Annotated in this window: 110 protein-coding genes and 3 pseudogenes (1 of these 113 running past the window's edge); 56 read left to right on the top strand and 57 right to left on the bottom strand. The window is 34.3% G+C overall.

Annotated elements, in window-relative coordinates; all coding sequences use genetic code 11:
- On the bottom strand, nt 1–260 hold the 5' portion of the coding sequence (locus tag B6C99_RS04170) for a DNA-3-methyladenine glycosylase I (protein WP_086358677.1). 304 nt of this gene lie to the left of the window's left edge; the window shows 260 of its 564 coding nt (coding positions 1–260); the start codon lies at nt 258–260; the stop codon falls past the left edge of the window.
- A 246-nt stretch (nt 261–506) separates the two neighbouring features.
- Here B6C99_RS04170 and B6C99_RS04165 point away from each other — a divergent pair, with 246 nt between their 5' ends.
- Nucleotides 507–1856, top strand: coding sequence for an MFS transporter (locus B6C99_RS04165; RefSeq protein WP_086358676.1), 1350 nt, complete (start codon nt 507–509; stop codon nt 1854–1856).
- Nucleotides 1857–1924: 68 nt separating this feature from the next.
- Here the strand turns inward: B6C99_RS04165 and gorA are convergent, their stop codons facing one another.
- The 12 genes and pseudogenes from gorA to ribE all read right to left on the bottom strand — a co-directional run bounded on the left by gorA (nt 1925) and on the right by ribE (nt 12392).
- Nucleotides 1925–3277, bottom strand: a complete 1353-nt coding sequence (gene gorA, locus B6C99_RS04160; protein ID WP_086358675.1) for a glutathione-disulfide reductase — start codon at nt 3275–3277, stop codon at nt 1925–1927.
- A gap of 161 nt (nt 3278–3438) precedes the next feature.
- Nucleotides 3439–3918 (bottom strand): hypothetical protein, encoded by a 480-nt coding sequence (locus B6C99_RS04155; RefSeq protein WP_086358674.1) that lies wholly within the window; start codon nt 3916–3918, stop codon nt 3439–3441.
- Between the two features lie 173 nt (nt 3919–4091).
- A complete protein-coding gene (hldE, locus tag B6C99_RS04150; RefSeq protein WP_086358673.1) occupies nt 4092–5519 on the bottom strand; it encodes a bifunctional D-glycero-beta-D-manno-heptose-7-phosphate kinase/D-glycero-beta-D-manno-heptose 1-phosphate adenylyltransferase HldE in 1428 nt (475 codons plus the stop codon).
- A 53-nt stretch (nt 5520–5572) separates the two neighbouring features.
- Nucleotides 5573–6328 (bottom strand): twin-arginine translocase subunit TatC, encoded by a 756-nt coding sequence (gene tatC, locus B6C99_RS04145; RefSeq protein ID WP_086358672.1) that lies wholly within the window; start codon nt 6326–6328, stop codon nt 5573–5575.
- A gap of 14 nt (nt 6329–6342) precedes the next feature.
- A pseudogene (gene tatB / locus B6C99_RS04140) lies at nt 6343–6666 on the bottom strand (Sec-independent protein translocase protein TatB); the annotation flags it as partial.
- A 3-nt stretch (nt 6667–6669) separates the two neighbouring features.
- Nucleotides 6670–6882, bottom strand: a complete 213-nt coding sequence (tatA, locus tag B6C99_RS13520; RefSeq protein WP_086353849.1) for a twin-arginine translocase TatA/TatE family subunit — start codon at nt 6880–6882, stop codon at nt 6670–6672.
- Between the two features lie 74 nt (nt 6883–6956).
- On the bottom strand, nt 6957–8498 hold the full coding sequence (ubiB, locus tag B6C99_RS04130) for a ubiquinone biosynthesis regulatory protein kinase UbiB (RefSeq protein WP_086358670.1): 1542 nt from the start codon (nt 8496–8498) through the stop codon (nt 6957–6959).
- Nucleotides 8499–8512: 14 nt separating this feature from the next.
- Nucleotides 8513–9289 (bottom strand): bifunctional demethylmenaquinone methyltransferase/2-methoxy-6-polyprenyl-1,4-benzoquinol methylase UbiE, encoded by a 777-nt coding sequence (gene ubiE / locus B6C99_RS04125; RefSeq protein ID WP_086358669.1) that lies wholly within the window; start codon nt 9287–9289, stop codon nt 8513–8515.
- A gap of 62 nt (nt 9290–9351) precedes the next feature.
- A complete protein-coding gene (gene nadR / locus B6C99_RS04120; RefSeq protein ID WP_158092436.1) occupies nt 9352–10287 on the bottom strand; it encodes a multifunctional transcriptional regulator/nicotinamide-nucleotide adenylyltransferase/ribosylnicotinamide kinase NadR in 936 nt (311 codons plus the stop codon).
- Between the two features lie 145 nt (nt 10288–10432).
- Complete coding sequence (locus tag B6C99_RS04115) at nt 10433–11476, bottom strand: TrmH family RNA methyltransferase (RefSeq protein WP_086358667.1); 1044 nt, start codon at nt 11474–11476, stop codon at nt 10433–10435.
- A gap of 21 nt (nt 11477–11497) precedes the next feature.
- The gene (gene nusB / locus B6C99_RS04110; protein WP_065613984.1) at nt 11498–11917 is read right to left on the bottom strand and encodes a transcription antitermination factor NusB; all 420 of its coding nucleotides are present in this window, start codon (nt 11915–11917) and stop codon (nt 11498–11500) included.
- 4 nt (nt 11918–11921) lie between these two features.
- Nucleotides 11922–12392, bottom strand: a complete 471-nt coding sequence (gene ribE, locus B6C99_RS04105) for a 6,7-dimethyl-8-ribityllumazine synthase (protein ID WP_065613982.1) — start codon at nt 12390–12392, stop codon at nt 11922–11924.
- A gap of 360 nt (nt 12393–12752) precedes the next feature.
- Between ribE and lpcA the strand changes: the two genes are divergently transcribed.
- Together lpcA and B6C99_RS04095 are read left to right on the top strand one after the other, a co-directional pair.
- Nucleotides 12753–13328 (top strand): D-sedoheptulose 7-phosphate isomerase, encoded by a 576-nt coding sequence (gene lpcA, locus B6C99_RS04100; RefSeq protein WP_086358666.1) that lies wholly within the window; start codon nt 12753–12755, stop codon nt 13326–13328.
- A 1-nt stretch (nt 13329) separates the two neighbouring features.
- Complete coding sequence (locus tag B6C99_RS04095) at nt 13330–14109, top strand: class II glutamine amidotransferase (protein ID WP_086358665.1); 780 nt, start codon at nt 13330–13332, stop codon at nt 14107–14109.
- On the opposite strand, the gene mdtH is transcribed toward B6C99_RS04095, so the two are convergent.
- The 6 genes from mdtH to pncB form a co-directional block, all read right to left on the bottom strand.
- A complete protein-coding gene (mdtH, locus tag B6C99_RS04090) occupies nt 14087–15298 on the bottom strand; it encodes a multidrug efflux MFS transporter MdtH (RefSeq protein WP_086358664.1) in 1212 nt (403 codons plus the stop codon). The two genes, B6C99_RS04095 and mdtH, sit on opposite strands and share 23 nt — an antisense overlap.
- Entirely contained in the window at nt 15299–15757 is a 459-nt protein-coding gene (locus B6C99_RS04085) for a methylglyoxal synthase (RefSeq protein ID WP_086358663.1), read from the bottom strand.
- A 140-nt stretch (nt 15758–15897) separates the two neighbouring features.
- On the bottom strand, nt 15898–17043 hold the full coding sequence (locus B6C99_RS04080; protein ID WP_086358662.1) for a porin: 1146 nt from the start codon (nt 17041–17043) through the stop codon (nt 15898–15900).
- A gap of 304 nt (nt 17044–17347) precedes the next feature.
- Nucleotides 17348–18520, bottom strand: coding sequence for a porin (locus tag B6C99_RS04075; protein ID WP_086358661.1), 1173 nt, complete (start codon nt 18518–18520; stop codon nt 17348–17350).
- A 293-nt stretch (nt 18521–18813) separates the two neighbouring features.
- Complete coding sequence (gene asnS / locus B6C99_RS04070; RefSeq protein WP_086358660.1) at nt 18814–20217, bottom strand: asparagine--tRNA ligase; 1404 nt, start codon at nt 20215–20217, stop codon at nt 18814–18816.
- Nucleotides 20218–20384: 167 nt separating this feature from the next.
- Nucleotides 20385–21578 carry a nicotinate phosphoribosyltransferase gene (gene pncB, locus B6C99_RS04065; protein ID WP_086358659.1) on the bottom strand — a complete coding sequence of 398 codons (1194 nt, stop codon included), beginning with the start codon at nt 21576–21578 and terminating at the stop codon, nt 20385–20387.
- A 273-nt stretch (nt 21579–21851) separates the two neighbouring features.
- Between pncB and pepN the strand changes: the two genes are divergently transcribed.
- Together pepN and B6C99_RS04055 are read left to right on the top strand one after the other, a co-directional pair.
- A complete protein-coding gene (gene pepN / locus B6C99_RS04060; RefSeq protein ID WP_086358658.1) occupies nt 21852–24485 on the top strand; it encodes an aminopeptidase N in 2634 nt (877 codons plus the stop codon).
- Nucleotides 24486–24636: 151 nt separating this feature from the next.
- Nucleotides 24637–24969 carry a rhodanese-like domain-containing protein gene (locus B6C99_RS04055; RefSeq protein ID WP_086358657.1) on the top strand — a complete coding sequence of 111 codons (333 nt, stop codon included), beginning with the start codon at nt 24637–24639 and terminating at the stop codon, nt 24967–24969.
- Between the two features lie 28 nt (nt 24970–24997).
- Here the strand turns inward: B6C99_RS04055 and B6C99_RS04050 are convergent, their stop codons facing one another.
- Nucleotides 24998–25846, bottom strand: a complete 849-nt coding sequence (locus B6C99_RS04050; RefSeq protein ID WP_086358656.1) for a MetQ/NlpA family ABC transporter substrate-binding protein — start codon at nt 25844–25846, stop codon at nt 24998–25000.
- Between the two features lie 183 nt (nt 25847–26029).
- Here B6C99_RS04050 and B6C99_RS04045 point away from each other — a divergent pair, with 183 nt between their 5' ends.
- From B6C99_RS04045 to citG, 16 genes are all read left to right on the top strand, one after another.
- On the top strand, nt 26030–27166 hold the full coding sequence (locus B6C99_RS04045; RefSeq protein WP_086358655.1) for an amidohydrolase: 1137 nt from the start codon (nt 26030–26032) through the stop codon (nt 27164–27166).
- Between the two features lie 13 nt (nt 27167–27179).
- On the top strand, nt 27180–28223 hold the full coding sequence (locus B6C99_RS04040) for a methionine ABC transporter ATP-binding protein (RefSeq protein ID WP_086358654.1): 1044 nt from the start codon (nt 27180–27182) through the stop codon (nt 28221–28223).
- 98 nt (nt 28224–28321) lie between these two features.
- Nucleotides 28322–28921, top strand: a complete 600-nt coding sequence (locus B6C99_RS04035) for a methionine ABC transporter permease (protein WP_363317459.1) — start codon at nt 28322–28324, stop codon at nt 28919–28921.
- Between the two features lie 257 nt (nt 28922–29178).
- Nucleotides 29179–29994: a phospholipid ABC transporter ATP-binding protein MlaF gene (gene mlaF / locus B6C99_RS04030; RefSeq protein WP_086358652.1), complete on the top strand. Its 816-nt coding sequence runs from the start codon at nt 29179–29181 to the stop codon at nt 29992–29994.
- The gene (mlaE, locus tag B6C99_RS04025) at nt 29994–30773 is read left to right on the top strand and encodes a lipid asymmetry maintenance ABC transporter permease subunit MlaE (protein WP_034901265.1); all 780 of its coding nucleotides are present in this window, start codon (nt 29994–29996) and stop codon (nt 30771–30773) included. Before mlaF ends, mlaE begins: the two co-directional genes overlap by 1 nt.
- Before the next feature lie 11 nt (nt 30774–30784).
- On the top strand, nt 30785–31369 hold the full coding sequence (mlaD, locus tag B6C99_RS04020) for an outer membrane lipid asymmetry maintenance protein MlaD (protein ID WP_086358651.1): 585 nt from the start codon (nt 30785–30787) through the stop codon (nt 31367–31369).
- A gap of 2 nt (nt 31370–31371) precedes the next feature.
- The gene (mlaC, locus tag B6C99_RS04015; protein ID WP_086358650.1) at nt 31372–32016 is read left to right on the top strand and encodes a phospholipid-binding protein MlaC; all 645 of its coding nucleotides are present in this window, start codon (nt 31372–31374) and stop codon (nt 32014–32016) included.
- A gap of 6 nt (nt 32017–32022) precedes the next feature.
- Nucleotides 32023–32295: an STAS domain-containing protein gene (locus B6C99_RS04010; protein WP_034901259.1), complete on the top strand. Its 273-nt coding sequence runs from the start codon at nt 32023–32025 to the stop codon at nt 32293–32295.
- 83 nt (nt 32296–32378) lie between these two features.
- Nucleotides 32379–32636, top strand: coding sequence for a BolA family protein (locus tag B6C99_RS04005; protein WP_065651460.1), 258 nt, complete (start codon nt 32379–32381; stop codon nt 32634–32636).
- Between the two features lie 95 nt (nt 32637–32731).
- Nucleotides 32732–34759 (top strand): oligopeptidase A, encoded by a 2028-nt coding sequence (gene prlC, locus B6C99_RS04000; RefSeq protein WP_086358649.1) that lies wholly within the window; start codon nt 32732–32734, stop codon nt 34757–34759.
- On the top strand, nt 34746–35483 hold the full coding sequence (locus tag B6C99_RS03995; protein ID WP_086358648.1) for a class I SAM-dependent methyltransferase: 738 nt from the start codon (nt 34746–34748) through the stop codon (nt 35481–35483). The genes prlC and B6C99_RS03995 overlap by 14 nt, the downstream gene beginning before the upstream one ends.
- 15 nt (nt 35484–35498) lie before the next feature.
- Entirely contained in the window at nt 35499–36188 is a 690-nt protein-coding gene (gene rsuA / locus B6C99_RS03990; RefSeq protein ID WP_086358647.1) for a 16S rRNA pseudouridine(516) synthase RsuA, read from the top strand.
- Nucleotides 36189–36254: 66 nt separating this feature from the next.
- Nucleotides 36255–37517 carry a Bcr/CflA family multidrug efflux MFS transporter gene (locus tag B6C99_RS03985; protein ID WP_216819370.1) on the top strand — a complete coding sequence of 421 codons (1263 nt, stop codon included), beginning with the start codon at nt 36255–36257 and terminating at the stop codon, nt 37515–37517.
- Nucleotides 37498–38019, top strand: a complete 522-nt coding sequence (locus tag B6C99_RS03980) for a gamma carbonic anhydrase family protein (RefSeq protein ID WP_086358646.1) — start codon at nt 37498–37500, stop codon at nt 38017–38019. The genes B6C99_RS03985 and B6C99_RS03980 overlap by 20 nt, the downstream gene beginning before the upstream one ends.
- A gap of 104 nt (nt 38020–38123) precedes the next feature.
- A complete protein-coding gene (locus B6C99_RS13640; RefSeq protein WP_086358645.1) occupies nt 38124–41075 on the top strand; it encodes a DNA translocase FtsK 4TM domain-containing protein in 2952 nt (983 codons plus the stop codon).
- Nucleotides 41076–41101: 26 nt separating this feature from the next.
- Nucleotides 41102–41995: a triphosphoribosyl-dephospho-CoA synthase CitG gene (gene citG / locus B6C99_RS03970; RefSeq protein ID WP_086358644.1), complete on the top strand. Its 894-nt coding sequence runs from the start codon at nt 41102–41104 to the stop codon at nt 41993–41995.
- Nucleotides 41996–42022: 27 nt separating this feature from the next.
- Here the strand turns inward: citG and B6C99_RS03965 are convergent, their stop codons facing one another.
- Nucleotides 42023–43186: an MFS transporter gene (locus B6C99_RS03965; protein WP_086358643.1), complete on the bottom strand. Its 1164-nt coding sequence runs from the start codon at nt 43184–43186 to the stop codon at nt 42023–42025.
- A gap of 253 nt (nt 43187–43439) precedes the next feature.
- On the opposite strand from B6C99_RS03965, the gene B6C99_RS03960 reads away from it, so the two are divergent.
- Together B6C99_RS03960 and B6C99_RS03955 are read left to right on the top strand one after the other, a co-directional pair.
- Nucleotides 43440–45299, top strand: a complete 1860-nt coding sequence (locus tag B6C99_RS03960) for a beta-glucoside-specific PTS transporter subunit IIABC (protein ID WP_086358642.1) — start codon at nt 43440–43442, stop codon at nt 45297–45299.
- A 10-nt stretch (nt 45300–45309) separates the two neighbouring features.
- On the top strand, nt 45310–46710 hold the full coding sequence (locus tag B6C99_RS03955) for a glycoside hydrolase family 1 protein (RefSeq protein WP_086358686.1): 1401 nt from the start codon (nt 45310–45312) through the stop codon (nt 46708–46710).
- 59 nt (nt 46711–46769) lie between these two features.
- On the opposite strand, the gene B6C99_RS03950 is transcribed toward B6C99_RS03955, so the two are convergent.
- Both B6C99_RS03950 and B6C99_RS03945 read right to left on the bottom strand, forming a co-directional pair.
- Nucleotides 46770–47909 (bottom strand): AAA family ATPase, encoded by a 1140-nt coding sequence (locus B6C99_RS03950; protein WP_086358641.1) that lies wholly within the window; start codon nt 47907–47909, stop codon nt 46770–46772.
- A complete protein-coding gene (locus B6C99_RS03945) occupies nt 47906–48769 on the bottom strand; it encodes an RNA ligase family protein (RefSeq protein ID WP_173795328.1) in 864 nt (287 codons plus the stop codon). The genes B6C99_RS03950 and B6C99_RS03945 overlap by 4 nt, the downstream gene beginning before the upstream one ends.
- A 302-nt stretch (nt 48770–49071) precedes the next feature.
- Between B6C99_RS03945 and B6C99_RS13505 the strand changes: the two are divergent.
- Nucleotides 49072–49539, top strand: a pseudogene (locus B6C99_RS13505) (GyrI-like domain-containing protein).
- Nucleotides 49540–49545: 6 nt separating this feature from the next.
- Here the strand turns inward: B6C99_RS13505 and B6C99_RS03930 are convergent.
- The 7 genes from B6C99_RS03930 to B6C99_RS03900 form a co-directional block, all read right to left on the bottom strand.
- Complete coding sequence (locus tag B6C99_RS03930; protein WP_086358639.1) at nt 49546–50367, bottom strand: transporter substrate-binding domain-containing protein; 822 nt, start codon at nt 50365–50367, stop codon at nt 49546–49548.
- 63 nt (nt 50368–50430) lie between these two features.
- Nucleotides 50431–50856, bottom strand: a complete 426-nt coding sequence (locus B6C99_RS03925) for a GNAT family N-acetyltransferase (protein ID WP_065613954.1) — start codon at nt 50854–50856, stop codon at nt 50431–50433.
- 18 nt (nt 50857–50874) lie between these two features.
- The gene (locus tag B6C99_RS03920; protein WP_086358638.1) at nt 50875–51633 is read right to left on the bottom strand and encodes an amino acid ABC transporter ATP-binding protein; all 759 of its coding nucleotides are present in this window, start codon (nt 51631–51633) and stop codon (nt 50875–50877) included.
- Nucleotides 51630–52370, bottom strand: a complete 741-nt coding sequence (locus B6C99_RS03915) for an amino acid ABC transporter permease (protein ID WP_086358637.1) — start codon at nt 52368–52370, stop codon at nt 51630–51632. Before B6C99_RS03915 ends, B6C99_RS03920 begins: the two co-directional genes overlap by 4 nt.
- A 26-nt stretch (nt 52371–52396) precedes the next feature.
- Entirely contained in the window at nt 52397–53353 is a 957-nt protein-coding gene (locus tag B6C99_RS03910) for a glutathione S-transferase family protein (RefSeq protein ID WP_086358636.1), read from the bottom strand.
- 160 nt (nt 53354–53513) lie between these two features.
- Nucleotides 53514–54215: a response regulator gene (locus B6C99_RS03905; protein ID WP_173795327.1), complete on the bottom strand. Its 702-nt coding sequence runs from the start codon at nt 54213–54215 to the stop codon at nt 53514–53516.
- Nucleotides 54216–54235: 20 nt separating this feature from the next.
- Nucleotides 54236–55825, bottom strand: a complete 1590-nt coding sequence (locus B6C99_RS03900; RefSeq protein WP_086358635.1) for a sensor histidine kinase — start codon at nt 55823–55825, stop codon at nt 54236–54238.
- A 281-nt stretch (nt 55826–56106) separates the two neighbouring features.
- Here B6C99_RS03900 and B6C99_RS03895 point away from each other — a divergent pair.
- The 7 genes and pseudogenes from B6C99_RS03895 to citX all read left to right on the top strand — a co-directional run.
- Nucleotides 56107–57396, top strand: a pseudogene (locus tag B6C99_RS03895) (2-hydroxycarboxylate transporter family protein); the annotation flags it as partial.
- A gap of 84 nt (nt 57397–57480) precedes the next feature.
- Complete coding sequence (locus B6C99_RS03890; protein WP_086358633.1) at nt 57481–58326, top strand: fumarylacetoacetate hydrolase family protein; 846 nt, start codon at nt 57481–57483, stop codon at nt 58324–58326.
- A 4-nt stretch (nt 58327–58330) separates the two neighbouring features.
- The gene (gene citC, locus B6C99_RS03885; protein WP_086358632.1) at nt 58331–59365 is read left to right on the top strand and encodes a [citrate (pro-3S)-lyase] ligase; all 1035 of its coding nucleotides are present in this window, start codon (nt 58331–58333) and stop codon (nt 59363–59365) included.
- Nucleotides 59366–59386: 21 nt separating this feature from the next.
- On the top strand, nt 59387–59677 hold the full coding sequence (citD, locus tag B6C99_RS03880) for a citrate lyase acyl carrier protein (RefSeq protein WP_034902004.1): 291 nt from the start codon (nt 59387–59389) through the stop codon (nt 59675–59677).
- Complete coding sequence (gene citE / locus B6C99_RS03875; RefSeq protein WP_065577565.1) at nt 59674–60561, top strand: citrate (pro-3S)-lyase subunit beta; 888 nt, start codon at nt 59674–59676, stop codon at nt 60559–60561. Before citD ends, citE begins: the two co-directional genes overlap by 4 nt.
- A gap of 12 nt (nt 60562–60573) precedes the next feature.
- Entirely contained in the window at nt 60574–62103 is a 1530-nt protein-coding gene (citF, locus tag B6C99_RS03870; RefSeq protein WP_086358631.1) for a citrate lyase subunit alpha, read from the top strand.
- Between the two features lie 61 nt (nt 62104–62164).
- On the top strand, nt 62165–62713 hold the full coding sequence (gene citX / locus B6C99_RS03865; protein WP_158092435.1) for a citrate lyase holo-[acyl-carrier protein] synthase: 549 nt from the start codon (nt 62165–62167) through the stop codon (nt 62711–62713).
- 82 nt (nt 62714–62795) lie between these two features.
- Here the strand turns inward: citX and metB are convergent, their stop codons facing one another.
- Nucleotides 62796–63962: a cystathionine gamma-synthase gene (metB, locus tag B6C99_RS03860; RefSeq protein ID WP_086358629.1), complete on the bottom strand. Its 1167-nt coding sequence runs from the start codon at nt 63960–63962 to the stop codon at nt 62796–62798.
- Between the two features lie 180 nt (nt 63963–64142).
- Here metB and metJ point away from each other — a divergent pair, with 180 nt between their 5' ends.
- Nucleotides 64143–64460: a met regulon transcriptional regulator MetJ gene (gene metJ, locus B6C99_RS03855; protein WP_034904598.1), complete on the top strand. Its 318-nt coding sequence runs from the start codon at nt 64143–64145 to the stop codon at nt 64458–64460.
- 63 nt (nt 64461–64523) lie between these two features.
- Here metJ and rpmE read toward each other — a convergent pair whose 3' ends face one another.
- The 8 genes from rpmE to B6C99_RS03815 all read right to left on the bottom strand — a co-directional run bounded on the left by rpmE (nt 64524) and on the right by B6C99_RS03815 (nt 72885).
- Complete coding sequence (gene rpmE / locus B6C99_RS03850; RefSeq protein WP_034904595.1) at nt 64524–64739, bottom strand: 50S ribosomal protein L31; 216 nt, start codon at nt 64737–64739, stop codon at nt 64524–64526.
- 141 nt (nt 64740–64880) lie between these two features.
- The gene (gene degS, locus B6C99_RS03845; RefSeq protein ID WP_086358628.1) at nt 64881–65933 is read right to left on the bottom strand and encodes an outer membrane-stress sensor serine endopeptidase DegS; all 1053 of its coding nucleotides are present in this window, start codon (nt 65931–65933) and stop codon (nt 64881–64883) included.
- 112 nt (nt 65934–66045) lie between these two features.
- The gene (locus B6C99_RS03840; protein WP_216819373.1) at nt 66046–67419 is read right to left on the bottom strand and encodes a Do family serine endopeptidase; all 1374 of its coding nucleotides are present in this window, start codon (nt 67417–67419) and stop codon (nt 66046–66048) included.
- Nucleotides 67420–67504: 85 nt separating this feature from the next.
- Nucleotides 67505–67912, bottom strand: coding sequence for a YhcB family protein (locus tag B6C99_RS03835; protein ID WP_086358626.1), 408 nt, complete (start codon nt 67910–67912; stop codon nt 67505–67507).
- 50 nt (nt 67913–67962) lie between these two features.
- The gene (locus B6C99_RS03830; RefSeq protein ID WP_086358625.1) at nt 67963–68424 is read right to left on the bottom strand and encodes a DUF721 domain-containing protein; all 462 of its coding nucleotides are present in this window, start codon (nt 68422–68424) and stop codon (nt 67963–67965) included.
- A gap of 256 nt (nt 68425–68680) precedes the next feature.
- Complete coding sequence (locus tag B6C99_RS03825) at nt 68681–69952, bottom strand: MFS transporter (RefSeq protein WP_086358624.1); 1272 nt, start codon at nt 69950–69952, stop codon at nt 68681–68683.
- Between the two features lie 41 nt (nt 69953–69993).
- Nucleotides 69994–71400, bottom strand: a complete 1407-nt coding sequence (uxaC, locus tag B6C99_RS03820; RefSeq protein WP_086358623.1) for a glucuronate isomerase — start codon at nt 71398–71400, stop codon at nt 69994–69996.
- A gap of 15 nt (nt 71401–71415) precedes the next feature.
- On the bottom strand, nt 71416–72885 hold the full coding sequence (locus B6C99_RS03815) for a mannitol dehydrogenase family protein (RefSeq protein WP_086358622.1): 1470 nt from the start codon (nt 72883–72885) through the stop codon (nt 71416–71418).
- A 277-nt stretch (nt 72886–73162) separates the two neighbouring features.
- Between B6C99_RS03815 and B6C99_RS03810 the strand changes: the two genes are divergently transcribed.
- The 3 genes from B6C99_RS03810 (at nt 73163) to B6C99_RS03800 (ending at nt 76111) form a co-directional block, all read left to right on the top strand.
- The gene (locus B6C99_RS03810; protein ID WP_086358621.1) at nt 73163–73924 is read left to right on the top strand and encodes an FCD domain-containing protein; all 762 of its coding nucleotides are present in this window, start codon (nt 73163–73165) and stop codon (nt 73922–73924) included.
- A gap of 74 nt (nt 73925–73998) precedes the next feature.
- Nucleotides 73999–75180 (top strand): mannonate dehydratase, encoded by a 1182-nt coding sequence (gene uxuA / locus B6C99_RS03805; protein WP_086358620.1) that lies wholly within the window; start codon nt 73999–74001, stop codon nt 75178–75180.
- Nucleotides 75181–75658: 478 nt separating this feature from the next.
- Complete coding sequence (locus B6C99_RS03800) at nt 75659–76111, top strand: DUF3597 domain-containing protein (RefSeq protein WP_086358619.1); 453 nt, start codon at nt 75659–75661, stop codon at nt 76109–76111.
- 90 nt (nt 76112–76201) lie between these two features.
- On the opposite strand, the gene pth is transcribed toward B6C99_RS03800, so the two are convergent.
- Together pth and B6C99_RS03790 are read right to left on the bottom strand one after the other, a co-directional pair.
- A complete protein-coding gene (gene pth, locus B6C99_RS03795) occupies nt 76202–76786 on the bottom strand; it encodes an aminoacyl-tRNA hydrolase (protein WP_086358618.1) in 585 nt (194 codons plus the stop codon).
- Between the two features lie 68 nt (nt 76787–76854).
- A complete protein-coding gene (locus B6C99_RS03790) occupies nt 76855–77802 on the bottom strand; it encodes a ribose-phosphate pyrophosphokinase (protein WP_086358617.1) in 948 nt (315 codons plus the stop codon).
- 260 nt (nt 77803–78062) lie between these two features.
- On the opposite strand from B6C99_RS03790, the gene trmB reads away from it, so the two are divergent.
- From trmB to relA, 8 genes are all read left to right on the top strand, one after another.
- Nucleotides 78063–78767 (top strand): tRNA (guanosine(46)-N7)-methyltransferase TrmB, encoded by a 705-nt coding sequence (gene trmB / locus B6C99_RS03785; protein ID WP_086358616.1) that lies wholly within the window; start codon nt 78063–78065, stop codon nt 78765–78767.
- A gap of 15 nt (nt 78768–78782) precedes the next feature.
- Nucleotides 78783–79508 (top strand): oxygen-insensitive NADPH nitroreductase, encoded by a 726-nt coding sequence (gene nfsA, locus B6C99_RS03780; protein ID WP_086358615.1) that lies wholly within the window; start codon nt 78783–78785, stop codon nt 79506–79508.
- Nucleotides 79505–80668: a histidine-type phosphatase gene (locus tag B6C99_RS03775; protein WP_086358614.1), complete on the top strand. Its 1164-nt coding sequence runs from the start codon at nt 79505–79507 to the stop codon at nt 80666–80668. The genes nfsA and B6C99_RS03775 overlap by 4 nt, the downstream gene beginning before the upstream one ends.
- 590 nt (nt 80669–81258) lie before the next feature.
- Nucleotides 81259–82275: a UDP-glucose 4-epimerase GalE gene (gene galE, locus B6C99_RS03770; RefSeq protein ID WP_086358613.1), complete on the top strand. Its 1017-nt coding sequence runs from the start codon at nt 81259–81261 to the stop codon at nt 82273–82275.
- 45 nt (nt 82276–82320) lie between these two features.
- Entirely contained in the window at nt 82321–83370 is a 1050-nt protein-coding gene (galT, locus tag B6C99_RS03765) for a galactose-1-phosphate uridylyltransferase (RefSeq protein WP_086358612.1), read from the top strand.
- A 203-nt stretch (nt 83371–83573) separates the two neighbouring features.
- Complete coding sequence (coaD, locus tag B6C99_RS03760; RefSeq protein WP_086358611.1) at nt 83574–84062, top strand: pantetheine-phosphate adenylyltransferase; 489 nt, start codon at nt 83574–83576, stop codon at nt 84060–84062.
- A gap of 15 nt (nt 84063–84077) precedes the next feature.
- Complete coding sequence (rlmD, locus tag B6C99_RS03755) at nt 84078–85409, top strand: 23S rRNA (uracil(1939)-C(5))-methyltransferase RlmD (protein WP_086358610.1); 1332 nt, start codon at nt 84078–84080, stop codon at nt 85407–85409.
- A gap of 5 nt (nt 85410–85414) precedes the next feature.
- A complete protein-coding gene (relA, locus tag B6C99_RS03750; RefSeq protein ID WP_086358609.1) occupies nt 85415–87673 on the top strand; it encodes a GTP diphosphokinase in 2259 nt (752 codons plus the stop codon).
- Nucleotides 87674–87718: 45 nt separating this feature from the next.
- Here the strand turns inward: relA and folA are convergent, their stop codons facing one another.
- Nucleotides 87719–88219, bottom strand: a complete 501-nt coding sequence (gene folA / locus B6C99_RS03745) for a type 3 dihydrofolate reductase (RefSeq protein ID WP_086358608.1) — start codon at nt 88217–88219, stop codon at nt 87719–87721.
- Nucleotides 88220–88229: 10 nt separating this feature from the next.
- Nucleotides 88230–89294 (bottom strand): MJ1255/VC2487 family glycosyltransferase, encoded by a 1065-nt coding sequence (locus B6C99_RS03740; RefSeq protein ID WP_158092434.1) that lies wholly within the window; start codon nt 89292–89294, stop codon nt 88230–88232.
- A gap of 281 nt (nt 89295–89575) precedes the next feature.
- On the opposite strand from B6C99_RS03740, the gene B6C99_RS03735 reads away from it, so the two are divergent.
- Together B6C99_RS03735 and B6C99_RS03730 are read left to right on the top strand one after the other, a co-directional pair.
- A complete protein-coding gene (locus tag B6C99_RS03735) occupies nt 89576–89917 on the top strand; it encodes a hypothetical protein (RefSeq protein WP_158092433.1) in 342 nt (113 codons plus the stop codon).
- 130 nt (nt 89918–90047) lie between these two features.
- Nucleotides 90048–91589, top strand: coding sequence for a multicopper oxidase family protein (locus B6C99_RS03730; protein WP_086358605.1), 1542 nt, complete (start codon nt 90048–90050; stop codon nt 91587–91589).
- A gap of 82 nt (nt 91590–91671) precedes the next feature.
- On the opposite strand, the gene B6C99_RS03725 is transcribed toward B6C99_RS03730, so the two are convergent.
- Nucleotides 91672–92427 carry a DeoR/GlpR family DNA-binding transcription regulator gene (locus B6C99_RS03725; RefSeq protein ID WP_086358604.1) on the bottom strand — a complete coding sequence of 252 codons (756 nt, stop codon included), beginning with the start codon at nt 92425–92427 and terminating at the stop codon, nt 91672–91674.
- Between the two features lie 275 nt (nt 92428–92702).
- On the opposite strand from B6C99_RS03725, the gene B6C99_RS03720 reads away from it, so the two are divergent.
- The 9 genes from B6C99_RS03720 to B6C99_RS03680 all read left to right on the top strand — a co-directional run bounded on the left by B6C99_RS03720 (nt 92703) and on the right by B6C99_RS03680 (nt 100271).
- Entirely contained in the window at nt 92703–93227 is a 525-nt protein-coding gene (locus tag B6C99_RS03720) for an RpiB/LacA/LacB family sugar-phosphate isomerase (protein WP_086358603.1), read from the top strand.
- 15 nt (nt 93228–93242) lie between these two features.
- Nucleotides 93243–94613 (top strand): PTS galactitol transporter subunit IIC, encoded by a 1371-nt coding sequence (locus B6C99_RS03715; protein WP_086358602.1) that lies wholly within the window; start codon nt 93243–93245, stop codon nt 94611–94613.
- Nucleotides 94610–94894: a PTS sugar transporter subunit IIB gene (locus B6C99_RS03710; RefSeq protein WP_086358601.1), complete on the top strand. Its 285-nt coding sequence runs from the start codon at nt 94610–94612 to the stop codon at nt 94892–94894. The genes B6C99_RS03715 and B6C99_RS03710 overlap by 4 nt, the downstream gene beginning before the upstream one ends.
- A gap of 14 nt (nt 94895–94908) precedes the next feature.
- The gene (locus B6C99_RS03705) at nt 94909–95358 is read left to right on the top strand and encodes a PTS sugar transporter subunit IIA (RefSeq protein ID WP_086358600.1); all 450 of its coding nucleotides are present in this window, start codon (nt 94909–94911) and stop codon (nt 95356–95358) included.
- A 54-nt stretch (nt 95359–95412) separates the two neighbouring features.
- Nucleotides 95413–95952 (top strand): 6-phospho-3-hexuloisomerase, encoded by a 540-nt coding sequence (gene hxlB, locus B6C99_RS03700; protein ID WP_086358599.1) that lies wholly within the window; start codon nt 95413–95415, stop codon nt 95950–95952.
- 183 nt (nt 95953–96135) lie between these two features.
- A complete protein-coding gene (locus B6C99_RS03695; RefSeq protein WP_086358598.1) occupies nt 96136–96480 on the top strand; it encodes a hypothetical protein in 345 nt (114 codons plus the stop codon).
- A gap of 87 nt (nt 96481–96567) precedes the next feature.
- Entirely contained in the window at nt 96568–99297 is a 2730-nt protein-coding gene (secA, locus tag B6C99_RS03690; protein ID WP_086358597.1) for a preprotein translocase subunit SecA, read from the top strand.
- Between the two features lie 118 nt (nt 99298–99415).
- Entirely contained in the window at nt 99416–99820 is a 405-nt protein-coding gene (gene mutT / locus B6C99_RS03685; RefSeq protein WP_065613906.1) for an 8-oxo-dGTP diphosphatase MutT, read from the top strand.
- 235 nt (nt 99821–100055) lie between these two features.
- Nucleotides 100056–100271, top strand: coding sequence for a DUF4177 domain-containing protein (locus tag B6C99_RS03680; protein ID WP_086358596.1), 216 nt, complete (start codon nt 100056–100058; stop codon nt 100269–100271).
- A gap of 87 nt (nt 100272–100358) precedes the next feature.
- Here B6C99_RS03680 and B6C99_RS03675 read toward each other — a convergent pair whose 3' ends face one another.
- Genes B6C99_RS03675 through B6C99_RS03655 form a run of 5 tightly spaced genes read right to left on the bottom strand, consistent with a single transcriptional unit; the run spans nt 100359 to nt 102285 of the window.
- Nucleotides 100359–100748 (bottom strand): multidrug efflux SMR transporter, encoded by a 390-nt coding sequence (locus tag B6C99_RS03675; RefSeq protein WP_086358595.1) that lies wholly within the window; start codon nt 100746–100748, stop codon nt 100359–100361.
- Entirely contained in the window at nt 100748–101101 is a 354-nt protein-coding gene (locus B6C99_RS03670) for an EamA family transporter (RefSeq protein WP_086358594.1), read from the bottom strand. The genes B6C99_RS03675 and B6C99_RS03670 overlap by 1 nt, the downstream gene beginning before the upstream one ends.
- Nucleotides 101089–101523, bottom strand: a complete 435-nt coding sequence (gene zur / locus B6C99_RS03665) for a zinc uptake transcriptional repressor Zur (RefSeq protein ID WP_086358593.1) — start codon at nt 101521–101523, stop codon at nt 101089–101091. The genes B6C99_RS03670 and zur overlap by 13 nt, the downstream gene beginning before the upstream one ends.
- 23 nt (nt 101524–101546) lie before the next feature.
- Complete coding sequence (locus B6C99_RS03660) at nt 101547–101822, bottom strand: RnfH family protein (protein ID WP_086358592.1); 276 nt, start codon at nt 101820–101822, stop codon at nt 101547–101549.
- A 1-nt stretch (nt 101823) separates the two neighbouring features.
- Nucleotides 101824–102285 carry a type II toxin-antitoxin system RatA family toxin gene (locus B6C99_RS03655; RefSeq protein WP_086358591.1) on the bottom strand — a complete coding sequence of 154 codons (462 nt, stop codon included), beginning with the start codon at nt 102283–102285 and terminating at the stop codon, nt 101824–101826.
- 33 nt (nt 102286–102318) lie between these two features.
- Here B6C99_RS03655 and smpB point away from each other — a divergent pair, with 33 nt between their 5' ends.
- Nucleotides 102319–102801, top strand: a complete 483-nt coding sequence (gene smpB, locus B6C99_RS03650; RefSeq protein ID WP_065577589.1) for an SsrA-binding protein SmpB — start codon at nt 102319–102321, stop codon at nt 102799–102801.
- Nucleotides 102802–102830: 29 nt separating this feature from the next.
- Here the strand turns inward: smpB and B6C99_RS03645 are convergent, their stop codons facing one another.
- The 8 genes from B6C99_RS03645 to uxaC (B6C99_RS03610) all read right to left on the bottom strand — a co-directional run bounded on the left by B6C99_RS03645 (nt 102831) and on the right by uxaC (B6C99_RS03610) (nt 114064).
- Nucleotides 102831–103829, bottom strand: a complete 999-nt coding sequence (locus tag B6C99_RS03645; protein WP_086358590.1) for a substrate-binding domain-containing protein — start codon at nt 103827–103829, stop codon at nt 102831–102833.
- A gap of 18 nt (nt 103830–103847) precedes the next feature.
- Nucleotides 103848–104966, bottom strand: a complete 1119-nt coding sequence (locus B6C99_RS03640) for a glycoside hydrolase family 172 protein (RefSeq protein ID WP_086358589.1) — start codon at nt 104964–104966, stop codon at nt 103848–103850.
- Nucleotides 104967–105022: 56 nt separating this feature from the next.
- Nucleotides 105023–106276, bottom strand: a complete 1254-nt coding sequence (locus B6C99_RS03635; RefSeq protein WP_216819369.1) for an oligosaccharide MFS transporter — start codon at nt 106274–106276, stop codon at nt 105023–105025.
- Nucleotides 106277–106593: 317 nt separating this feature from the next.
- Nucleotides 106594–107916 (bottom strand): glycoside hydrolase family 28 protein, encoded by a 1323-nt coding sequence (locus B6C99_RS03630; protein WP_086358587.1) that lies wholly within the window; start codon nt 107914–107916, stop codon nt 106594–106596.
- A gap of 107 nt (nt 107917–108023) precedes the next feature.
- Entirely contained in the window at nt 108024–109538 is a 1515-nt protein-coding gene (locus B6C99_RS03625; RefSeq protein WP_086358586.1) for an MFS transporter, read from the bottom strand.
- Nucleotides 109539–109627: 89 nt separating this feature from the next.
- Nucleotides 109628–111127, bottom strand: a complete 1500-nt coding sequence (locus B6C99_RS03620) for a UxaA family hydrolase (protein ID WP_086358683.1) — start codon at nt 111125–111127, stop codon at nt 109628–109630.
- Between the two features lie 13 nt (nt 111128–111140).
- On the bottom strand, nt 111141–112604 hold the full coding sequence (locus B6C99_RS03615; protein ID WP_086358585.1) for a tagaturonate reductase: 1464 nt from the start codon (nt 112602–112604) through the stop codon (nt 111141–111143).
- A gap of 47 nt (nt 112605–112651) precedes the next feature.
- Nucleotides 112652–114064 carry a glucuronate isomerase gene (gene uxaC, locus B6C99_RS03610; RefSeq protein ID WP_086358584.1) on the bottom strand — a complete coding sequence of 471 codons (1413 nt, stop codon included), beginning with the start codon at nt 114062–114064 and terminating at the stop codon, nt 112652–112654.
- Between the two features lie 263 nt (nt 114065–114327).
- On the opposite strand from uxaC (B6C99_RS03610), the gene exuR reads away from it, so the two are divergent.
- Entirely contained in the window at nt 114328–115098 is a 771-nt protein-coding gene (gene exuR, locus B6C99_RS03605; RefSeq protein ID WP_086358583.1) for a transcriptional regulator ExuR, read from the top strand.
- The last annotated feature ends 245 nt before the right edge of the window (nt 115099–115343 follow it).

Below are 115343 nucleotides of genomic sequence, written 5' to 3'. Positions count from 1 at the left end.
TTTTCAAGTAATGATTCTATATCAGTCGCCGTTAATTGGATAATTTTTTGTGGTTCAAAATTGAAAAAGCATCGACGATATTCATCTCGTTTTTTTAGAACAGTAATCCACGATAACCCTGCTTGTTGACCTTCAAGACAGATTTTTTCAAATAGTTTTAAACTATCATATTGTGGATGCCCCCATTCATTATCGTGGTAATCAATATATAACGGGTCATTGCTAACCCAACTACAACGTTTTGGTTGGTTATTTTTCATAGTTATTCTAACTTAATATTTTGAGATTATTATACTTGATAAATAAATTGAGTGTTTATTTAAATCATCCATAAATTTAGATTATAAATCTAACCTGCAGATAATTACTGTTGATTAAATTTTTTTATGATTAAAAAAAAATCTATTTTTTATGGCAGAATGACCATTCACTATTAAGATTTAGTCAATATATAATTATTTTCTTAATTGACTATATTAGTTTAACTATAACAATAAGGTTTTTTCATGAGTCAGTCCGAGATTAATGCTGAATGGCAACCACTGGCACGTCCATTGAACAGCAAAGATTTAAAAACATTGATATTATCCTCTTTAGGAGGAACATTAGAATTTTATGATTTTGTTATCTATGCACTCTATATTGATACCATTGTCAAACCGTTATTTTTACCCCATACATTATCGCCGTTAACGTTAGATTTATTTGCGTGGGGAATTTTTGCAGCCGGCTACTTGGTTCGCCCTGTTGGTGGCATTATTATGGCGCACTTTGGTGATAAAGTTGGTCGTAAAAGAATGTTTACCTTAAGTGTGGCGATGATGGCTTTACCTACTTTTATCATTGGTATTTTGCCTACTTATGAAACAATTGGTATTGTAGCACCATTATTATTGTTATTGATGCGGATGCTACAAGGTGCGGCTATCGGTGGTGAAATGCCTGGCGCATGGGTATTTATCGCAGAACATACCCCAAAACAACGTTATGGTTTAGGTGTCGGTACTTTAACCTCAGGCATTACTGGTGGTATCTTACTTGGCTTTTTCGTCACAATTATTATTGATCTCTATTTTACTAACCAAAATATTTTGGATTATGCATGGCGTATTCCTTTTATTATTGGCGGTATTTTTGGGGTTATTTCAGTATATTTACGCAAATTTTTATCTGAAACGCCAATTTTTAAAGAGTTAGCTGCACGTAAAGCTTTAGAAAAAAGTATACCTGTGGTTACCGTATTAAAAAAACATAAAACGGCATGTTTGATTGTCGCATTATTAACTTGGTCTTTATCCACCGCTATTATGGTCGGTATTTTAATTACTCCTGGACGCATTGTTGGTGGTATGTACCATTTTGCAAATCTTGATTGGCGTATCGGTGGTTGTATTGCTGCTTTAACCTTATCTATTGGTTGTGTTATTGCTGGTTGGTTAGATGATAAATTAGGTACAGCTAAAACAGTAATCCTGACTTGGGGCGGATTAGCTGTAGTAAGTATCTATTTTTACAGTTCATTAGCGCCAGATATGTCATTAACAAAACTTTATTCGATTTGGGCACTATTTGGCCTATTTATTGGATCGATCGCCATGACTCCAATTATCGGCACTAGAACGTTTCCACCGGCAATTCGTTATTCTGGATTATCATTCTCTTATAATTTAGCCTACGCACTATTTAGTGCAATTACCCCAACGTTAACTATTTATTTGTTAAGTCCAGATCACTTATTAGGTGAATTTAGTTATCTTGGCGCAGGTATTTATATTTCAGCTGTTGCTTTACTGGCTGTTGTAGTTGGCTTTACTTCATTAGCCCAAAATGGCTGGCAAAATAATTCGGATCATTAAAGACTATTAATAAAAAAAAACAGGGCCATAGCCCTGTTTTCGTTAAAAAGTAAGATGAATGATAAATATTAGCGCATTGTGACAAATTCTTCCGCTGCTGTTGGATGAATTGCAACGGTATTATCAAAGTCTTTTTTGGTTGCTCCCATTTTCAATGCTACAGCAAAGCCTTGTAAGATTTCGTCCATACCATAACCAATACCATGAATACCAACTATTTTTCCTTGTTCACCAACACAGACTAATTTCATTCGGCAAGGTTGTCGATGCGAAGTGACTGCGGTATACATGGCAGTAAAAGTAGATTTATAAACTTTGACGTTTTCTGGACCATATTGCAATATAGCTTGCGGTTCACTTAAACCAACTGTACCAATCGGTGGGTGAGTAAACACTACCGTTGGAATATTAGAATAATCTAAATGTTCATTTGGTTTATTGTTAAATAGTCGTTCCGATAAACGGCGACCGGCAGCCACCGCAACAGGGGTTAATGCTGCAGCGCCTGTATCATCCCCTACCGAATAAATACCAGAGACATTAGTATTTTGAAACTCATCCACAATAATAAATCCATTGTTATCAACTTTAATGCCGGCAGCAGATAAATTCATTTCTTTTGTTGCTGGTTCACGACCTATTGCCCATATTAAGCAATCAACCGTATAACTCTCACCATTTTCTAATGTTAACGTTAATGATTCATCATCATTTTTAATAACAGAAGAAGGAATTGCAAATGTGTGCAAATGCTGACCTTCATTAGTTATCACTTCCATTAATGTTTCCACAATAAGTGGATCGAAAGCACGTAAAGGTGTACCTTGGCGAACAAATTGATGTGTTTCTGCGCCAAGTGAATGTAACACGCTGGCAATTTCACAAGCTATATAACCAGCTCCAACTACAGCTACTCGTTTAGGGAGTGCTTTTAACTCAAAAAATCCATCAGAAGTGATACCATATTGCGCTCCTGGTATATTTGGAATTGTTGGCTTTCCACCTACAGCAATGAGTATGTGATCGGCACTATAGTGTTCGCCATTAACTTCAATCGTTTTTGCATCAACAAATTTGCCATAGCCATGGATCACATCGACATTATTATTATTTAATACACGATCATAAGATTGATGGACACGATCAATATAAGCTGTTCGGCTTGCAATGAGTTTATCCCAATCAAAATGATTAATAGTGGTATCAAAACCATAATCAGGGCCATAATGGTTAATTGCTTCAGCAATTTGTGCACCATACCACATGATTTTTTTCGGCACACAACCAACATTTACGCAAGTTCCACCAAGTAACTTAGCTTCAATAATTGCACATTTTTTACCATATGATGCAGCACGATTAATAGAGGCGATACCACCACTACCACCACCGATAGCAATATAGTCATAGTGTTTAGTCATAAAAAATCCTTTAAATAAATTAGCAAATAATGGTTAATAGCTTTGCACAAAGCGGACAATAAAAAAAGTATTAAATATGAAATTTAATGATAGTTATTAACTATTGATTGGCCTTATTCATTAATATAATCGTATTAATGATTTTTTTAATAGTTTCTGACTTACTCTAAACATCTATTTAAAGCCTGAGAATTAACCGGTTTAGAATTCAATTTTTCGCTAATCTCAAGATAACATTTATTATTTTCAAATTTGTAAAGAATACTATATATTTTCCCCAATTCTGGAGTGAACTGCTGATATTTTGTTGTACAGACGAATTTATCATCTCTTGATTTGCCAATAACAGTAACGATTTGATTACTAGGAGTTTTCACTTCTACCGAAGGAACATATTTAGGATAAATATTAAATGGTACAATTTTATGGCGAAAAACATAGCCAAGACTCTGATAATTAGAACATGTGTTACTTTTACCATCATAAATATTTAACGAAAAATAGGTTGGATAATCAGTTTCTGTAGTGAAAACAAGTTGAGGATCATTGATATTTGCTTCATAACGATATTTGTGTTGTGGTACTCGGTGACAAGCGACAATCATAAAGCCCATTAACAATAAAGTCACTTTTGTTTTCATTATCCTATTCCTTATTAATTATTTAAAATTTTCTTTTTCAAAACTCAAATAACTATTTATTTGAGTGAATTAAATATTAAATATCAAATATCAAATAATGAAAAATTTGAACACCAATTATTGTATATTTGAGTAATTGGCTACCCAATTAAATAGCCAATTACCGAAATACATTATTCTTGTTGTTTAATCCTATCAATGATATTCGTGGTTGAACAACCATCTTCAAAATTCAGTACTTTAACCTCACCACCAGCTTCAATAACCTCTTTGCCACCAGCGATATCTTCTGGTTTATAATCGCCACCTTTAACTAGTACATCTGGTAATATGCTAGCAATTAATCGTTGCGGTGTTTCTTCCTCAAAAGGAACAACCCAATCAACAGAATCAAGCGCACCTAAAACAATCATTCTTTGCATTAATGGATTGATTGGGCGTGATGGTCCTTTAAGCTGTTTTACCGAAGCATCGCTATTTACCGCCACAATCAAACGATCGCCAAGTTTACGAGCATTGGCAAGATAAGAGACATGCCCGGCATGTAAAATATCAAAACAACCATTAGTCATGACAATTTTTTCACCACGAAGACGCGCTTTGCGAATTTCTTCTTTTAGTGTGTCTTCTGTCATCACTCCAAAACCATCATCAGCACGAGCACGGATAGCGTTACTTAATTCAACTTGAGATACCGTAGATGTCCCTAACTTACCAACCACAACACCTGCCGCTGCATTAGCTAAAAAACAGCTTTCTTCAAGAGATTGTCCTGCGGCTAATGAAGCCGCTAAAGTCGCTATTACTGTATCACCAGCACCAGTAACATCAAATACCTCTTTGGCTTGCGTAGGTAGATGATAAACAGGTTTATCTAACTGTATTAACGTCATCCCTTTTTCACTACGAGTGACAAGCAGTGCTTTGAAATCGTATTGTTTAATCAGTTGATAGCCCTTTTCGATAATTTCTTGCTCTGTTTTACAAACACCAACAACTGCTTCAAATTCAGACATATTTGGCGTTAATAATGTTACCCCTCGGTAACGCTCAAAATCAGTACCTTTCGGATCAACCAATATTGGGACATTTGCTTTTTGAGCTTGTTTAACCATTGCTTGTACAGCGGTTAAAGCACCTTTGGCATAGTCAGATAGTACTAATACTTTAGAGGTTGAAAGTGCACTTTCAATACGTTCTAAAATAGGTGTATGATCAACATTATTAAAACCTTCTTCAAAATCAATTCTAATGAGTTGTTGATTTCTAGATAAAACTCTTAATTTGGTAATTGTTGGATGAGTTGAGACTGATACAAAATCACAATGGACATTACGTTTAGTCAGTTGTTCATCAAGCACTTTGGCTGGTTCATCAATACCGGTAAAACCAATTAATCTTGCGCTCCCCCCTAAAGAGGTTATATTCATAGCGACATTGGCTGCACCACCAGCGCGTTCTTCTAGAGCATCAACTTTAACAATTGGTACTGGTGCTTCTGGTGATATACGGTTAGTACCACCATACCAATAGCGATCTAACATAATATCGCCAACTACCAGAACTTTTGCTTGATTAAACTCAGGAAGTGAAGTTTTCATTATGATTATATATCCTTTACTTGTTATTCAGTAAATCACTTATCAATTTATTATTAATTCCCAACAGATTCATCTTCTGGTTGGATTTTTTTTCTGGGTTGATAGAAACGGGCAAAAAATGTCCCAATTTCAAATAATAAACAGATAGGTACAGCTAATAAAATTTGAGAAAATACATCCGGTGGGGTTACAAACATCGCTACAGCAAACACACCGACAATAATATAAGGTCTTTTTTTACGTAAATTTTTAGGAGTAGTAACGCCAGTCCAACAAAGCAAAATAATCGCCACAGGCACTTCGAATGCAAAACCAAATACAATAAATAGTGTCATGACAAAATCAAGATATTTTGTAATATCAGTATTTATCGCGACATCAACAGGTGCTGTATGGATAAAGAAATAAAATGCCAAAGGAAATACAGCAAAATATGCAAACGCAATACCGATATAAAAAAGTACCGTACTAGAAATAATTAATGGCATAATCAGCCGTTTTTCATGTTGATATAGAGCCGGAGCAATAAATCCCCAAACTTGATATAAAAGATAAGGAATAGAAATAAATATTGCAACAACGGCCGTCAGTTTAATTGGTGTAAAAAAAGGTGCCGCAATATCGGTGGCAATCATACTGCTACCTTTAGGTAATTGACTGATAAGCGGATTAGCAACAATATGATAGATATCATTTGAGAAATAAAGCAAACATGCTAATACTAGTAATATACAAATGATACAGCGTAAAAGTCTTGTTCTAAGTTCGACCAGATGTCCAATAAGTGGTTGGGTTGCGTCGTCTGTCATAATTTATCTTTATCTGAATGAATTGTTGTATCAATTTGACTGACTGAATTAATCTCATTTTGCAGTGATTCGGTTACCCGTTTTAATTCATCAATTGATGCTTGCAATTCTGGGGTAAGAGAATTCAAACCACTTTGTTCGGCTTTTTTTAAGCTATCTTGTAATTCCTGCAGTTTGAGTTCTTTATTCAATTCTAACTGGACAGTGGCTGACATGCGACGGAGTACTTTAATCCATCCGGCAACAGTTTTAATCGCAATAGGTAAACGTTCCGGTCCTAATACAACCAGTCCAATAATTAATACTAATAGTAGCTGACCAAAGCTAATATCGAACACGGGTTACTCTTTATCGGCGTGGTTATTAGCTGATGAGTCAAGATGTTCAACTTTTTGTGAATCATCAGTCTCTTTTTTGTCATCATCGTCATTCATGGCTTTTTTAAAACCTTTAATTGAAGCCCCAAGATCAGAGCCCAATGAACGCAATTTTTTTGTTCCGAATAATAGTACGATAACAGCAACAAATATCAGTAGTTTGGGCAAACTAGGCATATGATAACTATCTCCAATAGCGTTAGGTAGTCAAATTATACACTTAAATGGTGATATTCCCAAAAATAACTATTTCAATGTACTAGCAGCGTTACAATAGATAAAACACAAACTAGACTAAGAATGGCCAACGACCAACGATAGCGTTTTTGGCTTCGTTGTAATTCTTGATTAATCTGTTTTAATTGGTTATGCATCTGTTTAGTCATACGAGCCTGATCACCTAATCTTACTGGCAGATCAACTAGGATGTTTTTCCACTCTGGTAACGAGGTCCATACTTGCTGGAATAACGTTTTAACACTGTACTTATCTTCATACCATTTTTCCAGAAATGGCTTAGCTGTTTGCCATAAGTCGAGTTCTGGGTATAGCTGACGTCCTAATCCTTCTATATAAAATAAGGTTTTTTCAAGTAATGTTAATTGCGGCTGAATATCCATTTCAAATTGACGAGCAACTTGAAATAAAGCTAATAAAATTTGAGAAAATGAAATTTCACCTAATGGTTTGGCAAATGCAGGTTCACACACACTACGCATAGCCATTTCTAATGCCATTGCATCCGTTGTTTCTGGCACCCAACCAGAAGCAATATAAATTTGTGCAATTCGTCGATAATCTTGATTGAAAAAGGCGAGAAAATTTTCAGCTAAATAACGCTGATCATCTTCAGTTAGTACACCAACAATTGCACAGTCTATGCCAATATAACGGGGATTTTGCGGTTCAGAAATATCAACAAAGATATTACCTGGATGCATATCAGCATGGAAAAAATTATCCCGAAACACCTGTGTAAAGAAAGCTTGAACACCACGTTCGGCGAGCAATTTCATATTGACATTATTTCGTTTAAGTTCATCAATATTAGCTATTGGTGTACCATATATTCGTTCTTCTACTAAAATATTTGTTCGACAAAGATCTTGATAAACATAAGGAATATATAAAATATCACTATTAATGAAATTATCTCGTAAACGGACAGTATTATAAGCTTCTTTTTGTAGATCCAGTTCTTTCAAAAGTGTATTTTCATAATTACTAACAATTTCAACCGCACGTAACTTTTCACCAAATTTAATCCGTTTAGTAAATTGATTAGCAGCCCAATACATCAAGCGAATATCGGATTTAATTATAGGTAAAATATTCGGGCGTAAGACTTTAATCACAACTTGGGCGTGGCTGCTTTTTAAAGTTGCAGTATGCACTTGAGCAATGGAAGCTGAAGCTAATGGTTTTTCCTCAAAATCAGTAAAATAATCATCTATAGAACAACCAAGAGCTGATTCAATAATTTGTCTGGCAATTTGTCCATCAAAAGAAGCTACTTGATCTTGCAGTTTGGCTAATGCATCAGCGAGATGTTTTGGTAATACATCTCGCCTTGTTGAAACCATTTGTCCAAACTTTATCCAAACCGGACCTAACTCTTGTAAGGCTAGACGCAATCTTTCACCAACATCTTGTTGTTTTGCTTTAGATCTAACCCAAAATAGACTAATCAACAACAATTTAAACCATGTTGAGGTTCGATGTTTTGGTAATAGTTCATCTAATCGATAAGCTCGAAATACCGTTAATATTTTATAAATTCGAAGAAATGTCATTCTTTTTTATCACATTAAAATTTAAAACCAGTATGTAAAGCTACAATGCCACCTGTCATATTGTGATATTTCACATCGACAAATCCAGCATCCTCCATCATTTTTTTCAACGTTTTTTGATCTGGGTGCATTCTGATGGATTCAGCTAAATACCGGTAACTATCAGCATCATTAGCGACAATTTTGCCCATCAACGGTAACATAGTGAATGAGTATAGGTCATAAGCTTTATTTAAAAGCTGGTATTGTGGTTTAGAAAACTCAAGTATTAATAAACGTCCACCTGGTTTTAATACTCTCCACATAGATTGCAATGCTTTTTGCTTATCGGTGACATTACGTAAACCAAATGAGATAGTAATACAATCGAAATAGTTATCAGCAAATGGCAGTTCTTCTGCATTAGCTTGTACATATTCAATATTATTAAATAGACCTTTGTCTCGAAGCTTATCTCTACCAACTTTTAGCATAGATTCATTGATATCAGCTAATACAACTAAACCATCATCACCGACAATTTGCGAGAATTTAGCCGTCAAATCGCCAGTACCGCCGGCAAGATCCAAAACTTTTTGACCCTTACGAACACTACTATATTCAATAGTGATTTTTTTCCAGATACGATGAATACCAAATGACATAAGGTCATTCATAACATCATATTTATCAGCAACAGAATGAAAAACTTCTGCTACCCGTTTTACTTTATCTTGCTTTAAAACTTGAGTATAACCAAAATCAATTTTATCTTGATTTTCATCATTTTGCTGTGAAGATGATTGAGACATAAAAATTTACCTATCATAAATAGTTAGCTTATTTTAGCATAAGCTAACCTAAATGTGATGGACTAAATTAATAACGATTCAACCATTTGAGAAACAATTTCGAAATGTTGTAATGATGTGGAGTTTGCTGGTAAGTCATTTTCGTGAATGACCAAATCAAACTGATAACTATTTTTTAAACCATTTAATACTTCATTAGATTTAGCAAAAATTTGATTATAGTAATTAGCCAATGTATCAAAATCAATCGATGTAAAGATTAATTTATTGGCATCTTCAACAGCTTTGGACATCCGTTCTACTTGCAACATAGCTATCCTAAGATAATCATTTTCACTTAAATAACGTTTATTTTCTGTTGTTGATATTTCTCGTTTAATGTAGTTAATATAACCATTTGAAACATATTGTGTGTTATAAATATTAGCTAATTGTACCGGCAATTCATTAAATTTATCATGTCCTATAATCGCTACTTTTTTAACAAAAAAAGGTTTCGCTACCTTAGCAATATAAGACCAGTTTTGATAAGGTTTTTCTCGAATTTGTGTCGCACTAATATTAACAAAATCACGATCAGCATCAACAATAACCACAGGGCAACCAAAATAGCGTTCATGCTGTTTTACATCTTGTGATTCGCTAGTAAATACCACAGTAGGTTCGATTTTATGTTCCAATAAAATACGTTTTATACTATCACTCCAATCTTGCCAACCATTGGGATAATAGTTAATACCAGCTTCATCAGAGATATGGATGTGAATATTATGTCTATCTTTAAAGGTTTCTTTTAACCAGGAGAAGCGATCACTTACTTGAGGCTGTCTAGGCAGGCGACTTTTTTCAAACAGTTGTTTATCACGTATTGATTCACAACCCAACATGACATGCAGTTCATCAACTTGGGTCAATGCTTTTTCAATAAGATAAATATGACCACTATGTAACGGATAGAACTTACCAAAAATTAAACCAACTCGATGTTTAGATGACATAATCATTACCAATCAATTTCAAAACTGGATACTAATGTACAGAAAAAACAACCATTTTCTAACCAATTGATGCTATTTAATATAATAAAATTACAAAAGTGTTAACTTCATCAATTAAATTCATCAATTGTTAGAATCATACCAATTAAGATTGATATTTTATAGCAGATAACACAATCCCTGTTGCTACAGAAATATTTAAAGCCGACATATTATCATTGCCTTGCAAATGGACAATGTTATCAGCACAGTTAATTAATTTGTTATTAATTTGTTGAAATATAACTAAGGCAATTTTCTTGGTAAATTTGAGTTGTGATAACTCTGTTGATGAAATCGATTTTAATTGACATGGTAATAACGCAATAACTTGATAACCATGTTGTTTTAACAGATCAATAGATGCTATAAAATCATCACTTTTAATAGATTCAATTGCTTCAATGCCACCTTCAGCAACACGCATTGCGGCACCACTATCGAGTAAGTTTGTTTGCCGTAAAATTACGCCATTAACACCAAAAAAAGCTGCACTACGCATTAACCCACCTAAGTTATGCGGATTATTCACATCATCAACAGCAATAATGCAATCCTGAACCTGATCATCATATTCATCTAAATAATCAAGCAAAGTGAGTGGAATACGTTTTTTAACAATTAAACAAACACCACCATGATGAGGAGTTTGTGTGATTTTAGTAATTTGCTCTGTTGAGACAACATCATAACCAAGACGTTGTTTGACTAACCAATTAATTAATTCTTTAAATTGATAAGTCATTTCTTGGGTAATAAATAATTTAACAATAGCCAAACGTCGATGCTTAAATACCGCTTTACAACTGTTTTCGCTGTAAACTAATGTCTCTTCCTTTTTTTGACGATAGCCATCATAACCGAATGTAGGTACTTGTTCATTATCTCGAACTTTTTTTTGCCATGGGGAATCATGCTCATCTGCTAAATCAAACTGTGCTTTAGCTGGTTTTACCGTTTTATTAAATTTTTTTGGTTTAAAGGTTTCGATCCGGTCATGTTTTGCTTTTGAATTAGACTGAAAACCATCATTATTACGTTTATTTTTATAATCACCACCACGTTCTTTGGCTGAACGGTTTTTCACTCTTGCTTCGCTATTTTTAGCATAAAAAATAGTGGGCTTACTTTTTTCACTAGTATCGTTCATATTATTCCCAATTAAAGGCAGTTATCGTGTACGAATGGTTGGTGCAACTTTATCTAATACACCATTAACAAATTTATGGCTATCTTCTGCGCCAAAGGTTTTAGTAAGATCGATAGCTTCATTGATAACAACTTTATAAGGGACATCATGTCGCTTCATTAATTCATATAGAGCAATTCTTAATACGGCTAATTCAACTTGACCTAGTTCATCAACAGTTCTTTCTGTTAAATAAGGAGTCATTTTCTCATCTAATTCTGCAGTATTTTTAGCAACACCATGCAGTAATTCTCTAAAATATTTGGTGTCGACACCTTTCATATCTTGTTCAGCCATGAAGCTGCTCTCAACATCAGCAAGATCATTTCTAGAAATTTGCCAAGAGTAAATAGCTTGAACTGCACACTCTCTTGCTCGACGACGAGGATTAACTAACGCCACTAAATTACTCCTTAATTGTTTTAATCACATTTAACATTTCAAGTGCGGTTAGTGCCGCTTCAGCACCTTTATTGCCCGCTTTTGTTCCAGCTCGCTCAATGGCCTGTTCAATACTTTCAGTAGTTAAAATACCAAAACCAACTGGTATCGAAAAGTCTAAACTCGCATTTAATAGTCCTGAACTTGATTCACCAGCGACAAAATCAAAATGAGCGGTACTACCACGGATAACCGTGCCCAATGCAACAATTGCATCATATTTTTTTGACTGTGCAGCAACTTTAGCTGCTAAAGGAATTTCATAAGCGCCCGGTACCCAAATAACGGTAATATTGTTATCGTCTACTTCACCGATACGAGTGAGTGCATCTACGGCACCATTAACTAAACTTTCATTAATAAATTGGTTAAAACGCGCCACGATAATCGCTACTTTGGCTTCAGGTGCAGCAACTTTACCTTTAATTGTTTGCATATTCATTCCTTACCGATTGATTCTAGATGCAATTTTATAATCTCTTTCAGAGATTAAATTATCAGGCAATTATACCACAAATTAAAGGCTTATCCTATTAGCAAAAGAGGATTTAATCTTTTTAATACTAGCTTTAATTAAAATAGTTATTGACTATTTATTGTATGAAAATAGTTAATTTATCAAAGGTTATTTTTTTCATTTATTAATAATTATTTTTTTAGATAACTATTCTATTATGTGCTTATAATCAATTGAAATATTTTACATATTATAAAAAATTTATTGTTATTACTTGCAAGCTGTTATTAACGAATTACAATGGTTATGGAAAAGCTTTTTATTAAAGAGGTATTATTAATGTACATTAACACCATTCGTGATGAATTAAATCAGGCAATTGACGTATTGGGCAATTTCGTTGCAAACGATGAAAATTTAAAAAAAATCCAACAAGCAGCCGTTTTAATTGCAGACTCATTTAAACAAGATGGAAAAGTACTTTCATGTGGTAATGGTGGATCGCATTGTGATGCGATGCATTTTGCTGAAGAATTAACCGGACGTTTCCGTGATAATCGTCCTTCATATCCAGCAATTGCCATATCTGATGTTAGTCACATCTCGTGCGTGGGCAATGATTATGGTTTTGATTACATATTTTCTCGTTACGTTGAAGGCGTTGGACAAAAAGGTGATGTTTTATTAGGCATTTCAACTTCAGGGAATTCAGCTAATGTACTTAAAGCAATTGAAGCAGCTAAACAAAAAGGTATGAAAATTATCACACTGACAGGTAAAGATGGTGGGAAAATGAATGGATTAGCTGATGTTGATATTCGTGTACCACATTTTGGCTATGCAGATCGTGTACAAGAAATCCATATCAAAGTAATTCATATTTTAATTCTACTTATTGAAAAAGAGATGGCTTAATATGTGCGAATTATTGGGTATGAGTGCCAATGTACCGACCGATATTTGTTTTAGTTTTACCAGCTTAATCAAACGTGGGGGCGATAAAGGTCCTCATAAAGATGGCTGGGGCATAACCTTCTATGAAGGTAAAGGATGTCGAACGTTTAAAGATCCGCAACCATGTAGTTTTTCACCCATTGCTAAATTGGTTCAACAATACCCAATAAAATCAACTGCTGTTATTGCTCATATTCGCCAAGCTAATCGCGGTGGTGTTGCACTTGAAAACACTCATCCTTTTACTCGAGAACTATGGGGTAAAAATTGGACTTTTGCACACAATGGACAATTAACTGATTATGAAAAATTAGATACAGGAATATTTCAACCAGTTGGATTAACTGATAGTGAATATGCGTTTTGCTATTTAATAAATGAATTACATAAAAAATACCCACAGCAACCAACTAATAATATTGAACTTTTTGAATATATTAGAGAGTGTGCTATTAAATTAACCCAATTAGGTATTTTTAATATGCTACTGTCTGATGGTGAATATGTCTTTGCTTACTGTTCAACCAATCTACACTGGATCACCCGAAAAGCACCATTTGGAAAGGCCAAGTTAATTGACGAAGATGTTGAGATAGATTTTCAAAAACATACGACACCAAATGATGTTGTAACAATAATTTCAACCATGCCGTTAACTTCGAACGAAATATGGACTAAATTAGCTAGTGGTGAAGCAATTTTATTTAAAAATGGCGAAATTAGCCAATCTTTCTCATCTTGACTTTAGTCATAGGTGGCTCGTTTTTGAATAAATATTCTAAATATCCTAAAGTTAATAGACCGACTAAAGTTAAGATTACCCATGGTAAATGCGGTAAACCGATTTGGATGGCCACATCATAAAGCCAGCCAGCACCGGTATAACCAATAAAACCACCCAACGCCAATCCCAACCGACTAAATCCCATATAGCTACCTTTAGCTTTAGGGTTTGTTAAAACAGTTGCTAATGTTTCTCTAGCTGGTTCAGCAATAATAGCCCCAAAATAAAACAACGCTATAAGAGAAAGTAAAATCGATAATTGTGATGTAAAGCCAATAATAATAAAAGCAAAAGACATCAACAATAATCCAAATTTAAGGCGTTGATCTAATCTAAAATATTTTTCACTTATTCGAGCAAGAGGATAAAGCAAACATAACGATATTGTTGCTTGGATAGCATACATCCATTTTACATAGCTTGGACTACCTGACACATTGGTAATGGTTAAAGGTAACATCAACATGATTTGCACCCACAGCACATAATAACCTGTTAAAGTAAGTACATAATGAGTAAATTTTCTATCTTTAAGAACCATTTTCATGCCGTTAATAATCGGAGCTTTACCAATTGCGATATGATAGGCCGGTAAGTACATCAGATTAAAAATACCACATAAGAAGAAGATAAAAGCACCACACCAACACACTAATTGAAAATCGTAATCGATTAGAATGCCGCCGATAAGAGCGCCAATAACTGCGCCTGCATTATCTTGTATCATTAGTAGAGAAATAAACTTGCCTCGTTCATGAGGACGAGTAAATTTGATAGTTAATCCCATTCTAGGGGGATCAAATAGCAAACCGCCCAATGCCGAAAGTAAACAAGATATTAATAATAACCAATGTTCTGTTGCTAGTGCCATTGAGATAAATCCAATTGAGCGCAAAAACATACCAGTTATTATCATTGGTTTAGCACCAAAGCGATCTGCGATTGCCCCACCAATCAAACCAAATCCTTGCTGAACAAATTGACGAAAACCTAAAGCAAAACCAACAAATAACGCACTCCACCCAACTTGACTAACAAAGTGGGTAGAGACCAATGGAAATACTACATAAAATCCCAACACAATAAACAAATTATCTAACAATAATATGTATCGACCTGTTTTGCGAACTTGTGAAGTAATTGGCATCTATTTTACTCTTTCGTTTAAATAACCTTGATAATCAGGAATTTCAATTTCCACTTCTTGAGTAAATATTGAGGATTGTATTAAAGCGTTAGCGGTAGCTTGATTAGTGGCTACTGGAATATTCCAAACTGTTGATAAGCGTAATAGAGCTTTTACATCTGGATCATGTGGTACAGCATTAAGTGGATCCCAGAAAAAGATCAGAATATCAATTTTACCTTCAGCAATTAAAGCTCCGATTTGTTGATCCCCACCCATTGGACCACTGAGCATAGGCGTTATAGTTAATCCCGTTTCTTTCTTAATTAATGTTCCGGTTGTTCCTGTACCACACAGGTTGTGATGCGAAAGTTCTTGTCGATTTTTTTTGCACCAATTTAATAATGCTTCTTTTAAGTGATCATGTGCCACTAAAGCAATATTTTTTTTTGCAGGTAATTTTCGAGTAATGTACTGCATCAATATAGTCCTAATTGATTATTATTTCATTATTTTTATCAGACTATTTATTAAAGCGCAAGCGGTATTTATTGAAAAATAGATAACAAAAAAGGCACCTAAGTGCCTTTTATTTAATCTAAATCTAAAGATAAAGATAATTAGAATTGATAAATTAATCCTAATGCTACAGTATCTTTAGCTGTTGCTTTAATTTGTGATTTAGTGAATGTACCATCTTCGTATAAAGCTCGACGTGCACCAATATCATCTTTATCTAACAAGTTAATTTTATAATCAACAATTGCTGATAAATTTTTATTAAAGTCATAGGTTAAACCAACATCGACATATTTAGCTAAATCATTACCTTTAAGACCCGCATCACCACTTCTTGAGAAGTTTGATGCATCTTGTACTTTATGTTGAATATAAGCAACAGAAGGAGTTAAACGACCCACTTCAAAGTCAATACCGTATTGAGCAACTAATTCAAAACCTTTAGTTTTCAAATCAGAGGTATTATCTGTAGTTGATGCTTTTTCCCAACCGTATTTTTGTTTACCTTGAATATAAAGCGCAGCCAAATATAGATTATCATTATCATATTTAACACCAGCTGACCATGCTTTAGCATCTTTATGACCACCTGTTTGTGCATAGCCGGCACCAATTGATAAACCTGTATCAAGCACGTCCCAATCAATTACTGAACCCCAAGCTTCAGCACTATCATGGCCAGTACGGTCGTGATTATTTAGATATTGAGTTGAGCTATTATCACCATTATCAGCATATTGAACAGCAAAACGTAAACCGTTAACTAAACCAAAGAAGTCTGAGTTACGATAAGTAGCCACTGCTTTGGTTCTTGCTGTTAATGCATAGATGTCATTATTTGATGCATCGCCGCCAAACTCAGGTAGAACATCAGTATATGAAGTTAAGGTTTTTAATACACCGTCGTTACGACCATAATCAAACGAACCAAAATCACCAAAATTTAGACCTGCATAAGCATAACGAGTTTCGTTATCAGCATCAGCTCCTGTTTTAGCTTCATATTCCCAGCGACCATAACCACTCAAACCATCAGTGATTTGTGTTTGTCCTGACATCCCTAAACGAGCAGTGGTTTTGTCACCTTCACCAGTTTGATTATTACGATCAGTAATATAGTTTAAGGCATAAACTCGACCATAAAAGTCAACTTTATTACCATCTTTGTTCCATACTTCAATTGAAGCGCTTGCTGTACCTGCAACTAATAGAGCAGGAATAGCGATTGCTAATAGATTACGTTTCATTTAGTTACCCTCTTAGGTATTTTATTATTAAAGATACAAAATATTTTGTTCTTGATTTAATAAATAGCTGCTGTTAATTAACAACTAAATTATTACTGGGATATCTATTATTAAATACTAGATTTTTATTGCAAACATTATGGATTAATAATGTTTGTAAGATATTATTCTGCGAATTAGGGCTATTTTATGACTTAAAGTAATATTTTTTTAAGCATAAAATGTTTTTTTAATAATATGACGTTCAAGAGATGAAAAAAAAGGCACCTAAGTGCCTTTTATTGATATTCAGGATGTCAAGAGATTAGAATTGGTAAATTAAACCAACACCTAACACATCTTTAGTACCTGGTTTATTGGTGTGTTTATTACGTTGTACTTTTGTATTTTGTGCAGCACCAACATCTTTTCTATCAAGTAGATTGAATTTATATTCAACAATTGCACTGAAGTTTTTATTTAAATCATAAGTTGCACCTAAAGATACATACTTAACTAAAGGTGAACTATCTGCAGAATAGTGCGCTTTATTGATATTTGAGTAAAATGAATCAGCTCTTTGTTTATGTTGAACATATGCAAGAGAAGGAGTTAAACGCCCAACAGGCAAATCGAAACCATATTGAGCAACTAATTCAACACCTTTAATTTTCTCATCAGCAGAACCAACGATACCAGTTATTATAGTACCAGCTTTTTCTATATGTCCCCATTGATCTCGGCTTTTTAGTTTACTTTGGAAGTAGTTAGCAGCTAAATATAAATTATTGTTATCATATTTAAGTCCAGCCGTCCAAGTGTTATGACGATGATCGCTAGAAGATGTTTGAGCATAACCTGCACCTGCTGTCAAGCCTGTGTCAAAGATATTCCATTGGATGTTAGCACCCCAAGCTTCGCGTGATTTATTTTCCGAAAGAAAACTTTTGTAACGATCAGTTGAATTTGAATTATCGCCATTATCAGCATATTGTAATGCAAAACTTAAATCATCAGTCAAACCAAAAAAGTTATTGTTACGATAAGTTGCAACAGCTTTTGTACGCGCTGAAAGAACATGCCAATAGTTGTTCGCAGCGTCACCACCAAATTGTGGTAATACGTCAGTATAAGCAGTGATTGCTTTTATCACACCATCATTACGTCCATAATCAAATGAACCTAAATCACCAAAGTTTAAACCAGCAAATGCATAACGAACTTCATTATCTGAGTCCTTACCAGCATCAGCTTGATATTCCCAACGACCATACCCAGTAATGCCGTCAGTAATTTGAGTTTGACCAGACATACCTAGACGAGCATTAGTATCATCACCTTCACCTTTTTGACCGCGATCAGTAATATTGTTAGCTGCTTTTACTCGACCATAAAAATCAACTTTATTACCATCTTTATTCCACACTTCGATAGAAGCATTTGCACCGGCAGCTACTAAAAGAGCAGGGATAGCGATTGCTAATAGATTACGTTTCATTTCTTACCCTCATGGTTATTTTTATCAAAAGACACATCTTTAGGATTATGTCAATTTTCTTACAATAATTATTCATCCGAAAATAATATTCTTAACTACTATTTTCATCTTACTTATTACAGTACTGTAAATTATGTATAAAAAATTATTAAAATCAAGTGAACTTTTCGTTAAACATGATGTCTAAGCATAAAATAGTATCTATTTGATTATTTTATAACCAATTGTAAAGATTTATTAACGATTAATTTGATATCAACTGACCAAAAAGTCAGTTGATAATTTATTAAATTTTAGAAATTTGCATTACGTGGAGTTCTAGGGAAAGGAATCACATCACGAACATTTTGCACGCCTGTGACGTAAACAATTAGACGCTCAAAACCTAATCCAAAACCTGAGTGAGGTACAGTACCATAACGACGTAAATCACGGTACCACCAATAATCCTCTTTTTTAAGGCCTAATTCATCCATCCTTTTATCTAACATATCTAGACGTTCTTCACGTTGCGAACCACCAATGATTTCACCAATGCCCGGTGCTAATACATCCATTGCCGCAACAGTTTTACCATCATCATTCATTCGCATATAGAATGCTTTGATATCTTTAGGATAGTTTTTAACCACCACTGGCGCTTTAAAATGCTGCTCAGCTAAATAACGTTCATGTTCAGACGCTAAATCAATACCCCAACTTACTGGATTTTCAAATTTAGCATCACAGTTTTGTAAGATAGTAATAGCATCAGTGTAGTCCACTTGGGCAAAATCAGCATTAATAAAGCTTTCAAGACGATTAATGGCATCTTTATCAATGTGCTGTGCGAAAAACTGCATATCATCAGCTCGTTTTTCAAGTACTGTTTTAAAGACATATTTCAACATATCTTCAGCAAGTTTGGCATTATCGTTAAGATCAGCAAACGCCACTTCTGGCTCCATCATCCAAAATTCAGCTAAATGGCGTGTAGTATTTGAGTTTTCAGCTCTAAAAGTGGGACCAAAGGTATAGACTTTTGAAAGTGCACATGCATAAGTTTCTGCATTAAGTTGTCCAGAAACAGTTAAAAAAGCTTCTTTACCAAAAAAGTCTTTATCAAAATCAACCTTACCATTATCTGTTTTAGGTAAATTTAACATATCCAGCGTTGAAACGCGGAACATTTCACCGGCACCTTCAGTATCAGAGGCAGTAATAATTGGTGTTGAAAGCCAGAAAAAACCTCTTTCATCAAAAAACTGGTGAATAGCTTGCGCTAAGGTGTGTCGTACACGAGTAATCGCACCAACAATATTGGTTCTTGCGCGTAAATGAGCAACTTCGCGAAGATATTCTATTGAGTGACGTTTAGCGGCCATTGGATAAGTTTCAGGATCATCAACAAAACCATATACTTCAACTTGCGTTGCTTGTAGTTCATATTTTTGTCCTTGACCTGGAGATTCAACAACTTTACCAGTCACTTTTACTGAACAGCCCGCAGTTAAACGCAAAATATCTTGTTCATAATTTGGTAAGTCTTTTTCAATTACCGCTTGAATTGGATCAAAACAAGAACCATCATACACAGCCAAAAATGAGATACCGGCTTTAGAATCACGGCGAGTTCTTACCCAACCTTGAACTGAAATGGTGCTACCAACAGCAATTTTACCTTGTAGCACGTCAACAATAGGAGCAACAGAATTCATTTTAATTATCCATCTCTATTTATTATTTATATAGTAAGTAATCTTAAAAGTAATATATAAGCTGAGTTTTAATATTCATTTAAGTATTATCAAAAATTGATAGTACAGATTATTTATAAGACTATATCACTTTGTTTAATTATTAATATTAATCATCAATATGATTATTAATGATTGACTTTAAATGTTCTTTTTAATTCGTCAATAAAAGCCAAATCTTGTGAAATTGTTTTACCAGGACTATCAGATAATTTAGCTACAGCTTGATTATTGCATTCCGTTAGTTTTAATACAATGTTTAAAGATTTGGTATTTACTTCTGAAGACGGAATATCACAAGCAAGAAAACCACCGATACCAAAGGATAATTTCACTCGATGATTAAAGTGCCGATAAATTTTCAGCGCTTTATCAAAGTTTAGACTATCAGAGAACACAAGTAATTTTGTTTCAGGATCAATTCCTAATTGCTGATAATGGCTAATCGCTTTTTCACCCCATTCAATCGGATCGCCTGAATCATGGCGTAGTCCTTGATAATGAGATGCGAAATAATAGTCAAAATCACGTAAAAAAGCATCCATAGTAATACAATCTGTTAACGCAACACCCAGCTCATCAGGATATTCATCTAACCAAACTTGCAAGGCCGTTTTTTGGCAATCATGCAAGTTAGGGCTTAAACGCTGATGGGCTTGGAACCATTCATGGGCTTGAGTGCCAACTGGAGTTAACCCTAGACGATATGCCAATAAATAATTACTAGTACTATGAAAATTGCGGAAATGGTTTTGCAAATAACTTACAACAGCCTCTTGGACAGCAAAAGAGTAACGTCTTCGTGTACCAAAATCCAGCAAATTAAAACCAGACATATCAAGATCATTAGTTTGTTCATCAAATCTGGCTAATTTATCTTTAAGTCTTGCTAATGCTTGTTCAACACCGATATTTGGCGAACGATCTTTATGAACAATTTCGCTAATAACCGCTAGCAATGGCACTTCCCACAAAATAACATCAACCCATTTGCCTTCAATTTGAATCACCAGCAAACCATCTTCGTTTTTAATCGTTAATAACTGACTATTAAAACGCCATTTTTTTAGCCAGTTTAAATAATCAGATTTAAAAAAGGTAATACCAGATAAATAGGCGAACTCATCATCAGTAAGTGTTAAAGACTCCATTAATTTAACTTGATGAGCGATTTGATCGGCATATTGACCAAGTAGATCATCACTACGACAGCGAAACTGTGCAACGACAGTCGCGTCAGGATAATGATGAAAAACGGCCTGCTGCATATGCAACTTATAAGCATCAGTATCTAATATTGATGTAATTATTGCGGGTAACATGTCTATCTATTATCAGTTCTTTAAAGAAAATTCTGATGATTATAGCAGAATAATAATTAAGATATAAATTAATTATCTAATAAGATTATTTTTAATAGGCTATAATAGTTCATATAGACATTTTGGTAAAATTAATCGAAATTCATTCCAAAATGATAAATAAATATAATTCATTCTATTTTAGAAGAATAATCATAGATACTGATGGGTATTAACCCCGTTTTGATTAATTTGAATACATAATTAGCACACCACTTACAAAGGTATATAAACATGAGTACAACGACAACTGATATACAACCGACTGCTAAATATCGTCATGACTATAAAACTCCAGACTTTACTATTACTGACATCGATCTTGATTTCGATTTAGCGGCAGAAACAACGACAGTTATCGCCCGTAGTCATATCATCAAAAAAAATTCTCAAGTTAACGATTTAGTATTAGATGGCGAAGAACTTAAATTAGTTTCAGTAAATATTGATGAACAACCATGGTCTGATTATCAAATCACAAAAACGGGATTAACGATTAATAATGTTCCTTCTGAATTTACCTTAACTATTGTTAATCAAATTAAGCCTATCGATAATACAGCACTTGAAGGATTATATGTTTCTGGTGATGCACTATGCACGCAATGTGAAGCTGAAGGTTTCCGCCACATTACTTACTACCTCGATAGACCAGATGTTCTAGCACGATTTTCAACTAGAATTACCGCTAATAAACAACAATATCCTTACTTATTATCCAATGGTAATCGCATTGCACAAGGGGAACTTTCCGATGGTAGACACTGGGTGCAATGGCAAGATCCATTTCCTAAACCAGCTTATTTATTCGCATTAGTAGCCGGTGATTTTGATATTTTAAAAGATCGCTTTATCACTCGTTCTAATCGAAAAATTGACCTAGAAATTTATGTAGATAAAGGTAATTTAGATCGCTCACAATGGGCAATGACCAGTTTAAAAAATGCCATGCACTGGGATGAAAGCCGTTTTGATTTAGAATATGATTTAGATATCTTTATGATTGTAGCAGTTGATTTTTTCAACATGGGAGCAATGGAAAATAAAGGCCTTAACATTTTCAATTCTAAATATGTCCTTGCTAAACCACAAACTGCCACTGATGATGATTATATCGGTATTGAATCAGTAATTGGTCACGAATATTTTCATAATTGGACCGGTAATCGAGTCACTTGTCGTGATTGGTTCCAACTTAGCCTAAAAGAAGGATTAACAGTATTTAGAGATCAAGAATTCACTTCTGATCAAGGACTCAGATCGGTAAAACGCATTGCTGATGTCAAACTGTTACGCACAGTACAATTTGCTGAAGATGCAAGCCCGATGTCTCATCCTATTCGTCCTGAACAAGTAATTGAAATGAATAATTTTTATACTGTTACCGTATACGAAAAAGGTGCAGAAGTGATTCGTATGATGCATACATTATTAGGTGAAGCTAACTTTCAGGCTGGTATGAAACTTTATTTTGAACGCCATGATGGTAGTGCAGCAACTTGTGATGATTTTGTTGCAGCTATGCAAGATGCATCGGGAATTGATTTAACTCAGTTTAAATTATGGTATAGTCAGTCAGGCACACCAGTGTTAACAGTGACTGACAGTTACAATTCACAAAATCAACAATATACATTAACTGTTGAGCAACATACGCCGGCAACGCAAGATCAAAGCCAAAAACAGGCGCTACATATTCCATTAGATATCGAACTTTATCAGCAAAATGGTGATGTGATTGCATTGCAATATCAAAATAAACCTATTCATCACGTACTAAATGTAACCCAATCCAAACAAGAATTTGTTTTTGATCATGTTTCAGAAAAACCAATTGTTTCACTATTAAGAGATTTTTCAGCTCCAGTAAAACTCAATTACAATTATCAAGATCACGATCTTATATTCTTAATGCAACATGCCACTAATGCTTTTAGTCGTTACGATGCAGCGCAAATGTTATTAGCAAAATATGTGCGTATGAATGTAAATAATTATCATCAGAATTTATCAATGACAATTCCTGAGCCAGTATTAGATGCTTTTAGAGGAATATTACTATCAGATACCGCTGAACCAGCACTTATAGCACAAATACTGACTTTACCTTCGGAAAATGAATTGGCAAATCTATTTGATATCGTTGATCCGATGGCTATTTATCAAGTTCGTCAATTCTTATTAGGTATCTTTGCTAATGAACTCTATGATGAACTAACTGCGGTTTATCATCATAATCAAACTGCACAATATCAGATTGAACATGCTGACATTGGTAAACGCATGTTGAAAAACTGCTGTTTATCATTATTAGCTTATGCTGACGATAAATCGCTAGCGAATACTTTAGTTGAACAACAATATCAACAAGCCAATAATATGACAGATTCATTAGCGGCGCTTACCACAGCAGTAAAAGCGCAATTAACATGTCGACATACATTACTCTCCGATTTCGATGATAAATGGTATCAAGATGGTTTAGTAATGGATAAGTGGTTGGCTTTAAATGCGACAAGTCCAGAGCAAAATGTATTATCAACAGTGAAAAAACTGCTTAATCATCGCTCTTTTTCACTCAATAATCCAAATCGAATAAGAAGTCTAATTGGTGCTTTTGTTAACAATAACCCTGTTGCTTTTCATGCTGAAGATGGCAGTGGCTACCATTTCTTAGTTGAAATATTAATGGAACTAAACCAGAAAAACCCACAAGTAGCATCCAGACTTATTGATCCACTTATTCGATTAAAACGTTATGACGAAAATCGTCAGAAAAAAATGACAGCTGCTTTAGAAAGCTTATTAAAACTAGATAACTTATCTAAAGATCTGTATGAAAAAATCACTAAAGCGTTAGCTGCATAATAAATTAACAGCATTATAAGGAGCAAAATCCCACCTTGTTATTGATCAATAAGATTTAGTTAAGGTGGGATTTTTAATTAAACAACAGCAAATTTGCTACCAAAAACCCCGTTCCTCAAAATTTTTGCCGAAATTAAAATGAGTTTGAAAAATGACAATGATAAAAGAAATTAGCCCATTACAACTAAAACAAAAAATCGAAAGTAAAGCACCGCTCTATTTACTTGATGTCCGAGAAGCTAATGAAGTCGCTATTTGTATGCTTAACGGCGCCAATCATATTCCAATGAATTTAATACCACTTTATTTAGATAAAATTCCTGACGAAGTAGATATTGTGATTTATTGTCATCATGGCGTAAGAAGCCTCAATGTAGCTAACTATTTGGTCGAAAATGGTTTTGATAGTGATTTTCTATATAATTTAACTGGTGGCATTGACGCATGGGCACAACTCATTGATACCAGTATGCCTAAATATTAAATAGCCCGTATTTAAACGGGCAAACTTATTATTCTTGTGGCATGACCCAATAACCATTTTGGTTATGTTCTTTCATATAATCTTTAAATTGCTGCGACTGATAAATACGTTTTATATCTTTTGCCCACTGGCTATTTTCATTACCACCATTAACCACCACCATGATTTCTAAATCAGGGATAATTGTTTCTGATAACAGCGCTCTTTTCGAATCTATATTAGCAGAATAAACGATACTTCCAGGAATAACAGCAAAGTCTAACTCATTTAAGACTCTAGGAATATTGGCAGAATCCATTTCAACAATATCCACACCAGCAATATTTTCTGCAATATCATTTTTGCTAACAATAATTGGATTAGTATTTGGTTTTAACTTAATCCAACCGGCTTTTTCCAATAAATTATATGAGCGAGCCGCATTTGAGGCATCTTGAGGGATACCAATTTTAGCACCAGAAAAGACATTTTTGATTGAAGTATATTTATTAGAAAATATTGCCGCAGGCACTGAAGGTACATGCACTACCGGTTTTAAATTTGCTTTACGTTGACTATTAAAGACATCCATATAAGCAGTATGTTGAGCAACAGTTAAATCAATACTTCCTTCGCTTAATGCTACATCAGATTCTAATAAATGAGGAAAATTAACTAATTTAACTTTATAACCTTCAGCTTCAAGTATTGGTTTAACAGCATCTTTGAACAGATCATTATACGGCCCTGGTGATACGCCCATACTGATCTCTTTTTTAGTTTGATTATCAACCTTAGATGATGAGTTATCACATGCAGTAATTAAAAAAATAGAACTAAATAATGCTAATAGTGCAACATTGTTAACAAATTTTTGTTTGATAAAACTTATTTTCATTTGAACTATCCTCAGTGAAATGTAAATTTAACAAACACTCTAACATAGAAATAACAATTCATTTATTCCATGTACTTCTATCTTATAACTTTTTGGAATAAGTTATAAAAAACGATTATTAGAGCAAAAAAATCAGCTGTGCTACCGTAAAAGTATCAAAAATTGATATCTATTGGATATGCCATGACTGACACGATTGCCCCTATTATTGAGCAACTTTTTCTGGATTTACATAAAAATCCAGAACTTTCCAATCAAGAATTTGAAACAACAAAAAAGTTAAGAAATTGCTTAGAACAAGCTAATATTCTTATTTTAGAACTGGGGGCAAAAACAGGCGTTATCGCCGAAATTGGCTCAGGAAGCCCTGTTGTTGCCTTACGAGCAGATATTGATGCCCTACCCATAGATGAACAATCTGATTGTCAATACCGTTCAACCAAACAAGGCGTTATGCATGCTTGTGGTCATGACTTGCATACATCAGTGTTAATGGGAGCTGCTTATTTATTAAAAGCTAATGAACAGCAACTAAAAGGAACAGTCCGGTTACTTTTTCAGCCCGCCGAAGAAAATTTTAGCGGCGCGTTACATTTTATCGAAATTGGTGCACTCAATGGGGTTGATGCCATTTTTGGTATGCATAATAATCCTAACTTAACCATTAACCAAATGGCTTCACGAGCAGGCCCTTTTTCAGCTAATGTAGATCGTATTGAAATTACGGTAAAGGGAATTGGAGCACACGCTGCAAGACCTGAATCAGGTATTGATCCAATTGTCATTAGTGCACAGATTGTTAATGCGATACAAACAATTTCCAGTCGTACCATAAGTGGGCTCGACCCCGTAGTGGTTAGCATTACCAAATTCTTAGGTGGAAACACTTGGAATGTGATCCCTGAAACAGTTGAAATGGAAGGTACCGTAAGGACACTTACCCCCGATATAAGGCTAAAGGTCAAGCAACAACTAACCAGCATTGTCGAAAATATTGCCTTTAGTATGGGCGCTGAAGCCGAGTTAAGATGGTTTGATGGACCACCATCAATCATAAACGTGGCTAAATGGGTCGATTTTTGCCAAAACATTGCAAAACAGGAAGGTTATGAGGTTGTTGACTTTCAACCACAACTCGGCGGTGAAGATTTTGCTCACTACTTACATCATGTTCCCGGTGCATTTATCAATCTTGGCTCGCAAAGCCCCTATGCACTACACCATCCTAAATTTTTAGTTAATCGCAATATGATAATGCCAGCAGCTAATTATCTCGCAAATCTTGCGCAACTCGGATTGATTGAATTAGCCAAACATTGATAGGTATAACATAATGATAAAATTTGAAAATGTATCGAAACAATATGAACGCAATGGAATTACGACTCAAGCATTACAAAACATCAATTTAACCATCCAAAAAGGCGATATTTACGGCATTATTGGCTATAGTGGCGCAGGAAAAAGTACATTAGTACGTCTTATAAATTTTCTGGAAAAACCGACACAAGGCAATGTTATTATTCAAAACCAATCATTAAATCAATTATCAAATCCACAACTACGGCAAGTACGTCGTAAAATTGGTATGATTTTTCAGCATTTCAATCTACTTGAATCGAAAACTGTATATGAAAACATTGCTATCCCTTTAGTATTAATCAAAAAAGACAAACAAGTGATTAAACAAAAAGTCTACGAACTGCTTGAGTTTGTTGGCTTAAGTGATAAAGCTCATAGCTACCCTAAAGAGTTATCAGGAGGCCAAAAACAACGTATTGGCATTGCCCGAGCTTTGGCTAATGATCCCGATATTTTACTTTGTGATGAAGCTACATCAGCACTCGATCCGCAAACCACGCAATCGATTTTGGAGTTAATCAAAAAAATTAATGATCAATATAAAATTACCGTGGTATTAATTACCCATGAAATGCATGTTATAGAACAGGTTTGTCATAAAGTCGCGGTGATGGAAAAAGGTAAAATTATCGAACATGGCAATGTACTTGATGTGTTTGGTCATCCCAAACATAAAACCACACAAAATTTTGTTAGCTCAGTAATTAATGATCAAATCCCAGCGGGAGTGGTTGAAAATCTCTTAGAGATAGAAGGAGATAAAAACAATATAAAATTGTTTAAGCTTGAATTTCTGGGTCGTTCAGCCTCTGAACCTGTTATGAATTCGTTAATATTACAACAAAAAGTTGTCGTCAATATTTTGTTTGCTCATATGTCAGAAATTGAAAAAACTGTATTGGGCAGCATGTTTGTTCAACTAAAAGGTAGTGATAGTAATATCGAACAATCGGTACATTTTCTTCGTGAGCATGGGGTAAACGTTACAGAAATCCAACATTGGGAGAGCAATTAATGGAAATAGTAAATGATATTATAAATTATTTAAGCACAACTTTTGCAACCAACGTAACTAGTGCACAATTTGCTCAGGCATCTTATGAAACTTTGTATATGGTAGTTTTTGCTTTAACATTAGGATCATTAATTGGCGTTCCATTAGGTATTTGTTTAGTCACTACTCGACCGTCTGGATTGCTTGAAAATAAAAAGATTTATCAGATAATTAATCCAATTATCAATCTAGTTCGCTCATTACCTTTTATTATCTTACTAGTAGCAATTCTACCATTAACCAAATTAATAGTTGGTAGTTCAATAGGTACAACAGCAGCAATTGTGCCATTAACCTTCTATGTAGCACCATACATTTCTCGATTAGTCGAAAACTCATTACTCGATGTAAATAGTGGTATTATTGAAGCTGCCGAATCTATGGGCGCAACACCAATACAAATTATTTGGCATTTTATGCTACCAGAAGCATTTAGCTCTTTAATTTTAACTCTAACTACTGCGACAATTGGTTTAATTGGAGCAACGGCGATGGCTGGGGCCATCGGTGCTGGTGGTATTGGCGATCTAGCTGTTTCATACGGTTATCAACGTTTTGATACAACGGTTACCTACATTTGTGTTGTGATTTTAGTTATTGCTATTCAATTTGTACAAAGCACTGGTAATTATTTAGCTCGTAAAGCTCGACACGAGTAACAGCAATAAACTATATTAAATTAATATATAGTGGTACTCGATTAACAGTACCACTATGAAATTTCAATAAAGCTCCAATTACGTAAACTAACATTAAGTTTTTAAGATAAAGTATTAGCATAAAAAGATGAACAATAAAATTCCTTATGTTTTATACTTATTATTGCTAAAATTACCAATTCATTTAACGCATTTGTTTATTTACAATAATCAAGTAGAATACACAAAATTCAATTATAGTAGTGTAGGAACTCATTGTGACTGACACATTACAGCAAAATTTGGTCGAAATTCACGATATGTCTTTTTATCGTGGTACTCGGCCTATTTACAAAAATATGAACCTAACGGTACCCAAAGGCAAAGTCACCGCTATCATGGGGCCATCAGGCATAGGTAAAACTACGCTATTAAGACTTATTGGTGGACAATTAAAACCACAAGCTGGTCAAATTTTATTTGATGGTGAAGATGTGCCTAGTATGACACGCTCACGGCTATATGAGGTCCGTAAACGCATGAGCATGCTATTTCAATCAGGTGCATTATTTACTGACTTATCGGTATTTGATAATGTTGCTTATCCATTACGTGAGCATCTAAATTTACCTGAGCCAGTTTTACATAATTTAGTCTTGATGAAGCTACAATCAGTAGGCCTTCGTGGCGCAGCCAATATGATGCCTTCCGAATTATCTGGTGGTATGGCTCGACGTGCAGCGTTAGCCAGAGCTATCGCTCTTGATCCAGATCTCATTATGTTTGATGAACCATTCGCTGGACAGGATCCTATATCAATGGGGGTGATCGTTAAGCTCATTGCAGAACTCAATCAATCGCTGGGCTTAACCTGTATTGTTGTTAGCCATGATGTTAATGAAGTGTTAAGTATTGCTGACTATGCATATATTGTTGCTGAACAACATATTATTGCCGGAGGAACATCTCAAGAATTGCGTAATAACGATGATTTGCGCGTTAAGCAATTCCTTGAAGGTTTAGCCGATGGTCCAGTACCATTTCACTATCCGGCTATTGATTACAAATTAGACCTAACTAGAGGTGTAAACTAATGTTGAACTTAATTGCAAAACTTGGGCAATCAACAATTAATATTATTGCCATGTTAGGCCGCTCAGGTCTTATGCTATTTGGTGCACTTATTGGTAAACCTCAATTTAGCAAACAATTTCCATTACTTGTTAAACAATTTTATTTTGTCGGTGTACAATCACTTTCCATTATTATCGTATCGGGTCTATTTATAGGTATGGTATTGGCATTACAAGGTTACTTTATTTTAACTACCTTTGGTGCCGAAGCGAGCTTAGGTATGTTAGTTGCGCTTGCTCTATTACGGGAGCTTGGCCCTGTGGTTGCGGGATTACTTTTTGCCGGCCGAGCTGGTTCAGCCCTAACTGCCGAAATTGGATTGATGAAAGCCACTGAACAATTATCAAGTATGGAGATGATGGCGATCGATCCATTAAGAAGAATTATTGCTCCACGTTTTTGGGCGGGATTTTTCTGTATGCCATTTTTAACCGCAATTTTTGTCGCTGTTGGTATTTTAGGTGGTGTATTAGTCGGTGTTGATTGGAAAGGTATTGATGCTGGATTTTTTTGGTCTTCTATTCAAAGTAATGTCGATTGGTGGCACGATTTAGGCAATTGTTTTATAAAAAGCTTTGCTTTTGCAATCGCTAGTACATGGATTGCATTATTTAATGGTTATGATTGCGTGCCAACATCAGAAGGAATCAGTCGGGCAACAACCAACACTGTTGTCTATTCATCATTAGTTATTTTGGGGTTAGATTTTATTTTAACCGCATTAATGTTTAGTAATTGAGGTCATTAAACATGAGTCGTAAAGTTGAAATTACAGTAGGATTATTTATGGTACTGGTGATCTGCTCAGTACTCTTTTTATGCTTTAGAGTTACTGATCCAACATCTTTTGCTAGCCATAATTCTTACCGTGTTTATGCAGTATTTGATAATATTGGTGGATTAAAGGTAAGATCACCAATTAAAATTGGTGGAGTAGTCATTGGTCGTGTCAGTAATATTAGTTTAAAATCAGATAATGGTGATGTTTATAAACCTTATGTTACGATGGATCTAGATGCCCAATACGATAAAATTCCGAGTTCTAGTTCACTTTCTATCAAAACTTCAGGCCTATTAGGTGAACAATTCATTGATATTAATTTTGGATTAGATCAAAACATTGAACAGGAATTAGATGCTTTAGATGCAGACGAAGCCTCTACACCAACCAATAATAATGTCAACAAGAAACCTGTTTATCTTATAGACGGTTATGTGATTAACAATACTAAACCAGCAATGGTTATCGAAGATTTAATTGGACAGTTTTTATATAGTGCTGGTGGATCGTCAGATAAAGACAAAAAACAAGATACTAACGAAAGTAAGGAGTAATTATGTTAACCAGATTGAAACAAAGCTTATTTTTAATACTTGCATTAATGATAAGTACAGCAGCGTTTGCAGAAAATGACCCATATAAAGATATGCAAGTTTCAGCAGACAAAATTTTTAGCACTATGAAAGCGCAATCAGCGACGCTTAAATCAAATCCAAATAAACTTAAAGATATTGTCAGAACTGAGTTACTACCTTATGTACAAGTTAAATATGCTGGTGCACTGATCTTAGGTAATGCGTATAAAACGGCAACAGATACACAACGTACGGCTTATTTTAAAGCTTTCGAAAACTATCTAGTTCAAGCTTTTGCCCAAGCGCTTTCAATGTATAACGGTCAATCTTATCAAGTTGAAGCCCCAAAAGATTTAACCGGTAAATCATTAATTTCTATCCGGGTATTATTAAATCAACCAGATAAAAATCAACAACCGTTACGAATTGATTTCCAATGGCGGAAAAATACCGTAACTGGTGAATGGAAAGCTTATGATTTAATAGCTGAAGGCGTAAGTATGATTACAACCAAACAAAATGAATGGTCAACAATTTTACGCCAAGATGGAATTGATGCATTAACTAAACAGTTAAATGATCTAGCTAATCGCAATATTGATCCAAACGCTAAACAAAAAGGTTAGTTCATCATGTCGCGAATCCAAGCAGAAAAACAACAAAATACACTTAATTTAATCGGTGAGCTTGATGCTCACTCATTAAATGATTTATGGTCAACACAAAATACACTTTTAAATGGTGTAACGGATATTAATGTAACTCAAGTTACCCGAGTTGACTCTTCTGGGCTCGCGACACTGGTCTATTTTTGTAACCAATATAATATCAAATTAACCGGGATCAGCCCCCAGTTACAAACATTAATTGAACTTTATGATTTGCAAACGGTTATTAATCAGTAACTGTTAATGCAAATTCATAATAAAAAACCCCTTTCCTCAAAATTTTTTTAATAAACTGAATATAAATAATAAGAGTTTAAATAATGGATAAGCAAGAAATTATAGCTAAATTAAAAAATTCACTCGACCTTGATGATGTTCATGTAATGACGGATGATGGAAGCCACTTTCAAGTTATTGCAGTTAGTGAAATCTTTGCCGAATTAAGTCGAGTAAAAAAACAACAAGCTATATATGCACCTTTAGCCGAATTTATTAATGATAATCGGATCCATGCATTATCAATCAAAACCTATACACCGACTGAATGGCAACGTGAGCGTAAATTAATGGGTTTATAATTAAACCCAATCAGCATTTTGACTTGAATTAAGGTTTTTAGCCACAACATAATGTTTTATTAAGAACCATAATCATTCGCATAAGGTATCGCAGTATGACTAACCCACTATTAAGCAATTCATCATTACCCCAATTTTCAAAAATTAAACCTGAGCATGTTCTGCCTGCTATTCAAGAGACATTAAACAACTGTCGTAAAACAATCGAATCAGTATTGGAACAAAATAGTGAATACACTTGGGATAACCTAATACAACCCATTGATGAAATGGATGAAAAATTTAGCCGAGCGTGGTCACCAGTTAGTCATCTTAATTCAGTGAAAAATAGTCCTGAATTGCGTGAAGCTTATGAAGCTTGTTTACCATTACTCTCGGAATACAGCACTTGGGTTGGACAACATAAACCATTATATCAAGCTTACAAACAACTTAAAGATAGCAAGCATTATGAAAATTTAAGTAAGGCACAGAAAAAAGTGATCGACAATGCATTACGTGATTTTGAATTATCTGGAATCGGTTTATCAGATGATAAACAAAAACGTTATGGTGAAATTGTTGCTAAACTGTCAGAATTATCATCGCAATATAGTAATAATGTATTAGATGCAACAATGGGATGGTCTAAACTAATTACTAATGTTGACGACTTGTCTGGATTACCTGAAAGTGCCTTAGCCGCAGCAAAAGAACAGGCAAAAGCTAAAAATCAAGAAGGTTGGTTACTGACTTTAGATATGCCAAGTTATTTACCGATTATGACTTACTGTGATAATCGAGACTTACGCTTTGAACTTTATCAAGCATATAATACTCGCGCATCCGATCAAGGGCCTAATGCAGGTAAATGGGATAATACCGATATTATTAAACAAATTTTATCACTTCGTGATGAGCTCGCTAAATTACTCGGTTTTGAAACTTATGCTGACAAATCATTAGCGACCAAAATGGCTGAAACAACCTCGCAAGTTACTGCCTTTTTAACTGATTTAGCCAGCAAAGCCAAACCACAAGGTGAAAAAGAGTTAGCCGATTTAAAAAGATATGCTTATGAGTTCTTTGGAGCTAGCGATATTAAACCTTGGGATATCTCTTATTACAGCGAAAAACAAAAACAACATCTATATACTATCAATGATGAAGAGCTTCGTCCCTATTTCCCTGAACAACGTGTCGTTAGTGGATTATTTGAAGTCGTGCGTCGTATTTTTGGTATTACCGCTAAACAACGCCATGACGTAGAAGTTTGGGCACCAGAAGTAAAATTTTATGATCTTTATGCTGCCAATGGAGAATTAAAAGGTAGTTTTTATCTCGACTTATATGCTCGTGAACATAAACGTTGTGGAGCTTGGATGGATGATTGTATTGGCCAAATGCGTTTTGCCGATGGTCACTTGCAAAAACCTGTAGCTTATTTAACCTGTAACTTTAATCGCCCAATTGGTGATAAACCAGCATTATTCACCCACAATGAAGTCACCACGTTATTCCATGAATTTGGTCATGGATTACATCATATGTTGACTGAAATTGAGGTGTCATCGGTAGCAGGTATTAATGGTGTGCCATGGGATGCCGTTGAATTACCAAGTCAATTTTTAGAGAATTGGTGCTGGCAACCTGAGGCTTTAGAATTTATCTCCGGTCATTATCAAACTGGAGAACCTTTACCTAAAGAGATGTTAGATAAAATGCTAGATGCCAAAAACTTCCAAGCAGCATTATTTATTTTACGTCAATTAGAATTTGGTTTATTTGATTTTAAACTACATAGTAGCAAAACACCTGATATTTTAGAGACATTAAAACAGGTCAGACAACAAGTTGCAGTAGTACCAACTGTTGATTGGGGACGCTTCCCACATGCGTTTAGCCATATTTTTGCCGGTGGTTATGCGGCTGGTTATTATAGTTATCTTTGGGCGGAAGTTTTATCAGCAGATGCATTTTCTCGTTTTGAAGAAGAAGGGATTTTTAATGAATCAACCGGTAATGCATTTCTTGATCATATTTTGTCTCAGGGTGGCAGTGATGAACCTATGACATTGTTTAAAAATTTCCGTGGTCGTGAGCCACAACTTGAGGCATTACTTCGTCACTATGGAATCCACTAATGTCAATACTGCTCAGCTAAAACAATTAGCTGAGCAGTGGTTATCTGATCATATCGAACTTCCATTTGTTTTAGTTAGTCAAGCTCATCAATTTGAGTTACAAAAAACCGATGAGCCAAAATTAGGTGCAGTCGCAGTTAATTTTGTGTCAGGCACAATGGCACATCGTCGTCAATTTGGTGGTGGTCGTGGTGAAGCAATCGCTAAAGCCGTTGGCGTTAAAGGTAATTACTTACCAACCGTTATAGATGCCACTGCTGGATTAGGACGAGATGCCTTCGTATTAGCTTCTATTGGCTGTCAGGTTACAATGTTTGAGCGTCATCCGGTGGTAGCAGCCTTACTCGCTGATGGACTTGATCGTGCTTATCAAGATCCGACTATTGGTCAATTATTACAAAAACAGTTACGTTTAATTTATAATTCAAGCTTACATGGACTCAGCTTATATCACGATAAACCTGATGTTGTGTATCTTGATCCGATGTTTCCACATCGACAAAAAAGTGCATTAGTCAAAAAAGAGATGCGTATTTTTCAACAATTAGTCGGTAGTGATCTTGATGCCGAAAGTTTGCTCGAACCGGCAAGGCGATTAGCCAAAAAACGAGTTGTTGTCAAACGGCCTGATTATGCACCATTTTTAGCCAATCAAAAACCAACGGCTGAAATTAAAACTAAAAATCATCGTTTTGATATTTATACACCATTAGATTGTATATAGGAACAGTATTTAAATATGCGACTGGATAAATTTCTTGCTCACCATTTAGGTGTGAGTCGAACAATAGTCAATAAAGAACTTAAAGCCCAAAAAGTTACCGTTAATGGTGATATTGTCAAATCAGGTGCTTATCATATCTCACCAGATCACATTGTAGAATATGATGGTTTCGAAATCGTCCCTATTACCGAAAATCGCTACTTTATGCTCAATAAACCACAAGGTTATGTCTGCTCTACTGATGATCCAGATCATCCAACTATCCTCTATTTTATTGATGAACCTATGGCAGAAAAACTGCATTCCGCAGGCAGACTGGATCTTGATACCACTGGTTTGGTTTTATTAACCGATGATGGTAAGTGGTCACATCGAATAACTTCACCTAAACATCATTGTGAGAAAGTCTATCAAGTGACGGTTGAACAACCACTTACTGCTAATCTTATTGATATATTTAAACAAGGCATTCAGTTAAAAAGTGAAAAAACTCTGACCGAACCAGCTAAATTGATTATCATTGACGATTATCATGCAGAACTCACTATAAGCGAAGGGCGATATCACCAAGTAAAACGAATGTTCGCAGCGGTAAATAACCATGTCACCCAATTACATCGCAAACAGATCGGCAATATTGTTCTTGATATACCTGAAGGCGAATATCGGCCGCTTACTCAGGACGAGATCAATTCGTTTAATTAGTATTTTTGATTAGATTGAATAAATAATTATTTTTTTGCTAAATTTTAGCTCTAAAGGAATAACGAAGTGCAAACACAAGATCCGCAAATAGAAATCAAAGTTTCTAAACAAGCACTCATTTTTATTCTTGGTTTAATTTCAATGTTGATGCCATTATCCATTGATATGTATTTGCCAAGTATGCCAACTATTGCCGAAAAATTTAATGTTGCCGACTCCACTGTACAATTAACGATAAGTTGTTATTTATTAGGATTTTCACTAGGCCAACTTTTATTTGGGCCCCTAACCGATAGCTATGGACGACGAAAAGTTTTAACTTTTGGGCTAATTATCTTCATCATTGCTGCATTATGTTGTGGTCTAGCTGCCAATATAAATCAATTAATTACTGCCCGCTTTTTTCATGGCATAGCGGCATCAGCAACTACAATTGTCATTAATGCATTAATGAAAGATATTTATCGTGATCGTGATGAGTTTTCAAAAATGATGTCTTTTGTCATGCTCATCTCCAATGTTGCCCCACTACTTGCACCAATTATTGGCGGTTTTATTTTATTTTGGTTTGACTGGCAAGCGAACTTTTATGTGCTTAGTTTAATGGCTCTCATCTGCCTTGGTTTGGTAACAATCAATATTCCTGAAACCTTAGCTAAATCGAAACGTGATAAATTCAGCATAATTAGAATTTTAAGTAATTTCATTGCGTTATTTAGACATAGGCAAGTATTTACTTATATGATGATTGGTGCATTTTCTGGAGCAGGATTATTCTCGTTTCTCAGTCTGGGGCCATTTGTTTATATTAATTTACATGGCGTTGCTTCAATCAATTTTGGTTATTATTTTGCTATAAATATTTTAGTTATGATATTTATGAACACCCTAAATAGCCGTTTGGTACGACGAGTTGGCTCGATAAAAATGATGCAATTGGGATTATTAATTCAGTTTGTAATGACAATTGGAATGGCAATTACCAGTATATTTAACTTAGGATTTTTCTTTTTAGTTATCTTCATTTCCGGTTATATCGGTTGCATACCAACAATTGGCGGTAATTGTATGGCGGTAATACTTGATAGCTATTCTCATATCGCCGGTACCGCCTCCTCACTTGCCGGCACGATTCGCTTTGCTGTTGCCGGCGCCATTGGTGTTATACTTTCTACACTCGTTTCAATACATACCACAACCTCAGTTACTAATAGTTTGACTGAATCGTTAATGGTTGGTTCAATGGTGATCTGTAACTTCTTAGCCGTCGGTTTATTTTTGAATGTTAGAAATATAACAAGGAAAAAACATGATTTATCAACTAGGTAACTTGAAACCACAAATTAATCCAACTTGCTTTATTGCCAAATCTGCCGATATTATTGGTGATGTGGTTTTAGATGAAAATGTATCTATCTGGTTTAATGCAGTTTTACGTGGCGATATCGCCAAGATACATGTTGGTAAAAATAGTAATGTCCAAGATAATACTACTATTCATATTGAAACTGATGTCTCATGTATTATTGGTGAAAACGTGACAATTGGCCATAACGTCATTTTACATAGCTGTACGGTCGAAGATAATGTTTTAATTGGTATGGGCAGCACAATTTTAAATAATGCTAAAATTGCCAAAAATTGCTTAGTAGGCGCTAACTCGCTGGTTACTCACAGCTTAACTTATGAGGATGGTTGTTTAATTATGGGGTCACCAGCTAAAATTATTCGTAAATTGACTGAGAAAGAAATTCAAGCCAATATTAAAAATGCTCAAAATTATGTCTTGAATGCAAAAAGGTTTAATCAAACCTTAGTCCTACTAGACTAATACTTGCTAATAAATCAGTTTTTATACTCCATTCAAGTTATGAGTAGGTTTAATTTATGATAAAATAGCTAAAATTTTAATTAAGATAGCTTTTAGGTACTTGTTTGAAAAAATCTAAAATTACTAGTAGACAAATTATTATTCAATTAATTCTATTAACATTAATAGGATTGTCTATTTGTTTATTTTTATCACTTTTTACTTACAACCCATCGGATCCGGGTTGGTCACGTACTGCTTGGCATTACCCTATTAGCAATTTCGGCGGTTATATAGGAGCATATATTTCTGATATTTTATTTCAATTTTTTGGATTAGTCGCTCATAGTCTACCCGCAATTATTATCTTCTTTTGTTTACAATTAATGAGGTATTTTTACCGCTATGCTAATGATCCAGTTAATTATTTCAGTGTCTCGTTCCGAATAATCGGTATTTTAGCTTTTATTCTTAGTTGTTGCGGTTTTTTCACTCTTAATATTCGTGACCCAGAACAATTTCAAGCTGGTGGTTATCTAGGCTCAATAGTCATCGAAAGTCTCTTACCTGTTATGAGCAGCTTAGTCACCTCATTAGTTTTACTTGCAACAACGTTAGCTTGTGTAACGCTATTGACGGGGTTCTCATGGCCATATCTATTCGAAAAGATTGGCGCATTGGTTATGTTAATTCTATCGCCAATAAAATGGTTATTTACGCCAGATAAAGTTCCTCAATCTACGTTTTCCAATCAAGGTAGTGAATTAGTAATAGAAAAACATCCACAGTTTGATCTGCCTCTCGATGGTGATAGTAGGGCGAATGAAGATGATAATTTACAAAAAATAACGGTAAATACTGCAACAGTATCGCCTGAATTTGATACAACCAAACCAAATCCTACTTCATTAGAAGATGAAAAATTCATAAAAACGGCAGCACAATTATTACAAACTATCGAAGCTAACACTGCAACTACAGAAGAAACTCATGATGTAACTGAAAAGGTAGCCAAAAAAGACCTTAATCCTGACGCAATATTAGCGCGAATGGAAACCATATTAAAAAATATGAATGAAGGTGGTGCAACTAATTCTACTAATTTGGCAGAATCTAATGACCAAACGGATAGTCAAGAAATTATCCAACCATTCGAAGAAGATAAATACACAATAGCCGATTCGCCAAGTAAACCATTATTTATTTTGGAACATCATGAACCTGAAATAAATATAAATCATCCTACTTTTAATAGCGAGAGTGTGATTGAACCAACTGTGATCCAACCAGTTGAGGATGAAATATCACCAAGTATTACTCAAGAATATAATAACTATCAATCGAATGATATTCCAGACAACTTTGAGATACCTGAGGATGTTGATATCTCATTTCTTAAACAAGAAAATCCTACTATAGATGATATTTATTTAAATGATGTTGCTATCGAAGAAACGACACAACCACTAACCTCTTTAACTCAAACGGCACCGATTATCTATGAAGATACAGAAGAAGATAATGAAGATGAGGGAGAAAGCCTAATTCATCCGTTATTACAACGGAATGATAAACCATTACCCAAGCCAACTACTCCACTACCTTCGTTGAGTTTATTAACGCCACCACCAACAACAAGAATTGAGGTTGATCATGTTGCGTTAAATGCAATGGCACAGCAAATTGAAAAAAGTTTATCTGATTATCGAGTAAAAGCTCGCGTTGTTGATTATTTACCAGGTCCTGTGATTACGCGTTTTGAAATTGAATTGGCCCCGGGTATTAAAGCTGCCAGAATATCAACACTGGATCGTGATTTAGCTCGTTCCTTATCTATGCCATCAGTGAGGGTTGTAGAAGTAATACCAGGTAAACCTTATGTCGGTATTGAATTACCTAATCAAAATCGCCAAACCGTTTATTTCAGAGAAGTATTAGACAGCCCACAATTCAAAAACGCTCAATCTCCACTGACGGTCGTTTTAGGAAAAGACATTGCTGGACAATCGGTGGTTGCCGATTTAGCTAAAATGCCACATTTATTAGTTGCAGGAACAACTGGTTCAGGTAAATCAGTTGGTGTTAATGCCATGATATTAAGTATTTTATACAAATCACAACCGGAAGATGTTAGGTTCATCATGATTGATCCTAAAATGTTAGAACTCTCTATCTATGAAGGAATACCACATCTGTTAACTCAAGTCGTCACCGATATGAAAGATGCGGCAAATGCTCTTAACTGGTGTGTGAATGAAATGGAAAAACGCTATCGATTAATGTCAGCTTTGGGCGTTCGTAACATTGCTGGTTTTAATGAGAAAATCAAGCTTGCGGAAGAGATGGGACGACCAATTCCAGATCCACTCTGGAAACCAACCGATAGTATGGATCTAGAAATGCCGACGCTTGAAAAACTTCCATATATTGTGGTTATGGTTGATGAATTTGCCGATTTAATTATGGCTGTTGGTAAAAAAGTAGAAGAGTTAATTGCTCGACTTGCCCAAAAAGCCCGAGCTGCAGGTATTCATTTGGTACTAGCTACCCAAAGACCTTCTGTTGATGTTATTACCGGTTTAATTAAAGCCAATATACCAACCCGAATTGCATTTACAGTTTCAAGTAAAATTGACTCACGAACCATTTTAGATCAAATGGGTGCGGAATCTCTGCTTGGTATGGGTGATATGCTCTATTTAGCGCCTAATAGCTCTATTCCTGTTCGTGTTCATGGCGCTTTTGTCCGTGATGAAGAAGTTCATGCCGTCGTACAAGATTGGAAAGCGCGTGGTAAGCCTAAATATATTGAAAATGTAACAGTCTCAACCGACGATAGCGAAAGTGGTAGCTTTGATACTATTGATGAAGAACTTGATCCATTGTTTGATCAAGTGGTTTCTTTCGTCATTGAAACTCGTAGAGCATCAATATCCAGTGTTCAACGTAAATTTAGAATTGGTTATAACCGAGCCGCACGAATTGTGGAACAAATGGAAATGGAAGGCATTATAAGTGCACCTGCCCATAATGGTAATCGAGAAGTACTTGCTCAAGCATCTCATAATGATTATTAAGCTTAATTGTAAAGGCAGCCTATTCCATGAGTAATTATTTAGCCCAAGTAATTAGCTTAGAATCGAAATTGATAAGTCACAATGTTTTGAGCTCACCGACAATATTGGCGGTACAAGCGTTAATTAGAGAGATCTGCTTATCACCCAAACCTGGATTGGTTGATATGAACAATAATGGTTCACATCACGATATGAATTTTCAAACATTCATAACAAGTATTAACGCTATTTCAAATTGGTTTGAACGTTTCTATCAATATGGTAAACATAATGCCAACGTTGCAGCACCTGATTTTTTAGCAAATATTCGACCAATTGGTCTTGAATGTGAAACAGCGATGTTTAGTGCAACTAAACAGATTAATACTCATAAAGGTGGAATATTTGCCTTTGGTCTATTACTAAGTGCCATTGGTAAATTAGAGCAACTTAAATTACAAACAACTATTCCGATGATCTGTAATGAAGTAGCCAATATTTGCCACCGTATGGTTAATAACGAATTATCACAAAATAACCGCAGCCACTCAGTAGGAGAACGGCTTTTTAAACAACATAATCTTACCGGAGCAAGAGGCGAAGCTGAATCAGGATATACAACCGCACGTGAGATATCACTCCCAATTTATCAAGAAATGTTGAATAGTGGCTATAATGAAGAATCAGCCCTATTACAAGCAATGCTATATTTACTAGCTTACAATCAAGACACAAACCTAGTTTCCAGAGGAGGATTGGCCGGATTAGAATTCGTGCAAAATGAAGCAAGAAATTTAATTCAGGAAGGCGGCGTTATGCATCCAAATGGACTGGAAATGATTGCTAAATTAGATGACGAACTGATAAAACGTCATTTAAGCCCAGGTGGATCAGCGGATCTAATTGCCGTTACTTGGTTTTTATCTAACTATTCAAAATAATATTTATCCTTCTAATACTGAAAAATTTTAGCAAATGTCGCTTTTAAATTTTAAACAATAGATTATTGATAAAATTGCAGCAATCATTGCTATGCCGGCTAAACTGAAATAAGCAATAGTCATCGACCATCGCAAACTGATCATGCCAAAAATAATGGGAAATAGTGTCATACCTAATGCATAAATAGCTTGAAACAATCCCATTGCCGCTGAACGAGCATACGATGGTACATCTATCATCGCTTCAAAATTTAAAAATGAAAATAAAATACCTGTTCCTATACCAGGAATAATTTGTAAGAGTAAAATACTATAAACATAAGATACTTGAGGTACCAAAATACAATAAAGTGCTAATAATAAAAAAGAAAAAATTACCCAGCCTGATGTACTTAATAAATTGATCCATTTGGTTGCTGCTAATTTGGAAAATAAAACTGAAGATAACATATAGACCATTGAGGAGATCCCAATTAAAGAGGCATTGCCCCCTAAATCACTCAGTATCTGATTGGTAAAAGACATTGTGGTAGACATTTGAATTCCTTGCTGAATTAAAGCAAGAAATGAAAAAAATAATAATTTTCGATTACATAAAGCGCTGAATAAAAGATGATAATTAAAATCATGATGGATCTTTTCTGGATATTTAAGTTTTATTGCTAAGATAAACGCCACTAAGCCACTTAAGCAGCTAAGCAAACAGATTCCCCCCATGTGAATGTAATCATATAATAATGTACTGGTTAGAAAAGCTAAAAATACACCTAGATTATTTACCATTATAATTAAACTGGTTGCATAACCTTTTTTAGATTTAGGATAAAAACCTAAAAAAAGTACCATAAAAGATATCCACATTGCACTTGCGAAACCAGAAATTATGTTACCAATCAAAAAACCGGAACCGTTCGGTTCAATAATACGAATTACTGAAGCTATTCCAGCAAAAAAAGCTCCTATTATAATAAAGATTTTGTGCTTTTCTTTTACATTGGCTAATAATCCTATAGGTAATCTTAAAAATAATTGTGACAAACCATAAGCACTAACTACCACCCCGATTACATTGGTCGATAAATTTATTGCAGCAAGATACGGGGTTTGATAAGGAATATAGATATATTGTGCATACCAGAAAAAAAACACTATACACAATAGTAAAAAAGACTTTTTTTGGGCTGATTTCATTTATTCACAATTTTAATAGGTATAATTATTACTTCTAAAAATATATCTAAATAAGTTATTTAGCAATAATTAAGGCTAACTTGTCTATTTTTTTAAACTATGCTAGCTTGAAACAGATAAATGAAGTGATAAAAATTAATCTCACTAAAGTAATACTAATCACAACGTTATAATAGATCTTATGATGATAATTTTTAGTGTATTTAGTCTTTTTTATCAATGTAAAACCATTCTTTAAGTAATGGAGAAAATAATGGACTATCAAAAAATTGCACGTCAAATACTTGAGTTGGTCGGCGGTAAAGAGAATATTATTAGTTTAACACACTGTTTTACTCGCTTACGGTTCCAATTAAATGACAGTAAACAGGCCGATCGCGAAAAATTATTACATACAGAAGGAGTGATTTCGGTTGTTGAAAGTAGTGGGCAATACCAAGTCGTACTAGGCAACAAAGTCACCAAAATTTATGATCAATTACTGCCTTTAATCGGTGAGCTAACGCAAAACAAACTAACAGAACCCAAAGTATCTTTAGGGGTAAAAATTTTAAATGCCTTCGCCGCTATTTTTACACCAATAATCCCGGCTATTGCTGCTTCAGGTATGTTAAAAGGAATTTTAGCTATAGCCGTTATGATTGGTAACTATTACTATCAGACTGATATTAAAAGCTATAACACCTATACGATTTTACATGCCGCATCGGATGCAGTTTTCTATTTTATGCCAATAATATTAGGTTACACTGCGGCCAAAGTCTTCAAAGCTCATGAATTTATTTCTATGATTATTGGCGCAACTTTATGTTATCCATCAATCGTCAATTTAATGAGCAGTAAAACCGAAGTAACGCTGTTTGCTATCGAACTAACTAAAGCTAGTTACACATCAAGTGTTATCCCTATTATATTAGCGGTGTTTATTTTAAGTTATGTACAAAGATTTCTAGAATATATTATTCCAGACGTGTTAAAGATCATCATGGTTCCTACATTCTCATTGCTCATCATGATTCCAGCTACATTACTTATTTTTGGCCCAATTGGTATCTATATCGGCGAATTTATAAACTGGATCTATTACTACATTATGGGGGTAAGCCCTATCTTATTAGGTGCATTTATTGGTGGTGTATGGTGTATTTTAGTCATCTTTGGCGCCCACCGTGCTATTGTACCAATCGGCATTAATGATGTTGCCCAAACAGGACGTCAAAGTTTACTAGCTTTTGCTGGTGCAGCTAACTTTTCACAAGCCGGCGCTGCTTTAGGCGTATTTTTTAAAACTAAAAATAAGAATCTAAAAACAGTTGCCGCTTCAGCAACAATAACCGCCTTGTTCGGTATTACCGAACCTGCTATTTATGGTGCAAATCTTAGATTGAAAAGACCAATGGTTTGTGCAGTTGTATGCGGTGCACTCGCTGGTGGTTTAATGGGATGGGGAGGTTCTTATGGTACTGCTTTTGCCAACCAAGGAGTACTGACAATCCCGGTTTATGCTGAAGCTGGAACCAAAGCTTTCCTATGTTACATAATTGGTATAGGTTTCGCATTTTTTGGCTCATGCATTATGACGATGCTTGTTGGCTTTAACGATATAGAAAATGAAGAAGAGTCAAAGACAATTCAAAAATCATCTAGCCAACCATTAACAAATGATACAACCATTCTATCGCCAGTTGCCGGCAAGGTTATTGCGTTAAATCAAGTTAAAGATGAAGTGTTTGCTTCAGGAGCAATGGGTAAAGGAATAGCGATTTATCCTAAAACTGGTGAAGTAATTGCCCCAGCAGATTGTACCATTACCGTACTCTATCCTACTTTACATGCAATTGGCCTAAAATTGGATAACGGTATTGAACTACTGATTCATATTGGTATTGACACAGTTAACTTACAAGGTAAGTATTTCCAGTCTTATGTAAAAACTGGTCAACATATTGCTAAAGGTAGCAAAATCGTTTCCTTTGATATTGAAAAAATCGAACAGCAATTTGATTTAACAACTTCGGTTATTGTGGTTAATTCAGATCAATATAAACATATAAATTATTGTCAACTAACTCATGTTAGTAATAAAGACAATTTATTATTTATTCAAGTTTAGAGGTTTAGTTATGAAAGCTTTTACTAAGGATTTTTGGTGGGGAGCATCATCTTCTGCATTTCAAATTGAAGGTGGGTGGGATGCGGATGGAAAAGGATTGACCGTTGCCGATTACAATTCATTTCAACGCTCTGCGATACAAGCCGATAGTAAAGTAGCCAGTGATTTCTATCATCATGTTGAAAGTGATATTGCTTTATTTAAAGAGTTAGGACTAAAAACTTATCGCTTTTCTATATCATGGGCGCGTATTATTCCCGATGGTGATGGTAAAATAAATCAAGCAGGCATTGATTTCTACAACAAAGTCATCAATGAATTAATCAAGAACGATATCATTCCGTTTATTACTCTTTATCATTTTGATTTACCATTCGCCTTAGTTGATAAATATAATGGTTGGCAAGATCGTCGTTGTGTAGATGCATTTAGACGTTATGCACAAATATGTTATCAAGCATTCGGCGATCGAGTAAAACATTGGCAGATTAATAACGAACAAAATCTGATGATCCGTGTTAACGAAAGAATGAACATGTATAAAGTTGCGGCTCATGAGGTTGAAAAAGTGAGAGCTCAAATGGATTATCATATGTTTGTTGCTCATGCGATGGCTACCAATGACTGTCATGAACTAATTTCTGGTAGTAAAGTTGGGCCGGCGGTATCATCAACCATGACCTACCCTGCAAGTAATAAACCCATGGATGTTTGGGCTGCCAAAATGAATGACAATTTCAAAACCAACTATGCACTTGAAATGTACTGCTTTGGTGACTATCCAGGGTATTATAAAAATTACTTAAATCATTGTGGTATCTATCCTATTACTCAACCAGAAGATGCGCAAATTTTAAAACAAGCCAAGCCAGATTTTATTGCCGTAAATTATTATCGGACGTTAGTGGCTAGTTACCTACCCGAAGATGATAGCCATCCGTTTGGTAGCAAAGAAAAAGATATCGATTTTGATCTTTATGGTTATTTTAAGATCGAGAAAAATCCAAATTTGGTCGCCTCAACTTATGGTGCACAAATTGACCCTATGGGTCTAAGACTGGTATTAAATGAATATTATCGCCAATATCGCTTACCACTGATCATTACAGAAAATGGCTTAGGTACACCAGATATTTTAACTGCTGACAATAAAGTACATGATGATTATCGCATTGATTATATAAAATCGCATATCTTAGCTTGTCATGATGCGATTGAAGATGGTGTTGAGTTATTTGGATATTGTCCATGGTCAGTAATTGATTTATTAAGCTCACATCAAGGTTTCAAAAAACGTTATGGCTTTGTCTATGTCGATCGAGATGATCATGACTTAAAAACGCTTAATCGAATTAAAAAAGATAGTTTTTATTGGTATCAGCAAGTCATCAAAGATAATGGCATTAAATAATATTGCAAAACTAAACATGATGGGCGCTGAAAGACCCATCATAATTTATTTAAATACCGCTAATTGACTAGATAAGTTACCTTATGTGCCTCTGTCGGTAACGGTACTTGCCATTTAGAAAGCATTTGAGTAATTTTCTTGTTTGGTAAGCTAGTATCTCGACTTGAATTACGTTGATACAATGTTTTTTCTGACTGCTCAAGATAAACAATTTCAACTTCGGCATGGTAAGCATAAAGTAAATCCAATGCTTTTTCTCGCATATCTCGTGATAAGTGAGTAGCATTCCAAATAAATGACTGATTCTCTCTTAAGTATTGTTTTACTTTTGCCAATACAAATTGAATCACTAAACCTTCATTTTGACCATGCTTCAATTTAAGTTGATTACGGGCGTCATCATATGATGCAACCGGTAAATTTGGATAGTATTTACTTATCCAACTATTTTTACCTGATGCTGGCAACCCCGACAGTAAGATGACTTTAGGCCCTTTTTGAGGATATAACGCATAATCAGGTAACACATTGCTACCTCGAAAATATTGTATTCGCGTATAATCATCAATAAATTGCCGTGGTTGATATAAACACTCTTCTTCTAAAGCTAATTGTTTGAAGAGTTCAACTTCATCAACCATTCGAGCTTTATCAGCACTAATACGACCTAGTATATCTGCTTTAGCTTGCATACATAACATCCAAACAGGAAGTTGCCATGAAAGCCGATGAATTAACCATTGCGGTGATTTATAGTTATTATCATCACTTAAAGCATAAAATGGTATTTGATGCACTCGGATAATTCGACAAATTTTTTCCCGTAATTCAAAAGGAACACCATTTCGCCATAATAATATTCGACTACTTATCTCGCCTTTTTGCGAATGTCGTGGTTGTGAAATTCGACCACTTATTTCATCAATAATTGTCGTTTCTGGTTTGGCAATATCATGTAATAAAGCAGTCATAAACAGTACAAACTTATCTTCATCAGAAGATGCTGCAAAATCATCTTGAGCAATTAAAGCCCTTAATACCATTTGAGTATGAATCCAAACATTTCCTTCACCATGATAAGTCGGATCTTGTGGTGTAAGAATCAATTTATTCAACTCAGGAATACAGTCTAACCACTGGTCAAAGTTATCTTGACTGATACTGTGGGCGATCTCTTGTTGTAACTGTGAATAACTCATAAATCACCTCCAAATACTAAACCATTATTCCAATTTATTGTTAGTTGTGGCGAATAAAGCTCAACATTATTAGCTAATTGATTAGGAATAAATGGTTGTTGTAAATGATGTTGCCCAGCATCTAATATAGCTTGCACAAAATCCTGCCTAACCCACTTCAAACGACCAGTTGTAGTATTTGCTGATTCGATTTTTAAATATAATCCTTCCATCAAATCAGAGTTATCACACTGTTGCCAAGCTTTCATTAAATCAAGTTTTTCTTGTGCGACAATTTTTTCAAAACAACTTCGCCAGTCAATTGTTTTAGCTAAAGAATTTTTCACGAGTGCTAATAAATCACTTAATTTTTCTGGTGCAATTCCCATAAACAATACCGGAACAGATAAAATAGGACCATCGGCCAATAATTGATGACGCTTTCGAGTCGATAAGAAACAATTATTATGCCTATCCCAAACATCAAATTCACAAAAATAATGTGGTAATGCATCATAAAAAATAGCGTGTTTTTTATGTAACCATTCACCATACATAATATAACGATCTTCTAAACGTTCAATTAACCAGCCTTCATGGACCGTTGCCCAATGTTTAAATAGATTAAATTGACGTTCGCGACTCCCGCCTATTAAGTAATGGCCACGTGATTGTAGTAATAGTTCACCACTTTCTGAAAAACTGATTGCGCAGTTAGCCCCATCAAGTTTTTCTTCAACCACAATATATTGCCCTACTAACTGATCGTAAGGTAGCTGTCCATGCTCACTATCGCCAAATTGTAAACGTGAACTTTGCAAATGTGGAGTTCGTGGGTATTTAATTAATTCTAAGTTTTGAATATAAGTTTCCATTGTCATTTTGTTTTCTCCGAAAAATTAGGGAAAACCGACAAGGCGAAGATCTATAGATTGAACTGCAACGTAGGTGCTTTAGAAAAAGCTAAAAGACAATATAATAGAAGATACCATGTCGGCATTAAGATAAAGTGTTAAATACAGGCATTTTGCCACCTCACAAAAAAATTAAATATTAGACTAAAAAAACGGCGCCATTATCTTTTTCAGCAGATCAATTGTCAAGTGAAATTCGATTTTTTTATATACTTAATCAGTGTTAAGATTCAACAAGATGATTACTATTGATAAATTATGAGCTTTATATGGATGTCGAAATTGTACTCTTCCCAATGACACAGTTAGCCGTTATTGAGCATTATGGCGCGCCCGAGTTAGAACATGAATCAGTAAACAAACTGATAAAATGGCGACAAGAAAATCAGCTTTTAGATAATAAATATAGAAACTACGGCATTCATTATACCAATCCTAAAATAACACCAGCGGAAAAACATCATGTCGATTTTGGTATTGCTATTAGCTAACCTATTGCTAATAACATTTATGGAGTAATAAATAAAACGATTCCTCAACTTCGCTGTGCAAAAGCCAGAGATATAGGTTCGAGATATCATAATCAAGCTATTATTTATTTACTGGAAAAATGGTTACCAAATAGTGGAGAAAAACTGGGAGATTTTCCCCCAATTTTTCATTATGTTAATGTTGGTACAAGCGTAAAACCTGAACAGATGATAACGGATGTTTATTTACCGCTGTTAGACCATTGATATTTATTATTTAGGTGAATAATCAGCAGCAAAATAACGCTGACTGATTTGTGCTAGTTCACCACTACTAATAATTTTTTTGATACCTTCATTGATATCTTTGGTTAATTGTTCCCCTTTAATACTTTTACTAATTAAAAGATAACTAAATGGTGAAGCAATACGATCTTCATCTTCCTTACTCAGTTCAATTATTTTTAAATTGAGATGATGTTCACTAATATATTGCGATAACATTACTTTATCAATTAACTGAAAATCATATTGACCGCTTTCAACATGTTGCAAAACAGGTAATAAATCAGCTTCACTATAAACAATTTTGACAGGATTATTAGGGTTTTGCTGATTATAGGTTTCTAAAGCTGTAGCATAGTTTAGTCCTGGTGATACTTCTGTAGATTTTCCATTAAGATCACTAAAACGATTGATATTATTATTATTTTTAGCTACTGCGATTACATATTGATTTTTAAAGATTGGATCGGAATAAAAATACTTCTCCTTACGTTTTTCATTCATTGCATAATTATTAGCACCAACTTGATACCTTTGAGAATCAAGTCCTGCAAGTACCGATGGAAATTCTGTAATTTCAAAATTAATTTCATATTGTGGTAGTTTGGCAAATATCGCTTTAACCACATCGATATCATAGCCAGTCAGCTCTCCTTTATCATTGACTGTCGTAAAAGGACTTGGTGCGCCTGATGTTGCAATAACGATTTTTTCTACTTTAGTACTTTGGGTGTTTTTATTTTGATTATCACATCCAATCAGTGATAAAACAGCCAAGATCAAAAAGCTATACCATTTTTTTAGATTCATAACGCCGATCCTCTGTAGTTAAAAATTAGTTAATATTATTAAAATGCTAGTCAATTAGGCTATCTAAATGAATCCCATTTCTTTCATTTGCTGCCGATGATCTGTTTGATATATGGCCATACCAGTTTTCATTAAATCAAAACCTAAGTTCTTATAAAATTCAACCGTTTGAGGATGTGTATAAAGAATAATATTACAATCCTTTACTTGTTCAATAAGCTTATCGACAATTAGCCTACCATATTGCTGACCATGTAAGTGTTTAGCCAAAGCAATGTTATAAATCGCTGCCTGACAAATTCCATCTGATAGTGCTCTACCCACCCCCACCACATGATTATTCTCCAATAAAAAAACTACCGCATAGCTTCTTTTAAAGACTTGTTCTTGAGTTATCGCATCGAACGAACTTAGGCCATAAAATGCCAGTAAATCAGCAACTTCTTGCCAATTAATATCATCACAGTGTTGTTGAATAATAATCCCCATTAGTACCTCATTTACTGATTAAATCTCATAATCCATTTGCATTGCTGAATAATATCTAGATAAAAAATCTTTTGTTCTTTGATGAACAGGATTTAAAAAAACTTGTTTAGGCGATCCATCTTCAATAATTTGCCCTTTATCTAAGAACAAAACTCGGCTGGCTATATCATGCACAAAACTCATTTCATGAGAAACTAATATCATCGTAATACCCGATTTTGCCGCCATTTTTATAGTTGCCAATACTTCGCCGACTAACTCAGGATCTAATGCCGAGGTAGGTTCATCAAGTAATAAAACCTTTGGATTCATGGCTAACGCTCTCGCAATAGCAACCCTTTGTTGTTGACCACCTGATAGTTGTTTTGGATAGTGGTTTACTCTATCAGCAAGACCTACTTCAACTAGTTTGTCGTAAGCAATTTTTTCAGCTTTCTCTCGAGAGTATTTTTTTACAATCAGTAACCCTTCCATAACATTTTCTAAAGCATTCTTTTGTGGGAAAAGATTAAACTGTTGAAAAACCATCGCTGTTTGTTGACGAAATTTAACAATTTGATCTCGTTTAGATTTACTGACATCAAACGACATGTGATCAATAGTGATATTACCTGCTTGAGGTTTTTCCAATAAATTTAAACAACGTAAAAGAGTCGATTTTCCTGCTCCCGATGCGCCAATAATTGCAACGATTTCATGTGGTTTAATAGCAAAATTGATTTGATTTAAAATGCAATTATCATGAAAAGATAAAGTGAGATTATTAACATGAATCATAGCCATTTTCCTCTTCGGTAACTTGGAGTATTTTTATCTTCACTTATCGTTAATCGGTTCTCTAAATATTTGACTAATAATTCAATTAATATGGTTAATGCCCAATAAATTAAAGCCAGTGAAATATAAACTTCAAAATAACGATAGCTATGACCAGCTAAAGTTTTACCTCTACCAGTCATTTCAGTTACCGAACAAACAAATGCCAGTGAAGTTCCTTTTAGTAATCCGATTAAAGTATTACCTAAGTTAGGCAGTGCGACTATAAATGCTTCAGGAATAACAATACGACGTAAAACTTGACTATATGTCATACCTAACGATTGTGCAGCTTCGATTTGCCCCTTATTTACAGATTGTAATGCGGCACGAATTGTTTCAGAGTTATAAGCTGCTTCATTAAAAGAAAAGGCAATCAATACAAACAATATTGCCGGGAGGCCATTAATATTAAAATCTGTATCAAAAAAGTAATTAACATAACGTAATAAAATTGGTAGGCCATAAAAACTTAAATAAAGCTGTACCAATAATGGTGTTCCTCTTATAAATGAAACAAATACCGCTGCTATTTGCGTTAAGACAGGTATTTTATTCATTTTAATTATTGCAACAACTAGACCTAATATTACGCCAAGTAACATCGAAAAGATGGTGATAAAGAGTGTTACTGGCAAATAAGCCAGTAACGTCGGTATTTGGGTGAAAATCAATCCAAAATCAATAATATTTGGCATCTGTATTATCCCAATATTTAAATTAATTAACTAAATTGTTTATCTCGATTATGTGGCGTTTTCCAATTACTAACATCAGGCCCTAACGGCAAAATATCATAAGGATTATGGGCGTTATTACTCAAAAAATAACCTTTTTTAATCGCCTCAAAATCAGTCGTATCGCCAAAAGCGGGAATTTGATAGAGATCTCGGGCATAACCCCACAAATTAGGATAATCGATAATTCGATTTCGATTAGTGTTGAATGCAGCATAATAGGCAACGTCAAACCTAGCCAAAGTGACATATAAACGAATATCTGAATCAGTGATGTTATCACCAAAAAGATAACGAGATTTGCTTAATCGTTGTTCCAATTTATCTAACTGATTAAAAACGAGATGGTAAGCATGCTCATAAGCTGATTGTGATCGAGCAAAGCCTGCTTTATAAACGCCATTGTTAACTTCATGAAATATCACATCATTCAATTCATCAATTTCAGTACGTAAATGTTCTGGATAGAGATCTGGTGCACCAGCTTTATGAAACGGCTTAAAAACAGTTTCCCAATAATTAGTTAATCGAAAATAATCATTGTTAACAACTTTGCCTGTTTTTACGTCTACTACGGTAGGTACTGTTGCTCGCCCATTATATTCTGGATCGGTTTTAGCATAAATTTCCGGTAAATAACGAATCCCTAACACTGGATCAACGCCATTGGGATCAAGCGAAAACTCCCAACCATGTGGTGTTCTTATAGGAGAAACCTGACCTACACTAATAACATCCTCTAAACCCAATAACTTGATGGCTATCATTTGGCGATGAGCCCAAGGGCAAATTGCAGCCCAAATCAGTCGATAACGACCTGCTTCAACAGGTAATAAGCCAGGTTCATTACCAAAGGGAGTGTCAAATCGGTTAGTTTGACGGACAAAAGCACCATCTTTACTGATTTCATTATTTTCAGTCGTTACTACTTTTCCTATAGACATACGCTTACTCCTATTATTTGATACTGCAATTTAAATCATCCAACAATTGGATTAATTCAATCTAGCATCAAATATTTAGGCAATAAAATAACCAATAAGCATATTTATATAATCATAAATTATATAACGTAGGATTCATAACCAACTTTGCGAAAAAAAATTACTTACCTAATCGTTTATAAAGCCTTTCAGGGCGACCTATTTTGCCATGGTTAAGCTCAACCGTTAATAATTTAGTTTGCACACAATATTCTAAATATCGTCTAGCGGTGGTTTTACTAATATTGGCTTTTTCGACAATTTGATCTACAGTTTGCGGTTCATTAGTTTGCATAAATAGATCTTTAACTTTTTGTAAGGTAATTTCTTCAATACCTTTAGAGTGGCGATTAATATCAACAAAGTCTTTAGTTTGTAGATTAAAAAGTTCATCAATACGTCTTTGATTCACATGTTTTTGCAAACTTTGACGATATAAAAACAGTTCAAAACGTTCAAGTGAATGTTTTAAGCGCTGATAAGATACCGGTTTGATTAAATAATCAAAAGCGCCAAACCGTATCGCTTTACTACAGGTATCCATATCACTTGCGGCAGTAATAAAAATAACATAACAATCTAAATTGTTATTAATAATATATTCAAATAATTCAATTCCTTTTCCATCAGGTAGGTAATTATCTAATAAAATTAATGTTGGTTTTAATTTTTCAACCATCACTTTCGCTTCTTCCAAAGTTGCAGCGATACCAATAACTTCTACTTTGGTGTCTCGTTGAATAAATTCGGCATTTAATTCAGCTAAAATGGGCTCATCTTCAACAATAAGAACTTTAATTGTATCTTCTTTTATTTCATACATACTTTATTCACCTCTGTTAACTACTTTGGTATAAAAACAGAAAAAATCGTTCCATAAGGTTCATTATCTTCAAATGTGATATATCCGTTAGCTTTCTTCACATATGTAGAAACTAAATGTAAACCTATACCATGTTCGTTCGAATTTTGTGAGGTTACCCCCGGTTGGAAAATTGAATTGCGGATTTTATCGTCTATACCACAACCCTGATCACTGACTTCTAAAACAATTTCATCGGTTCTATCACTTAAAAATAGATGGATAGATTTATCACCTTGATTATTTTTTAAACACGCATTAAAGGCATTGTCCAATAAATTACCTAATATCGACATAAATTCGGCTTCAGTTATCTTGGAAGGCAATGCTTCTAAATAGCAGGCGGGATCAAAAAACAATTTTAAGCCAATTTCATGCGACTTAGAATATTTACCAATTAATAAACCACAAATAGCCGGAACCTGAAAATGGCTGGTAATGAAATCTAGATTTTGTTGATTATCAGCAGAATGTAACGCAATAAATGATTCCGCTTCTTTATATCGTTTCATATAAATTAAACCTGACAACGTTGCCATCCAGTTAAGGTGTTCATGTCTTAAGGCGCGCAAATTATCCACATACTGCGTAACTTGAGTTAATTGCATACTTAATAAATTAATATCATCATAATTTCGGAAGGTGATCACCCATCCTTGAATTTCATCATCAACAATTACGCGAATACGATTAGCAATAACGATAATATTATTGAAATAGCAAATATGGTCATGCACATCTTTAGTCTGATTGGTACTACCATAAAGAAAATCCGTTGATTTAATAAAATTAGATAAATCATGATTAAGCAGACTATTATCATCAATATCAATATTTAACATACGCCTTGCTGATTGGTTGATATTGATAATCTTGTAATCAAGATCAATGGCAATAATACCTTCAAATATTGATTCCATTATTGATTTCTGACTCTTTACCAATAGTGCAATTGCTTGAGGTTCTAAATTAAACATCTGTTTTTTGATAGCTCTAGCAAAGCATAAAGAAAATATAAACAGAGCAAAGAATAAAAATGAACAAAAAATAATGAATGGAATAAATTGTTTTATATGTGACGCATAAATATCATCTACCATATAACCAACCGAAACAATACCAATCACTTTTCCATGACTAATAATTGGCGCTTTACCTCTTAGCGCTAAGCCCAAAGATCCTTGACTTATTGTTATACTACTAACCCCACTTAACACCTCTCGATTGTCATCACCAACCATGGGTAAATATATTGAATCATTAGCCGTATGAAATAACCGATAAGCATTTGCATCACCAATTACAATATAACTCGCATCGCTTTGTTCAAAAATATCTGAAACAAGTTTAGCAATTTGTTCAGTATCTTTATCTTCTACATATTTTATTAAGCTAGGAATCACAGCTAACTCTTTCGCCTGTATTTGAGCTTTTTCGCCTAAACTACGATATAAGACATTTTCTGTCACATTCCATATGTAGCTTTGCATCAATGCCAAAACCACCAATGAAAAGAGTAAAAGAGATAAAAATAATTTTGTCGTAAATGACAGATGTATTCGTTTTCGCATTTTTATACTTAATAAATAATTGCTATATCTGCTGAGGAGTGTAACACAGCATAAAAAAACTTAGAGCCTTTAAAACCATAAAAACCACACTTAATTTATGATTTATATCACAAAATTGGTATTAATATTTTGTCACCATATGCACCATTAAAACAAAGCAAATTTATTTTGGAGATAAAAAAGATATGGTGGATTTCAATTCAGTTGAAAAAACTCATAATAGTAACAACAAAAATGAGATAAAACACGAAGATCAAGCGAAAAAGTTCTGGCCATACGGATGGTGGAAACTTATGGATGATTATAAAATCGGTGTAATTCCTTTACCATTATTTATTATCGCAGGTATTCTTATCTTTGCTGAAGTATTAGTAACAGGTAAATTACCAAGTGAAATAGTTGTTATGGTAGTAACATGTGCTTTCTTTGGTTTTCTTTGTGGTGAAATAGGTAAACGTTTACCAATTGTTGGAAAAATGGGGGCAGCAGCAATTTGTGCAACCTTTATTCCATCAGCTCTAGTCTATTATGGCATTCTGCCTACCCCTGTGGTACAAGCAACAACTAAATTCTATAAAGATACGCATATTTTATATCTTTATATCTGCTGTATCATCGTTGGTAGTATTATGAACATGGATAAGAAAACGCTTATTCAAGGTTTCTTAAAAATCTTCGGACCAATGGTATGTGGTGAAATTGTTGGTATGCTAGTTGGTGTTGGTGTGGGTTATTTATTAGGCTTATCACCATTTGAAACATTCTTCTTCTTAGTATTACCGATCATGGCTGGTGGTGTAGGTGAAGGCGCAATTCCATTATCAATCGGATATGCATCTATTTTAGGAATGGAACAAGGTGAAGCACTAGGTCGAGTATTACCAATTGTTATGTTAGGTGGTTTAACCGGTATTATTTGTGGTGGTATCCTTAACCGTATTGGTAAAGCTTATCCTCATTTAACTGGTAATGGTCGCTTGTTACCAGCATCAGAAGATGACCAAATTATCAACAAAACGGCTAAAACAGAGTCGGTTATTGATGTGACAACTTTTGCATCTGGTGTATTATTAGCCGCTATCCTTTATATGGTCGGTATGATTGGCCACAAAGTAACCGGTATTCCAGCACCTGTAGGGATGCTATTTGCTGCAGTATTTGTTAAACTAGTATCAGGTGTTTCACCAAAAGTACTAAGTGGTTCGCAAGTAGTTTACAAGTTCTTCCAAACATCTGTAACCTATCCTATTTTATTCGCTGTGGGCGTGGCAATCACACCGTGGGATAAAATCGTTGCAGCTTTCACCGTAATCAACCTAATAGTTATTGTTTGTACAGTAGTGAGTTTAGTCACAACTGGTTTCTTTGTTGCTAAAAAACTAGGTATGTATCCAGTTGATGCAGCTGTTATTTCTTGCTGTCAAAGTGGTCAAGGTGGAACTGGTGACGTTGCAATCCTGACTGCAGCAGAACGTATGGAGTTGATGCCATTTGCCCAAATTGCTACTCGTATTGGTGGTGCAATTAACGTATCAGTATCCTTACTCATTCTAGGCAATTTCTTAGTATAGTTTTTTTCAAGAGCAACCTTAGTTATTACTAGGGTTGTTCTATTTTCTCATGTAGTTTCAATAAACAGCTTTTAAGGAGTATTCATGAAGCTTGTCAGTTACCTTGTTTCTGGTCGACCAAGTTTTGGTTTATATACTGATCATGGCATCGTAGATTTAGGCCAAAAACTAGGCGATAAATATCAAGATCTAAAATCCCTTCTTTCTGATAAAGATGGATTAGTTAACGCAAAAAACTTTTTAGACTCACCTAGTGATATCGATGAACAAGCAATAACTTATTTACCGGTAATTCCAAATCCAAACAAAATTTTGTGTGTAGGAATGAATTATGCGGAAAAACGAGCAGAATTTAATGAAACTAGTTCTGCCCCAACTTTATTTGTTCGTTTTCCTGATTCTCAAACAGGACATAAGACAAATATCATTAAACCAACTATCAGCGATGAACTGGATTATGAAGGCGAATTAGCAATTATTATTGGTAAAGAGGCCTTCCGCATAAAATCAGAAGAAGCCTTATCTTATGTCGCAGGCTATAGCTGTTATATGGATGGTTCGATTCGTGACTGGCAATATACTTGGTACACAGCTGGTAAAAATTGGCCAAATACTGGGGCTTTTGGACCATGTTTAACAACTACAGATGAAATACCCGATCCTAAAGCGCTATCAATAGCAACTTATCTGAATGGAAAAGAGATGCAACATGATAGTATCAAGAATTTAGTACATACTGTACCTGATTTAATCTCGTATATTAGTACATTTACTAAATTATCACCGGGTGACGTTATTCTTACTGGCTCACCAGGCGGGGTGGGAAAAAAACGAAATCCACCAATATTTATGCACGATGGTGATACCATTGAAGTTGAAATTACCAATATTGGTCGTCTAACTAACTTTATCGTTGAAGAAAAAAGGTAGTTATATGTACGATTTAGTTGATTACAGTGTTGTTGATATATCTAAATCTGAACAAGATTATCAAGTAATTAAGCAATTACTATTGCAATCTGATCTCGATTTAGATCCACAAGTCACAACTTTCATTGTTGCAAAACTGAATAATAATTGTATCGCTTGTGCCGGTCTTGATCACAATATTATCAAGTGTGTAGCCATTGATCCTGATTATCGTGGTAACCAACTAAATCTAACTTTAATCGACTATACAATGAAATATGCCAATGACAACGGCTATTTTCATCTATTTTTATATACTAAACCTGAAAATATCGCTTTTTTCAAAGCATGCGGTTTTTATCCTATTGTTGAAATTTCTAATTTAGTCGTATTGATGGAAAACACACCAGTCGGGATTAAACAATATTGTAAACAATTATCGCAATACCAAAAAGCTGGTAACAAAATTGGCAGTATTGTGATGAATGCCAATCCTTTTACAAAAGGTCACCAATATCTTATCGAATTTGCAGCCAATCAATGTGATTGGGTACATGTATTTGTGGTTAATGAAGATGTATCACTGTTTCCGTTTCAGGTACGTTTACAGTTAGTAAAAGATGGCACAAAAGATATTAAAAATGTTACGGTTCATGCCAGTTCGTCATACATTATTTCTAAAGCAACCTTCCCTACTTATTTTTTAAAAGATAAAAGCAAAATTGACTATGCTTATATGGGAATCGATCTGTTAATCTTCCGGAACTATATTGCTCCAGCATTAAATATAACTCACCGTTTTGTTGGTACTGAGCCACATAGTGAAGTAACTAATGCTTATAACAAAGCGATGAAATATTGGTTAGAAGATGACAAAGTTAGTTCGTCATTCAAGATTACTGTCATTGAGGTTGCCCGAAAACTTGAAGAATCAAACATTATATCAGCATCATTAGTGCGAAATTCACTGGCATTAAAAAATTATGAGCAGGTTAAGAAATTAGTTCCTTCAACAACTTGGAATTATATTTCAGCTAATTTGGATAAATTAAATATTTAATTCTTTTCAAAAGGTAAAAACATGAAAATACAAAAAGAAGCCATGGCAGGAACTCTCGAATCCAGCGATTTGTTAGTTAAAGTCATGCCAAATACTGGCATCGAAATTGTTATTAATAGTGATGTAAATAAACAATTTGGCGATCAAATTCGCGCTGTGGTTAATAATACATTAAATGAACTTAACTTAACTGATGGTTTAATCATTATTGACGATAAAGGTGCTTTAGATTGTGCAATAAAAGCACGGGTACAATGTGCTGTGTTACGTGGTGCAGAAGAAACTGAATTAGATTGGAGTAAATTACTATGAAAAAATTACGTCGAAGTATGCTGTTTCTTCCAGGTGCAAATGCAGCAATGCTATCTACATCTTTTGTCTATAAACCAGACTCAATTATGTTTGATCTTGAAGATGCTGTGTCTATCAAAGAAAAAGATTCAGCTCGTCTACTCGTTGCACAAACATTAAAATTACCTGTTTATAAGGAACATGGTATTGAAACTGTGGTTAGAATTAATGCATTAAATACACCATTTGGTCTTAAAGACTTAGAAGCCGTTGTGCGAGCTGGTGTTGATGTTGTTCGCTTACCAATGACCAATAGTGCTGAAGATATTCATGAACTTGAAGCGCATGTTGAACGAATTGAAAAAGAGTGTGGCCGAGAAGTGGGTAGCACTAAATTAATGGCTGCTATTGAATCAGCTCAAGCAGTAGTTAATGCAGTATCCATTGCTAAATCATCGCCACGTTTAATTGGTATCGCTCTTGCAGCATTTGATTATCTAGTAGATATGCAAACAGAACGCGGGGATGGTACTGAACTATTTTATGCACGCTGTGCTGTTTTACATGCTGCTCGTGTAGCCGGTATTGATGCTTTTGATGTTGTTTATTCGAATGTTAATGATGATGAAGGCTTTTTAAAAGAAGTCAGCCTAATTAAAAAATTAGGATACAACGGTAAATCATTAATTAATCCACGACAAATTGAGCTATTACATAATGCTTATGCACCTACTGCTAGTGAAGTAGAAAATGCTAAAAAAGTCGTTGAAGCTGCTGAAGAAGGTGAAAGAAAAGGGCTTGGAGTTGTTTCTTTGAATGGCAAAATGATTGATGCACCAATTATTGCTCGTGCGCAAAAAATCATTGAACTAGCTAAATACTCCGGTGTACGTAAAGAAATTTGATAGGATTGAAACATGACAACTTCTATAAACCAAAAAATTGCTGATTTATCAAAACAGCATCCTGATCTTAAAAATATCACACCATTTATTGATGCTAATGCAACCACACCTTATCTAAAAGATGAGTCTAAATATACCCGTAAATTGTGTGAGTCAATTGAGCAAGCAATAGAAAAGTGTGAACTTCGTGATGGAATGACTATCTCTTTTCACCACGCATTTCGTGAAGGCGATAAAGTTATCAACAAAGTTGTTGAAACCATTAGTAAATTAGGTATTAAGAACCTTACATTAGCTTCAAGCTCATTATTAAGCTGTAATGCAGCATTGATTCCTCACATTGAGTCTGGTGTAATTACTAAAATCTATACCTCAGGATTACGTGGAAAATTAGCTGATGCGATTTCACACGGCCTGATGGAAAATCCGGTACATATCCATTCTCACGGTGGTCGAGTCAAATTAATCCAAAGCGGAGAAATTAATATTGATATCGCATTCTTAGCTGTATCAACTGCTGACGAACAAGGTAATGCCAATGGCGTATCAGGTAAATCACAATGTGGCGCCCTTGGTTATGCTATGGTTGATGCTCAATTTGCTAAGAAAGTGGTTTTACTTACTGAAGATATTGTTGGTTATCCTAACCATCCAGCAAGTATCCGCCAAGATCAAGTTGACTATATTGTTAAAGTTGACGAAGTTGGTGACCCAACTAAAATTAGCGTTGGTGCAGCACGTATCACCAGTAACCCTAGAGAATTAATGATTGCACGCTATGCCGCTGATGTTATCGAAAATTCAGGTTATTTTAAAGATGGATTCTCAATTCAGACTGGTTCTGGCGCATCATCAACTGCAGCGACACGCTTTCTAGAAAATCGGATGAGAGCGAAAAATATCACAGCATCATTTGCTCTAGGTGGTATTACAGCAAGTATCGTCGATCTTCATGAGAAAGGCTTAGTAAAACGTTTACTTGATACACAAAGTTTTGATGGAACTGCAGGACAATCTTTAGGTAAGAATAAAGATCATATTGAAGTTTCAACCAACGTTTACGCTAATCCAGCCTCAAAAGGTGCAAGTGTTGATGAATTAGATATTGTTATTCTCAGCGCACTCGAAGTAGATTTAGATTTCAACGTTAATGTACTAACAGGATCTGATGGTGTTATGCGCGGTGCATCCGGTGGTCACTGTGATACAGCCGCTGGAGCAAATCTAACTATTATCGTTGCACCACTAATTCGTAGCAGAATTCCAACAGTAATAAGAAAAGTAACGACAATTGTTACACCAGGTGAAAGTGTAGATGTGCTAGTCACTGACCATGGTATAGCGGTAAATCCTGCTCGTCCTGAAATCGCAGAACGATTAAAAGCGGCTAATTTACCAGTAATGACTATTGAAGAACTTTATCAATGTGCTATTGCATTAACAGGTGAACCAAAACCAATTGAATTTAACGATAAAATTGTTGGGATTGTTCACTTCCGTGACGGCTCAATTATTGATGTTGTTCGTCAAGTCAAAGACTAATTAACTTTGTAATAGTAATAGCATAACAAAATTCTTAGTTATGCTATTACTCAACATCATTATGAATAATCAAACATTAAGATTCGACGATGGCATTAACATAACGCTTGAGCAAATGTTAATGGCCAAAGAAAACCGCGTAAACAATCAGCAACAAGTTTTTGAGCAATACCCTTATCCGCTAATATCATTAAGTTTAGTAATACCTGGACCAATCAAGAAAAGTAGTGGCACTGTATTCTTATTTAATGAAGCTGTACAAGCTATCCATCAGATGTTAAACCAACATAATATTTCTATTATCCATGAAAAACTTTATGAAAGCATAACTGGTGATGAAGCATTATTATCAATTGATCATAACGTTGATATGCTTAAACAACTGTGTATAAAAATTGAGGAGAGGCATTTTTTAGGACGATTATGGGATATTGATATCATTGACCCTGTTACACAAAAAAGTATTTCTCGGTCTAAATTCGAGCATCATTCTCGACAATGTTTAGTTTGCCATGATAATGCTAAAATTTGTGGTCGAAGTAAACGGCATTCCATTAACGAGATCCTCAGCGCCATTACCAATAAAGTCAAAGATTATCGAAATAATTAAACCAGCTAAAATATATAGCTGTCTATATTAATAAAGTCGAAAAATAAGCTATTTTCCAACTCTATTAATAAATTGATAACGGTTAAATATTTGCTAACGCTTGCTCTAAATCACCAATCAGATCATCGATATCCTCAAGGCCTACAGAAATACGTAATAATTGATCGGATATACCTGCCGTTTTACGTGCTTCAGCACTAATTCCTGAATGGGTCATTGTAGCTGGATGACATATCAAACTTTCTACGCCACCAAGTGATTGCGCTAAGGTAAAAATATGCAACGCATCTAGGAATTTAGGCATATCATCGGCAGCACAAGCTAATTCAAAACTCAATAGTGAACCGAAGCCTTTTTGTTGTTTTTTGGCAATGTCATGACCTAAATTTGTTGGTAGCGAAGGATGAAAAACTTTAGCAATTTTAGGATGATTAACTAAAAATTCGACGACTTTTTCTGCATTTTCTTGTTGTAATCTAACTCTTGCAGTAAGGGTTCTTAAACCACGCAATAATAAATAACTATCAAATGATGAAGTTGATGTTCCGATATTATTTGCCCACCACAATACATCTGTAGCTAATTGTTGCTCTTTAAATACTAATATTCCGGCTAACAGATCTGAGTGACCATTTAAAAATTTAGTACAAGAATGACTAACAATATCAGCCCCTAATTCCAGTGGTTTTTGTAAAATTGGTGTCATAAAGGTATTATCAACCAAAACTAACGCACCAACCTCATGCGCCTGACGTGCAATATCAGCAATATCAACGACTCTTAATAATGGATTACTTGGCGATTCAATCAATACTAATTTAGGTTTTAAATTCAGCGCTTCTTTTAAAGCGATAGGATCGGATTGGTCTACAAATTTGGTTTTAAAATAACCTTTTTGACTCAAGCTGTTAAATAATCGATAACTACCGCCATAACAATCATGAGGAGCAACAACGGTATCATTTGGACTTAGTAACGCAACACTAATCAAATGAATAGCTGACATACCACAATTGGTTAAAATGGCGTCTGCACCACCTTCTAATTTCGCTACCGTTTCCTCAACTAATCGTCTACTTGGATTAGATTTGCGACCATAATCAAATTTCCTTGGTGTTGCAAATGATTGATAGCGATAACACGTTGAAGGCGTAATAACAGGAACTACGCTACCAAATTGGTCATCTGTATTTAATCCACCACGAACAGCAATAGTATCTTGGCTAAGATTTTTAGATTTATGAGCCATAATAACCTTCCTACAAACCACTTTATTTATTTTTAGATTTTAGTTGTATAAGAATAACACAATAACAAAAGACGTCAACATGTCTAGACGTCTAACTATCTTGGTGTATAGATTGCAGCTAAGCAAAAAAAACGCTAAAATTATCCACATTATTTGTGATGTGATTGATTTGGTGAATAAATGATGGAATGGAACGGCGATTATATTAGCCCTTATGCTGAGCATGGTAAAAAAAGCGAACAAGTAAAAAAAATTACAGTCTCAATTCCGTTAAAAGTATTAAAAATATTAACTGATGAGCGAACTAGACGACAAGTCAATAATTTACGTCATGCAACGAATAGTGAACTTTTATGTGAAGCTTTTCTACACGCTTATACTGGCCAACCACTGCCTTGTGATGAAGATTTACAGAAAGATCATGATGATGGCATTCCGTTACAAGCACAGAAAATGATGCGAGCTTTAGGTATAGATCCTGATTTAATTGATGAATGATTGAATCATAGATACAAAAAAGGCGCTTTAAGCGCCTTTTTTACAACGTAACAATTAGTAAAACTATTTTTTACCGCCAACCATTGCAAAACGTTGTTTAAATTTATCAACACGTCCGCCAGTTGCTACATCACGTTGTTTACCTGTATAGAACGGGTGACATTCACCACATACGTCAAGATGAATATCATGACCAATAGTTGAATGAGTTTCAATTTTGTTACCACAAGAACAAGTAGCTGTAATTGCAGTGTATTCTGGATGGATACCTTCTTTCATAATAAACCTCTAAAGTTTGTTCGTATCGCTATATAAATGGCTTAATCGCAAAATCTATACACCATACGAGTGTTAAATAACATGATAAGGGTGCGAATTATACGTCCTATATCAAAGATAATCAAGTAATAAAAGGCCAATCTAAACCGGCAATTGACCAATAGTGATTTGCAACTGAATCTTTTCACCATTGCGTAAGACAATTATGGGGACGATTGTTCCCGGTTTCAACTCAGCAATTTGATCCATGGTTTCAACTATCGATTTTACTGGCTTATTATCGACCATTATTAAAATATCATTAGCTTGTACACCAGCTTGCAAAGAAGGGCCTTCAGCATTAGTGACTAAAATACCTAACACTTTCGGTAGATCACTTGGGTTTTGTGTTGGTGCAAATTCTAAACCATCAATGCCAATATAACCTCGAATCACTTTGCCATCTTGAATTAATTTATTCATTATTTTAACAGCTAATGCAGTTGGAATGGCAAAACCAATTCCTTCAGGAACATCATTACCTAAGTTTTTGGCAAATGTCAGAGTGTTAATACCCATCAATTCACCTTTAGTGTTAACCAAAGCACCTCCAGAATTACCATGATTGATGGAAGCATCAGTTTGGATAAAATTTTGTCGACGATATGGACTGAGTCCATCACGACCAGTAGCACTAATGATACCTTGGGTAATAGTTTGCCCGATGTTATAAGGGTTGCCAATGGCTAAGACGACATCACCAATTTTCGGATCGAGGGAAGAATTAATCGGTATTCTTGGAAGATTAGATGCTTCGATTTTCAATACTGCAATATCAACTAATTTATCGGAACCGACAGGTAATGCAGCAAAAATCCGCCCATCTTGCAAAGCAACAATAATTTGTTCCGCACCATCAACAACATGATAATTGGTAACGATATAACCAAGCTCACTCATAATAACACCAGAACCCAACGGTGTTATTGGACTATCTTGTGATTGTTTAGGTACAGAATTAATTGAACGACTATAAATATTTACCACGGCAGGTGCGGCTATCTTTACTGCATTTGAATAACTCATAGGTTCATCATTAAAAATAGATCTTGAAAAATCAGATTGCGTTCCATTTCTTAAAGAAGGAAAAATAATGAGTAACACTATCGCTAAAACAGCACCAATTAATGTTGGCCAAAGAAACTTTTTAAGCATAATTATGATTAGCTGATGAGAATAGTTGTTAGAATTCTATCACATCTAACTGAGGGTTAAAATGAAGTTTTCGTCGATGCTTTGCATCGACGATTTATAACTAAATAATTATTTAGCGTAAAATTAAATATAGACGGCTATCACCCCGTATAATATTTAAAGCAATTGCTGAAGGATTACTATCAATAATTTTACGTAAATCGGAAATATTATTGATTCTGGTTTTATTAACACCAGTGATAAGATCGCCTTCTTGTAAACTTAGACGAGCAGCAGGTGAATTTTTAGCAATACTATCAATCAATACGCCTTTTTGACCTTTTACATCTCCATTAATCAATATCGCACCATCAAGTGCCGGATGTAGAGATTTAGCTTCGGTATTTGATTCATTGCCATTTTTCAATTTAACTTCAACAGAAATCTCTTTACCATCTCGAATTAGACCTAATTTAACAGTACGACCAGCACCAGTTGTCGCGATTTTAGCTCGTAACTCCGCAAAACTATCAACAGGTTTACCATCCATTGATATAATGACGTCGCCAGATTTAATTCCAGCATCTTTTGCAGCCGAATCATCCATAACCTCACTAACAAATGCTCCCTTCTGTACTTCAAGGTCAAAAGCTTTAGCAATATCTGATGTTAATTCATTACCTTTTATACCTAAAACCCCTCGTTTAACTTCACCATATTCAATAATTTGAGAAGTTAAATTATTAACCATATTACTAGGTATAGCGAAACCAATACCAACATTACCACCACTTGGTGCAATAATAGCGGTATTTATCCCGACTAATTCACCATTTAAGTTAACTAAGGCTCCGCCCGAATTACCTTGATTAATTGACGCATCGGTTTGAATGAAATTTTCGAATCCATTCATACTAAGTCCACTACGTGCTAATGCAGAAATAATACCTGATGTAACTGTTTGACCAATACCAAATGGGTTACCAATTGCAACAACATAATCACCAACTCGAATTTTATCTGAGTCAGCAAGTTTAATTGCGGTTAATTTTTTAGCATCATCTATTTTTAATAAAGCTATATCACTTTGAGGATCTTTGCCAATAAGTTTTGCTTGATATTCACGACCATCATTTAATTCAACCGTAATCTTATCAGCGTTATCAATAACATGATTATTAGTAACAATATAACCTTTTTCAGCATCAATAATTACACCTGATCCTAATCCTGAAAATTGTCTTGATTGGTTATCTGGATAACCGAAAAATCGTCTAAATTCTTCAGGCATATTATTTTTCATTTGAGTTGTACCTTCAACTTTAATACTAACCACAGAAGGTAAAACGGTTTCCAACATTGGTGCAAGTGATGGTTGCTGTTGAGTATTGTCTGCTGGTAAAAATGGAAATGCAGCATAAGCATTCGGTAATGTAGCTAAACTTAAACCTAAACTTAATGCAATTACGCTTAATACTCTTTTGGGTTTGCGTAAAGAATAACTCATCATAAAACTCTCTCATTTAAGGAAATTAACATTTAACATATAAATTTCGTTACTCAAATCAGATTTACGAAATATTTAAGATTAATTAAGATTTAACATCGTCACTTTTAAATAATCCTGAAGGATTATCTGAATAGTCTTTCGGTTGTTTTTCCAGTGTTAACTCTTTTTGAACACTTATATCATTATTGGTATTTTCTAAATCAATCATCTGCATGTCATCGGAAGTTACAAATTGTCCTGAAGTATCTGCAATATGTTGATATAAGCGACGAAAATCTTTAGCCATATTATCTAAAATCTCAGCGCTATGTGAAAAATGCTTAACCATCATTTGTTTCTGTGATGCCAACTCTTCTTGGGTTTGTTCTAATTCACGTTGTGCTTTGATGTATTTACGCCCTTTTGGCGAAATAAAATTCATGAAAATCATGCCTAAAATAAACCCAATTACTAGGCCAATGACGATATAAGTCATCATGTTATTATCCATATTTCACTCCTTATAGCTTTTAATTATATAACTTGAAAATATTGTTTGGTTTATTTTGCATGGTTCGCAAGTTTAATCAATTGTTTTTTCAATTTATCTGGTGCTTTCTCAGCCACCACATTTAAATATATTGCTGTTTGCTTACTGAGCACATTTTCAATTTTAACATTATTGTCAGATAAATTAACTGATTGCGAATAATTTGTTGCTATTGTTGGATTAATCTTATATTGGATAGAAGATAGTGATGGTAATATTTTTTCACGTATGCCTGAGATTAAATTACTCTGTTCATATTTTATTCTACTTAACCAGTTAGCCGAACTAACCTCAAGAATAAGAACACTTTGACGATAATTAGCAACTCTATAATGCTGATTTAAAGGTGTTGGAAGTAACTTATCAATAACTTTTGTTAATTGACTCAATGCCTGTGTTCTTTCTTTTATCTGGCATAATAAAGCACCTTGTGATAAAAGACTGGTCAACACTTTTGGCTCATTATCACGCATGAATTAGGCTTATCCTTAATCTTTGCTAAAATTAATAAAAAATAATTTTTATCCTAAAAAAATTTAATGCTGAATAATTTACCTGATTTAGTTAAAAAAGTCGTGTAAAAAAATAATATTTACAATTTATTTCATTTATTGAAAACTAATAGAAAGGTGAAATAGAATAATTAAACAAACAAAAATAATAGCAAGGATCAAAAATCTTGATCCTTACTATTATAGTTAATATTAATTATTTGTTAGTTATTAACGATTAATTACTGATACTGTTATTAACTTTATTTTCTCGAATAAAAGTCCAAAGCACTATTGCGCCAATTACATCAAAGAACGCGAGCGCTACAAAGAAAGGACCAAAACCAATTATGCCTACAAATGCACCAATAAAAAGGTTAAATATTAATTGCCCAGTCCAAGCACAAGCACCCGCCATACCAACAGCTGTCGCAACTTGATTTTTCTTGAATAAATCACCACCTAAAGTCGATGCCACCGTAGATAATAATTGATGCGAAAAACCACCTAGGCTGATTAAAAATACTGCTAAGTATGGATTTTCGACAATACTAACAAAACCAATTGTCATCATTAACACAGCGCCGATAGTAAAGGTTATCAATCTTGAATTTATTAAAGATATTCCTCGGTCATTAAAAAACTTCGCGACAAAACCACTTGCTAAACAACCTAAATCAGCCATTAAAAATGGTAACCAAACAAACATAGCAATTTCTTTTAAACTAAAATGCAGTGTTTCAACAAAGAAGATTGGCACCCAAAAATTAATTGTCCCCCACGCCGGATCAGCAAGAAAACGTGCAATACCAATACCCCAGAAATTGCGCTGAGTAAGGATTGTTGCAAGAGATACCTTTTCTTTTTTATTATCGACGCCTAAATATTTTTCTTGTCCCGCTTCAATATACTCTCTCTCTTCAGAAGATAATATTTTTGAGTCTTTAGGATCACGGTAAAAAATAAACCATGCAAGCGCAGCAAATAATGCTAACGAGCCTGAAACAACAAAAGCGAACTGCCAACCTTGGAATAAAATACACCAAGCAATTAAAGGTGGCGCTAACATAGCACCAAAAGATGTTCCCATATTGAAGACACCTGACGCAATTCCTCTCTCTTTTGCTGGGAACCATATCGATGCGGTTTTTATTCCTGCCGGAATAGCTGATGCTTCACTAAAGCCCATAACCCCACGCATGAAAGCCAAACCTTGCCATGTACCTGTCAAAGCATGCCCCATGGTTGCTAGTCCCCAAATTAGAGCACAGATAGCAAATCCAAGTCTAAGACCGATAGTATCAATAAAGAAACCCATAATAGGTTGACCAATAGTATAGGCTAACTGGAATGCACTCACTATCCAAGAATATTGCTCTTTAGTAATACCGGTGGTTTCTAAAATTGTTGGTGCAGCAACACCTAATGCTGTTCGATCTAGATAATTGATAATAGTAATAGCGCAAACAAGTAAAATCATGCACCATCTAAATTTTGGTATTTTTCTCATTTTATTTCCTTCATCCTATTTAATGTTAATTTGAATTATTGCTATTTAGAAAAATAATGGCTTGCATTGTTAAAACAAATATTTCTAATCATATTGCCAACTAAATCAAAATCAGCAGGAATTTCGCCATTTTCCATCCAATGTCCCACCATATTGCAAAGGATTCGCCTAAAATATTCATGTCTGGTAAAGGATAAGAAACTACGAGAATCAGTTAACATACCAACAAATTGACTTAATAATCCCATTTGAGAAAGTTGCATAATTTGGCGTTCCATGCCATCTTTCTGGTCATTGAACCACCAACCAGATCCAAATTGAATTTTTCCTGCAATGCCTGAACCTTGAAAGTTGCCAGCCATAGTAGCTAACACTTCGTTGTCACGAGGGTTTAGGCAATATAAAATAGTCTTCGGTAATTCGTCAGTTAGGTCTAAAATACCTAATAATGAAGAGAGTGGTTCGGCAATTGTTCTATCGCCAATCGAATCAAATCCAGCATCAGGGCCAAGTAATTTAAACATTCTTTGATTATTATTACGTAGCGCACCTAAGTGTAATTGCATTACCCAATTGCGTTTATGATATTGTTTACCTAACCAAACCAGTACCGCAGTACTAAATTGAGCAATTTCTAATTCAGAAAGGGATTGATTAGCAAGGCGTTTTGTTATTATTTGATTAAGCTGTTTTTCGCTAGGAATGTCTGCATAACGTAAAATTTCAATACCATGATCTGATGCTTCACAGCCATGCTGTTGAAAATGATCTAAGCGTTTTGTTAATGCACAAAGTAGTTTGTCAAAATTATTAATTTCGATATCCGTAACTTTGCCTAATTCAGTAATATAATCAGCAAAACCAGCCAATTCTATTTTGAAGACTTTATCTGGTCGCCAACTAGGCCTTACTTTAGTCAAAAATGAGGTATCTAATGCAATTTGCTTATGATATTCAAGTGAATCGATAGGATCATCAGTAGTACCAACGGCTTTAACATTCATTTGAGTTAAAATACCACGAGTAGAAAACTCAGCTGTTGCTAATTTAGCATTAGCTTCAGCCCATATTTGATCAGCTGTTTTTTCATTAAGAATAATATTTTTTATACCAAATGGTCTCTTTAACTCTAAATGAGTCCAATGATAAATAGGGTTTCCTAGTGTTAAAGGAACAACTTTTGCCCATGTAAGATATTTTTCATAATCAGATGCGGTTCCGGTTATAAATTTTTCATCAACACCAGCAGTTCGCAATACTCGCCATTTATAATGGTCACCGGCTAACCAAATTTCAGTTAAATTACCAAAATTTTTATTCTCAGCGATATCTTTTGGTGGTAAATGGCAATGATAATCATATATAGGTTGATCTTTAGCATAATCAAAATAAAGCTTTTGTGCTGCATCAGTTTGTAACAAAAAGTTATCATCTAAAAAATTTTTCATACTCTAAAGTCCAATTTAAAAAAATAAATCCTGAATAGTTTGTTTTGCACCTTTCTCCATTAAACAAAGATAATGTTTGGTTACATTATCTTTAAATAATGAATTATTTGGTAGATCAGCTCCAAAAACAGCGTCTAAAGTTAATAAAGCATTAACTCGCTCAATACCATCATCACTGGCGATTACTAGTTTTTTTAACTCATCCACCATTGGGTCACGAACATCGATTATTTGTTTATGATCATCTGTACCACCAACATAACGCATCCAGCCAGCCACACCTAAAGCAAGTAAAGAAAAATCAGAATTATGAGTGATATGCCAACGAATTGAATCAAGCAAACGTTGTGGTAGTTTTTGCGTTCCATCCATGGCTATTTGCCATGTTCGATGTTTTAGTGATGGATTACTAAATCTTTCAATAAGTTTTTCAGCATATTGTTGTAAATTAACGTGCGAAGGAACATTTAAAGTTGGTGCCTGTTGTTGCAGCATTAATGATAAAGTAGCTTTTTTATAATTTTCGTCATTAATACAATCATTAATATGCTCATAACCAGCTAAATAACCTAAATAAGCTAAGAATGAATGGCTTCCATTTAACATTCGAAGTTTCATTTCTTCATATGGAACAACATTATCAACAAATTCAGCACCAACTTCATTCCAATCTGGGCGAGCAGTCACAAAATTATCCTCAATAACCCATTGAATGAATGGCTCACAAGCAATACCACAAGGATCAAACATTCCACCTAATTCTTCTTGAATTTCTTTTAGGGTTTCAGAAGTTGCGGCAGGAACAATACGGTCAACCATCGTACATGGGAAAGTGGTATTGGTTTCAATCCATTTTGCTAGTTCAGGATCACGGGCATTAGCTAAATCTAAAATAGCTTTCCGCAATACTAAACCGTTTTCTGGCATGTTATCACAGGATAAAGCAGTGAATGATTTTAAACCTTGTTGCATTCTTCTATGTAATGCTTCAACAATAACACCCGGCGCTGACATAGGTTTATTCGGTGAAGCTAAATCGGCTTTGATTAATTCATTATTCAAATCCAATCCCGTCCCTCCAGGCAACATACAATAACCTTTTTCTGTTACTGTTAACGAAACAATTTCCACAACCGGGTCAGTCATTTTTTCTAAAATTGTTTCAATACCATCAGTTGGAGCTAACAAAGACTCTTTAACACTACCTATAATATAGGCTTGTTTAGATGTTGCCCCTTTTTCTAATACTGTATAGAGATGATCTTGTTTGCGAATATCATTGATTAATTCCTCACCTCCAACAATATTCACTTCACAAATAGCCCAATTACTATTTCCTTTATTTAATAAACGATCAGTAAATAATGCCTGATGTGCTCTATGAAAGGCTCCGAAACCGATATGAACAATACGAGCTTTCATTTTCTCTCTATCGTATGTAGGTATATTTTTAATTGATTGTGGTGTATTTAATAAATCAAGCATTTTATAGACCATAATTAACTTGTTTAGATTATTGGTGTAATATATTTTCATTTAATAATAATATTTTTCACCTTTATTTTTTTATTTTTGTGATTTAAGTCACATTTTTCGGTTTATTTTATAGAGCGTTTACAAAATATATTTACAATATATCTGATTTATTGGTAAACCAATTTAACATCTTTAATAATTTCTAGATAATTGGATTAGAGAGCTTATGATTATTAGCGTATAATTGTCTTAATTGAATAAGTAAGTTTTATAAGGATTTTAAACAATGCCAAGTGCTAATCGTCTTTACCAAGGAATTGGTAATGAATTAAAATTATTATTAAAAAATGGGATCTATAAAATTGGTGATAGGCTTCCACCAGAGAGAGATATAGCTGAAACATTTAGTGTAAGCAGAACAGTAGTTCGTGAAGCATTAATTATGTTAGAGCTTGAAAATTTAATAGAAGTAAAAAAAGGTTCTGGTGTTTATGTGATTAATTATCCAGAAGAAGTCTTATCCGAAAAAAATAGAAAGATTGAAGAAGATGATTTTGGTCCATTTGAATTATTACAAGCAAGGCAATTAATTGAGAGTAATATTGCCGCTTTTGCTGCCTCACAAATTGTAAAATCAGATATCATTGAATTAAGAGCAATATTGAAAAAAGAACGGCACACGTTAGAACAAAATAAACTATATGATTACACCGCTGACGAGATGTTTCATATAACAATAGCTCGAGCTACAAAAAATTCAATTTTAGAACGTATATTAGAAGACCTATGGTACAAACGTTCTTCAAGTAAAATGTGGGATAAACTGCAAAGTAGAATAACCGATCACAGTTATAGAAAAAAATGGCTATATGATCATGAAAAAATTTTACAAGCTTTACAATTAAAAAATGCAATAGCTGCACGGCATGCCATGTGGCAGCATTTAGAAAATGTTAAACAGACATTAATGACCGTTTCTGACAGTGAAGATCCAAATTTTGATGGTTATTTATTTGACTCTATTCCAGTCACTATTGTCAATCAATAGATAAAATATGCATTGTTTATGGATCTTCATTTTAGAAAAATTGATTAAATGAAGAATCATTAAGGAGACTTTAAATGGAACAAACAATGCGTTGGTTTGGACCTAATGATCCAGTATCATTGGACGATATCAGACAAGCAGGAGCAACAGGAATTGTTACAGCTTTACACCATATACCAAATGGTGAAGTATGGACAATTAATGAAATTCAGAAACGAAAAAAAATAATTGTTGATAAGGGTCTTACTTGGTCTGTAGTTGAGAGCATTCCTGTTCATGAAGAAATTAAAACCCATACTGGCAATGTAGAAAAACATATTGCCAATTATCAACAATCGATTCGTAATTTAGCCGCTTGTGGTATAGATACAGTTTGTTACAATTTTATGCCGGTGTTAGACTGGACGCGTACTGATTTGGGCTACCAATTACCTGACGGTTCAAAAGCACTACGTTTTGATCAAGTTGCTTTTGCAGCATTTGATATTCATATTTTACAACGACCTAATGCCGAAAAAGATTATAGTCAAGAAGACATCCTTTTAGCAAAAACTTACTTAGAACAAATGACACAATCAGATAAAGATAAACTGGTAGCAAACATTATTGCCGGTTTACCTGGAGCTGAAGAAGGTTATTCACTTGATCAGTTTCGAGCACATCTTGCAACTTATGATAGTATTGATAAAGCTAAATTACGCGAAAACTATGCTTATTTCTTAAAAGCTATCGTTCCTGTAGCAGAAGAAGTTGGGGTAGTTTTAACAGTTCACCCTGATGATCCTCCAAGACCTATTTTAGGTTTACCTCGTATTGTCTCAACTATCGAAGATATGCAATGGATAAAAGAGACTGTTGATAGTATCCATAACGGATTCTGTTTCTGTACTGGTTCTTATGGAGTTCGTACTGATAATGATTTAGTTACGATGGCTGAAAAATTTTCTGATCGAATTCATTTTATTCATCTACGTGCAACTGTGCGTGAAGACAATCCATTATCTTTCCATGAAGGCGATCATTTAGCTGGTGATGTTGACATGTATGGTGTGATTAAAGTACTTATTGCTGAAGAAGAACGACGTAAAAAAGCAGGAATTAAACGTTTAATACCAGTTCGTCCTGATCACGGTCATCAAATGCTTGACGATCTCAAAAAGAAAACCAATCCTGGTTATTCTGCGATAGGACGATTAAGAGGTTTAGCAGAAATTCGTGGCGTTGAATATGCAATCAGACGTGCATTTTTTGTCTAAAATTCAATTATCTTTACTTAAAAAAACATAATAATGGGCTTTTTTATTTCCTTAATTTATAAATAAAAATAGCGTGATATACACGCTATTTTATCTTATATATTTATAGTTAGGATGTGTTTCTATAAATAATTAATTTTGGATGGTTAAATTTTTCATATGTAAATTACTTTTATTATCTAGCTTTATTAAGTAGATAGTGTTATAAGAATTGGTTGAACCAAATACTACTATTAATTTCGTTTTCAGTATTCCAATATTAATTAAAAGTGTGATATAGATCACAAAAATCAATGCAATTGGTATAATAAATATTGAAAATTAGAAATTCGATTTGCTTCAAAATTACAAAAAATGCTATTGGATAATTGATGTTTTGACACTATGTATATTTAACCGCTATACTTTAACGGATATTTTCTACATCTGTATCGTTAAGCAGTTTTTTAATAAGCAGTTTAAACATAAGGGGTGTAAAATGGGTATCTTAAATAATATTTTTTCTAAAATATTTCCAAGCGCACAGGCAGCTGTAGGTCATGCAAAAGATGCGGTGAAAGAGCAAGTTGATAAAATTACTGACACCGTTAAAGACAAAACTTCTAACAATACTGGAAATAACAGTAATTCCGATCAAAATCAACAAAATTCCTCAGAAAACAAAACGCCTATTTCTCAAGTCGACGTAATGTCAATTTTGGATAATTTGGCTAAAAAATTTCCTGAAAAACTTAATTGGAAAACCTCAATTGTTGATTTATTAAAATTATTAGGTATTGATAACAGTTTAGATGCACGCAAAAAATTAGCAACTGAACTTAATTATACTGGTAACACAGACGATACCGCCGCAATGAATACATGGTTAATCAAAGAAGTATTGAAAAAAATTGCAGAGAAAGGTGGTAACGTTTCTCACTTATTTTCTTAGTCTGAATGGATACGTGATTTGTCATCCACCTGTTCATCAGGTGGATTTTTTATGTTTAGTTTATTACGGGACTGGCTATTTTTAGCAAGTTTAAACTTTGAATGAGTGCAGACGATTCATCGCACTTTCTATACCATCCGTTAATAGAATATTGGTACAATATACTGATTCATCAATAGCTTTATCAATTAACTCTTGTTCAGGTTTAGATGGTTTATTTAATACATAACCGACTACTTTATTTTTATCACCTGGATGGCCAATTCCAATTCTTAGTCGATAAAAATTCAGATTATTGCCAAGTTTACTGGCAATGTCTTTCAAGCCATTATGACCACCATGACTACCGCCAAATTTCAATTTAGCAATACCGGGATTAAGATCTAACTCATCATGAGCAACTAATATCTCATCAGGTTGAATTTGATAAAAAGATGCCATTACTTGAACCGCTTTTCCACTTAAATTCATAAAGGTTGTTGGTACTAGCAAACGGACTTCATGACCATTAAGATTAATTCGGGCAGTGTATCCAAAAAATTTAGGATCATTTTTTAATGGTTGATTATAACGTTCAGCAAGAAGATCAACATACCAAGCACCAGCATTATGGCGAGTTGCAGCATATTCGTTACCGGGATTTGCTAAACCTACAATAAGTTTGATTGTTGTCATAATAGTTTAATCGTTAATTATCAATAGCAAAAAAGCCCCTATAAGGGGCTATCTATCAGTTGAAAAGATTATTGATGGAACATTGCAGAAATCGATTCTTCGTTGCTAATACGTCGAATTGCTTCAGCAAGCATACCTGATAATGTAAGCTGACGCACATTCTTCAATGCTTTAACTTCTGCTGTCAATGGAATTGTGTCACAAACTACAATTTCATCAATGGCAGAGTTTTTAATATTACTTATGGCTTTTCCTGAAAAAATTGGATGAGTTGCATAAGCGAAGACACGTTTTGCTCCGCGAGCTTTTAATGCATCAGCTGCTTTACAAAGTGTTCCCGCAGTATCAATCATGTCATCAACTAAAATACAATCTCTATCAGAAACATCACCAATAATATTCATTACCTCTGCTTCATTAGCACGTTGACGACGTTTATCGATAATGGCCATGTCAATATCATTTAAAAGTTTGGCAATCGCACGAGCACGAACAACTCCACCAATATCTGGAGATACCACTATTGGACGTTCAAAATCACGTTGTAACATATCTTCTAAAATGACAGGGCTACCAAATACATTATCAACAGGTACATCAAAAAAACCTTGAATCTGTTCAGCATGAAGATCTACAGTTAAAACCCTATCAACACCAACAGTTGATAAAAAATCAGCAACAACTTTAGCTGTGATAGGAACACGCGCAGAACGCACACGGCGATCTTGCCTTGCATACCCAAAATAAGGAATAACAGCAGTAATACGACCAGCAGATGCTCGACGCATTGCATCAATCATTACTAATAATTCCATTAAATTGTCATTGGTAGGCGCACAAGTTGATTGGATAATAAAAACATCTTCACCACGGACATTTTCATTAATTTGGACATTGACTTCACCGTCACTAAAACGGCTAACAATAATATCACCAAGGGAAGTATAAAGACGATTAGCTATACGTTTTGCTAGTTCGGGTGTGGCGTTACCAGCAAAAAGCTTCATATCAGGCACGAGAAATCCTCAAGCATGTAATCATGATTACATAAAACGTAATCGGTTAAATCGGGATCACAATTATATAATCATTTACAGATTATGCTCAACCAGATTATAAAAAATTCTTACAAATATTTTATATCTGTCACAATTATATATAGAAAAATAAGTTAACAAGATGTTTTTTGAAGTGGATTAAAAATCGGTTAAACTACTGTACAACAAAGGTAAACAATTACCTTGATAAACTATTTAACAATAACAGCAGATACACAATGAGTGAACAATTAAAAACCAATAATCTACAGACTGAATCTAAACGAACAATACGTAGTTTTGTATTACGACAAGGTCGCTTAACTAAAGGGCAACAACAGGCTTTAACTCATTTATGGCCTATCTATGGTGTTGAATACAATGCTACCTCACCAATTGTTTTTAAAGATAATAAACCGGTGGTGTTTGAAATCGGTTTTGGCATGGGTGCTTCATTAATTGAAATGGCAAAAAATGCCCCTGCCAAGAATTTTTTAGGTATTGAAGTCCATAAACCGGGCGTTGGTGCTTGTTTAATGGCAATTGAGGAAAATCAATTATCTAATTTAAAAGTTATGTGTCATGATGCCGTTGAAGTGTTAGAAAACATGATACCAGATAACTCATTAGATAAGGTGCAAATTTTCTTCCCCGATCCATGGCATAAAGCAAGACACAATAAACGTCGAATCATTCAACCTAATTTTGTTGCTTTAATTCATAGAAAATTAAAGACTGATGGTATTTTACATTTAGCTACCGATTGGCAACACTATGCAGAGCATATGCTTGAAATATTAAATCAAGCGGAAGGATTTAAAAATTTATCTGCTACTAATGACTATATTCCGAGACCTGAAGATCGCCCTATTACCAAATTCGAAAAACGCGGTCAAAATCTGGGACATGGTGTTTGGGATATGCAATTTATAAAAAAACAGTGATATTAAGGAGCCATCATGTCAAATAAGACAATTGATTTAATTTGCCAGCGTCGTTCAATTCGATCTTATAAATCAACACCATTAACAAGTGAACAGATTAATGAAATTATTCAGGCGGCACAATCGGCTCCAAGTTCAAACTTTTTACAATGTGCAACCATAATAAGAATCACAGATAGTGAGAAAAGGTCAGAATTAGCTCATTATTCAGGCGATCAGAGTCATATCGTTCAAGCGCCAGAGTTTTGGGTGTTTTGTGCCGATTTTAACCGTCATTTTCAAATTGATGCTACCATTCCACTTGAAAAAGCCGAGCAACTTCTAGTGGGTTGTATTGATACCACACTTATGGCTCAAAATGCGGTGATTGCAGCGCAGTCATTAGGTTTAGGTACGGTATACATTGGAGGTTTACGCAATAATATTGCTAAACTGACCGAATTACTTGCCCTACCTAAATATGTTCTTCCTTTATTTGGACTTTGTATTGGTTATCCTAACCAAAATCCTGATATTAAACCACGATTACCAAAACAATTAGTTTTTTTTGAAAATCACTATCAACCAATAGATCATCAATTATTAGTACAATACGATACTCAAATGCGCGAGTACTATCGTCATCGACAAACGAATCAAAAAACCAATGGTTGGAGTGATAAAATTGCAGAAACAATTATCAAAGGGCAACGAGATTTCATTTTAAATTATTTGCATAAACAAGGATGGATAACTAAATGAACAACAATCAATACCAATTAGACAAAGTCGTTATATTAAGCCGCCACGGTATTCGCACACCATTAGAGAACACGATAGCATTTTTAGAAAAATCCAGCCCATTTAAATGGCCCAGTTGGGATCATGCTTATGGTTATTTGACCACCCGAGGTGGAGTATTAGAAACTTTTTTTGGCCATTATCTATCTCAATGGCTTGAACAACAAAATATTAAACTCACCCCTGAAAATCCTGATATCTATGTTTATGCAAATAGTCTTCAAAGAACGGTAGCGACAGCTCAATTCTTAGTTGCTGGCGCTTATGCGGGTTATGATATTCCTATCGAGCATAAATATACCATTGAAAAAATGGACCCTATTTTTGATCCAAGTGTACAAAACGACTCATCGGAAATTAAACAAAAAGTATTGAAAGAAATTGAAGAAGCTGACAAAAAAGGTTCTATATTCAAAAATTTAGCCCCTGCTTACAAAATGGTATCAGATATATTAGACTATCCACACTCACAATTATATTCCGAACTTAAATGTGATTTTGCAGATATACCTTATGAACTTCATTTTGTAAAAAACGAAGAGCCTGAACTACGCGGGCCATTAGCCATTGGTATTTGTGTCATCGATGCTTTTTTATTACAGTATTATTCGGCATTTCCTAAAGAGCAAATTGCTTGGGGAAGAATAACCAGTCAAGAACAATGGCAACAATTGATGCAAATTCGCAACCATTATATTGACTTAGTTTTTCATTCTAGAACGATTGCTCGACATAATAGTAAATTATTAATTAATAAAATAGATGATCTATTACACAATAAAACTCACAAAGTCAATCTACTAGTCGGTCATGATAGTACCATTGCCGCACTGCTCGGCGCTTTGGATTTTGCCGAATACCAACTTCCTAACCAATGTGAAAATACACCAATTGGTGGTATGGTTATATTACAACGTTATCGTAATAAAGCATCGGAGAAATATTTGTTTAAAGCTGAATACGTTTATCAAAGTTTTGAACAACTTTACACCGCTCAACCACTTGATATCAATCATCCACCGCAACATTACCAACTTCAGCTAAAAAATGCCGTAGCAAATAGTGATGGTTTTTATCAGTGGCAAGACTTTGAAACTCGCCTAAAAGAATTTAAAAAATAAATAAATTAGATTGTCTATAAAAGTTTAAAGTTTAAACGATTAGACAATCTAAACATCTCTTCTATATTACTAATACTTTTTAATTAATTTCATAAAATGAATTTGAATATCTTTTAGTTTTAGTTGATTATTTCATCTATTTTTTCTTCAGTTTTTTTTCGCTAATTGCTATCAAATTTTAAACTATTCTCTCAATGAGAATACTATGCTTAACTCTAGAAAATTTACCGATTAAAATCGTAATACTAAAAAAAACCTATGTATTTAACCTTACTATTACTGTTAAAAACATTCAAATATATCACTAATCATTTTCAGTTACGCTGAGTAATAACTGTATACATGACAACTGTTTGTATTGCAAAATAACTATCTGTCATGTTTAATTAAACTATTATGGATTCATCTATGTTAATATTGGTTTTGTAAAGGGTTATTTAATACTAGGCGAAATTAGAGTCAGCTTTGGATTGAACTCATCCCTAATATTATCAGATTGAGAGTTTCAAGCTTTATTCAAAACTAATTTAATTAATGAGATAATTAATCTAAATCCAATAAACGTAATTAGCATAAATTAAGGTATTAAGATGAAAATATTAGTCACTGGTGGTTGTGGATATATTGGCAGTCATACTTGCGTTCAATTAATTCTTTCTGGTTATACTCCGATTGTGGTTGATAACTTATTCAATAGTAAAGCTTCGGTTTTAGAAAGAATACAAACTATTACTGGACAATCAGTTGAGTTCTATCATGGCGATGTTTGTGATGCTAAGTTACTGACAAAAATCTTTAATGAACATGACATTAAAGCCGTTATTCACTTCGCTGGCTTAAAAGCAGTGGGCGAATCAGTATATAAACCACTTGAATATTATGAAAATAATGTCTATGGCACTATTGTTTTAATGAAAGCGATGCGTGAAGCTGGAGTTAAACAATTAGTGTTTAGCTCCTCAGCTACCGTTTATGGTGAATTAGCTCCCGTTCCTTATGTCGAAACATTACCACAAGGATTACCGACTAGCCCATATGGTAAAAGTAAACTGATGGTCGAACAATGCATAATGGATTTAGCGGTTGCTGAACCTGATTGGTCTCTTACCTTATTGCGTTATTTTAATCCAGTTGGTGCTCACCCTAGTGGTTTAATGGGGGAAGATCCACTCGGTATCCCTAATAATTTAATGCCATATATTACCCAAGTAGCAATTGGAAAACGAGACTCTTTATCTGTTTTTGGTGATGATTATCCCACAGCGGATGGAACTTGTGTTCGTGACTTTATTCATGTCATCGATTTGGCTGATGGTCATATTGCAGCACTCAAAGCCGATCAAAATAAAGTTGGAATACATATCTATAATTTAGGTTCAGGAATTGGTTTCAGTGTCCTACAAGTGATAAAAGCCTTTGAAAAAGCTTCAGGAAAACCACTTAATTGGCATTTTGCACCAAGACGTGCTGGTGATTTAGCTGCATTTTGGGCAGATACAAAGAAAGCAGAACAACAATTAGGCTGGAAAACTAAATTAACCCTTGATGATATGGTAAAAGATTCATGGAATTGGCAATCTAGCAATCCTCAAGGCTATCCTGATTAATTAATGTTTGGCAAATAATAGGAAAATAACCAATAAGAGACATAAATGTATATTTTTAACCCAGTAGACCATCCACACCGTCGATATAACCCATTAACCGATCAATGGGTATTAGTTTCGCCACATAGGGCAAAACGCCCTTGGCAAGGTCAACAAGAGACAATAAATGAGGAACAAAAACCTTATTATGATGCGAATTGTTTTTTATGTCCGGGAAATAAACGTGTAACCGATGATATCAATCCTAATTATACGGGAACCTTTGTCTTTACTAATGATTTTGCCGCGTTAATGCAAGATACACCTGACTCCCCTATTAGTCATGACCCGTTATTCCAAATGCAAAGTGCCAAAGGTACAAGCCGAGTTATCTGTTTTTCTCCCGATCATAGTAAAACGTTACCCGAACTAAATTTATCAGCCATTGAAGAAGTGATAAAAACTTGGATCTCCTTACAACAAGAATTAGGGAAAAATTATCCATGGGTACAAATTTTTGAAAATAAAGGGGCAGCTATGGGCTGTTCCAATCCGCATCCTCACGGGCAAATTTGGGCAAATAGTTTTATCCCGAATGAGATTGCTCGAGAAGATTTTAATATGTGTAACTATTTTCAAAAGTATGGGCGAAATTTGTTAGTTGATTATGTACAAAAAGAGTTAATCAATCAACAGCGTATTGTTGTTGAAACTGAACATTGGTTAGCTGTAGTTCCATTTTGGGCTGTCTGGCCATTTGAAACACTATTGTTACCGAAAAAACATATTCCTAGATTGACTGATTTAACTCAATCAGAACAAAAAGATTTAGCTATAGCCTTAAAAAAATTAACTTGTCGCTACGATAATTTGTTTAATTGCTCTTTTCCTTATTCTATGGGGTGGCATAGTGCACCATTTAGTAATGATAATACAGATTATTGGCAAGTACATGCTCATTTTTATCCCCCATTATTACGTTCAGCCAGTATTAAAAAATTTATGGTCGGTTATGAGATGCTTGCAGAAGCGCAACGAGATCTAACGCCAGAACAAGCTGCAGAAAGATTGCGCGACCTTAGTGATGTACACTATAAAGATAAACCTAACGAATAACGAATAACGAATATTTTATAGTTAAAAATTGGACATAAAACAGCTAACATTTACGTTATCCTCAATATTTTTTATCACTACAAAAAATTTGAGGAAAGGGATTTTTTGAGGATAAAAAATCGAAGATTTTACATAGTTAACCTAACAATCTAGGTTAAAATTAGGTATGATATTCCCCTATTCACTAATGGATATTAAGATAAATGAAAAGCAAATCGCTCACAGCAATTTTTCCGGGAACATTTGATCCAATCACCAATGGTCATATCGACCTAATTACCCGCGCATCGCAATTGTTTCCCCGTTTAATTGTAGCTATAGCGCAAAATCCAAATAAAAAAACGCTGTTTACTTTAGAAGAACGAGTAAACTTAGCCTCAACATCGGTTGAACACTTATTGAATGTGGAAGTGATTGGCTTTGATAATCTTATGGCTGATTTCGCCCAAAAACATGCGGCGACAGTGATAGTCAGAGGAGTGAGAACAACTCACGATTTTGAATACGAAAGACAATTAGCTGAAATGAATCGAGCATTAAAACCTGATTTAGATACTATCTTCTTAATGCCATCTATTGCAATGGGATTTATTTCATCAACCATTGTTAAAGATGTTGCTTTCCATGGTGGAGACATCTCTAATTTAGTACCTTTACATGTCAAAACAGAGTTACTAAAACGGTTAACATAACTTCAATTTATTAATATGGTTAATTTTTACACCCCGACAAAAAAGAAGCTTACTGCACAAAAATTGACAGTTACTATCACTAATTTAGATGCCTTTGGTCAAGGCGTGACAAATCATAAAGGTAAAACAATTTTTGTAAAATCAGCGTTACCTGATGAAACAGTTGATATCCAATTAACTGATGATAAAAAAAATTATGCTAAAGCAAAAGTTATAAAATACCACAATTATAGCCAACAGCGAGTCACACCAAAATGTAAATACTATACAAAATGTGGAGGCTGTGAATTACAACATATTTCATCAAATTTACAGCAACAAGCTAAATATGAAGCATTGATCAAACTTTTACAGAAAGAAGCTGGGGCGGAGTTCGACTATAAAGACAATTCACCTAATATCATTGCCGACCAACCATATCATTATCGTAGGAGAGCTAGATTATCAATTAATTTAGTTAAAGGTGAATTATTAATCGGCTTTAGGCAGGCAGAATCAAACCAAATTATAAATATAGAACACTGTCCGGTATTAGTTGAACAATTAGATAAATTATTAATGCCATTACAGTCTTGTTTAAGACAAATTAAACAAAAAAAATCGCTTGGACATATTGAATTAATTGCCGTCGATAGTGGCATTATCCTTGTGTTAAGACACACCATGCCACTAACAGAGCAAGATAGCATTTTATTAAAACAATTCGCTGAAGCTCACAATATTTCACTCTATTTTCATGGTCATGACCTGATTCATATCAGTGGCACCACTGAACATTATTATCTGATTAATCATCTAAAATTAACTTTCAGTCCACTCGATTTTATACAAGTTAATAGTCAAATTAATCAAAAGATGATTGATAAAGCCTTAGAATGGTTAGATATAACTTCAGATGATAAAATACTCGACCTATTTTGTGGTATGGGTAATTTCTCATTACCTATGGCAATAAAAAGTCAATCAGTCACGGGTATTGAAGGTGTAGATGCTCTGGTTGAAAAAGCCAAGATCAATGCTAAACTAAATAAAGATAAAATTGGTGCTAAAACTCAGTTTTTCACCTGTAATTTAGAAGATAAACAACAATTTTCAATATGGAATCAGTCAAAATTTGACAAAGTATTATTAGATCCAGCTAGAGCCGGTGCTTATAATGCTACAGCAGAAATTGTTAAGATATCACCTACAAAAATAGTTTATATTTCGTGCAATCCTGCTACATTGGCTAGGGACTGCAAGCTATTTATTGAGGAAGGATACAACATTGTAAAAGTTGCTATTTTGGATATGTTTCCACAAACTAAGCACATTGAATCAATGTTGATGTTAACTAAATCAGGATAATAATTATGGTATCAATTAGAGGCGCCCATCAACAAAATGACGAACATTACACGCTCGCACAATTTGATGTTGAACGATGGGCTAAACAAGAACTATTATTAACCAATATTGAATCTTATCAAAAATTTAAAGATATTTGGGATTTTTGTTTTGAGCATAGTGCTGGTGAACCAGAGCAAATCTATTGCTTCCAAAATGCAATTGAAATGGTTGAAATTTTATCAACCTTAAATATGGATATTAATAGTTTAGCTACAGCCCTTTTACTACCTTTCTTTGATACTAAAATTATCTGCCGTGAAGATCTACCGGAAAATTTTGACCGTGAAATAATTCATATTCTTTCTAGTGTTGTCAAAATGAAAGATATTAGACAACTACGTGCTATCCGTAATGGTCATGCAACAAACGAACAAATTGATAGTATTCGTCGTATGTTACTCGCGATGGTTAATGATTTCCGTAGTGTAGTCATTAAACTAGCTGAGCGTATTACTTATTTACGAAATTTGATGCATGCGCCAAAAGAAGATCAAGTGCTAGCTGCTAAAGAGTGTTTTAATATCTATGCTCCCTTAGCTAATCGACTCGGTATTGGTCAATTAAAATGGGAGCTTGAAGATTTCTGTTTCCGTTATTTACATCCTGACCAATATCGTTTTATTGCCTATAAATTACATGAGAAACGTCTAGATCGCGAATCATATATCAATCAATTTGTTAAAGATTTACAGGATATGATGAATAAAGATCATATTCGTGCCGAAGTTTACGGTCGCCCTAAACATATCTATAGCATATGGCGAAAAATGGAACGTAAACATCTACAATTTGAAGATTTATATGATATTCGAGCGGTACGCATCATCTGTGATCGAATCGAAGACTGTTACAATGCTTTAGGTATCGTACATAGCCATTATAAACATATTGCAAAAGAATTTGATGACTATGTTGCCAATCCAAAACCCAATGGATATCAATCAATTCATACCGTGGTTTATGGCCCAAATGATAAAACTATTGAAATTCAAATACGTACCGAACAAATGCACAATGATGCTGAATTAGGTGTAGCAGCACATTGGAAATACAAAGAAGGCAGTACAGATAAAATGACTGCCTATGATCAGCGCATTTCTTGGCTACGTAAATTATTAACTTGGCAACAAGAGATGTCAGAAAGTGGTGAAATTCAAGAAACTGTGCGTAGTCAAATTTTTGATGATCGCGTTTATGTATTTACACCAAAAGGTGATGTTGTTGACTTGCCTGCCGGTTCAACACCATTAGATTTTGCTTATCACATTCATAGTGATGTTGGTCACCGTTGTATCGGCGCTAAAGTTGCGGGCCGCATAGTACCGTTTACCTATATATTAAAAACGGGCGATCAAGTTGAAATTATCACCCAAAAACAACCTAATCCAAGCCGCGATTGGCTAAATCCAAATACTGGATTTGTAAATAGCAGCCGCGCACGAGCAAAAATACAAGCTTGGTTTAAAAAACAAGATCGAGATAAAAATATAGCTGCTGGTCAACAAATTTTAGAAAATGAATTAGAACCGTTAAATATTAGCCTAAAAAGTGTCGAAAAGATTCTGATTAGTAAATATAACGCCCATTCGTTTGACGAAGTATTAGCTGGGATAGGTAGTGGAGATGTTAGAATTAACCAACTGGTTAATTTTATTAATGCCCAATTTAATAAGCCAACGGCTGAAGAGGAAGATGAAGCTGTTCTTAAACAGATCACCCAAAAATCAACCTCTCAAGCCAAAAATACCAATAAAATATCATCGATAAAAGGTGGTGAAATTATTATTGAAGGTGTAGATAATTTACTCTACACCATTGCTAATTGTTGTCGCCCTATCCCCGGTGATCCAATTGTCGGTTTTGTTACCCAAGGACGAGGTATTTCAATCCATCGTTCAGACTGTGAACAGTTGCAAGAGCTAAAAAATCATGCTCCAGAACGAATCACCAGTGCGGTATGGAGTGGTAATCATAACGCAAGTTATACGATGGTCATTCGCATCATAGCTAGTGATAGAAGTGGTTTATTGCGAGACATAACAACAATTTTAGCTAATGAAAAAGTAAATGTTTTAGGTGTTTCGAGTCGCATAGATATGAAACAACAAATTGCAACGATTGATATGGATATGCAAATTTTTGATCAGGACTCTCTTGAAAGAGTTATGAATAAAATTAAACAACTTTCTGACGTGCTGGAAGCAAAACGCTTACAAGCATAATAATTCGGTTGCCGCTAGTATGTGAGTGGCAACCTTATCTATTGATTAACTTCGCTGTAAAATCTCAAATTGGTAATCATAACAATTTTTATCATCCGCTTTATGATTTTCTGAATAAATTTGTTGCCATGATGTTTGTAAATAATCAGGAAAATAAGTATCGCCAGTCAATTTGGCATCAATATGAGTTAAATAAAGTCGATTAACTAAAGGTAATACCTGTTGGTAAATATTACCACCGCCTATAATAAAGGCTTCTTCTACTTGTTGTTGATTAATAATTGATATTGCCTCATCAATCGATTTAACCCAACTAACATTAGGATTAATTGACGTATTACTCTCTGCCTGTCGACTGATGACAATGTTGTGGCGATTAGGCAATGGCCGACCAATAGATTCAAACGTTTTACGCCCCATAATCACCGGTTTATTTAATGTATTTTTTTTAAACCACGCTAAATCTGCAGGCATGTGCCATGGCATTTGATTGTTCATACCAATCACACGATTATCAGCCATTGCAACAATTATACTTAATATCATTGTAGTTCCTTTATACATAACCTAAAGATTTAATGCGTTCACTAACATTACTCGGAAATTTAGTCTGCGACCACAGTCTTTGGCTTAAAGAAAGTAATGTCTCTTTTTGACCTGAAACAATCCAATTCGCTAATTCAGTCGCCACATCAGGATAAATAATAGCTTTAGGTGACGGTAGACCAAGCCAGTATTTCAACTTCATATTATTTAAATGTTCCATAACGGTTGCCATGTCTAAAGACTGCAAACATTGGGCATTGTAAACTTGTTCAAATTGACCTGCTACTGGTTTAGTTAAAATCTTTTTACCCAAAGATAACGCTTCTGAAATTAAAGCAAATCCGGTATTTGAAATAATACCAGAACAACTTAGTAGAGCTTGAGTAAAATTATCTCGACTTAGCGGTTGTAATAAAATATTAGCGCGTGCAGAAGATTGTTTTATTTCAGGGTGAAAACAACTGAATTGATATTGCGAAAATTGACTTAATAATCCAGTAATTTCAGTTAAATCTTCAAAAGGCAAATAAACGACAATTTTACCATCTTCAGTTGGTGGTGTAGCAAATGAATCAATCATTGGCGGAACCAATTTATGACCAAAATGGAACCAATGTAAACCAATAGGTTGTGTAACTGGAGCATAGTATTTCATAATCACATTTGCTATCGTGCCATATTCTTTAGGCTTGAGATATTGGCAAACAGACTGATTACTGATACCTAAACATTCTCGATTTTGATGATGTGCAGCCCAGGCACTAACCGGTTCAAAGTCACTAATAATACAGTCATATGCAGATAAATCTAAATCACGAACATCTTTAATTAATCTAAAAGCCCGAATTCTTTGGATAGTTTTACGAAAATTGATTTTGCCATTAAGCGTAGCAAATGAAAGACCACCAAATGTTCGGTAGTTGCCAAAAGCTTGCATATCAAAATAATCTTTAGGATCGCGACCACTTAAAATATAGTCAACATCCGCTCCAGCCTTTTTTAACGCTTTGGCTAATGTTCGACAACGACTGATATGGCCATTTCCTGTTCCTTGTACTCCAAAAAGAATTTTCATATCGCTATTATTCATAATGTTTTTTATGCGAATATGATACCAGAACCAATTATATTTGGCTTATATATTTTTATGATCATCTTGTACTAAATAACCATTAATATACCAATTATTGTTGATGTTACAGATTGAAAGATTGGCGATTATTAGCAATTGAAGTTGAATAAAACTTCCACTTGTCAAAATAGTATAAATTTAGTGTTTTCTCTAGTAAAATAAATACAAGGTTTGCTAGATTAATTGCGTGATCAACAATGTCATTAGCCATAAACAAAAAGAAAATGAATATTTTAATTATATCGACAATCTTTTTGTTTTTTTATTCTATTTGGCATGTTTCACTCATTATGTCCAAACCTTGTACTGTTCATCATTCACCTAGCTTACAATCTTTAAGGGTGAACGCAAATCATCACTCTCCAGTAATTGATTTGCCGACTTCTAAATCAACAAAACCTTTTATTAGTGAATCAGTTAATCATTGTTTTGCTTGTGGCATAGCTATTGCTAATTATAGCGTTAATATTGATTATCCGATTTACCGTGAACAATATCTACCAACAAATTTTATTCCTGAATATAAAGAATTTATTCCTGAGTTAAAACCACCAAAAATTAGCTAATTTACGCTCTGTTAAATATTAGTAATAAATACTGGAAATCAATAACACGTTAGCTTGCTGAACGACTAGACGAGTTTGGAGAGCTAACGACTAGTTATTATTTAACTAAATAAATGATTATAGGAATACTATGAAACGCCGAAATTTTATAATGAATATTACCGCTGCCGTTGGTGGTTTAATTGCAACTAAAGCCATTGCCAAATTGGATCATTCATCAATGTCTGACATGGTTTGTGATGTTAAATCTGATAATTGTGATAAGGGGGACAACATGCACGATCATATGAATATGAATATGAACAACAAACAACCACAAAAACTATTATCTACTTCAGCACTACCAAAAGGTCATGATTTACCCAAATTCCAGCTGTTAAAAAATAGTAGTCATCAATCAGGTATATTTGAAGCTACTATTGAAGCCAAACCTGTAAAAATTGCATTAACGCCTGATATCACTACAGAATTTTGGGCTTACAATGATTCAATACCTGGGCCACTTATTGAAGTTTATGAAGGTGATAAAGTCAAATTGACAGTAAAAAATAGGCTGTCCCAATCAACAACGGTGCACTGGCATGGTTTACTTGTGCCATCAAATCAAGATGGTAATCCACAAGATGAAATACCTGCAGGCAGTGAACGTATTTACGAATTTACCATTCCCGAAGGCAGTGCAGGTACCTATTGGTATCATCCTCATGGTCATAACACCGTTGCTGAACAAGTCGCTAGAGGATTAGCGGGAGTATTTATAGTTCGTAGTAAAAAAGACCCTTTAGAATCTTTACCGGAACTAAATTGGTTTTTCTCAGATCTGAAACTGACAGACAAAGGAGAAATTGCCGATAACTCAATGACTGATTGGATGAATGGTCGAGAAGGACAATTTGTATTAATTAATGGTGGTTATCGTCCAAAAATGAAAGTTAATACTGCAACACGTGTTCGTGTTTGGAATGCCTGTTCTGGACGTTATCTTAACCTTTCAATTCCAGGTTGTGATGTCTTTTTAGTGGGTAGTGATGGTGGATTAATGCCTGAACCAATTTCCCTTGAAAAGCCACTATTATTATCACCTGCCGAACGCGCAGAATTAGTAATTTTACCCAAACAAACCGGTACGGTTTACTTACAATCAATTGGTTATGATCGCGGTAAAATGGGAAATGTACCACCAGAACAAGATATAATACTTGCTGAATTAGAGCTACAACAAGCAAATTCGATTGTTTTACCTTCGCCATTACGAACTCTACCTAAAATTGGTGAAGCAAAAGCGCATAAAACGCTTGAATATACAGAGGTCATGGACAAAAACGAACCAAGAGGTGGCATGCTGTTTTTAATTAATGGCAAACGCCATGATATGAAACGAATTGATCTAGAAAGTAAAATCCATGATGTTGAGGAGTGGACAATATTTAATAATTCACATATGGATCATAATTTCCATATTCATGGTACACAATTCACGGTTGTATCGCATGAATTTGATGGTAAAAAATATCCACCAGAATATGTTGCATTAAAAGATACCATCAATTTACGTCCTCACGAAAAAATCACCATAAAAATTCAACAAAATATGCCAGGATTACGCATGTATCATTGCCATATTGTTGAACATGAAACACTCGGTATGATGGGACAATTAATGGTTAAATAATTCTAATAAATTCTCTCCCTTCTCTTAACAGTTGCATAAAGATAAGGGAGATTTTCATTGTTTATAGAAAGCCGCAAAATTTTTAACACAAAATAACTTTAGTTTCAGTTTCTAATTTCAAAACTTGAGCCGGATCAGCTAACTTATTAGTAATTAATGCCGTTATTTCATTCCAATCACAAATTTTATACAGACTTTTTCTATTAAATTTTGTGTAATCACCTAAAATATACTTTTTTTCAGCATGAGAAATAACGGCCTTATCGATATAAGCATCGGAAGATGAAGGACTGGAAGGGCCTGTTAAATTACTAAAACCATCTGTGCCTAAAAAGCATATATCAACCTGAATTTCATTAATCATAGATAATGTCCAACCACCATAAACAGATGAGCTTTTATTACGTAGTTCACCACCAAATAAGAAAACTTGGTTATCTGATGAAATAAGAGCATTGGCAACAGGTAATGAATCGGTAAAGATCTTAAATCCAGAACGATACATTAATAATTTAGCTAATTCTAATGTTGTGCTACCTGTTCCGATAATCATAGAACAATTATCAGGCAGTAATGTTAATGCTTTTTGAGCAATACTTTTCTTTAAGCTAGCGTTTTCCTTTTCTCTAATTTGGAATGGATGTTCAATAGCGCCTTGTTTAAGTGTTGCCCCACCATGACATTTGACTAGATATCCTTTTTTTTCTAAATCGGATAAATCTTTACGGATTGTTTCATAAGTAACTTGGTATTTACGAGCTAATTCACTCACATATACAGTCCCAGCAGTTATCAATTCTTCTAAAATTAATTCTCGTCTTTCATTCATTAATTGCATTGTTCACAATCTCAAATATTGATTTAGATATTACTAACCATTTCTGATTATTACCAATATTTTACCAAAAAGTCCACATGATTCATTAATAACTCATCATATGCCTCATTATCTCAATATAAATAACAAATAATAAAAAATCAATTAAAATTGGTTTATATTGGTTTTTTTAATATTAAAAATCAATATCTTATTATTTTTGTGATCAAGATCACATTGACTTACCAATAAAAACCAATTATAAAATAATTATTAATTTAATTGAGGGAAAAAAAATGAAAACAAAAATTGCTATAGCCTGTGATGATTTAGGATTTGAATATAAAGAAGAAATAAAAAAATATTTAATTAATGAAAAAAATGCCGATATTGTTTATGACCCAGTAAAAGTTAAGGCAGACGGCATCAATACTTATGCCAAATTAGCTGATGAAATGTCAATTTTGATCCAGAAAGATGTTTGTCGTTTAGGAATATATATTTGTGGAACAGGTATTGGTTTTACCTGCCAAGCTAACAAACACTGGGGCATACGTGCTGTTGCTGTAACTAATCCATATTCAGCTAAACGAGCCAGATTAAGCAATAATGCACAAATCATTGGACTAGGTTGTCGCGTTAATGGACTTGAGTATACCAAAATGATTATAGACGCGTGGTACGACCAACCATTTGATTTTACTACTGCACGTGAAAATTCGAAGAAAAACTTGCTTGAAGCTGAGCATAACGATAATGCGTTATTGGTCAAACCAGCTCATATTGCTTGGAATATGGGGTTTAGAGCCAATGAGGAATGATAAAAGGAGTCACTTATGGAATTAATTACACAATTTATCAATGATTTAGGGAATTTTATTTTTATTCCTATAATATTTTTAATATTAATGGCTGCGCTCGGAAGGCCTATTTCTGAATGTATTGCTTCTGCAATGAAAGTCGGTATTGGCTTTATCGCATTAAGTATGACAATTAAATTTATGTTAGATAAAATGGCTCCTGCTGTTACAGGACTCGCCGAAAGCACAGGATCTTCACTCAGTGCAATTGACGTTGGTGGTGCAGCAACTGCTGTAATGGGATTTGGCTCAAGTATGGGGCCAATAATTATTCCACTATGTGTTGCAGTTAATGTTTTATTACTTATACTAAAAATCACTGATTGTGTGAATGTCGATGTTTTTAATTTACACCAAAATGCATCAATGGGTGCAATCGTAGGTGTTTATTCAGGTAGTTTCTTATATGGTGTATTAACAGCTGCACTATTTCACGTTTGGGCATTAATTGCTGCTGATCTAGGCGCAAAAAATAATGAAAAATTTTTTAACCTTCCTGAAGGTGTCTCAATTTCACATCCCGTCGCAAACACTTACCTTATTTTTGCTTATCCATTTAACTGGATTTATGATCGTATTCCGGGCTTTAGAAATATAACTGTTACAGCCGATACCATTCAAAAACGTTTTGGTGTTCTTGGCGATCCAACTATAGTCGGCTTTATTATTGGGGTATTACTTGGTTTTTGTGGTTACTCTTGGGAAAGTCCATATCACACCATCATTTCAAGCGTACAATTAGGCATGTACTTAGCGGCAGTAATGTTATTGTTACCACGTATGACATCAATTATGATGGAAGGTTTAGTGCCATTATCAAATGTAGCAAGAAAAAAACTAGTTAAACGTTTTCCTAATCGAGATATTACCGTCGGAATGGATACTGCATTGATTGTCGGTAACCCTTCCGTTATTGCTCCTGCTTTATTACTGATTCCTATTATTGTCATTTTAGCGGTTATTTTACCAGGTAATAAAGTTATGCCTTTAGGTGATTTATCACAATTTGTCTTCTTTATTGCTTGTATGGTTCCTGTATTCAAAGGCAATATTATCCGTACATGGGTTACATCAATATTTTTATTTGGAGGTGGATTATATATTGCCTCATGGATGACACCTGCAACTAACGAAGTATTCCAAGCATTTGGTTCTAACCCTGATGCATCTGTAATGTATACCTCATTAAATCCATCAGCAAATCCATTTACTGGTCTATTCGCAGCAACTAGTCATGTGGGAATATTTGGTTACATATTAATTGGCTTAATTTTGCTATCAGTAGGCTATCTATTAAAGAAGAAAGAAAAAAATTCAAAAAATAATACAAGTGAGGTTTCAAAATGAAAAAAATATTAGTGGTATGTGGTAATGGCATTGCTTCTTCATCAATCATGGTTTCAATTTTGCAAGATTATTTGAAAGAACAGCATATTGAAGCTCAAGTAGATAAATCATCACTTATGGCTTGCAATGCTGATATTTTTAATAGTTATGATTTAGTTGTTTCATCAACAAAAATTGATAATCCAGATATAACTACCAAGGTTATTGTTGGAGCTGGTTTACTAACAGGTATTGGAGAAGATGCCATTTTTGAAGCTGTTAAACAAAGCTTAACTCAATAATTAGGAATTTAACCATGCACATTTTAGTTCATGATTTAGATCAAAAAATTACAACTTATCAAGATGCTATATTAGAGTCAGGTTCATATTTATTAGAAAAAAATTATATTACACCTGACTATATTTCAGCGTGTATCAATCGAGAAAAGCAATATCCAACTGGATTACTGATGAATAATGGTATAGGGATTGCTATACCACATGCTAATTATCAATTAGTTAAATCAGATTCAATTAGTTTGGTACGCTCAACAAAAGGAGTAATTTTCGGTCAAATGGAGGATGCCAACTTAATGGTATCTTGCCAACTAATTTTTAATTTAGCATTGGCAACAAGTGATCAACATTTATCAATACTCAAACGTCTATTTACTTTATTTCAAGATGAGTCTTTTGTGAATAAATGTCAACAATCTAATTGCCAACAAACTCAAGAATTAATCATTCAACAGTTAAATATTTAGTATACATTTTATAATCGAAAAATAGCATTAGCTATTTTTCGATAGGGGATTAAAGTGCAATCACAATTAATTATTAATGAATTGAATCATTCAGTTAAAACATTGACCGATGATGACATCATTGATCTAATACAAAAAATACAACAGCATAAACGTATTTTTGTGTATGGTACTGGTCGTTCAGGTCTTATGCTTAAAGCATTTGCAATGAGGCTGATGCAACTGGGTTTAAATTCCTTTGTGGTCGGTGAAACGACAACTCCAGCGGTTCAAAAAGGAGACTTGCTCATTTTAGCATCTGCATCTGGTGAAACAGAAAGTGTAAATATCATGGCAAAATCAGCACTCAATCAAGGAATTGATTTAGCTATAATTTGCGCATCTAACACATCTACACTAGCAAAATTACAAACACCAAATATATTATTACAATCTGGAACTAAATTTACTCAATCACAAGTTAGCCAACAACCATTAGGTAGTCTTTTTGAACAAATGTTACTAATTATATTTGATACTGTTATTTTAGTTATGAGTAATGAGCGAAAAGATAGTAATAATGATATGGCACAACGGCATGCTAGTTTAGAATAGTAGTATAATAATTTATCTTAAAGCCACTTATTTTTCTGAGTGGTTTTAAAATTGAATAGTACATCTAAAATCTATTTAAAAATTCATTTGATTTTATATATAAATTAATCTTAATTAATAAACAATAACCTATTTATAATAATAGCTTTTCATTTTGGCAAAAAATGCTAAGATAATGCGGTTATGACTATAATTAATTACTGGCAACATATAAGTAAACGACTTATTATTAAAACCGCATTATCGCACTTATTATTAGGTGTAATTGCTACTGGGTTCGGTTTTTACCAACAAAATGCTTTACCAGTTCAATCAGTTACTACTCAAGTTGGTATTATTGCGATTACCGAAATAGTTCAAGATCAGCAAATTCCAACTAAAAAAGCCTCGCAAATCTTATCTTTGTCACCAAAACAGCATTACGATAAGCAAATTATCGTGCGAAATTATGACGAAGTTAGTCCAAATACTGTTATTCGATTATCTCCCTATAATGGAATAAGAGCCGGTCCAAACGCTACCGCTTAATAGATTTTACATAATCAAATTAATTAATTTATTCAATAAGGTTTAATCCTTATATCTCCCATTATAAAAAACAATAAGAGAAAAGTTATGTTATTAAAATTATTAACTAAAGTATTCGGTAGCCGTAATGAACGCGTATTAAAATCTATGCGTAAGCGTGTTGAAACCATCAATGCCCTTGAACCAGTAATGGAAGCATTAAGCGATGATGAACTTAAGGCAAAAACTAACGAATTTAAACAAAAAATTGCCGACGGTACAAAATTAGACGATATATTAGAAGAAGCTTTTGCCGTAGTCCGTGAAGCAAGTAAGCGTGTATTTGGTATGCGTCATTTTGATGTGCAATTAATTGGTGGTATGGTTCTAAATGAACGTTGTATAGCTGAAATGCGTACCGGTGAAGGTAAAACATTAACCGCAACGTTGCCTGCTTATTTAAATGCGTTAACTGGTAAAGGGGTACATGTTGTCACCGTTAATGACTATCTAGCGCAACGTGATGCTGAAAATAATCGCCCTTTATTCGAATTTTTAGGCTTAACGGTGGGAATCAATTTACCTAATATGCCACCACATATAAAACGTGAAGCTTACAATGCCGACATCACTTATGGGACTAACAATGAATATGGCTTTGACTATTTGCGTGACAACATGGTCTTTAGTAAAGAGGCCCGAGTACAACGCCCACTTCATTATGCTTTAGTAGATGAGGTCGATTCAATTTTAATTGATGAAGCAAGAACACCACTGATTATTTCTGGTCAAGCTGAAGATAGTTCAGATAGATATGTTAGTATCGACAAAATCATTCCGCATTTAATCCGTCAAGAAAAAGAAGATTCGGATCAGTTCCAAGGTGATGGTGACTTCTCAATTGATGAAAAATCTCGTCAAGTTAACTTAACCGAACGAGGTTTAATTAAGGTTGAAGAATTACTGATAAAACAAGGCATTATGAAAGGTGATGAATCACTTTACGCACCTAGTAATATTGTACTAATGCACCATGTTAATGCAGCGCTCCGTGCCCATCACTTATTCCATCGTGATGTTGATTATATTGTTAGAGACAATGAAATCGTTATTGTTGATGAACATACTGGCCGTACAATGGATGGTCGTCGTTGGTCTGACGGTTTACACCAAGCGGTTGAAGCTAAAGAGCATGTTAAAATTCAAAATGAGAATCAAACATTAGCCTCTATTACTTTCCAAAATTATTTCCGTCTCTATGAAAAATTAGCTGGTATGACAGGTACTGCTGATACTGAAGCTTTCGAATTTAACCAAATTTATGGTTTGGATACTATTGTAATTCCTACCAACCGACCTATGGTAAGAAAAGATCAGCCTGATCTTGTCTATATGACCGAAAAAGAAAAGATTAATGCTATTGTGGCTGATGTACAAGCTTGTGTTAAACGAGGACAACCTGTATTAGTCGGAACTGCATCTATCGAGAAATCAGAGCTTGTCTCACACGCCTTTAAAAAAGCAGGCATCAAACATAATGTTCTTAACGCCAAATTCCATGCGCAAGAAGCCGAAATTATTGCTGACGCAGGTAGTAAAGGTGCCGTAACAATCGCAACGAATATGGCTGGTCGTGGTACAGATATTATGCTTGGTGGTAACTGGCAAAGTGAAGTTGCAAAATTAGAAAATCCTACTGAAGCAGATATCGAAAAAGCGAAACAAGCATGGCAAGCGAAACATGAAGAAGTTATTGAACTAGGTGGATTATATATTCTTGGTACTGAACGTCATGAATCGCGCCGAATTGATAATCAATTACGTGGTCGTGCTGGTCGTCAAGGGGATCCAGGTGCTTCTCGCTTTTATCTATCATTAGAAGATCCATTAATGCGTATCTTCGCATCAGATCGTGTAGGTAATATGATGCGTAAATTCGGTATGAAAGAAGGTGAAGCAATTGAACACCCATGGATTACTAAAGCTATCGCTAATGCTCAGAAAAAAGTTGAAAGTCGCAACTTTGATATTCGTAAACAATTACTTGAATATGATGATGTAGCCAATGATCAACGTAAAGCTATTTATAGCCAACGTAATGATTTATTAGATAACGTAGATATCAAAGAGACAATTGATTCAATACGCGGGGATGTATTTTCGATGGTTATTGATCAATATATTCCACCACAATCGATTGAAGAAATGTGGGATGTTGCTGGATTAGAAGCAGCCTTAAAAAATGATTTCGATTTAGATTTACCTATCGCTAAATGGCTTGATGAAGAGCAAAATCTTCATGAAGAAAATTTACGTGAACGTATCTTACAACTTGCACAAGATAAATATCTAGAAAAAGAAAATGCAGCTGGTGCTGATGCCTTTAGACAATTCGAAAAAAGCGTCATGTTACAAACGCTTGATACGTTATGGAAAGAGCATTTAGCCGCTATGGATTATTTACGTCAAGGCATTCATTTACGAGGATATGCACAAAAAGATCCTAAACAAGAATACAAACGTGAATCATTCAATATGTTTGCCAATATGTTAGAATCATTAAAATATGATGTAATAGGTATTTTAAGCCGCGTGCAAATTCGTTCACAAGAAGAAGTTGATGAAGCTGAACGCCAACGTCAAGCTGAAATCGAAAGATTAATGGCAAAACAACAAGCTAACCATGAGTCAATGACGACTATTGATGATGAGAATGATGGGCAAGCATCAAATTCATCACAACCTATTGTCCGCACGCAAGCAAAAGTAGGACGTAATGATCCTTGTCCATGTGGATCTGGCAAAAAATATAAACATTGTCATGGAGCTGTTAATTAAGCCAAAAATTTAGTATGATTAAACAATATTGTTGTTTAAATCAACGAATTTTGTTACTTAAAAAATCAAAAGGGAAAGCATAGGCTTTCCCAAACTTTAATCATAAACAGACAGGATCATGAAAAAACATACTGAAATTGCTGTAGGTATAATTCGTTCACAAGATTGTCAAATTTTTATCACCCAACGCGGTGAAGATTCCCATCTTGCCGGTTTTTGGGAGTTCCCTGGCGGAAAAATCGAAACTGGTGAAACACCTTATCAAACATTAGAACGCGAAATAGCCGAAGAAGTCGATATTCACATTCATCAGGCTCAATTTTTAAAAACCTTTGAACACAGTTATGAAGATCGCGATATTACAATTCATGCCTACTTAGTAGAAGAATGGGATGGCGTACCTTTTGCGAAAGAAGGACAACCAAGCCGTTGGATTGATCAAGAAGATCTGAATGCTGATGAATTTCCTGACGCCAATAGACTAATTATTGAAATGCTTAAAAATTTAGATAAACAAATTTAATTTATCACTAATATTAGTTAAGAATTTGGCTTCTCAGTTATTCTTAACTAAAGTTTTACTAAAAGTTTTATTGTGATCTTATCTACTATCCTTCACCCATACTGTTTAAAATTTAACCTCTCGTTTTATTACCACTAGATTAAAATCGCCAATATGCGTATTATTAACAAGATTTTCTCTTAATTTTGACAATTATTAGAAATTATCTTGTTTATTTTAAGAAGGTATAGAAACAATGAAAGAATACAAAGTAGTAATTTATCAAGAAGGCGCTATGTCTTCAATGCTCTTAGGTGCAGCTAATGCAAATCCTGAAAAATTTGGTGCTTTTTTAAATGATAATGCACAACAAGGTTGGCGTGTTATAACAATGCAAAAAGATATGCGCCGTTTATTTTTATTCTGGCGACGAGAAGCTTACTTAGTTGTAATGGAACGAGATCGTGGCTAATTAAAATAGAATAAAGCCTTTTTTATTAGGAATCAATGTAAATAACTATATTGGTTCCCATTAAAAACGTGATTATCTCAATACTGTTTATTTTACTGATTTACGATGTAACCTCTGCTCTGCCAAAGCAAGAAAAACAATCCCAACAATAATAGACAATGCCCCCAGTAGGCGCGTAAGTGTAATTTTTTCATTAAATGCAACAACCGACACTAACATCACAGTAACAAGTTGCAAATGCGATGCAGCAAAAGCTGGGCCAACTGGCGCTTTTTTTAACAATACCATCCAGGTAATAAATGCTCCAGTATATCCAACCATAACTAAATATGCCCACCCATGACTAAAAATCCTTAACAACCAACTTATATTTGCTTCAAAAGGCAAGGCTGAAATAGCCGTAAGTTTAAAAAAAGTTTGCCCAAAAGTGTCAAAAAAGAGCAACAAGACAAAACCGATGATATAAAACTTTTTCATTAAGTTAATCCTACTAATATCACGCCGGTAGTAATAAAAAATATCCCTAGTAATCGAAAGGGAGTTAGATGTTCTTTAAATAAGATGCGCCCAGCAAGCATCACGGTGATCATATTAAAAGAGCCTAATAAGATCCCTTGTGATAGTGGAACTTCACTTAAAAATGCTAACCAAAACAAAAAACCAATGAAATAAGAACCGAATCCTAACCACAGCCATATATTACCAAATAATTTCTGCCAATAACGGCCGTCTTTATCATTAGAGGTCACTGCGGCATATTTAAAAGCAATTTGCCCTACTGTGTCACAAGCAATATTAACTAACCATAATAAAATAATTAAGGTTGACATAAATGACAAATTCCATGAATTTCAAGCACACTATGTTTTATTAAAAATTCACTTTGTGTTGCTAATAACTTCAGTTGACTTTCAACATTTTCAGAGTGCTTTTCAATAATCTGATGACAATTATCACAAATAAATAAAATTGATATATGTTGCGGTTCATGAAAATGCGGACAAATAATATAACAGTTAGTTGACTCCACCTTATGAATAAAACCTTGCTCAAGTAAAAATTCCAGAGCACGATAAATTGTTGGTGGTTTAGCTTGTGGTTCACTGACTTTTAAAAGATCTAAAAGATCATATGCGCTCATTGCTCTATTGGCTTTAAGCATAATATTTAAAACAGTTTTACGCTGAGTGGTCAGCTTAATACCGCGTTTTTTGCATAAAGTTTCAACTTTTTCAATCAGCAAGTTATGCATTCAGTTCCCTTCAATCTATTTATTTATTTCTTTTTCAATGCCGCTTTCTTTCGTCGTATCTCTTTTGGATCATTTATTAAAGCTCGATATATTTCAATACGATCACCATCTTTTACTTGTTCAGTAAACTCACAACGTTTGCCATAAATACCAACAAAATGACCATCTAATTGAATATTACATAATGATAAGATATTGGATTTTGCAATTGCTTGCAAGACATTCGTTTGTTCATCAACTGCACAATCAATAATAGTCGGCTGATTAGGTAGCGCATATACAACTTGGATATTTATCATCTTAATATATCTGCCTTGCTCTTTGCGAAAATGCTTTAACCATATTGGTCATCACTTCTTTAAAAATAGGAGAAAAAACAGCGCCCATTAATTTATTATTAAATTCAAAATTTAAACTAAAACTAATTTTACTGTTTTGGTTATCTAGTTGAGTAAATTGCCATCGTCCTTTTAAATGTTTAAATGGACCATCTAACAATGCCATATCAATTGAATTAGGTTCATTAATCTTATTTATGGTTGTAAATGATTTTTTAAAGCCTAATTTTTCAACTTCAATAAAAGCAGTTAAAATGTTATCTTGCTTGCTAATAATCCCAGTTGCGATACAATCAGGGACAAATTCGGGGTATCTCGCAATATCGTTAACCAATGCAAACATTTGCTCGGTTGAATAAGGCTCGATCACCTCATGAAAAACATGTGCCATAATAATAAAATTAAAAGTTAAAATTAGTGGCATATAGTATCATGTAACTCTATAATAACGCACATTATGACTAAGAAAAAATCACATAAGCCGGGTTCGGCGACTATTGCATTAAATAAACGTGCACGCCATGAGTACTTTATTGAAGAAGAAATTGAAGCAGGGTTATCCCTACAAGGTTGGGAAGTAAAATCTCTGCGAGCAGGTAAAGCTAATATTAGTGACAGTTATGTGTTACTAAAAAATGGTGAAGCATGGCTATTTGGTGCAACAATAACACCATTAAACGTTGCGTCTACACATGTTGTATGCGAGCCTATGCGTACTCGAAAATTATTACTTAATGAACGTGAATTGAATTCGTTATTTGGCCAAATTAACCGCCAAGGTTATACCGTTGTAGCATTATCCTTGTATTGGAAAAATGCTTGGGCAAAAGTAAAAATTGGTGTTGCAAAAGGTAAAAAAGAGTACGACAAACGCACCGATATAAAAGAAAGACAATGGCAAGTTGACAAAGCTCGCATAATGAAAAATGCCAACCGCTAATCTTAATTACTACAGTAGCAAATCTTAAATTAACGATGGCGTATAATTTTTGGTTGAATAAAAAATGCCTGATGTTTTAATTCTTTAAAATTTAATAAATCATCAATGACATTCACACAAGTCAACGCCATCTTCTCAAAATCCTGCTCAATTGCATCTATTGGATAATAACAATAATCAAGATAACTATTGTAATCATAAGAGCATAAATAGATCTGCTTTGGATCAATTTTAGCTTCGACCAAATAACTCAGTACCTCTTGCAGTAAGTTACCTGATGGCGTAAAAATAGCTTTTGGTACCCTACCCAATTTTTGATGAACATTTTTCAACAATTGGTAACCTTTATTTGGACAATAATCATCACTCACCAGCCAATCACTATCAACTTTTAATCCAACACTTTCTAAACCTTGCTTAAATCCCTTAAGTCTAGCTTGAATTGACGTTAACTGAATATCACAGCCAATAAAATAAAATTCATCTAACTTTTCGGCATAAGGTTTGATTAAATCAGCGACAGATTGCAATGCTTCACTAGTAATAAAAGGTAATGTCGTATCTTTTAGATAACGGTCAAAAAGCAATACTGGTGTATTTTGATTAATATCGACATAAAATAGGTCACTATCTAGTGACGTTACCACAATCATTGCGTCAACTTTACGTTCAACTAAGTTTTGCGCAACTTTAAGCTCAACTTCTTTATTATAATGACTACAAGTAATTAATAGTTGAATATTCTTTTGCCGAAAGCAAGCTTCTAAATGATGCAAAAACATTGAAAAAAATGAATTTGACATATCAGGAACAATAACACCAATAGTATTGGTACTGTTAGCTTTAACTAAATATTGATGAATATGTGATTGATCCCGATATTTTTCCGCAATAGATAAAACTCTTTGTCGAGTTTGCGGAGAAATGCGATATTTTTTATCTCGTTTATTAAATATATGACTGACGGTCGTTGCCGACACGCCAGCCAAACGAGCAATATCATTAATTTTCAGTTTATTACTCGCCATATACTAATCACCTTAATATTAACGTGGGGTGCGTTGTTGTTTATTTGGGAATACTGGATTGTTATTCACCGATGGACTTTGATACCAATAAGCAACACTGGCGATATCATCACAACGTTCATACAATCTTATATCATCATTACCTATTTGTTGAAACGCCAGTTTGATATTTTTGTGGAATGCAATTGGATCTGGAAGATGCCAACGGTATAAACCATGCATTGGTAAACTATCGTCACCAAAGCCATGTACAGGGTTGGAATCACCTGTTTGGAAAAAGTCACGCGTCGCATCACGATTTGTTTGATAAGGGTAACCCATAAACATCGTTTGAAAACATTTTGCTTTTGGACGCCCTTGGCTATCTCGATTATGAAATGCCCAAGCACCACCAAAGTAATCTTCTGAACCAGTTGAATGTTGGGTTGGATATTCACTGTCATCATCAAGATAGAATTTAAATTCACCTTCACCCCACCAATAACGCTCTAATGCAGTCAGTGCTAAGTAGGTACCGACATAATAACCATAACCTTGAACATTATCTAATATAACATAATCTTGTGCATAATTAGTTACACGTTGACGACGCCACTGTGCATGGAAATAAAGCGGATTTTCAAACGGTTTTGGCATTAATGCATAGTTAATGGTAAAGAAGAAATGCTGCAAATCTGCTTCATGTTCATTATGAATCTCAATTCGCGCTTTTTTATTAAATGGCATTCTAAAATAACTATTAAAACCACCGGTTGGATTAACCACAATTGGCATTGAATTTATATCACATCTAGCACCAAAACCATTACAGAAAAAATCACCAATTGGACTTTCTACTGAAGGAACTGTTTCATCATCCCAATAAATACGAATAACCACATCACGCAATACAAAACTACCGCGATGCGTTCTATCGGTTAAAGTAAACCACATATGACGAATCTCAGCAGGACCAGTAATTTCAGCAATAGTCACTCTTTCACCAGCTGCAATTGAAATACAGCCTTGCCCTTTTCGACCTGGCCCTAAAACACTAGCTTTCATACACGATTTACCCTTTTCACCTGTCATATTTTCTGGAGAAATTGTTCTGGTTTGTTCAAAGTTAAACTGTGTTACTGAATTAAATATATTCATTTTGTATCCTCAATATTTTTTATCAAATACTATTTATTAAATTACTAAAATCTGTTTTATGATTTAATGTTGTCTTCAAGCTTAGGATTATCTGATTTTTTATCACGGCTTAAGAAGAACACCGCAAAAATCATAAAGGCTAAAACCACTAAACCTAAGTTATTAAAGGTGGTTGCTGAACCATGAGTATCATAGAAATTACCAACGAAGGTAGAGAACAAGATCACGCCGACAGAACCAGCAACTTGATAACCTATTAAAAATACGGTAGCAGAGAGACGAGCGTTAAAATTATTATCAATATATTTAAACACTGACACTAAAATGGTTGAGATTTCTAAGCAGTGCATCAATTTTATTACTGAAATAATAGCAATACTTTCGACATGCCCAGTTAAGAAGATTCGCGTAGCGGAAATAAAAGCAGCAAAGATTAACGCATTTTTTGCCCCTACTTTGTTAACCACAAATGGCACACAAAACATAACTGCAGCTTCTAAAAAGACCTGAAATGAATTTAAAATACCGTATAAGCGATAACCATCATTCACATCTTCAAATTGCTGAGTAAAATAGACCGGAAATAATTGTTGGTCATAAATATTGTACAAGCTATAAGTTCCGAGAACATAAACAACAAATATCCAGAACTTTTTCAATGCAAATACTGAAACAATTTCGTTAAAACTTAACTTTTCTTTCTTTTGAAATACTACCGAAGATGATTTGCTTAAATCAGGTTTGAAATTCAGATTTAATACCATAAAACAGATACCAACTACTGAAGCTGCCCAAAAGTTAAGGTGTGGATTAATACTAATCAATATACCAGCGATAAAGGTACCAACGGCATAGGCAATACAGCCCCAAGTTCGGCATTGTCCAAATTCGAAATCAAACGCCCGACTGATTTTTTCACAATAAGAATCGATTAAGCCCATACCGGCAACCCAACCAAAACCTAAAAAGAAACTACCAAAAATAACACCAGCATAAAAATTATGTCGTAACAGCGGTTCATAAACATAAATTAGCGCAGGCGCTGCACAAGTTATGATGATGCTTTGAAACCAAATTAGATGTTTCTTTAAAACTAATTTATCTTGATACACACCATAAATAATCATGATAATTAACGAGATAAAATAGTTAAAAGAATAGATAATACCGGTCTGTTTTGCTGTTAACCCAATCTCTTTACTAAGCCATATTGCATAAAAAGAAAAAACAAAACTACCTGCCGCGTAATACATAATGCTATAAAACGAAGCAAACCAATAAGTTGGTTTTTTATAAAATGCACTTGTCATAATTTATCCTAAAAAGAGTTAAGTACTGATTGGAGTATGAATAGCTAAAAATTTAGCTTTAACGGCTTTATTGGATAAATGTGATCAACTTCAAAGTAATTTTATTTTTAGTAAACGGTTTAATTGGCAATAAGTAGAAATAACATTAATAAACAGTATGTTATTTAAATTACTGAGAGGTGAATAAAAATTACAATTTAATTAAAAGAGTCAAACATCTCGATTTAAGACTTAAAAAAATAGCTAAAAATGCAATTAGCCAATAAATAAAAAAATAACCGCTAATAATAAACTAGCGGTTATTTCAAATATCATGGTTAAGCATTTAAGCTAATTAATTTACCATCTTGCTTAACAAAAGATTGATTAACATGAACATCTTGACTATTTTTAACACATAGTGGCTCACTGACTACATTATCAATAATAACGTTATTAAACAAAACACTTTGCGCATTCTCAATAAAGAATCCTTTACCTGCTTCTGGTTTTACATCTTTAAACATATCGACCTCACCAGCTTGTGCATTTAATTGCATTGAAACCCGAATATTATCAAAAGAGATATTAGAAATTGGCGATTCAGGGATGCCATATAAAAAACCGGCGTAGGCACGAACATTTTTAGCAATAATGTTTGAGAAACTAATATTGTGACATGCTGGTGTTGATTCATCGACAGGTAGAGCTAGTTTATTCCAGACAATTGGGTCATTCCCTTTCGGACCACAATAATAGTAATAGTTCATCACAAACGCAGATAGAACTTCGTCCATGACGATATTACTAAATGTGATATCAGAAATCGTGCCTCCACGACCTCGACGAGTTTTAAATCTTACCCCTCGATCGGTTTTTTGGAATACACAATTGGTAATCGTAACATTGCGAATACAACCACTCATTTCACTACCAAGAACCACCGCACCATGACCATGAATCATATTACAATTAGTAATTAAAATATTTTCACATGGACTTTTTTCTGCTGTTTGTTCAGTACCCGCCTTTATCGCAATACAATCATCGCCAACATCAATGTAACAATTAGAAATTCTCACATTACGACAAGATTCAGGATTAATTCCATCAGTATTAGGTGAATCCGCAGGATTTAGAATCGAAATATTATCGACAACGACATTATTTGATTCCATCGGATGGACTGTCCAACTCGGTGATTGGGTTAGAAAGACTTTTTCAATAGTCACTCGTTCACAGAAATCAAAACCAATTAAATAAGGTCGTGGGTATTTAAGATTGCTTCGATCATGACGAAATATATGCCACCATTTTTGACCATTTCCGTCAATCTTACCATTGCCGGTGATAACCACATTTTTGATATTATGTCCGTAAATACAAGGCATATACACATCTTGCTTAACCCCTTCCCAACGAGAATTAACCACTGGATAATCTTTTTCATCATCAGAAAATAATAAAGTTGCCCCTTGTTCAACAACTAAGGTTAAGTTGCTACAAAGTTTGATTGCACCAGTAAAATAGATACCAACTGGAATAACTAATGTTCCACCACCTAATTGGTCAATATGTTGAATTGCTTTTTCAAACGCTAAGGTATTTATTGATTTTCCATCACCAATAGCACCAAATTCTGTTATAGAGAGAATCGTCATAAGTTTATCCTATATATTTTGGCAAATATAACCCTTTTAATGTAGCTTAAATATTTGCTTTGTTACTTTAAACTTTAGGATCAGCAATGCTGATCCTGATTAAGAATTTATTTCGTTTTAGTCGTTTTTTGTTTGAAGCCAATATTATTATTACCAAAACATTTTTCATAATTGATGCCAGATAATTCCTCAACCACTTTGCGAGTTTCAGGGCTAACATCTTCCATTTTGCCTCCTTGTCGGATACGGGCAACTTCATTAATAATGATAGAATGAGTAGCATGATCAAGTTTCATTCGCCATGCAAAGAATGCACCAATTAAAGCCATACCAATAACACCATATAAAATAATGCCATTGATTGCATCAATCGCACTTTGTGGCTGAATATGGGATTTCGATTCAAACCCATATGCACTTAATATCACGCCAAGAACAAAGACAATTGAAGCTCTAACTAGTTTACCCGCCATGGTCATCGCTCCAGCGTAAACCCCTTCTCGACGTCTATTGGTTACAACCTCATCTACATCCGCCAAAAATACATATACACTCCAAGGAATATAGTAAACACCACCAGTTCCTAAACCAAACCAAATGGTAATACCCACTACAAGCCAAGTAATATGCGGTAGATTAAAGTAATAGATACCGACATAACCTATCATTGATGAGACAACAATTAATAGAGCGATAATAAAAGGTTTTTTAAAGCCTTTTTTGGCACAATACATCATAAAAAAAGCAGTGGAAACTAACTGGCAAATACTACTTAATGAATTCATTGAAGCAACAAATGAACGTGGTTCACCAAGACTAAAAACAATGAAATAGGTAAATACCGCTGTAAATAACCATTCAGCACCAAAACCAAATAAATACATACCTAAATGTGTTCTAAATGTTTTAATACGGAAGGTGGATAGAATATCAATAAACAGCTTTTTGATAGCCTCAAAAAAGCTATGAACTGACTCGTCTTTTACCTCATCTTTAGTTTTTTCCCAGCTATTACAATACAGCAAAATTAACGCTAACATCATAATAGTTGCATAGGTAATTCCGGTTAATAAAAATGGGGTTGCCGATTCTTTACTATAAAAATAAAAAAATACACCGGGAATTGCCGCCCCTAAGAAGTTCGCTACTTTACCAAACATCGCTTTTGAACCAGTTAAATAAGTGCGCTCCGAAAAGTTAGAGGTCATTTCTACCGGTAATGTATTAAATGGAATCATAATGCTGGTATAAATAATCTCAAATAAAATATACGTTATGAGGTAATACCAAAATCCCATACCATCGATCCATAGCATAGGGTAAATAACCATTAAAGGGATGCCAATCAAAATAAAGAATCGACGTCGTCCAAATCGTTGGCCTATTTTAGTTTGATAAAAATTATCAGTAATAAAGCCCATCAATGGATTGAGAATGACATCAAGATAAGTGGCAATTGAAAAAATTAGTGCAGCTTGTACCACACTTAATCCACAAAAAGTGGTATAAAAATAGAGCAACCAAGCACCGCTAATCGCTAATGCTCCACTACCGATTAAATTACCACTACCATATGAGAATCTTACTAACCATGTAATTTTATTCTCTTTTTTTTCGTTCATAAAAGATACCTATATTATTAAAAAAAAAGGGTCCCCGCATTAAGTCCCGAAGGACTTAATGTCATAGGTATTAACTATTGAATTTATGCCTAGAGAGTTACGCCGCTTTTTAAGATGGCTAAATTCCTGAAATTATTGATTTCGTTTCGAGTTTTTTCGCCACTAGCGATCAGAGCAATCTGCTCAATAAACTCTAGCAACAAAGATTGCATGGACACACCTTGTATAAGCTTACCGGCATTAAAATCGATCCAATTGGCTTTCTTGTCGGCCAATTGGGTATTAGTTGCAATTTTCACTGTTGGTACAATTCCACCATAAGGCGTACCTCTTCCAGTAGTGAAAAGAACCATATGACATCCAGCAGCCGATAAAGCCCCAGTAGCTACAGCGTCATTACCTGGTGCACTTAGTAAATTCAAGCCATGTTTAGTTAACATTTGACCATATTTAAGGACATCAATAACTTCACTGCCGCCCGCTTTTTGGGTACATCCCAGAGACTTTTCTTCTAAGGTTGTAATCCCACCAGCCTTGTTACCAGGAGAAGGATTTTCATAGATAGGTTGATTATTTGAAATAAAATACTGTTTAAAGTCATTTATCATATCGACGGTTTTATCGAAAGTAGACTCATCAACACAATGTGACATTAAAATATTTTCAGCACCAAACATTTCTGGTACTTCAGTAAGTACACTTGTACCACCATGAGCAACAACATAGTCAGAAAAAAGACCGAGCATTGGATTGGCTGTAATGCCAGAAAAACCATCTGAACCACCGCACTCCAAACCAAATTTCAATTCACTTAAGCGCCCTACTTGGCGTTTATCTTGTTTCATAATCGCATAAAGCTCTCTTAAGTGAATCAATGCTGCTTCCACTTCATCGGTTTCTTGCTGAGCAATTAAAAATCTAACTCGAGATTCGTCGTACACTCCTAAATCAGCCTTAAATTCTGAAACCTGATTATTTTCACAACCAAGTCCTATTACCAATACAGCGCCAGCATTAGGATGTTTAACTAAATTTTGTAATATAGTTTTAGTATTTTGATGATCTTGTCCTAATTGAGAGCAGCCATAAGGATGTTCAAGTACTGTAATACCGTCGATATCTAATTGATTATTTAACTCATCACAAAATTGTTTAACAATTTGTTCGGCGATACCATTAATACAAGTGACAGTTGGAATAATCCAAAGTTCATTACGGATACCTACTTCACCATTGTTACGTCGATAGATCTGTACTTCTTTATCAGCTATCTCATGCAACAACTCATTTTTTGATAAAGTAGGCTGATATTGGTAATCATTAATATCACTTAAATTGGTTTTCAAATTATGTGAATGAATATGCTCACCAGCCTTAATAAAGCGAGTAGCGTGACCAATTGGTAAGCCATATTTAATAATATTTTCATTTTGCTCAATATCGTTAAGGGCAAATTTATGCCCTTGTTTAACTGGTTCTTTTAGGTCAATGACCAAACCATCTACGACAATATTTTCTTCATGTGCTTCTAAATCAGATAATGCTACCCCAACATTATCTTTATTATTAATTTTTATAAATTTAATCATTGAATCACTCATACTATTTGCTGCCAGCAATACATTTTTCAATTGCTTGACGCATACCACCTTCAATTATGATCGTTAAATATTGTGTTAATGTTTGCGCTAATTGCGGGATACTTAGTAGATCGTGCTGCCAATGAGCTGTATCACCTAATACAACTTGAACTAAATCTTCTAATGAACTTTTACCCTCAGCAATCGCTGTCCAACTACTATTAAAGAGTTGTAACCAAATTGCATCATCTTGTAATGGGTAACTTTGCTCATTACGTACTCCACGATAAAAAGCAATTAATGCCGCAAAAGAAAACACTAAATGTTTAGGTAATACTCCTTTCGCTTTTTGATAATTGATTAATTGAGGAAGAATACGGGTTTTAAACTTCGTCATACTGTTTAAGGCAATCGACATCAGTTGATGTTCAATAAATGGATTTTTAAAACGACTAATTACTGAGTCAGCAAAATCAACCAACTCTTGATGAGGCAAATCTAAAACAGGGATAATTTCCTCAAAAATGGTCTCTTTTATATAAGATAAGATCTGTGCATCATTCATTGATTCGCCAACAGTATCAATACCAGCTAAATAAGCAACTGGCACCAGAGCGGTATGTGCTCCATTTAAAATCGCCACTTTACGCTCTTTATATGGTTTAATATCATCAACAATTTTGATATTCATATCGCATTTATCAAGGCATAGCTTTTCAGCTAACCATTGTGGTCCTTGAATAACAAATAGATAAAAATATTCAGCTGAATCAATAAAGTTATCTTTATAACCTAATTCTGTTTCAAGTTCGGTAATTTGTGCTTTCGGATAACCAGGAACAATTCTATCAACTAAAGTTGAACAAAATAAATTATCATTCTCCAGCCAACCAATAAATTTGTCAGACAAATTCCATTGGTTCGCATACTTAAGTACTAATTCTTTAAGTGCATCCCCGTTATAATCAATTAATTCACAAGGAATAATGATTAAACCACTCTCTTTACTACCGGCAAAATGAACAAATCTTTCATATAAAAAAGCAGTTAATTTAGCTGGATAGCTAGTTGCAGGTTTATCGGTTAATTTGTCACTTTCAACATAACTAATTCCTGCTTCAGTCGTATTTGAAAAAATAAATTGAATATTTGGATCTTTTGCTAACTCAAGATACTCATCATATTGAGTATACACATTGATTTCATTATTCACTGAACGAATCAGCCTAAACTCTTTTACGGCTTCATTTTGTTCATTTAACCCACGAACTAATGTGGTATATAAACCATCTTGGATACTCAATGATGGCGGAAAATCGGTATTTAATGGACGCACCACAACCACACCGGCATCAAGATCAGTCTTCTCGTTAAGAATATCTAATTGCCAATCTAAAAATGCACGTAAAAAATTACCTTCACCAAACTGAACAACACGCGTTGTATATTTTGCTCCCGGAAAATCATTTCTATTTAATGTTTTCATTACTCTAACTCTTATTTAATTACTTTAATTACAACGACTTAATAATCTTAACTTAATTCAATGCCAAAATAGTTTTTAGCATTATCAAAACTAATATTTTTAACCATTTGTCCCAATAATTGGATATCACGAGGTGCTTCACCATCTTCAACCCAACGCCCAATCATGCGACATAAAATACGTCTAAAATATTCATGACGAGTATAAGATAAGAAGCTACGGCTATCAGTTAACATACCAACAAAACGACTTAATAAGCCAAGTTGGGCAAGCTGTGTCATTTGACGAATCATGCCGTCTTTTTGATCATTAAACCACCAACCTGAACCAAATTGCATTTTTCCTTGAATACCTGCACCTTGGAAGTTACCAATCATAGTACCTAGAATTTCATTATCAGAAGGGTTTAAACAATATAAAATTGTTTTAGGTAGCGCATCTTGTTTAGCTTGGGCATCTAATAATCGAGAAAGAGGCTGGGCAATCGGTGAATCATTAATAGAATCGAATCCGACATCTGGCCCCATTAAATTAAACATTCTGGAATTATTATTACGCAATGCGCCAATATGATATTGTTGAACCCATTGACGTTTGTGGTATTCAACACCTAAAAAGATAAGTACTGCCGTTTTAAATTGAGCAACTTCTTTATTAGTTAAAATCTCACCAGATAAACGTTTAGTTAAAATGGTATCCAACTCTTTTTCAGAGGCTTCTTCATAAACAACGATATCTAATGCATGGTCGGAAATCTTACAGCCATGAGCAGTAAAATGGTCCATACGTTTAGATAATGCCTGACAAAGCGCTTGGAAGTTAGAAATTTCCACGTCAGCTACCGCAGAAAGTTTTTCCATATATTGGGCAAAAAATTCAGAATCAATATTAAATGCTTTATCTGGACGCCAGCTTGGTAAAACTTTAACCTCAAATGAGTTATCTTGGGCAATAGTTTTATGATGAGCTAAATCATCAATAGGATCATCGGTGGTACCGGCCATTTTAACATTCATTTTTTTCATAATGCTACGAGCTGAAAACTCTGGAGTGGCTAACATTTCATTACAACTATTCCAAATTTTCTCGGCGGTTGATGGTGATAATAAAACATTATCAATTCCAAAAGGACGACGAAGTTCTAAATGAGTCCAATGATATAAAGGGTTACCAATAGTGTGAGGTACAGTTTCAGCCCAAGCTTTGAATTTTTCAAAATCATTAACATCAGTACCAGTACAAAATTTTTCAGCAACACCATTGGTACGCATTGCGCGCCATTTATAATGATCACCTTTTAACCAGATGTCATACAGATTTTTAAATTGATAATCTTTGGCAATTTGTTCTGGTGGTAAATGGCAATGATAATCAAAAATTGGCTGTTCAGCAGCATAGTCATGATAAAGTTGACGAGAAAATTCAGTATCAAGCAAAAAGTTTTCAGTTAAAAAACTCATTTTATTCTCCAAAAAGCAGTGATTAACTAGTAAGTTTAGATATCAATATTTTGTCTCATATTAACATATAAGACAACTTAAAAAGTTGACATACATCACATAATTAACTCATACCCATAATATATAAAGGGATATTTTTTTATTAAAAGTTAGCTGACAAGTATGTTTTTTTAAAAAAATTATGGCAATATTATTTAACTTCGCGGAATTAGATGCTATTTTAAAAGCTTGGAAAAACTTAAAGGACTTATTCAAAATTTATCATGACCCAAGAACGGCACGAGTATCAAAGACTTTACCAAGTTATCGCGACAGAACTTAAAAACCGAATCGTTGACGGCATTTATCCGGTAGGAAGTAAACTACCATCAGAAAGATTGATTTGTGAAGAGTTAAAAGTTAGCCGATCAGTAGTCAGAGAAGCCATTATCATGCTTGAAGTTGAAGGTTATGTTGATGCACGTAAAGGGTCTGGCATCCATGTAATTGCTAATAGTTTGCAAAATAATATTATTACCGCCTCACAAGGTTTAAATTTTTCGACTACCGGCCCCTTTGAGTTACTACAAGCTCGGCAACTTATTGAAAGTAATATCGCTGAATTTGCCGCCACTCAAATTACTAAAGATGATATTGTTAAACTTTTAGAAATTCAGCATAACGCCCAAAAAGAAGATCATTATCGAGATTCTGATTGGGATTTAAAATTCCATACTCAAATTGCAATGATTACCCGCAATACTGCTTTGATCACAATTGTTCAAGAAGCATGGCAGCAACGGACATTAAATCCTTTATGGAAAAAACTTCATGAACATGTACAACAACAAGATATTGAAAGTTGGTGGGATGAACATGATAAAATTCTAGAAGCACTAATTAATCGAGATCCTAAAGCGGCTAAATTAGCCATGTGGCAACATTTAGAAAATACAAAAAAAATGTTATTTGATGCAGCTAGCGAAGATTTCGAAACCAAACGAGATCACTACTTATTTTCTGATAATCCTGTTGTTAGTATTAATGAAAATTAAATTAAGTAAATCTTAAATAGATTTACATTTCAGTAATAATAATTCAACCTTAATTTTAAAATCGCTTTTATAGATAAACTCGATGAATTATACATAGAAATAAATGACAATTTATGATTTAAAAAATTACATTTTTAGGTATCGATAATTCACCAGTTTTTTCTGTTAATCTTCATTTATTTTCTTTAGACTTGTAGATACTAATAGTTAATTTTTTTACACTAAACAAGTTAAAATATTACCAC

The organism is Gilliamella sp. N-G2 (assembly GCF_002142215.1).
Classification (GTDB): Bacteria; Pseudomonadota; Gammaproteobacteria; order Enterobacterales; family Orbaceae; genus Gilliamella.
This window is presented reverse-complemented; position numbering and strand designations above follow the sequence as displayed.

Excerpts from the sequence above, each read along its gene's own strand:
- B6C99_RS03995 (WP_086358648.1), top strand. The coding sequence starts at position 34,746 with ATGGAATCCACTAATGTCAATACTGCTCAGCTAAAACAATTAGCTGAG.
- B6C99_RS04080 (WP_086358662.1), bottom strand. The coding sequence starts at position 17,043 with ATGAAACGTAATCTATTAGCAATCGCTATTCCTGCTCTATTAGTTGCA.
- B6C99_RS04085 (WP_086358663.1), bottom strand. The coding sequence starts at position 15,757 with ATGCAGTACATTACTCGAAAATTACCTGCAAAAAAAAATATTGCTTTA.
- B6C99_RS03960 (WP_086358642.1), top strand. The coding sequence starts at position 43,440 with ATGGACTATCAAAAAATTGCACGTCAAATACTTGAGTTGGTCGGCGGT.
- B6C99_RS03930 (WP_086358639.1), bottom strand. The coding sequence starts at position 50,367 with ATGAATCTAAAAAAATGGTATAGCTTTTTGATCTTGGCTGTTTTATCA.
- exuR (WP_086358583.1), top strand. The coding sequence starts at position 114,328 with ATGACCCAAGAACGGCACGAGTATCAAAGACTTTACCAAGTTATCGCG.
- galT (WP_086358612.1), top strand. The coding sequence starts at position 82,321 with ATGTATATTTTTAACCCAGTAGACCATCCACACCGTCGATATAACCCA.
- B6C99_RS04005 (WP_065651460.1), top strand. The coding sequence starts at position 32,379 with ATGGATAAGCAAGAAATTATAGCTAAATTAAAAAATTCACTCGACCTT.
- mutT (WP_065613906.1), top strand. The coding sequence starts at position 99,416 with ATGAAAAAACATACTGAAATTGCTGTAGGTATAATTCGTTCACAAGAT.
- B6C99_RS03835 (WP_086358626.1), bottom strand. The coding sequence starts at position 67,912 with ATGGATAATAACATGATGACTTATATCGTCATTGGCCTAGTAATTGGG.
- B6C99_RS03735 (WP_158092433.1), top strand. The coding sequence starts at position 89,576 with ATGAATATTTTAATTATATCGACAATCTTTTTGTTTTTTTATTCTATT.
- citC (WP_086358632.1), top strand. The coding sequence starts at position 58,331 with ATGTACGATTTAGTTGATTACAGTGTTGTTGATATATCTAAATCTGAA.
- B6C99_RS03660 (WP_086358592.1), bottom strand. The coding sequence starts at position 101,822 with ATGATAAATATCCAAGTTGTATATGCGCTACCTAATCAGCCGACTATT.
- B6C99_RS03720 (WP_086358603.1), top strand. The coding sequence starts at position 92,703 with ATGAAAACAAAAATTGCTATAGCCTGTGATGATTTAGGATTTGAATAT.
- B6C99_RS03705 (WP_086358600.1), top strand. The coding sequence starts at position 94,909 with ATGCACATTTTAGTTCATGATTTAGATCAAAAAATTACAACTTATCAA.
- B6C99_RS03800 (WP_086358619.1), top strand. The coding sequence starts at position 75,659 with ATGGGTATCTTAAATAATATTTTTTCTAAAATATTTCCAAGCGCACAG.
- relA (WP_086358609.1), top strand. The coding sequence starts at position 85,415 with ATGGTATCAATTAGAGGCGCCCATCAACAAAATGACGAACATTACACG.
- B6C99_RS04155 (WP_086358674.1), bottom strand. The coding sequence starts at position 3,918 with ATGAAAACAAAAGTGACTTTATTGTTAATGGGCTTTATGATTGTCGCT.
- B6C99_RS03890 (WP_086358633.1), top strand. The coding sequence starts at position 57,481 with ATGAAGCTTGTCAGTTACCTTGTTTCTGGTCGACCAAGTTTTGGTTTA.
- B6C99_RS03730 (WP_086358605.1), top strand. The coding sequence starts at position 90,048 with ATGAAACGCCGAAATTTTATAATGAATATTACCGCTGCCGTTGGTGGT.
- gorA (WP_086358675.1), bottom strand. The coding sequence starts at position 3,277 with ATGACTAAACACTATGACTATATTGCTATCGGTGGTGGTAGTGGTGGT.
- B6C99_RS03815 (WP_086358622.1), bottom strand. The coding sequence starts at position 72,885 with ATGCTTGATTTATTAAATACACCACAATCAATTAAAAATATACCTACA.
- mlaD (WP_086358651.1), top strand. The coding sequence starts at position 30,785 with ATGAGTCGTAAAGTTGAAATTACAGTAGGATTATTTATGGTACTGGTG.
- secA (WP_086358597.1), top strand. The coding sequence starts at position 96,568 with ATGTTATTAAAATTATTAACTAAAGTATTCGGTAGCCGTAATGAACGC.
- B6C99_RS03680 (WP_086358596.1), top strand. The coding sequence starts at position 100,056 with ATGAAAGAATACAAAGTAGTAATTTATCAAGAAGGCGCTATGTCTTCA.
- B6C99_RS03900 (WP_086358635.1), bottom strand. The coding sequence starts at position 55,825 with ATGCGAAAACGAATACATCTGTCATTTACGACAAAATTATTTTTATCT.
- B6C99_RS03740 (WP_158092434.1), bottom strand. The coding sequence starts at position 89,294 with ATGAAAATTCTTTTTGGAGTACAAGGAACAGGAAATGGCCATATCAGT.
- citE (WP_065577565.1), top strand. The coding sequence starts at position 59,674 with ATGAAAAAATTACGTCGAAGTATGCTGTTTCTTCCAGGTGCAAATGCA.
- prlC (WP_086358649.1), top strand. The coding sequence starts at position 32,732 with ATGACTAACCCACTATTAAGCAATTCATCATTACCCCAATTTTCAAAA.
- ubiB (WP_086358670.1), bottom strand. The coding sequence starts at position 8,498 with ATGACATTTCTTCGAATTTATAAAATATTAACGGTATTTCGAGCTTAT.
- uxuA (WP_086358620.1), top strand. The coding sequence starts at position 73,999 with ATGGAACAAACAATGCGTTGGTTTGGACCTAATGATCCAGTATCATTG.
- tatC (WP_086358672.1), bottom strand. The coding sequence starts at position 6,328 with ATGACAGACGACGCAACCCAACCACTTATTGGACATCTGGTCGAACTT.
- ubiE (WP_086358669.1), bottom strand. The coding sequence starts at position 9,289 with ATGTCTCAATCATCTTCACAGCAAAATGATGAAAATCAAGATAAAATT.
- trmB (WP_086358616.1), top strand. The coding sequence starts at position 78,063 with ATGAGTGAACAATTAAAAACCAATAATCTACAGACTGAATCTAAACGA.
- B6C99_RS03905 (WP_173795327.1), bottom strand. The coding sequence starts at position 54,215 with ATGTATGAAATAAAAGAAGATACAATTAAAGTTCTTATTGTTGAAGAT.
- B6C99_RS03715 (WP_086358602.1), top strand. The coding sequence starts at position 93,243 with ATGGAATTAATTACACAATTTATCAATGATTTAGGGAATTTTATTTTT.
- B6C99_RS03615 (WP_086358585.1), bottom strand. The coding sequence starts at position 112,604 with ATGAAAACATTAAATAGAAATGATTTTCCGGGAGCAAAATATACAACG.
- galE (WP_086358613.1), top strand. The coding sequence starts at position 81,259 with ATGAAAATATTAGTCACTGGTGGTTGTGGATATATTGGCAGTCATACT.
- lpcA (WP_086358666.1), top strand. The coding sequence starts at position 12,753 with ATGTACATTAACACCATTCGTGATGAATTAAATCAGGCAATTGACGTA.
- citG (WP_086358644.1), top strand. The coding sequence starts at position 41,102 with ATGAGTAATTATTTAGCCCAAGTAATTAGCTTAGAATCGAAATTGATA.
- B6C99_RS03725 (WP_086358604.1), bottom strand. The coding sequence starts at position 92,427 with ATGCAATTAATGAATGAAAGACGAGAATTAATTTTAGAAGAATTGATA.
- pncB (WP_086358659.1), bottom strand. The coding sequence starts at position 21,578 with ATGTTACCCGCAATAATTACATCAATATTAGATACTGATGCTTATAAG.
- zur (WP_086358593.1), bottom strand. The coding sequence starts at position 101,523 with ATGCATAACTTGCTGATTGAAAAAGTTGAAACTTTATGCAAAAAACGC.
- B6C99_RS04095 (WP_086358665.1), top strand. The coding sequence starts at position 13,330 with ATGTGCGAATTATTGGGTATGAGTGCCAATGTACCGACCGATATTTGT.
- B6C99_RS03980 (WP_086358646.1), top strand. The coding sequence starts at position 37,498 with ATGATTTATCAACTAGGTAACTTGAAACCACAAATTAATCCAACTTGC.
- B6C99_RS03840 (WP_216819373.1), bottom strand. The coding sequence starts at position 67,419 with ATGAGTTATTCTTTACGCAAACCCAAAAGAGTATTAAGCGTAATTGCA.
- B6C99_RS03630 (WP_086358587.1), bottom strand. The coding sequence starts at position 107,916 with ATGACGATTCTCTCTATAACAGAATTTGGTGCTATTGGTGATGGAAAA.
- B6C99_RS03950 (WP_086358641.1), bottom strand. The coding sequence starts at position 47,909 with ATGAGTTATTCACAGTTACAACAAGAGATCGCCCACAGTATCAGTCAA.
- rsuA (WP_086358647.1), top strand. The coding sequence starts at position 35,499 with ATGCGACTGGATAAATTTCTTGCTCACCATTTAGGTGTGAGTCGAACA.
- B6C99_RS03955 (WP_086358686.1), top strand. The coding sequence starts at position 45,310 with ATGAAAGCTTTTACTAAGGATTTTTGGTGGGGAGCATCATCTTCTGCA.
- B6C99_RS03810 (WP_086358621.1), top strand. The coding sequence starts at position 73,163 with ATGCCAAGTGCTAATCGTCTTTACCAAGGAATTGGTAATGAATTAAAA.
- asnS (WP_086358660.1), bottom strand. The coding sequence starts at position 20,217 with ATGAATTCTGTTGCTCCTATTGTTGACGTGCTACAAGGTAAAATTGCT.
- tatA (WP_086353849.1), bottom strand. The coding sequence starts at position 6,882 with ATGCCTAGTTTGCCCAAACTACTGATATTTGTTGCTGTTATCGTACTA.
- B6C99_RS04035 (WP_363317459.1), top strand. The coding sequence starts at position 28,322 with ATGGTAGTTTTTGCTTTAACATTAGGATCATTAATTGGCGTTCCATTA.
- B6C99_RS03910 (WP_086358636.1), bottom strand. The coding sequence starts at position 53,353 with ATGTCTATAGGAAAAGTAGTAACGACTGAAAATAATGAAATCAGTAAA.
- B6C99_RS03925 (WP_065613954.1), bottom strand. The coding sequence starts at position 50,856 with ATGGGGATTATTATTCAACAACACTGTGATGATATTAATTGGCAAGAA.
- B6C99_RS03670 (WP_086358594.1), bottom strand. The coding sequence starts at position 101,101 with ATGTCAACCTTAATTATTTTATTATGGTTAGTTAATATTGCTTGTGAC.
- mlaE (WP_034901265.1), top strand. The coding sequence starts at position 29,994 with ATGTTGAACTTAATTGCAAAACTTGGGCAATCAACAATTAATATTATT.
- B6C99_RS03920 (WP_086358638.1), bottom strand. The coding sequence starts at position 51,633 with ATGATTCATGTTAATAATCTCACTTTATCTTTTCATGATAATTGCATT.
- B6C99_RS03635 (WP_216819369.1), bottom strand. The coding sequence starts at position 106,276 with ATGACAAGTGCATTTTATAAAAAACCAACTTATTGGTTTGCTTCGTTT.
- smpB (WP_065577589.1), top strand. The coding sequence starts at position 102,319 with ATGACTAAGAAAAAATCACATAAGCCGGGTTCGGCGACTATTGCATTA.
- pth (WP_086358618.1), bottom strand. The coding sequence starts at position 76,786 with ATGACAACAATCAAACTTATTGTAGGTTTAGCAAATCCCGGTAACGAA.
- B6C99_RS03830 (WP_086358625.1), bottom strand. The coding sequence starts at position 68,424 with ATGCGTGATAATGAGCCAAAAGTGTTGACCAGTCTTTTATCACAAGGT.
- coaD (WP_086358611.1), top strand. The coding sequence starts at position 83,574 with ATGAAAAGCAAATCGCTCACAGCAATTTTTCCGGGAACATTTGATCCA.
- B6C99_RS03640 (WP_086358589.1), bottom strand. The coding sequence starts at position 104,966 with ATGAATATATTTAATTCAGTAACACAGTTTAACTTTGAACAAACCAGA.
- citD (WP_034902004.1), top strand. The coding sequence starts at position 59,387 with ATGAAAATACAAAAAGAAGCCATGGCAGGAACTCTCGAATCCAGCGAT.
- B6C99_RS03655 (WP_086358591.1), bottom strand. The coding sequence starts at position 102,285 with ATGCCACTAATTTTAACTTTTAATTTTATTATTATGGCACATGTTTTT.
- B6C99_RS03710 (WP_086358601.1), top strand. The coding sequence starts at position 94,610 with ATGAAAAAAATATTAGTGGTATGTGGTAATGGCATTGCTTCTTCATCA.
- B6C99_RS04045 (WP_086358655.1), top strand. The coding sequence starts at position 26,030 with ATGACTGACACGATTGCCCCTATTATTGAGCAACTTTTTCTGGATTTA.
- citX (WP_158092435.1), top strand. The coding sequence starts at position 62,165 with ATGAATAATCAAACATTAAGATTCGACGATGGCATTAACATAACGCTT.
- B6C99_RS03775 (WP_086358614.1), top strand. The coding sequence starts at position 79,505 with ATGAACAACAATCAATACCAATTAGACAAAGTCGTTATATTAAGCCGC.
- B6C99_RS04050 (WP_086358656.1), bottom strand. The coding sequence starts at position 25,846 with ATGAAAATAAGTTTTATCAAACAAAAATTTGTTAACAATGTTGCACTA.
- folA (WP_086358608.1), bottom strand. The coding sequence starts at position 88,219 with ATGATATTAAGTATAATTGTTGCAATGGCTGATAATCGTGTGATTGGT.
- B6C99_RS03945 (WP_173795328.1), bottom strand. The coding sequence starts at position 48,769 with ATGACAATGGAAACTTATATTCAAAACTTAGAATTAATTAAATACCCA.
- B6C99_RS03695 (WP_086358598.1), top strand. The coding sequence starts at position 96,136 with ATGACTATAATTAATTACTGGCAACATATAAGTAAACGACTTATTATT.
- B6C99_RS04075 (WP_086358661.1), bottom strand. The coding sequence starts at position 18,520 with ATGAAACGTAATCTATTAGCAATCGCTATCCCTGCTCTTTTAGTAGCT.
- B6C99_RS04115 (WP_086358667.1), bottom strand. The coding sequence starts at position 11,476 with ATGAACGATACTAGTGAAAAAAGTAAGCCCACTATTTTTTATGCTAAA.
- pepN (WP_086358658.1), top strand. The coding sequence starts at position 21,852 with ATGAGTACAACGACAACTGATATACAACCGACTGCTAAATATCGTCAT.
- mlaC (WP_086358650.1), top strand. The coding sequence starts at position 31,372 with ATGTTAACCAGATTGAAACAAAGCTTATTTTTAATACTTGCATTAATG.
- hldE (WP_086358673.1), bottom strand. The coding sequence starts at position 5,519 with ATGAAAACTTCACTTCCTGAGTTTAATCAAGCAAAAGTTCTGGTAGTT.
- rpmE (WP_034904595.1), bottom strand. The coding sequence starts at position 64,739 with ATGAAAGAAGGTATCCATCCAGAATACACTGCAATTACAGCTACTTGT.
- rlmD (WP_086358610.1), top strand. The coding sequence starts at position 84,078 with ATGGTTAATTTTTACACCCCGACAAAAAAGAAGCTTACTGCACAAAAA.
- B6C99_RS04040 (WP_086358654.1), top strand. The coding sequence starts at position 27,180 with ATGATAAAATTTGAAAATGTATCGAAACAATATGAACGCAATGGAATT.
- B6C99_RS03620 (WP_086358683.1), bottom strand. The coding sequence starts at position 111,127 with ATGATTAAATTTATAAAAATTAATAATAAAGATAATGTTGGGGTAGCA.
- B6C99_RS03645 (WP_086358590.1), bottom strand. The coding sequence starts at position 103,829 with ATGGCGAGTAATAAACTGAAAATTAATGATATTGCTCGTTTGGCTGGC.
- metB (WP_086358629.1), bottom strand. The coding sequence starts at position 63,962 with ATGGCTCATAAATCTAAAAATCTTAGCCAAGATACTATTGCTGTTCGT.
- degS (WP_086358628.1), bottom strand. The coding sequence starts at position 65,933 with ATGCTTAAAAAGTTTCTTTGGCCAACATTAATTGGTGCTGTTTTAGCG.
- ribE (WP_065613982.1), bottom strand. The coding sequence starts at position 12,392 with ATGCAAACAATTAAAGGTAAAGTTGCTGCACCTGAAGCCAAAGTAGCG.
- B6C99_RS03625 (WP_086358586.1), bottom strand. The coding sequence starts at position 109,538 with ATGAACGAAAAAAAAGAGAATAAAATTACATGGTTAGTAAGATTCTCA.
- B6C99_RS04055 (WP_086358657.1), top strand. The coding sequence starts at position 24,637 with ATGACAATGATAAAAGAAATTAGCCCATTACAACTAAAACAAAAAATC.
- B6C99_RS03675 (WP_086358595.1), bottom strand. The coding sequence starts at position 100,748 with ATGAAAAAGTTTTATATCATCGGTTTTGTCTTGTTGCTCTTTTTTGAC.
- B6C99_RS04165 (WP_086358676.1), top strand. The coding sequence starts at position 507 with ATGAGTCAGTCCGAGATTAATGCTGAATGGCAACCACTGGCACGTCCA.
- B6C99_RS03915 (WP_086358637.1), bottom strand. The coding sequence starts at position 52,370 with ATGCCAAATATTATTGATTTTGGATTGATTTTCACCCAAATACCGACG.
- mdtH (WP_086358664.1), bottom strand. The coding sequence starts at position 15,298 with ATGCCAATTACTTCACAAGTTCGCAAAACAGGTCGATACATATTATTG.
- citF (WP_086358631.1), top strand. The coding sequence starts at position 60,574 with ATGACAACTTCTATAAACCAAAAAATTGCTGATTTATCAAAACAGCAT.
- B6C99_RS04010 (WP_034901259.1), top strand. The coding sequence starts at position 32,023 with ATGTCGCGAATCCAAGCAGAAAAACAACAAAATACACTTAATTTAATC.
- nfsA (WP_086358615.1), top strand. The coding sequence starts at position 78,783 with ATGTCAAATAAGACAATTGATTTAATTTGCCAGCGTCGTTCAATTCGA.
- B6C99_RS03965 (WP_086358643.1), bottom strand. The coding sequence starts at position 43,186 with ATGAAATCAGCCCAAAAAAAGTCTTTTTTACTATTGTGTATAGTGTTT.
- metJ (WP_034904598.1), top strand. The coding sequence starts at position 64,143 with ATGATGGAATGGAACGGCGATTATATTAGCCCTTATGCTGAGCATGGT.
- uxaC (WP_086358584.1), bottom strand. The coding sequence starts at position 114,064 with ATGAGTTTTTTAACTGAAAACTTTTTGCTTGATACTGAATTTTCTCGT.
- uxaC (WP_086358623.1), bottom strand. The coding sequence starts at position 71,400 with ATGAAAAATTTTTTAGATGATAACTTTTTGTTACAAACTGATGCAGCA.
- B6C99_RS03825 (WP_086358624.1), bottom strand. The coding sequence starts at position 69,952 with ATGAGAAAAATACCAAAATTTAGATGGTGCATGATTTTACTTGTTTGC.
- nadR (WP_158092436.1), bottom strand. The coding sequence starts at position 10,287 with ATGTCATCTAAACATCGAGTTGGTTTAATTTTTGGTAAGTTCTATCCG.